Genomic DNA, 115,343 nt, shown 5'->3' on the forward strand with positions numbered 1-115,343 from the left:
CGCCCACGACGGCGTCTCCCTTGCGGAGGTTGTACTTCTTGACCTGTGCCAGCGAAACGTAGACGTCGTTCGCGCCGGGGAGGTAGCCGGAAGTCCGGATGAATGCGTAGTTCTCCAGGACGTCCAGGATGCCTGCTACGGGGAGCAGGACGTCGTCTTCGGTAACCTCGATGTCATCAACATCCGGGCCCTGCGCACGGCCGCGACGGCGTTCGTTGCGGTCGCGGAAGCGGTCGCTGCGGGTGTTGCCGTCCCGGCTCTCCTGACCGCCACGACGGTCGCTGCGCTCGTTCTGATCGTTGCGATCACGGCGGTTCCTGCGGTTGCGGCGATTGCCCGTATCTTCGAGGTCGTTGGTGTCCTCGCGGCGGCCGCGGGAGTCACGACGTTCACGCGACTGATCGCCAGAGTCGGCCTGTTCGCGCTGTTCGCGCTGTTCCGTACGTTCGGCACGCTGTTCACGCTGGTCAGTACGCTCGGCGCGCTGTTCGGTCCGCTCGGCGCGCTGTTCGCGCTGTTCGGTCCGCTCGCCACGCTGCTCGGCGGCCGGGGCTTCTGCAGTTTCGTCCGGAGCTGCAGCAGTCTCGCTGCGACGACGGTTACGGGTGCGGGGCTGGCGACGCTCGGTGGCGGCTTCGCTGCCTTCCGGTGCTGCCTCGGGCTCTGACACCGGCGCGGGCCGGCGCTTCAGCAGGTGCAGCGGCCTCTGCCGCGGCAACGACGCCATCGCTGGTGGCGCGGCGGCTACGGCCACGTCCACGTCCACGAGGGGCTTCCTGGGCCGGCGCTTCCGTGCCCACTTCAGCGGCAGGAGCGCTCTTCTCCGCAACCTTGGCCTCGGCAGCCGGGGCTGCCTTGGGCGCGGTGGCAGCCTTCGTCGACGCCTTGGCCGGGGCCTTGGCGGTAGAAGTCCCTGCACGATGGGCGGAAATGGCTGTAACCAAGTCCCCCTTACGCATACGGGACCCACCGGAAATCCCCAGCTGGCTGGCAAGAGCCTGGAGCTGGGCGAGCTTAAGGCCTGCAAGGCCGCTGCTCTTGGTGGTTGCTGCTGTTGACGACTCAGCAGCAGAAGTTGTTGTGTCCACAGCTGAAGCCAGCTCAGTGGTTTCTGTCACGAAGGATCCTTCCCCCTCGACGGCGTCCAGAGCGAGAGCTGGACGCGATGATTTGTTCTGGGCTGCAGTTCAGATCTGCAGCCGGTGATTTCGGCCGTGCCTGATGGATTGTGGCCAACAGGGCCGGATACTGATCGTCTTCACTGAACCCAGTTGCCCGGACAGCCGACTGAATATTCAGGGAACAGAGAGAGTTCTGCGGCACCTGAGACAGGCCGGAAGGAGACGGCACCGCCAGACGTTGGCACAGTTGACGAAAGGAACAGCGAAACCGCCGAAATCCAAAATCAGGGAACTGCCCGCGGCTTTACCGCCGGTGCACTTCCACTCTAGCACCTTCAACGTCCACAGCCAGCGTCATCACGTGCCAACCGACGTTGGGTGTGTTGGTGGCAGTAAACGCCTCGATGAATTCGACAACGGTTGCCGCTTCGCCGGGGCCGTTGGCCAGGACCATGACAGTAGGACCGGCACCGGAAACCACGGCAGCGTGACCGGCCGTCCGCAGTGCCGCAAGTAGGTCCGCGCTGGGCCGCATCGCTTCGGCACGGTAGCTCTGGTGCAGGTAGTCTTCGGTACCGGGCAGCAGGAATTCCGGCTGCGTGGTCAACGCGTGGATCAGCAACGCTGCACGTCCGGAGTTCATCGCCGCAGCATGGTGGCCCACCGACGCGGGCAAAAGTCCGCGGGCGGTTTCGGTGGAGAGTTCATAATCCGGAACCGCCACCACGGGAACCACGGATTGGGCCACTTCAGCACGCGTACTGCTGTACTGCTCGCTGTCCTGCCATGACAGCGCCAGCCCGCCGAAAATGGCGGGGGCGACGTTGTCCGGGTGGCCTTCCATTTCGCTGGTCAGCTGCAGGATCCAGTCAAGATCCTGCTGCGCCTCTTCTGGAACCAAGGAATTGGCGGCAGTAACGGCGGCTACAACTGCGGAAGCTGAGGAACCGAGCCCGCGTCCATGCGGATTGACGTTGTCAGCAGTGATCCTTAGCCCGGAGTGCCGGAAACCCAAACGTTCCAAGGCAAGGTCGATCGCACGCACCACCAAGTGGCTGGAGTCGCGCGGAAGGGTATCGGCGCCCTCACCGGAGAGCTCGAACTCGAGCTCTCCGGTGGTGAGCGTTTCCACCGTCAAGGTGTCATAAATTGAAAGGGCCAAGCCGAGGCTGTCGTAGCCGGGACCCAGGTTGGCACTCGTACCGGGGACCTTGACGGTCAGCCGCTGGCCTGCCGCGACGAGTCTACGATCGGTCGCGGTGGGCTGCGTTTGTTCCACTCTTATTTTTCTTCCAGTCCCAGTTCCGCGGCAACGGTTACGACATCGTTGGACACCTTGACCGGCTGGACATCGCTACCGTCCTGCGTGCGGAGGGCCCACTGGGGGTCCTTCAGTCCGTGGCCGGTAACGGTGATGACGATGGTCTTGCCGGACGGAACCTCACCAGCAGCGTGTTTCTTGATCAGGCCTGCCACGCCGGCAGCCGAGCCGGGCTCGACGAAGACGCCTTCCTTGGAAGAGAGCCAACGGTGGGCGTCCAGGATTTCCTCATCCGTGACAGCTTCAATCAGGCCACCGGATTCGTCACGGGCGGCGACAGCCGTGTCCCATGATGCCGGGTTGCCGATGCGGATGGCAGTGGCAATGGTGTCCGGTTCAGTGATCGGGTGCCCTGCAACGAACGGCGCAGCACCCGCAGCCTGGAAACCCCACATGATGGGTGTCTTGCTGGAGACGGCCGGCAGTGTACCGTTGGCAGTCTCGAAGGGAGCGGCGTACTCCTTGTATCCCTTCCAGTAGGCAGTGATGTTGCCGGCATTGCCCACGGGCAGAACGTGGATATCCGGGGCATCGCCCAGGGAGTCCACAACTTCGAAGGCACCGGTCTTCTGGCCCTGGATACGGGCAGGGTTGACCGAGTTCACCAGGAAGACCGGGTAGGACTCGCCCAGCTTGCGGGCGATGTCCAGGCAGTTGTCGAAGTTGCCGTCCACCTGCAGCAGCGTGGCGCCGTGCGCGATTGCCTGGCTGAGCTTGCCCATGGAGATCTTGCCTTCGGGGACCAGCACAGCGCACTTGAGGCCTGCGGCCGTTGCGTAAGCCGCGGCCGAGGCCGAGGTGTTGCCGGTCGAAGCACATACAACAGCCTTGGCGCCGGCTTCGACGGCTGCCGTCATAGCCATGGTCATGCCCCGGTCCTTGAAGGAACCCGTGGGGTTCATGCCTTCGACCTTCAGGTACACCTGCGAGCCGGTCAGCTCGGAAAGCTTCTGTGCGTGGACGAGCGGGGTGCCGCCCTCGCCGAGGGTGATGACCTTCGTGGCTTCCGTTACAGGCAAACGATCAGCGTATTCGCGGATTACTCCGCGCCATTGGTGAGCCACTTAGACCCCTTCTACCCGCAGTACGGATGTCACAGAATTGATGACGTCAAGGCCCTTGACGGCCTCGACGGTTGCTGCGAGTGCAGCTTCGGATGCACGGTGCGTCACGATTTTCAGCTCAGCCGACTCAACATTCGAGGCGGCATCGCGGTGGATCGTTTGACGCATGATCTCGATGGATACGCCGTTCTCCGCAAAAATGTGGGCGATGCGAGCCAGCACACCTGCCTGGTCTGCTACATCCAGACCGATGTAGTAACTCGTAGTGGAGGCATCAATGGACAGTGCCGGAACATGACCAGTAGTTGTTTCCGTGCGGCCGGGGGCCGCCAAGGACCAACCGCCGGGCAGCGGAGACGAGGTCGCCCAACACAGCAGAGGCAGTGGGAGTGCCCCCGGCACCCTGGCCGTAGAACATCAGTTCACCAGCGTTTTCGGCTTCAATGAAGACTGCGTTGAATGCGCCACGGACTGCTGCCAACGGGTGTTCGCGCGGCAGGAGGGTGGGGTGCACGCGCACCGAAATTCCGCTGCCGTTCCCTGAGGCTTCGATTTTCTCAGCGATGGCCAAAAGCTTGATGACGAAGCCGGCTTCCTTGGCCGAAGCGATGTCCGCAGCACTGACCTTGGTGATCCCTTCGCAGTAGACGTCGTCCAGGGAGAACCTTGTATGGAAGGACAACGATGCCAGGATCGCTGCCTTGGCCGCTGCGTCATGGCCCTCGACGTCGGCAGTGGGATCTGCTTCGGCATAACCGAGCCGCTGGGCTTCGGCAAGGGCGTCCGCAAACTGTGCGCCAGTGCTGTCCATCTGGTCAAGGATGAAGTTGGTGGTCCCGTTCACGATCCCGAGAACCCTCGTAATGCGATCGCCGGAGAGGCTGTCGCGGATCGGGCGCAGGATGGGAATAGCACCGGCAACCGCAGCTTCGTAGGACAGCTGAACGCCGGCCTTGTCAGCCTCTTCGTAGAGAGTGGGGCCATCTTGCGCGAGCAGTGCCTTGTTGCCGGTGACAACGCAGGCGCCATTCTGGATGGCGGTGACGATGAGCGTACGCGCGGGTTCGATGCCGCCCATGAGCTCGATCACGAGGTCTGCGTCCTTGACGAGGGTCTCGGCGTCCGTGGTAAAGAGTTCACGCGGCAGTTCGACGTCGCGCGGCGAGTCGAGGTTGCGCACGGCAATACCGGACAGCTCGAGGCGGGCGCCACTGCGGGCGGCCAGTGCCTCGGCGTCGTCAATAAGAATGCGCGCGACCTGGGCCCCTACATTGCCACAGCCCAGCAGGGCCACCTTCAGGGTTCGCACTTCAGACATTCGCCACTCCCATGTCGCGGTTCAAGAGATCTTCTTCGGTTTCCCCGCGGACAATGAGCCTGGCGGCTCCGTCGCGCACAGCGACAACGCCAGGCCGGGCCAGGTAGTTGTAGTTGCTGGAGAGGGCCCAGCAATATGCGCCGGTACCCGGTACTGCGAGCAAATCACCGGCTGCCACATCCGCGGGCAGATATACATCTCTAACAACTATGTCGCCGCTCTCGCAATGTTTGCCCACTACGCGGGACAGTTGCGGAGCTGCATCGGAGTCGCGGGACGCCAAAATCGCCGAATAATCCGCGTCGTAAAGCACCGGACGGGCGTTGTCGCTCATTCCGCCGTCCACCGACACATACCGACGCGGATACGTAACGTTCTCAAGACCTGTTTCGGTGCCCGGAACGTCCACGCGAACAGTTTTAAGCGTTCCTACCTCATACAAAGTGAATGTGGTGCTCCCGACGATCGCGCGTCCGGGTTCGATGGAAACGCGGGGCGCTTCGATGCCGAGTTCCGCGCACTTTGAACGCACGACGGCGGCCATCGCCTGCGCGATTTCAGCTGCAGGGCGGGGAGTGTCCTCTGGCGTATAGGCGATACCGTAGCCGCCCCCGAGGTCCAATTCAGGCAGGACGACGGAGTATTTGGCCTGCATCGCTGCCTGAAAGCCGAGGAGTTTTTCCGCGGCCAGCGCGAATCCGTCCGCCTCGAAGATCTGGGAACCGATGTGGCAGTGCAACCCCAGGAGCTCCACACTCGGGTATGACGTCGCGGCGGCAACGGCTTCCTCAGCTGCGGACAGGCCGGCTTCCTCGGTGGAGTCCTCCGCCATGGAGAGGCCAAACTTCTGGTCTTCGTGCGCTGTGGCGATGAATTCGTGGGTGTGGGCGTGCACCCCTGGCGTGAGGCGCAGCATGACCTTGGCGGTTTCGCCGCGGCTGGAAGCAATCTTGGCTACGCGTTCCAATTCATCGAGGCTGTCCACCACGATGCGGCCCACCCTCATATCCAGCGCCCGGTTGATCTCCGCGTCGGATTTGTTGTTGCCGTGGAGGCCCAAATTGGCCCCAGGGATTCCGGCGCGGGCGGCAACAGCCAGTTCGCCCCCGGAACAGGTGTCCAGGCGAAGGCCTTCCTCAGCTACCCACTGTGCCACAGCCGTGCAGAGGAAGGATTTTCCCGCGTAGTAGACATCCACTCCCCCGCAGATGTCAGTGAAAGCGTCGTCGAAGGCGTCCTTGAAAGCACGGGCACGCGCACGGAAGTCGGATTCGCTCATCACAAAGAGTGGCGTGCCAAACTGCGCCTTGAGGTCGCTGACTGAAATCCCGTCAATGGTGACCTCACCGGCGTCGTTCTTCTCCACACCGGCCGCCCACATCGGTGCCTGGAGGACGTTAAGGTCCTCCGGGACAGCCAGCCATTCAGGAGCAAGCGGAGAGGCCTGGGGTGAATCTGGTGCGGTGTTTGTGGTCATGGCCTTACATCCGTTCCGGCGCGGAAACGCCTAGCAGTCCGAGTCCGTTGGCCAGCACCTGGCTGGTGGCGTCGTTCAGCCACAGACGGGTCCGGTTCACGTCCAGCACCGGTTCCTCGCCCTGCGGGGAGACACGGCAGGCATCGTACCAGCGGTGGTAGGCACCGGCGATGACCTCAAGATGGCGGGCAACGCGGTGCGGTTCGCGGAGCTCGGCTGCTTTGGCCACGATTGACGGGTAGCTCCCCAAATAGGAGAGAAGCTCGTTCTCCGTGGCATGATCCAGCAGCGATGCGTCGAATACGGACCGGTCCACCCCGGCCTCGGCGGCGTTGCGCGCGGTTCCCCTGGAGCGGGCATGGGCGTACTGCACGTAGAACACTGGGTTTTCGTTGCTGTTCTTCTTGAGCAGTTCCGGGTCCAGTGTCAGCGGCGAGTCGGCAGGGAACCGGGCAAGGGAGTAGCGCACTGCGTCCTTGCCCAACCAGGAAATGAGGTCCTTGAGTTCAATGATGTTGCCCGCGCGCTTGGACAACTTGGCGCCGTTGACGGACACCAACTGTCCAATGAGGACCTCAATGTTTACTTCGGGATCGTCACCGGCGCACGCTGCAATCGCCTTGAGGCGATTGATATAGCCGTGGTGGTCGGCGCCAAGAAGGTATATCTTCTCGGTGAAACCGCGGTCCTTCTTGGAGAGGTAGTACGCGGCATCGGCGGCGAAATATGTCGGTTCGCCATTGGCGCGGATCATGACGCGGTCTTTGTCATCGCCGAAGTCGGTGGTGCGCAGCCAAACGGCGCCGCCGTCGTCGAAGACGTGGCCCTGTTCGCGGAGCCGGGCAACGGCAGATTCAATGGCACCGGCGTCGTGCAGTTCCTTCTCGGAGAAGAAGACGTCGAATTCCACGCCGAAATCTGCCAGCGTTGCTTTAATATCCGCCATCTGTGCCTCGTAGGCAGCAGCACGAATGACCGGCAGGGCAGCCTCGTCTGTGAGTTCACGGATATCCGGGTGCGCCTTGAGTACTTCATCGCCGAGTTCGCGAATGTACTCACCGGGATAGCCGCCCTCGGGGACGCCCCGGCCGTGGAGCCGGGAAAGGACTGAGTTGGCGAAGACGTTCATCTGCGAACCGGCGTCATTGATGTAGTACTCGGCGGTGACGTCGGCTCCCGAGGCCCGCAGCACGCGTGCGATCGCGTCGCCCAGGGCGGCCCACCGGGTGTGGCCAATATGAAGGGGTCCCGTGGGGTTGGCCGAAACGAATTCCATGTTCACAACATGTCCTGCGAGCGCCTGGTTGGTCCCGTAGGTGGAACCCGCCTCAACGATTGCCTTGGCAAGCGCGCCTGCCGTAGCAGCATCAACGGTGATGTTCAGGAAGCCGGGACCTGCGATTTCGACTCCGGTCACGCCGGCGATTCCCTGGAGGCGATGGCTGAGGATTCCGGCGAACTCGCGCGGATTCGTGCCGGCCTGCTTAGCCAATTGCAGGGCAATGTTGGTGGCCCAGTCTCCGTGGTCCCTGTTCTTGGGTCGCTCCACCCGGACGTCTCCGGGGACAGCGGATTCCGCCAAGGCGATTTCGCCGGCAGCGACGGCGTCCTTAAGGCAGGTGGATATGGCAGCAGAGAGTTCTTCGGGAGTCACCCATCCAGCCTACCGGGGGCCCGCAAACTCGTGGAATTAAGGCTCGTTTATGTGGATATCTTGGACACAGCAATCTTGGACACAGCACCTCTACATAAACTGCTGGCGGACCTCACAGACTGAACCATTACGCTGATTTCAACGTTGTGAAGACGTAAGAGGTGGCTTTAAGGGTCATCCACAGACCGACACCATCCCGTTGACCGCATGTTGATCACATCTTGTCCAGTTGAAACGAGCAGAACATGACTACGCCACTCCGCAAGAGCCTCTACGTCGGGTTCGCCAGCGTATCCATTATCGGGACGGCAGCTGCCTGTGCCCCCACAACGGAAGCCCCGTCAACCCAGACTCCGGCTACCCAGAATGGTGGCCAGGCTTCCACCACCAGTCCTTCTTCCTCTGGTTCGGCTGGAAACGGTGACTCCACGTACAAGGACGGCACGTACAGCGCCGATGGAACATATACATCGCCGAACGGCCAGGAGACTGTTGGGGTTCAGCTCAAGCTGGCCGGGGACAAGGTGGAGGCAGTGAATATCACCGTCCACCCCTCCAACCCCAATACGAGGAAGTTCCAGGGCGAGTTTGCCAGCGGTATCGCGGCGCAGATCGTTGGCAAAGACATCGACGACCTCAACGTTTCCAAGGTTGCCGGTTCTTCTTTGACCTCAGGCGGCTTCAACGATGCCGTGGAGCAGATCAAGTCCCAGGCAAAGTAGCAGCCATGCCGCATCCGGGTTGGAGCCGCTTTAGCTTCGAGGGGATCGGTACGCACTGGGAGATTTCGTCGTCGTCGATGCTTGAGCCGGAAGTGCAGCGCCAACTGCTTGCGACGGTAGCGGATTACGACCATACCTATTCACGGTTCAGGCAGGACTCGCTGGTGTCCGCTCTGCAGCGCGGTCCCGGCAGCATTTCCTTGCCCGGGCACTCTGTGGCCCTCCGCGACGTCTACGAGGCGCTGTACCGGATCAGTGGCGGCTCCATGACACCCCTGATCGGCAGTAGCTTGAACCGTCTTGGATATAGTGCCGGCTACACCTTGGTTCCTTCAGGCGCCCCTGAAGGTGCTGCCAGGTGGGAAGACGTCCTGGAATGGTCGGGAACCACGGTTTCGGGCAAGGTTCCGCTGGTATTGGATGTTGGCGCCGCAGGAAAGGGACAGCTCGTGGACCTGCTCGGCGAAGTCCTCCGTTCAGCTGGCTACCTGGACTTCCTGGTGGATGGCAGCGGCGACATGCTGCATTCCGGAAGCCTGCCCGTCACTGTGGCCTTGGAGCATCCTTATAACCCGAAGCGGGCGATCGGCACCGTGGAATTGGACAATTCCGCCCTCTGCGCCTCCGCGTCCAACCGCCGGGCATGGGGGGACGGGCTGCACCATGTATTGGACGGAATCACGGGGCAACCCATCCAAACAACAGTGGCTACCTGGACCATGGCCGCGAGCGCCATGGTGGCCGATGCCTTGGCCACGGCACTCTTCATGGTGGAACCCGCCGCGCTTGAGGCTGAGTTCGATTTTTCCTGGCTACGGGTGTTTTCGAATGGGACTGCCACATTTTCGGCTGGTTTTGAGGGGAGACTGTTCACATGAATGCCATGAAGTCGCGTTTGGACACCTGGTTGGGCCGCTTCACCATGTACCGCCTGATTTTGTGGGTTCTCGGGGTCCTGGTGGCCTACAGCCTGCTCCTGAACGTCTTGGGGTGGCTGACGTTCGGCCTGCCGCAGATGCTGGTTCACCTGTGCGTGTGCCTTGGGCTCACCTATGGATCGAACCGCCTGCTGGCCTTGCTTTTCCGGACCACGCCACATTCGGAGTCTTCACTCATTACCGGCTTGCTCCTGTACTTCCTGTTCTGGCCCACGTTCGTCCCCACTGACATGCTGGGTGTCGCACTGGCTTGTGTCCTGGCCAGCGCTTCGAAATATGCTTTGGCTTTCCGTGGGCGCCACATTTTCAACCCAGCTGCTGCGGGGGCTTTCATCACGGGCTTGACCGGACTGAACATAGCCACCTGGTGGGCCGCAACGCCTGCCATGTTGTGGCTCCTTGTTCCTGGTGTCCTGGCGGTCCTTTACCGCACACGGAAAATGCTGATGGCAACAGTTTTCCTGCTGGTGGCCACCAGCATCGTCTGTGTCGAATTGCTGGGCCGCGGCATGACCTTCGGCCAGGCCCTGTGGCAGCCGTTGGCCCAGCGCCCCTTGCTTTTTTTCGTCGGCTTCATGCTTACTGAGCCCCTCACTCTCCCCCCACGCCGTTGGCAGCAATTGGCACTTGCCGGCGTCGTCGGCGTTGTCTTTGCGGTTCCGTACAATCTGGGCTTCGTGGCCAATTCGCCTGAACTCGCGCTTCTGGTGGGGAACCTGATCGCCTTTTTCCTGGGCCAACGGGGCCGCGTGGAACTGACATTCAAGGGTTCCCGGGCCCTGACACCGGGGACCAGGGAGTTCCGCTTCGAGCCACGGCGCCCTGTCCGCTATGCGGCCGGGCAATTCATGGAGCTGAACCTTCCGCATTCGGGGTCCGACGGCAAGGGCCGCCGCCGGGTCTTCAGCATCACCAGCCCCCCGGGTGCTCCGGAAGTGACCTTCGGCGTTGGAACTGCCGGGCCCCTGTCCACCGCGAAGAAGACGTTGCTGGCGCTAAAGCCCGGTGACATGATTTCCGCCACAGCGGTTGGCGGAGACTTCCTGCTCCCGCGCGACGCCGCCAAGCCGGTCCTGCTGATTGCCGCAGGTATTGGTATCACGCCTTTCCTTTCCCACCTTGCCTCCGACGCCGCAGCCCGCGACACGGTGGTCCTTTACCTTGCCCAAGGGCGCGATGAACTCGCCGCCTGTGAGCAATTGGAGGCGTCCGGTGCAAAGGTGATCGCCCGGCTCGCGGACGGCTCTACTCCCCCGGATTTCATGCACGACGCCGGAACCTCCAGGATCGACGCACAGCGCCTGAAGGAGCTGGTACCGGACATCGGGGCCCGCGAGGTATATGTCTCCGGTTCCCCGGCGAGCGTGGATTCCCTGCGGGCCGCTGCGCACGGTGCAGGGGCGCGGCGCGTACACGTTGACTCGTTTGCCGGGTACTGAACTATGGGTACCGCAGCGCCGCGGCGTGCAGGGCGCTAAAGATCATGGCCGCGTTTTCTTTTGGGGCCAGGTGGCTGCTAAGCTCTAGGACGTCCCACCGGCAACGGAGGGAACCCCGGATGCCCTCGTAGCTCAGGGGATAGAGCGTCTGCCTCCGGAGCAGAAGGCCGTAGGTTCGAATCCTATCGAGGGCACATACAAATACCCCGCCAGTCCAACTGGCGGGGTATTTTCGCGTTCCAGCTCGCGGCCCCAGCTCGCCCCCAGACCCAGCTCGGCCTCCGGGCAGCAACCCGGGTCGCCGCTATCAGTTCAGGGCTTGCCGGGCGAACTCGCCAAAATTGTCAGCCCCCGCTCCTAGGCTGATCACAGTTGCCAGTCGCCAAGAGCCAAAAGGGGTTGCTGTGATTTGTTCAATCGTTCCGCCTTACATGCTTCGAAGGATTGCCGCCCAGAGCGAGCCACGGCTTTGGGCTGTTGCCCGGGCCGCAAAGGAATCACTCCTGCACATCAAGGACCTCCAGGCTGTTCGTGCCGCCCCGGCACCCTCTACTCCGCCCAGTGCAGTGGCGGCACAGCCCGGCCCGCCAAAGCGCACCATCTACGATGCCGACACCTCGGAAAACCTGCCCGGCCGGGTAGTCCGCAAGGAGGGCGCTGCGCCTGTTGGGGACGCCGCTACCGATGAGGCCTATGACGGTTTGGGCAGCACCCACCGACTCTATGCAGAGATCTTCGGCCGGGATTCCGTCGATGGCGCCGGCCTGGCCCTGGACGCTACCGTTCACTACGGCAACCTGTACGACAATGCCTTTTGGGATGGCAATCAGATGGTCTTCGGGGATGGCGACGGGGAGATTTTCCAACGCTTCACCAAGTCAGTGAGCGTCATCGGCCACGAACTGGCCCACGGGGTCACGCAATTTACGGCAGGGCTCAATTACCGCAACCAGGCAGGTGCCCTGAACGAGTCCATGTCAGATGTCTTCGGTGTACTCGTGGAGCAGTACCTGAAGAAGGAAACCACGGAGCAAGCCAGCTGGCTGATCGGCGAGGGCCTTTTTACCGACAAAGTCCAAGGTGCGGCCTTGCGCTCGATGAAGGCCCCGGGCACCGCCTACGACGACGACATCCTGGGCAAGGACCCGCAGCCTGACTCGATGGACACATACGTTCGGACCAGTGCCGACAACGGTGGAGTACACATCAATTCGGGCATCCCCAACAGGGCTTTCTACCTTGTTGCGGCAGAGTTGGGCGGCAATGCATGGGGTGTGCCAGGGCAGATCTGGTACGGGACACTCACCAGCGGGTCCCTGCCGCCAGCCTGCACCTTTGGCAAGTTCGCCAAGGCGACTGCGGCTACTGCGGAAGAACTTTTTGGCGTCGGCTCAGTAGAGCATGACGCCGTCCTGAAGGCGTGGGAGACTGTGAAGGTCAAGGTTTAGACCAGCCGGCGGGACCGTCCGGCCCCGGGCAGTCCCGCCGTCGTTGGCTTTCCGCCAGTTCGTCAAAACGAGAAGTAGCCGGTCATGAAAATCACCGTCCAGCGCAGCGGGGGCATAGCCGCGATGACACGCGTCTGGAGCGTGGAGGCAGTGTCGGATGATGACAAAGAGCGCTGGATGCCGATCGTTGAGGCGTGCCCCTGGGACGAAGCCAAAAGCGAAGCCAGGACTCTGGACGAACCGGATCGATTCACGTACTCCATCAGGGCAGGCCAACGGCGGGCGACACTACCCGAGCGCGCCGTCACGGGGCCCTGGCAGGAACTTGTGGAGTGTGCCAAGGCTGAAGGTTCCGAGTCCCGCGGCCCCCGCGGCCGCCTGGGGGTCCGCCGCTAAATCGCCTCGGCCAATTGCCCGCGGAAGGCCCTCCGGTAACTCTGCGGACTCGTATCCAGCACCTTGGTGAAGTGGTGGCGCAGCAAAACGGAATGCCCGAACCCTGCTTCGCGCGCGATCTCATCGATGTTGAGCTCCGTGGACTCCAGCAGTTCCTGGGCGCGGAGCACACGCTGGGAATTCAACCACGCCGCGGGTGTTGTCCCTGTTTCCGCCCTGAAGCGGCGTGCGAATGTTCTGGGCGACATATGCAGCCGGGCAGCCAATTCGTTGACACTGTGTTCTTCCTCGAGGTGTTCAACCATCCACCGCAGGAGTTCCTCCATGGGTGCTGAACCACAGCGGGGCATGGGCCGGTCTATGAACTGGGCTTGGCCGCCGTCGCGATGGGGTGGGACCACCATGTCGCGCGCAATCGCGGCAGCTACGTTTGCTCCCAACTCCACACGGACAAGATGGAGGCAAGCATCGATTCCGGCGGCGGTCCCTGCGCTGGTAATGATGGTTCCATCCTGTACATAGAGGACATTCTCATCCACTACCACTGCGGGGTATCGACTCGCCAGATCCTGAGAGTAGTGCCAATGGGTGGTGCAGCGCCGGCCGTCAAGCAGGGCCGGCCCGGGCCAAGGCGTATGCGCCGGAGCAGATGGACATCACCCACGCGCCGCGGGCGTGGGCCGCCCGCAGTGCATCCAGGACAGATTCGGGGACCTCCTGGTCCCTTCCGAAAGGCGCCATGATGACAAGGTCCGCATCAGCAGCAGCCTCCAGTCCAAGGTTGACGTGCAAGGACAGGCCGGACTTCATTCGGATGTCCCCCGGTTCCGGCGCGCACACCCTGAAGTCGAAGGCAGGTACGCCTGCGCCACGGTCGGATCTATCGATTCCGAAGACCTCAAAGGCCGTACCGAACTCGAAGATCGAGAAGTTGGGGACAACGATCACGGCTACTGACTTCAACATATCTCCAGTGTGGCAGAAAATTGTCTAAATGGGGCATTTCTGCCACTGTTTCTTGGGTGCCGCCAGGAGAAGACTGAAGCCATGGAAATCTTCGGAATCATCCTCTTCATCATCCTTATCACCGCCGTCGCAGCCACCGTTACCGCCCTTCTCAAGGACGGACGCGGCCACAACCCACCCATCAACTCCAAGGAACCCTGGAGCGCCTTCGACGCTCCGAGTACTCCCTACTGGAACCCCCGCATCTACTAGCCGCCCACCAGCCCACTGGAAGCATCGAGCCAAGATCCGTCCATCCGACGCCCGTCCTTCAGGGAATTCATCAGGATCCCGAACGACGGGCGTCCCTATGCGCCCCGCTTCCACCGCGGCCTTTAGGACAGCGGCGCGGCAGCCGGGCCTGCCCGACATGTGACAGCGACAGCGGACGTTGACAGGAAGCCACAGTAGACTGGCAGCAGCCATGACACTTCATATTTCCTACCCCGCTGAGCTGCCGGTATCCGAGCGCCGCGAGGATCTGATGGCGGCGATCGCCGCAAACCAGGTGACCATCATTGCCGGCGAAACCGGCTCGGGCAAAACTACCCAGATCCCCAAGATGTGCCTGGAACTGGGCCTGGGCGACAAAGGCCTGATCGGCCACACGCAGCCGCGACGACTGGCGGCCAGGACAGTGGCAGAGCGCATCGCGTCCGAGCTGGACGTCGAGATCGGCCAGGAAGTTGGCTTCCAGGTCCGGTTCACTGGCGAGGTCAGTGCATCGACCAAGATCAAGCTCATGACCGATGGCATCCTCCTGGCAGAGATCCAACGGGACAAACTCCTGCGCAAGTACAGCACCATCATCATTGACGAGGCCCACGAACGCAGCCTCAACATCGACTTCATCCTGGGCTATCTGAAGCGTGTCCTCCCCCAGCGCCCCGACCTGAAAATTATCATCACTTCGGCCACTATCGATCCTGAACGCTTCGCCAAGCACTTCGGTACGGAGGAATCCCCCGCACCCATCATCGAGGTTTCCGGCCGCACCTACCCGGTGGAGATCCGGTATCGGCCCTTGTCACAGCCTGCCGGTGCGGACGAGGACAGCTCCGACGACGAACTGGAAGAGGACCGGGACCCACTGGATGCCGTCTGTGACGCCGTGGATGAACTGGCCAAGGAAGCCCCGGGCGATATCCTTGTCTTCTTCTCCGGCGAGCGCGAAATCCGCGACGCCGCCGAGGCCATCAATGGCCGCATCCAGAGCAACCGGCGCCTGGCAGGTACGGAAGTCCTGCCCCTCTTTGCCAGGTTGAGCCTGCAGGAGCAGCATCGGGTCTTCAATCCCGGTGGAAAGCGGCGCATCATCCTCGCCACCAACGTGGCGGAAACCTCGCTGACTGTCCCGGGCATCAAGTATGTGATCGACACCGGCACGGCCCGCATCTCGCGGTACTCGCACCGGACCAAGGTCCAGCGCCTCCCCATAGAACGTGTGTCCCAGGCCTCGGCCAACCAGCGGTCCGGGCGTTGCGGACGCGTCTCCGAGGGTATTGCCATCCGTCTCTACTCCGAAGAAGACTTTGAGTCCCGCCCGCAGTTCACGGACCCTGAAATCCTGCGGACCAACCTTGCCGCCGTCATTCTGCAGATGACGGCCATGGGCGTTGCCCGTGGTCCCAAGGATGTTGAGAACTTCCCGTTCGTCGAACCGCCTGATTCACGCGCGATTAACGACGGCGTCACCCTCCTTCGCGAGCTAGGCGCCCTCAGCCCGGCAACTTCGAGCAGCCCAGGGCCCAAGGATCCCCGCGGCAACCGTCGAAGCGGCAGTGGCCTGACTGCCGTCGGGCAGAAACTGGCCCAGCTGCCGGTGGATCCGAGGCTCGGCCGCATGATTGTCGAAGCCGGCAAACGCGGTTGTGTCCGCGAAGTGATGATTCTGGCAGCAGCGCTTACCATCCAGGATCCCCGCGAACGGCCGACCGACAAGCAGCAACTCGCTGCTGAGAAGCATGCACGGTTCCGCGATGAGAACTCGGACTTCACCGGTTTCCTTAACCTTTGGAACTACATTCAGGAAAAGCAACGCGAGCTGTCCTCAACGCAGTTTCGCCGGCTATGCCGCAACGAATTCATCAACTATCTTCGCGTCCGTGAGTGGCAGGACCTTTTTACGCAACTCCGCCAACTTGCCAAGCCCTTGGGTATCACACTGGACAATAGGCGTGAAGCTGATCCCGTAGGCAACCATGAGGGAATCCACATCAGCCTGTTGTCAGGGTTGCTGAGCCACATCGGCCTCCTTGATGAGCGCAAGCGCGAATACGCGGGCGCCCGGGGCAGCCGCTTCGCGATTTTCCCCGGTTCTGCACTGTTCAAGAAATCGCCTGCATTCGTCATGGCCGCCGAGTTGGTGGAAACGAGCCGCTTATGGGCACGGGTCGCTGCCAGGTTCGATCCCCTGTGGGTGGAGCAAGTAGCCCCGGACCTCGTGAAGCGCTCCTACAGCGAGCCGCATTGGTCCTCCCGGCAAGGGGCCGTCATGGCCCACGAGAAGGTCACGCTGTACGGGGTGCCCATCATCCCGAACCGTCGGGTCAACTATGGCCGCATCGATCCGGAATTGTCCCGGGAACTCTTCATCCGTCACGCGCTCGTGGAAGGCGAGTGGAAGACCCATCACAAGTTCTTCCACCGCAACCGCGCGCTCCTGCAGGAGATCGAGGAGCTTGAAACCAGGATGCGCCGGCGGGACCTCCTGGTGGATGACCAAACCCTGTTCGAGTTCTATGACGCCCGCGTGGGCCAGGACGTCGTGTCCGAACGGCATTTCGATAAGTGGTGGAAGGAGGCACGCCAAGCAGATCCTGGGCTGCTGGACTTCGACCAGTCGCTGTTGATGAGCGAGGACGCCGAGGCCCTCGATGATTCCGCCTACCCCAAAACGTGGCTGCACAAGAGCTTCGAACTTCCACTTAGCTACGAGTTCCATCCTGTGGCTCCTGGGTCTGCTCCGAATCCTTCGGACGGTGTCACCGCCGAAGTTCCGGTGTTGTTCCTGAACCAACTCGACGACGCACCGTTCCGGTGGCAGATCCCGGGACAACGCGTAGAACTGATCACGGCGCTTATCAAGTCCCTCCCCAAGCAGGTTCGGAAGAACTTTGTGCCTGCCCCTGACGTCGCCCGGCAGGCTACGGAGGCCTTGGAAAGAGACTTCGATCCCGCCACGGACGAGCTTGAGCCCTCCCTGGAACTGGTTCTTCGCCGGCTCCGCGGACACGTCATCCCACCGGGATCATGGAACTGGGAAGCAGTGCCTCCCCACCTTCGCGTGAGCTTTAAGGTGGTGGACAGCAAGGGCAAGGTCCTCGACGAAGGCAAGGACCTTGCCCAACTACAGGAAAAACTGGCCCCGGCCACACGTCGGGCAATCGCCGAATCGCTCGGTGCTACACCAGCGACGACGGCACCCGGCAAGGCTGGCACAAGAGCCGGAGCGCCCGGCGCCTCAAACGGCAAGACCGCCGGTTCCGCGGCCGGGACCGTCAGCAGTCCTGATGCGCATCCTGGCACGCACCCCGGCGCCCAACCCGCCCAGGGAGCGGTGTCCGAACGCAGTGGCATCACTGAATGGGACTTCGGGACCGTGCAACGCCAAGTAACCCGAACAGTCAAGGGCCATGCCGTCACCGGCTTCCCGGCGATCGTGGATGAGGGTACCTCTGTAGCCTTCCGCGTCTTCCAAACCCGCCAGGAACAGGAAGCTGCCATGCGTGGCGGGGTGATCCGGCTCCTGGCTCTTCGAATCCCTGCCCCGGACCGGTACGTGCTGGAGCACCTCAGCAATACCGAGAAGCTGACCTTCAGCCAAAATCCGCACGGCTCCGTTAGTGCCCTGATCGCTGACTGCGCCCTCGCTGCCATCGACAAGCTGACGCCGGAGGCCCTGCCGTGGGATAAGGAAGCCTTCGATGCGTTGTATGAAGTAGTCCGCGCTGAGCTGATCGATACCGTATTTACGGTGACGGCCGTCGTCGAACGCATCCTGGCGAGTACTCGCCGGATCCAGAAGCAGCTGAAGGCCAGTGCCAGCCTGCCGCTCATCAGCGCCCTCAATGACATAAAAAGCCAGCTGGAACAGTTGGTCTTTCGGGGCTTTGTGGCACAGACGGGCTACGCGCAGCTGAGCCAGCTTCCGCGGTACCTGCAGGCGATCGAGAAGCGGCTGGAGAAGCTTCCCGGGAACGTGCAGCGCGATGGACTGAATATGGCCATCGTCCAGGCATTGGAGGATGACTACGACGACGCCGTGTCCGCGTTGCTCCCCGGACGCAGGGCAGGCGCGGAATTAACCCGCGTGCGCTGGATGATCGAGGAGCTGCGCGTAAGCCTCTTCGCCGTCGAGTTGGGCACGGCCTACACCGTCTCCGAGAAACGCATTCGAACGGCGCTTAACCAGGCCTTGGCGCCAGCCTAGGTCCGGCTTAAAAACAACCGGCGGTGCTGATTCAGCACCGCCGGTTTAACTTGTCTGGAAGGCTTAGTCCTCGGGAACGAAGCTCTCATGGCCGGCCGCCCGCAAGGCCGCACGGAGCTTCACAGCCGTGGCATCCATGACGGCAGGATCCGGATTGTGGTCCACGTTGTGCACCTCAAAGTCCGCCATGGAATAGGCGGGCCAGATGTGCACGTGCAAGTGGTCCACCTCGAAGCCTTCCATCAGGACACCCACGCGTTTGGCGCTGAAAAGATCTTCCTGGACCTTCCCGATCCTCTGGGCAACATCCATGACCTTGGCCAAAAGCTCCGGGCTGGCATGCGTCCAGGAATCCACTTCCTCACGAGGTACAACCAGTGTGTGGCCCGGCGTGATCGGAGCGATTGTCAGGAAAGCCACAACGTCCTCGTCCTTCCACACGAAACGGCCCGGGATTTCCCCGTTGATGATCCTGGTGAACAGCGTGCTCATGCATCTGCCCTTTCTGACGGTTCCTGAAGTGTTGCGGTGTCCAATACAAATCGGTACTTCACGTCGCCGGCCACCATACGGTCATAGGCCTCATTGAGTTGTTCGGCCCCGACGACCTCAATCTCGCTGGCAACTCCATGCGCGGCGCAGAAATCAAGCATTTCCTGGGTTTCGCCGATCCCGCCAATCAGTGAACCTGCATAGGCCAGGCGTCGGCGTATGAGGAGCCCCGGGCTGACGGGCGGCATGTCATCGGCCGGGAGCCCAAGCTGGAAGAGCGCCCCATCAAGCCGCAGCGTGCGGAAGTAGGGGTTGAGATCGTGCGGTGCGGCAACGGTGTCAATGATGACGTCGATACTGCGATTGGCACCCGCCATGGCCTCAGCGTCCTTGGATAACACCACGTGGTCCGCTCCCAAATCCCGGGCGGCGCCGAACTTCGCTTCAGAGGTGGTGAACACCGTGACCTCAGCGCCCATGGCCTTGGCGATCTTGACGGCCATGTGGCCCAAGCCGCCCAGCCCCACTACTCCCACCGAATCCCCCTCTTCAACCTCGAAATACCTCAATGGCGAATACGTGGTAATCCCGGCGCACAAGAGCGGGGCGGCAGCCGCTGCGTCCAGGGCTTCAGGGATACGCAGCACGAAGCGACGGTCAACCACAACCGACGTCGAATATCCTCCTTGGGTTATTGCTCCGCCATTGCGTGGGTCCGCAACTCCGTAGGTGCCAACATTGCCCCGCTCGCAATACTGCTCCAGCCCCTCCAGGCAGCTCCCGCACTCGCGGCAGGAATCCACCAGGCAGCCAACGCCGACGCGGTCGCCAGGTGCGAAATTCTGCACGGCAGCACCCACCCGCGTTACCCGGCCGACGATTTCATGGCCTGGAACCAGCGGATAGTGCGGCAAACGCCATTCACCACGCGTTGCATGAACATCCGAGTGGCAAAGACCGCAAAAATCGATCGCGATCTCCACATCGTCTTCCTTGGGCGCACGGCGCGCGACCGTCAGAGGTACCAACCCACTGTCCGGGGAAGTGGCGCCAAACGCGGCCGCAAGCGTGGATCCTGCCGGTTCCGATGACTGCGAATAAGCAGGCTTCACTGTCTCCACGGGAATCGGCTTCGCTGTATCCACGGGAATCGGCTTCACTGTATCCGCGGGAATTGGCTTCGCCAGGGGCGGGGGCACGGGACGTCCAGGGGTCATGATCCGACGCTACTCCGGGCAGCGGTGCTCGTGCCACTTTGGCCGTGCGGGCCAGGCGAATCCCCTGCGTTCCCTACATATTCGTCCTCGAACGGTTCACTGCCAACGGCCACGGGATTTGCGGCATTGTTCGACCATTGCGAGAACGACCCAGGGAAGAGCGCCGCGGTGTATCCGGCAATTTCCAGGGCGGCAACCTGGTGCGCAGCCGTGACGCCGGAGCCGCAATAGACGGCGACGTTGCCCGGACCATCGGCTCCCAAGCCAGTGAAGCGCCTGCGCAGTTCCTCCGCTGGGAGGAACTTGCCTTCCGCAGTGAGGTTCTCGGTGGTCGGTGCGCTGACCGCGCCAGGAATATGTCCGGCGCGGGGGTCGATCGGCTCGATTTCGCCCCTGTAACGCTCCCCGGCGCGTGCATCAAGCAGTACGCCCTGCTCATGCCAGTGTGCAGCTTCCTCCTCGGTGATCGTGGGCATTCTGCCGTCGTTCAAGGTGACATTCCCGACGGCGGGCGTCACCTCGCCTGCCTCCAGAGGGTGACCTGCCGCGCGCCAGGCCGCCAGTCCGCCGTCGAGCAGGTAGACGGTTTCCACGCCTGCATTCCTCAGCATCCACCAAGCGCGGGCAGCGGCCATACTGCCGCTGTTGTCGTAGGCGACCACGGTGTCGCCATCGTTGATCCCCCAGCGCCGCGCGGCAAGCTGGAAGCGATCAATAGAGGGAAGGGGATGCCGCCCCAGGGCAGGCTGTGCGTGGTCCGCGAGTTCACTGGGCAGGTCCACGAAAACCGCTCCTGGCAGATGGCCTTCCAAGTATTGGCTGTGCCCATCCGTCCTGCCCAGGACCCAACGCACGTCCAGGAGCACGGTGTGCTCCCCCGCCGCGAGCCGCCGGTGTACTTCGGACGCGTCCATCAGAATGGTCATCTGCTCTCCTTCAGCTAAGCCTGCGTGGGTGCTCTGCTACCCATGCCACTCTTCCAGCCTAGTCTTGCCTTCCATACCCCGCCGGTACGCTTGTCCGGTGAGCAATTCGTGCATTCAGGACAGGGCTTGGGCCAGCGAGGCCATCCGCAAGATCGAAGCTGAGAACAATCGTTCGGCAGATACGCACCTCTACGCAGTCCCACTGCCCGAACATTGGGGAGTCCAGCTCTACCTCAAGGATGAGTCGACACACCGATCAGGCAGCCTCAAACATCGCCTGGCCCGTTCTCTGTTCCTCTACGGCCTGGTTAATGGCTGGATCACGGAGGGCACCACTATCGTAGAAGCCTCCAGTGGCAGCACGGCGGTCTCCGAAGCGTACTTCGCCAGGCTCATTGGCCTGCCGTTCATCGCTGTCATGACCAAGACCACCAGCCCGGAAAAGATCGCCCTCATCGAGGAATTCGGGGGCGCCTGCCTCCTTGTGGACCACGCTTCAGAGGTATACGCCGTGGCGGAGGAGACAGCGAAAACGTCCGGCGGCTACTACATGGACCAATTCACCTTCGCCGAGCGCGCCACGGACTGGAGGGGCAACAACAACATCGCCGAATCAATCTTCCAGCAGCTCTCCCTCGAAGAGCATCCGGTTCCCGAGTGGATTGTGGTGGGCGCAGGAACCGGCGGCACAAGCGCAACCATAGGTCGCTACCTGCGATACAACAGGCACAGCACCTGCCTTGCCGTGGTGGACCCGGAGAACTCTGCTTTTTACCCGGCCTGGCGGGATGGGAATGCTGCCGCCGCCACGGGATTGCCGTCCCGGATCGAAGGCATAGGCCGTCCCCGCGCGGAGCCGAGCTTCGTCCCGGCTGTCATCGATCACATGATCCAGGTCCCGGACGCAGCCTCTGTGGCAGCCATGCGGCACCTGCGTAAGCTCACTGGATTGCATGCAGGACCCTCCACGGGAACCAATCTTTGGGGCGTCTGGCAACTCGTGGCCCGGATGGTCTCGGAAGGGCGGAAGGGAAGTATCGTCTCGCTCATGTGCGACGGCGGCGATCGCTATGCGGGCAGCTATAACGACGCCGCTTGGCTGGCCAGCAAAGGGCTGGACCCCGCGCCGTACGAATCGGTCCTTGACCACTTCCACGAAACCGGGACGTGGACCGGCTAAACCTCTACTGACTCCAGGGGTGCGAGTCGCGTGTAGGCGGTTCCGTAGCGGGCACCGATGCGGGTGACGTGGCCTTCCACGATCCCCCGGCCCAGCTCGTTAAGCAGGCCATCATGGACGGGGAACGCTTTGGGCGCGCGCACCGAGATGACAAAGTCCACCACTTCCCCCACTTTGGACCATGGCGCATGGATGGGCACCAGGAGCGTCTGGACGTTGATTCCATCCGGAACCACGAATGAGTCACCCGGGTGGAAGACGTTCCCATCCACCAGGTAACCGATGTTGGACACCACGGGAATCTGGGCATGGATGACGGCATGCTGGCCACCGAAGGTTCGCACCTGGAACCCCGCAGCCTCGAAACCGGATCCCGGTTCGACGATATGGATCCGCTTGGCCACGGAGTCCGATCCAGCGTCGGATCCAGTTGCGTCGCCCTCTGCGGCCTCAGTAAGGGACTTTGCAACACCTGCCGGCGCATAGACCTCAAGCGAAGAGTTGCTGCGCAGGGCCGCCAGCACGGCCGGCCGATCAATATGGTCGTTGTGCTCATGCGTTACAAGGACAGCGTGCGCACCTGCCAACGCTTCTTCGGGCTCGGAGAACGTGCCGGGATCGATGACCAGGACCCGCCGGTCCTTCTCCAGCCGGATACAGGCATGCGTGAACTTGGTGAGCTTCATGGTGACAGCCTAGGGGCGGCCGCCGACAGTTTCCAAGCCTCCCCTACTGGTAAAATTGGGGTTTGCCAGCGTTTCCAGGGAAGTGAGTCTTTCAATGCCACAAGGCACCAATTCCGTCACGAACGGCCCAGCCTCGCCGGTGGTGACAGGCGTCAAGGAGCAGCGCGTCACCAAGCAGCGCCTGGCCGTTAGCGCGGCGCTGGATGAATTGGACGACTTCGTCAGCACCCAGGAACTGTACCGCCTCCTGCAGAACAAGGGCATCTCAGTCTCCCTTGCCACTGCCTACCGCATCCTGCAGTCACTTGCCGACGACGGACTCATTGATGTCCTGCGCAACGGGGAGGGCGAAGCCGTATACCGCCGCTGCACCGTCACTGGACACCATCACCATTTGCTCTGCAGGAACTGCGGCAAGGCTGTGGAAGTTGAAGCCCCGGCGGTTGAGACCTGGGCGGCCCGAACAGCCGCTGAGCATGGTTTCACCGAGGTGGCGCACACCGTGGAAATCTTTGGACTATGCCCTGAATGCACTGCCAGGAAGGCCGCCGGAAAGCTCTAAAGGGCGCCGGCAGGCTGCTCCCGTGAGACGCGGCCATTGAGGCCACGGTTGGCCCGCACCCGCCCGATCACGCGGCACACCACGTAAATAAGGAATGACAACGTGGTGACATAGGGGCTGATCGGTATCCGGCTGCCAAGGGCAAGCAGAATTCCACCGACAGTAGCGGCGGTCGCGAACACAACGCTCAAAAGCACCACCAGGCGTGGTGACGTGGTAACCCGCAGTGCGGCAGCGGCCGGTGTGATAAGCAGCGCCAAAACCAGCAGTGCGCCGACAATCTGGATGGACAAAGCCACACTGACCCCCAGCAGCACCATGAAGCCGATCGCCAGGCCCCGAACGGGAACACCGCGGGCTTCAGCCATTTCAGGGTCCACGCTGGCAAAACTGAGCGGGCGCCAGATTGCCCCGAGGGCAATCACCACCAGGACAGCCGTTCCCGCGAGTGCCTGGAGCTGGACAGTATCCACGGAAACGATCTGGCCGGTGAGCAGTCCGAATTTGTTTGCGGCGCGGCCCTCGTACAGGGCAAGGAACAAGATGCCCAGGCCCAGCCCGAACGGCATGATCACGCCGATGATCGAGTTCTTGTCCCGGGCCCCTGACACCCATCAGTCCCAGCAGCAGTGCCGCAGCCACTGAGCCGATCAGCGAGCCGAAAATGATATCGGCACCGATCAGCAGGGCAAAAGCGGCACCCGCAAAGGACAGCTCAGAGATGCCATGGACGGCGAACGCCAAGTCCCGCTTCATCACGAACGTGCCGACGAGTCCGCCTAGAAGTCCCAGGACAGCCCCGGCCCAAATGGAGTTTTGAACCAGTGCCAACAATTCGCCATAGTTCGCGAAGTTGAAGATGGTCTGCAGGATTCCGTTGAGGTCCATTTAGAACTCCTGCCCAGCCGTGGCGTGCGCGTCGTCGTGGAAGTGCGTGGTCGCGTCCGGAAGCCCGACGACGACGATCCTTCCGTTGGTATGGATAACTTCCACGTGGCTGTTGTAAAGCTCGGACAAAACTTCGGTGGTCATGACTTCCTGTGGCGTCCCGACGCGGAAATGGCCGCCGGCCAGGTAGAGCACCCGATCAACGTAGTCGATCACAGGATTGATTTCGTGGGTTACGAAAACGACGGCACTGTTCCGGGCGTGGCATTGTTCGTTGATGAGTGAACTGACGCCCTGCTGATGATGCAGGTCCAAAGACAGCAACGGTTCATCGCAAAGGAGTACCTGGGGTTCCGTGGCCAGGGCCTGGGCCACACGAAGCCGTTGTTGCTCTCCACCTGACAACTGCCCCACGGGCACTTTCGCATAGTCCGAGGCTCCCACCAGCTCCAGCAGTTCATCTACCCGCTGGTTTACTTTCCTTGAAGCCAGCCGCATACCCCACCGGTGGCCGTCAATGCCCAGCCCTACCAGGTCGCGTGCACGCAAAGGCGTATCCGGCGCAAAGGACTTTTGTTGGGGAATGTAACCGATCCGTTTGCTGCCCCGCTCCACCGGATGTCCGCCCAACGCAACCGTTCCTGACTTCAGTTCCTGAAGCCCCAGGAGGACCTTCAGGAAGCTGGTCTTGCCGCTTCCGTTGGGCCCGAGGACGGCAAAGAACTCCCCCGGATGAATGTCGAGATCAAGATCGCGCCAGAGTGTCCTCTTGCCGAACTGAAGGCTCGCTCCGCGGAGGCTCACTACGGGTGTCAAAAGTTGTCCTCGATTCATGCGTTGCTGGGGAACGCAACTAGTGGTGGCACCTTGGAGTGGCGCCTGTGCCGGTGCAGGATTCTGTGCTGGTGAGAGACAGAGGGCCCCGCAGCCATCCTGAATATCTTAGGACGCCGACGGGGCCCCCACCGCAATGGGATGTCAGGAAATCTACTTCTTGAGCGCTGCCGTGATGGATTCCACGTTGTCGGTCATCCACTGCACGTAGTCCTTGCCTTCCGGCAAGGTTTCGGTGAAGTTCACTACGGGCACGCCCGCAGTCTCGGCAGCCCGCTTTACGGATTCGGTCTGCGGCCCTTCCGTCTGTTCGTTGTACGCCAGCAGCCGGACACCGCCGGAGCCCACCAGGTCCGTCGTTTCCTTCAGGACAGACGCCGGGACATCGGTTCCTTCTTCAATCGCTGCACTGTAAGCCTCCGGAGTCTTGTTCTCCAGCCCGGCCGCTGCCAGCAGGTACAAAGGAACGGGTTCAGTGATCGCCACAGGAGTGTGGTCATTGCCTTCCTTCAGGGCTGCAAGCTTCCCGTTGAGCTCTGTCAGCTTCGCCTTGAACGTGTTGGCGTTGGCGGTGAAGGTCGAAGCAGATGCAGCGTCCAGGCTGCTGAGCTTGCTGGCCACAGCGTCAGCGAATTTGCCCATCGTGTCCAGGCTGTACCAGACGTGCTCGTTGAACTCACCGTGGTCATGGTTGTGGCCCTCTTCGGAGGACGCCGCCTCGCTGTGGCTTTCCTCTTCCGGAGCCAACCCCGAGACCTCAACGGCGCTGATCATATTTTCGTGGCCGACGTTGGTCTCATCGGCAATTTTGTGGAGGAATTCGTCATAGCCTCCGCCGTTCTCCACCACGAGCTTGGCTTTGGAGATGACCAGCTTGTCTTGCGCACTGGCTTCGTAGGAATGCGGGTCCTGGCTCGTCTTGGTGATGATCGCGTTCACGTTGACCTTGTCCCCGCCAATGGCCTTCACGACGGCTCCGTAAACATTCGTGGAGGTCACCACTTCAATGGCGCCTGACGACGAAGACGGGGCTCCTGCCCCGGCGCTGCCGGCACAGGATGAAAGCAACAGGGCGGCGAGGCCGGCTGAAGCGGCCATTGACATGCGGGCGACAGAACGACGCACGGAAACCTCGGATCTACTCAAATGAGAATCAAAAACATTTACTAGGTGGTTTCAGTCTAGCCCTAAATGGGAATGATTCCTATTTAGAAGGGCTGGCACCGACCAACCGGGTCGGCGCCAGCCACAATTTCCCGCTATTGCTGGGTCTGCGGACCCCCCAGACGGCGGATCCCCGTCGCTTGGGTAGCATCGCGGATCTCGCCCACCAACTGCTCGATCACATCCTCAAGGAACAACACGCCCTGTGTAGCGCCACCCGGTCCCACAACACGGGCGAGATGCGAGCCGGTCCGCTGCATCACAGACATCGCCTGTTCAATCTCATCCTCCGGCGAGAGGTTCGCCAGGGAACGGATACGCCCCTCGGCAATCGGATGGCGGCGACCCTCCTCAGGTATGGAGAGGATGTCCTTGACGTGCAGGTATCCGGCGAGTTCGCCGTCGTCGTCCACCATGGGAAAACGCGAGAAGCCGGTACGGCTGACCGCCTTCTCCAACTCAACGGGAGTCGACGCTGTCCTCAGGACCACCAGCTTGTCCAACGGAACCATGATGTGCGAGGGCCGTGTGTTCAGAGAACTCCAGGGCACCGCTGAGCAAGCCGGCGTCATCGTCCACCAGGCCATGCCGTGTGGATTCCTGCACAATCGACTGGACTTCCTCTAGGGTGAATGAAGATGACACTTCGTCCTTGGGTTCGATCTTCATCAATCGGAGGATGTGGTTCGCAAGCCAGTTGAGGGTCCAGATCACCGGTTTGACCACGCGGCTGATAAACACCAGCGGCGGCGCCAACAGCAGTGCCGCCTTGTCCGCTACGGACACCGAGATGTTCTTGGGGACCATCTCTCCGAACGTCACGTGCAGGAACGTGACAAAGAGGAGTGCAATGGCAAAGGCGATGACATCTGCCAGCTCCATCGGGACGCCAACCATCTCAAGCGGCTCCGCCAACAAGTGGTGGATAGCCGGCTCGGCAACCTGAAGAATCAAGAGCGAGCACACGGTGATGCCCAACTGCGCGCAGGCCAGCATCAAGGACACACTTTCCATGGCCTGCAACGTAGTTTGAGCCCGCTTCGACCCAGCCTGCGCCAGAGGCTCAATCTGGCTGCGGCGTGCGGACATGACCGCGAATTCCGCACCCACGAAGAAAGCATTGCCGATCAAAAGAACCACGAGCCAGGCAATTCCTGCCCAGTCACTCATACGGCACCTGCTTCGTGGCGGTCATTCTGCGTGTCCTCAAGCGTCGCTTCATCTTCTTCAATGTGGTGGAAGCAGATCCGGTCAATTCTCCGACCGTCCATGCGGGTCACGGTCAGCGTGCCGCCACCGGCCTGCACCACATCACCCACCTTCGCAATACGCCCAAGCTTGCTCATCACATAACCGCCCACAGTTTCGTAGGCAGGCTCATCGGGAACACTCAGGTTGGGGATTTGTTCGGACACCTCATCCGGCCTCAGGAGGCCAGGGAAGTACCAGTCGCCGGATGCGCTCTGCAAAAGTCCGGGGCGGACCCTGTCGTGTTCGTCCGAGACCTCCCCAACGATCTCCTCAACCAGGTCCTCGAGGGTTGCAATCCCGGCGGTGCCACCATATTCATCAAGAACGACGGCCAGTTGCAGGTTTCCTTCGCGCAGTTCGGAGAGGAGGGCATCCAGGTGGATGGTCTCAGGAACACGAAGTACGTCCGTCATGATCGCCCCGGCCTGAAGCTTCGCCCGACGATCTGCAGGCACGGCCACTGCTTTCTTGATATGGACCACGCCGCGGATGTCGTCGGCCGAATCACCAATCACCGGGAAACGGGAGTATCCGGTCCGCCGCGCGGCATCGAGGATGTCGCTCACCGGCTGGTCGGCATCAATCGTTTCCATCCGGATGCGCGGCGTCATGACGTCCGCTGCAGTGCGTCCCGAGAAATTCAGGGTTCGCGCCACGAAGTTTGCGGTGCCGGCATCGAGTGTGCCCAGCTCAGCAGAGCGCCGGACGAGGGAAGCCAGCTCGGCCGGAGTGCGGGCTCCCGAGATTTCCTCTTTCGTTTCCAGTCCAAACAGGTTCAGCACCTTATTGGAGAAGCCATTGAGCACCACGATCGCCGGCTTGAAGACGGCAGTGAAAATGAGCTGCGCACGGGCAAGCCTCTTGCCCAGCGGGAATGCCAGGGCGATGGCCATGTTCTTGGGCACCAGCTCGCCCAGGAGCATCGACAACAGGGTGGCGAACGCCATCGCTACAACCAGGGCTATGGAGTGTGCGACTTCCAGGCTGAGGCCAAGCAGGCCCAGAGGAGCCACAAGCAGCTGTCCCACAGATGGCTCCATGACGAAACCTGTCAGGAGGGTGGTCATCGTAATGCCAAGTTGGCAGCTGGAAAGCTGGGTGGACAGGGACTTCAAACATTTCAGGAGCGGAGCTGCGGCGTGGTCGCCGTTGTCGACTGCGCGCTGAACGCTTGCCTGGTCCAGGGCGACCAAGGAAAATTCAACTGCTACAAAGAAGCCGGTGCCAAGAATCAGGGCAAAGCCGGCTAGGAGAAGGACCCATTCCACTTAGCGCATCCCTCCAAGGGCAGGCGCTTGCAGTTTGGAAGTTCCGCTGAAGGGGGAGATTTGCCCCGGCGGAGGCTGATCGGGGGCCGCAGACGCATGGTCCGTGGCGCCACCGGCTCGGAAGGCCGGCGCGTGATGGGCATGTGAACGGGTGTTGCCGGCTCGAGGGGCGCGCTGTGCGGAGTTGCCTGATCGGCTCCCCCGACAGTTCCCAGGCCGGCACCTAGATTTACTGTCCATAAGGGTTTCAGTCTACAGGGCAGGTCCCGCGGGCCCATGCAGTGCCCACGCGCTTGAAGGAAAATGCAGTGCCTCGGCATTACGTCGGCTTCAACATGATTTAGGTCACCACTATTGGCAGTTAACCAACGATCCTAACTAGACTGACAAAGGTCTGAGTTCGCGGGACCCGGACCCTGGTGCATCGTTGCGGAAAAGCAACCTTGGCCAGCGGGAAATCAAAACTCATGGAAGAGGCGTATTTCAAGTGCCAGAGCAGCCCAGCCACCGTCTACCAGAGGAATTTGGCGGAAACGAGTGGCTCGTTGACGAACTGTACGAGCGGTACCAGCAGGACAAGAATTCGGTCGACGCCAAGTGGTGGCCGCTCTTCGAATCCTTCGATACCGGTGACGGCACTTCTTCCAACGGAACCTCCGCAGCCCCAGCCGCTGCCAATCCCCCCACCCAAGTACTTCCCGTCGTAGCTCCGGCTGAGGCTGCACCGGCACCGGCGCCGGCTGCTCCCGAAGCTGCCCCTGCGACCACCCCTGCCGCGGCTGCTTCCGGTGAAGCGGCGGTTGCGGCTCCGGCTAAGAAAGCCCCGGCTACAGTTGCCAAGGACGGAGCAAAGAAGCCCGTCGGCGGCAACGCCGCACAACCGATTCCTGCCCAGCTGCCCAAGAGCACCAAGGCGCCCACCGCTCCTGAAGAAGACGTCGTTTCCGTCCTCCGCGGACCGGCCAAGGCCATCGCTACCAACATGGTGACCAGCCTTGAAGTGCCTACAGCCACGAGCGTCCGGGCAGTTCCTGCCAAGCTGCTGATCGACAACCGCGTCGTCATCAACTCCAACCTTGCACGTGCCCGCGGCGGCAAGGTGTCCTTCACGCACCTCATCGGCTACGCAGTAGTCCGCGCGCTCTCCCAGTTCCCGTCGATGAACGTCTACTATGACGAAATTGATGGCAAGCCGAGCGCCGTCCAGCCTGCCCACGTCAACTTCGGCATCGCCATTGACATGCCCAAGCCCGATGGCACCCGCCTCCTGATGGTTCCCAACATCAAGAAGGCCGAGACCATGGACTTTGCAGAGTTCTGGCACACCTATGAGGACCTCATCAAGCGAGCCCGCAACGGCAAGCTCACGGCTGACGACCACGCCGGCACCACGGTCTCCCTGACCAACCCGGGCGGCATTGGCACCGTTCACTCAGTGCCGCGTCTGTCCAAGGGACAGGCGGCCATCATCGGCGTCGGCGCCCTTGACTACCCGGCGGAGTTCCAGGGTGCCAGCGAGAAGATCATCGCCCAGAACGCCATCAGCAAGATCCTCACGCTGACCTCCACCTACGACCACCGCGTGATCCAGGGCGCAGGCAGCGGGGAGTTCCTGAAGCTGGTCCACCAGCTACTCCTTGGTGCGCAGAACTTCTACGACGAAATCTTTGAAGCCCTCCGCATCCCCTACGAGCCCGTCCGCTGGAGCCCTGACCTTCAGGTTGACCCTGCAGATGAGATCAACAAGGTTGCACGCATCCAGCAGCTCATCCACTCCTACCGTGTGCGTGGCCACCTCATGGCGGACACGGATCCCCTGGAATACGTACAGCGCAAGCACCCGGACCTTGACGTCCTGACCTACGGCCTTACGCTCTGGGACCTGGACCGCGAATGGCCTACGGGTGGCTTCGGCGGCAAGCCGCAGCTGAAGTTCCGCGACATCCTGGGTGTTCTCCGGGATGCCTACTGCCGCACCACGGGCATCGAATACATGCACATCCAGGAGCCGGCCGAGCGTAAGTGGTTCCAGGACCAGTTGGAGCACCCTTACTCCAAGCCGAGCCGCGAAGAGCAGCTGCGCATCGTTTCCAAGCTGAACGCAGCCGAGGCTTTCGAGACCTTCCTGCAGACCAAGTTCGTCGGGCAGAAGCGCTTCTCCCTCGAAGGCGGCGAGTCGCTTATTCCGCTCCTTGACGCTGTCATCTCGGACGCTGCCGACGACGGCCCTGGACGAAGTCGCGATCGGCATGGCCCACCGTGGCCGCCTGAACGTGCTCACCAACATCGCAGGCAAGACCTACGCCCAGGTGTTCCGTGAATTCGAAGGCACGCAGGACCCGCGCTCCGTCCAGGGGTCCGGCGATGTGAAGTACCACCTCGGAACTGAAGGCACCTTTACCTCGGACAACGGCAAGCAGACAAAGGTCTACCTCGCTGCCAACCCGTCCCACCTCGAAGCAGTCGACTCCGTGCTCGAGGGCATCGTCCGCGCCAAGCAGGACCGCCTGGACCAAGGCGAGTCCTTCCCGGTCCTGCCCATCATGGTTCACGGTGACGCTGCATTCGCAGGCCAGGGTGTTGTTGCTGAAACCCTCAACCTTTCCCAGCTGCGCGGTTACCGCACGGGTGGCACCATCCACGTGATCGTGAACAACCAGGTTGGCTTCACCACGGCGCCGTCCTCTTCGCGCTCATCGACGTACTCCACGGATGTTGCCAAGATGATCCAGGCCCCCGTGTTCCACGTGAATGGCGACGACCCCGAAGCCGTGGTGCGCGTTGCGCAGCTCGCCTACGAGTTCCGCCAGCGCTTCCACAAGGACGTTGTCATCGACATGGTGTGCTACCGCCGCCGTGGTCACAACGAGGGCGACGACCCCTCGATGACGCAGCCCCTGATGTACAACCTGATCGAGGCCAAGCGATCGGTACGCAAGCTGTACACGGAATCGCTGATCGGCCGTGGCGATATCACCGAGGAAGAAGCCGAGCAACTGCTCCGCGACTACCAGGAACGCCTTGAGCGGGTCTTTGCTGAGACGCATGCGGCGCAGACGTCCCCCATCCCGATCATTACGGCTGACTCTGCTGCTGTCTCGGACATCGAGCGTCCAATTGCCCAGCAGGCGGACTTCGGCACCAACTCACCGGCTTCCACCGCCATCTCCCCCGAGACCCTTGCCCGCATCGGCAAGGCCCACCTGGAGATCCCGGAGGGCTTCACGGTTCACTCCAAGCTCAAGCAGCTGCTGGAGAAGCGTGAGCAAATGTCCCGTGAAGGTGGCATTGACTGGGGCTTTGGCGAGATCGCGGCCTTCGGCTCGCTGATCATGGAGGGCGTGCCGGTGCGGCTGGCCGGCCAGGACTCGCGCCGCGGTACCTTCGTGCAGCGTCACGCAGTCTTCCACGATCGCGCCAATGGCAACGAATGGCTGCCCCTGGGCAACCTCTCGGACAACCAGGCCAAACTGTGGATCTATGACTCGCTGTTGTCCGAATATGCGGCCATGGGCTTTGAATATGGGTACTCGGTGGAGCGTCCCGACGCCCTGGTGCTGTGGGAAGCCCAGTTCGGTGACTTCGTCAACGGCGCCCAGACCATCATTGATGAGTTCATTTCCTCCGCTGAGCAAAAGTGGGGCCAGCGTTCCTCGCTCGTCCTGATGCTGCCGCACGGCTACGAAGGCCAGGGGCCAGACCACTCATCCGCACGCATCGAGCGGTTCCTGCAGCTCTGTGCCGAGGACAACATGATCGTGGCCAACCCCACCACGGCAGCGTCGCACTTCCACCTGCTGCGCCGCCAGGCCTACAGCCGTCCCCGCAAGCCGTTGATTATCTTCACGCCGAAGCAGTTGCTGCGTCTCAAGGGCGCCGCGTCCGCCGTCGAGGACTTCACCACGGGCGGCTTCAGGCCGGTCATCAGTGATCCCGAAGTAGAGGCTTCCAACGTGGACCGGGTCATCCTGGTTTCCGGTCGCTTGTACTATGACCTCCTGTCCAACCGCCAGAAGTCCGGAGACACCTCGACTGCGATTATCCGCGTGGAACAGCTGTACCCGCTGCCGAAGGCAGAGATTGATGCAGAGCTCGCCAAGTACCCGAACGCTGATATCGTCTGGGCCCAGGACGAGCCGGCCAACCAGGGTCCGTGGCCTTTCATGGGCCTGAACCTGGCACCGGAGCTGGATCGCAAGCTCCGCCTCGTGTCGCGTCCGGCATCCGCGTCCACCGCCGCGGGCTCCATGAAGCGCCACGCTGCTGAGCAGGATGCCTTGATCAAGCAGGCGTTCGAACGCAAGTAGCCAGGAAACTGCCCGGCCGGAGGTGCTGTCAATGCACTTCCGGCCGGGCAGTTCTGTTTAATGGGACAGGTACCCGGTTCATCAAGCCGGCCCCGGATCCAAAAGCCGTGCAAGGACCGTAACGAGTGTGAAGAGGTAACCGTGGAAGACAGGAAGCTGCGTATCGCGGCTGTAGGAGATGAATTGCTCGCCGGCCTGGGTGACCCCCGCGCCTTGGGTTGGCTCGGAAGGGTGCTGGCCCGTACGCCCCAGGACACCGTCGTGGTGGAGAGCTTCTCACTCCCCTGCCCCATGGAAGGCACCGAAGGACTAGCGTCACGGTGGCAGGACGAGGCGGGCCGCCGTTTCAGCGACTCGCACGAGAACCGATTGGTCATAGGACTCTCCGGCCGTGACCTGGAGTTCGGGCTTTCCACGGCACGCAGCCGGTTGAACCTGGCCAACATTCTTGATGGTGCCTCGCACAGTGGCGTTGAAGTGTTCGTGGTGGGCCCTCCACCCACTCTTGACCCGGCGCGCAACAAACGCCTGGCCGATTTGAATACAGCATTTGCCGATGTCACCACCCGCCGCAACCACCACTACGTTGACACTTTCTCTCCCTTGCTGAACCACGAGCAGTGGAGGACGGACCTCGCAGCCAATGGCGGGACACCAGGACAGGCCGGCTACGGATTGATCGCGTGGCTCGTGCTTCACCGCGGCTGGTTCCAGTGGCTTAACATCGCCCAGCCGGAGTAGCCCTCCCGTCAGACCATTGCATTCCCCCCATTCGCGATATATCGTGTTTTCATCAACGCGATATATCGCAATTTGGAGGGATCATGCCTGACGAGCTTTGGACCGTGACGGGCCCACAAACCATCGATGTGGACGATGTCCACTCGCTCAAGCTTGGAATAGTCAAGGGAAGGTTCGACGTCGTCAGCCACGACGAACCCTTCGTCCGGATCGAGGTCAGCGAAATCAGCGGCGACCCCCTGACCATCACGCTGGTGAACGGTCGCCTGGAGGTACGCCACCAGCTCCAAGGACCACAAGGTTGGTTCCGAAACCTGATGGGTACCGTCAACAACACCAGCACCAACTCGGTAGTGGTTGGGATCGCGCTTCCGCGCGGAGTGGACGTCGAAGCGGGAACAGTCAACGGCGATGGCATGGTCTCCGGCATCGAGGGACGGATCCGGCTAAACACAGTCTCGGGCTCCGTCATGGCCGACGAAACCAGCGGTGAATTGCACGTCAACACCGTCAGCGGCGAAGTCATCGCCAGAAACCACGACGGCGTCCTGACCGCCAAGAGCGTTTCAGGTGAAGTCACCGCCTCGGGCAAGTTCAAGAACGTCAGGGCAAGCACAGTGAGCGGTGACCTCAGCTTCGACCTCCACGACTACACCAACGACCTCGGAGCCAATTCGGTGTCAGGGGACCTGACCATCCGGCTGCCGCACGATGTTGGCCTGGACATCGTTGCCAAGTCCGCCAGCGGCACCGTCATCATTGATGACCAGATGTATGCCCAGCCCGGAAGCAAGGTGCAGACCATCGTCGGTCCGGATGAGAGGCTCATGCTGGTGCGGACCAATACTGTCTCCGGCAAGACCTACATCATGCACGGCACAGCGCCGGCATCGGGAAATGACCAGCCGGTGCCTGGGGAAGCGGGTCTCTGATGCCTCCTGTTTTTGCGCATGGCGCCCTGCGCTTATACCTCCTGGCATTGCTTGAGTCAGGACCCAAGCACGGATACGAGCTGATCAAGGCCCTGGGTGACCGGTTCGGCGGCACCTACTCCCCCAGCGCCGGGACGATCTATCCCCGTCTTGGGAAACTGGAGGAGGAAGGCCCTGGTAGCTACCGAGACTGAGGGCCGCCGCACCAAGTACTTCGTCACGGCAGCAGGGCTGGCGGAACTGAACCGGCGGCGGCAGGAACTTGCCGACGTCGAGGATAATATCTCAGCCTCCGTGCGGCGGCTGGCCGACAACCTTCGGGAAGACATCAGATCCAACATGCGTGGGCTGAAGGCAGATCTCGCCGCTACTGCGGAGGCCGCGCGCAGCACTGCGACGGCCGCCACCTTCCAAAGCAGGACGGCGGGCTTTTCCCCTGAAGGCCACAGAATACTCAAAGAGGCCGAGCTCCTTGTCCAATCATTCCGCGATGACATCCGCGTGGAGTTGCGTCAACACAGCGCCTCGCACCCACTCAATCCCGTAACCCTCGAGACGGTGCGTGCAGTGCTGGACCAAGCACGCATCTCAATCAGGAATTCGCTGCGGAGCTAACAATGCTCCACCCGGTTCGCGAGCGAACGTCCGGATGTGCGAAACTGGAGGGCAGCTCTATTGAGTATCAATCATTGAAGGAGGCCAGCTATGAGCAAGCGTGCACGTAAGCGTCGTGACCGTAAGCGCGGCGGCGCGAACCACGGCAAGCGTCCCAACACCTAAGCCATCGGCTTAGCGTCAAGGCTTAACAGCGAGGGCCCCGGAAACCATACGGTTTCCGGGGCCCTTGGCGTTTGCGGGGCCTTGACCCGGCCCATTCTTGTCAGCGGCGACGGATCAGCGGCGTTGGATCAGGCCTCCACCGGCTTGATGGAGTGGATCCGGTCAAGTATTGAGTTCTTGAGGTTCTCTGGCGCGGATTCCGTGCACGAACGCTTAACCATGGTGCGGATAAGGCACTCAAGGTCATACTGCTCAGCACATTCCTCGCAGGTGTCCAAGTGCTGCTTGATGTCTGTGAGGTCCTCGCGGGTCAATGCGCCGTCGAGGTACTCGTAGATCCTCTGCATCCGTGTGTCGTCGCAATCGCCCAATCCCTGGCAGTCGCTCATTGCTCTTTCTCCTGATTGTTGCTCCCGGCCGCGGCCTGGTCTTCGGTGTGGGCCTTGAAGCCCCGTTCTGCGGCGTAATCCGCCAGCATGTCCCGCAGCATCTTCCGGCCGCGGTGCAACCGCGACATGACTGTGCCGATCGGGGTGTTCATGATCTCGGAAATCTGCTTGTAGGCATATCCTTCGACGTCGGCGAAGTACACAGCCAACCGGAATTCCTCCGGGATGGCCTGCAACGCGCTCTTGACATCGGAATCCGGCAGGTGGTCCAAGGCTTCAGCCTCTGCCGAGCGCAACCCGGAAGAGGTGTGCGACTCGGCCTTTGCCAGCTGCCAATCCTCAATCGTGTCCGAGTTGGACTGCAGCGGTTCGCGCTGCCGCTTCCGATAGAGGTTGATGTAGGTATTCGTCAGGATCCGGTACAGCCAGGCCTTGAGGTTGGTCCCCGGCTTGTACTGGTGAAAAGCCGAAAACGCCTTGGTGTAAGCCTCTTGGACGAGGTCCTCGGCATCGGAGGGATTCCGTGCCATCCTCATCGCCGCTGAATACAGCTGGTCCACGTACTGCATGGCGTCGCGCTCGAATCGCTCCCGCCGCTGTTCGGGAGTTTCCGTCGCGACATCGACGTCGGCCCGTGCCGATGCGTCTCCTGCGCCGTCCTCCGGGGACGGATCGGCTGCTTCGTACATGGCCGCTGCGGCCGGTTCAATGGTGCTCATCGTTGCCAAGTCTACTGTCAGCTTCCGGGAATCCCGCTGTGCAGGATAGCCAGCCTCCAGCAGACCCACGCGGTCCTTAACCAAGGTCAAAAAACCAACTCCGTTCAGCGAAGCGGCAACACCATGCCGCGGCCCGGCCTTCACCGTGCTTGTTGTTCACAACGGCAGCAGCTGGGTAAATATTCCGCAAAGATGCAAGACTAGAGCAGACTGCACCCCTTGAACACAGCACTTAGTGAATAACGTCATGAACCATCGTGACAAGCCATCCAGGAGGCAAGACATGTCTGTTATCCGTTTTCTCGCCCGGCCGATGCTCGCGTCCAGCTTCGTCATCGCAGGTCTGGACAAGCTCAAGAACGCGGACGACACTGCCAGGCAACTGTCACCGGTCCTGCGCCGCGCCGCGGAGTCGTTGCCCTTCCCAACCGACGAGAAGGTCCTGGCCCGGGTCATCGGTGGCGCGCAGCTGGGGGCCGGCGCACTGCTTGGACTTGGCAAATTCTCCCGCTTCGCGGCAACGGTTCTGGCGTTGACGTCCGCGCTGAACTCCTATGTGGAGTGGCGCTCAGCCGACATCAGCACCAAGGACGGCCGCAGCGCACGACGGGCCCAACTCCTGAAGAACATTTCCCTGACGGGCGGGGTTTTGCTGGCCTCTGTCGATACTGAAGGCCGCCCCAGCCTTGCATGGCGGGCCGAGCACCTGGCCGCCGACGCCAGGAAGGTCACGGGCAAGCAGCTCAAGCGGGCAGACAAAGCAGTACGCAAGGCCGTAGACAACGCAGTTGGAGCATAAGGAAGCATGACAGGTACCACCGCAGCAAACACGGGTTCAAACTCCGTCGACACCCTGCCCCTCTGGGCAGCTCCCTACGCCACCAGGCCAGTGGATGCCACAGTGACGGTGCCGGGCTCAAAATCGCTCACCAACCGTTTCCTGGTCCTCGCAGCATTGGCCGACGGCCCTTCCCGCCTGCGGGCCCCCCTTCACTCCCGCGATTCCGTCCTTATGATTCAGGCGCTCAGGCAACTGGGTGCCACCGTCACCGAGGTACCCGGCGACGGTGATTATGGACCGGACCTTGAGATCACTCCCATGGATCCTTCGGCTTCGGGTGCGGAGACTGCCATCGATTGCGGCCTTGCCGGTACGGTTATGCGGTTCGTTCCACCTTTAGCTGCGCTACGCAATGGTCCAACCACGTTCGACGGCGATCCCCATGCCCGTAAGCGGCCCATGGGAACAATCATCGAAGCGCTGCTCGCCCTCGGAGTTCCTGTCGCCACCGAAGGCGGAAGGACGCCGTCGGCCCTTCCCTTCTCTGTGGATGGCACTGGCGAGGTTCGGGGCGGCCACCTGGTGATCGATGCCAGCGCATCGTCCCAGTTCGTTTCGGCCTTGCTGCTTGTAGGCGCCAGATTCACCGAAGGCCTGCACCTGGAACACGTTGGCAAGCCTGTCCCCAGCCTGGACCACATCAATATGACCGTTTCCGTCCTTCGCGGAGTGGGCGTCAAGGTGGACGATTCGGTACCCAACCACTGGCGGGTCGCACCTGGCCCCATCCACGCCTTCGACCAGCGGATCGAACAGGACCTTTCCAACGCCGGCCCGTTCCTTGCCGCAGCCCTGGCAACCCGCGGAACCGTCCGGATCTCCAACTGGCCCACCCAGACCACCCAGGTGGGTGATCTTTGGCGGTCCATCCTGGTTGAGATGGGTGCCACGGTGACACTCGAAAACGGCACTCTCACGGTTAAGGGCGGCCCGGAAATCAAAGGCGCCGACTTCGACGAAACCAGTGAGCTCGCGCCCACGGTCGCTGCGCTGTGCGCACTGGCCACAGGCCCTTCACGGCTGACCGGCATCGCGCACCTCCGTGGCCATGAAACCGATCGGCTCGCCGCGCTGGCCGCTGAAATCAATCGGCTCGGCGGAGACGCAGAAGAAACAGCTGACGGCCTGATCATCCGCCCGGCCACGCTGCACCCCGGCGTCGTACACAGCTACGCCGACCACCGCATGGCTACGGCCGGCGCTATTTTGGGGCTCGCCGTTGAGGGCGTCCAGGTGGAGGATATTGCTACCACCTCCAAGACGATGCCCGAATTTCCGCAGATGTGGGAGGCCATGCTGCAGCAGGGCACGGGCGAGGACGAAACCGTCACCAGTGAGGCCAGCAACTGACCATGGGCCGCGACGCACGCTCCTGGGACGAATCCGACGTCCGGATACGTCCGAACAAAAAAGGATCAAGGCCCCGCACCAAAGACCGCCCCAGTCATGACGACGCGGTCATTGGCCGGATCATCACGGTGGACCGCGGGCGCTACACCGCCATCGTTGGAGAAGACTCCTCCGATGAACGTATTATCATCGCTGCACGCGCGCGTGAACTGCGACGAAACCCCGTCGTCCCCGGCGATTTCGTCGCCTTGGTGGGGGATGTATCGGGAGAGCCGGATACCCTCGCGCGGCTGGTCCGCATAGAGGAGCGCAAGACGCTGCTGCGGCGCAGCGCTGATGATACCGACCCCATCGAAAGAGTGGTGGTGGCCAATGCAGACCAACTTGTGGTGGTGGTCGCCGCAGCCAATCCGGAGCCCCGGACGGGCTTTATTGACCGTGCTTTGGTTGCAGCCTACGACGCCGGGATCGAGCCGCTGCTGCTTGTCACCAAAGCAGATGTCAAGGATCCTGCGGAGCTGTTATCGAACTATCTCAGCCTGGACTTTCCGATCATCATCAGCCGTACGGCAGATGATGAAGCGTCCGGTATTGACGCCCGCTCCGACGACGGACTGTCCGCGAGGCTGGACAGCCGCGCCGTTGCCGAATTGCGGGCCCACCTTGATGGAAAAGTCACTGTCATGCTGGGCCATTCGGGCGTCGGCAAGTCCACCATGGTCAATGCCCTGACTGGAGCCGAACGGGCTACCGGTGGTGTCAACGCCGTCACCGGGCGGGGCCGGCACACGTCGTCTTCGGCGTTGGCCCTGAAGCTGGCAGACGCCCCACCGGGTAGCTGGATCATCGATACCCCCGGTATCCGCTCCTTCGGACTGGCGCACGTGGACCCCGACCGCATCCTGCATTCCTTCCCCGACCTGGAACCGGGCACAGAAGCTTGTGAACGCGGTTGCAAGCACGATGCCGGCGCCATCAATTGCGGACTTGATGCCTGGGTGAACGAGGGACACGCGGGTCCTTCCGGAGTGGCCCGTTTGTCTTCGCTCCGGCGGCTGCTGGGCGCGGACCCGCGTTTGGAAGCGAAAGAGACCAAGGAATTGGGTACGGTCAACTAAGTGTCGGCGCAAGGCGATCCAACTGCAGGGAACGTTTCACGATAGTTTGGTGGCATGACCCAACCCGTTTCCAGCTACAACGACGACCTGCGACTGGCCCACGTGCTGGCGGATTCCGTGGACGCCCAAACCATGGACCGCTTCAAGGCCTTGGATCTGCAGGTCGAGACCAAGCCTGACCTCACGCCCGTGACGGATGCCGACAAGGCTGCGGAAGAAGCCATCCGCGGCCAATTGTCACGCTCGCGCCCCCGTGACGCCGTCCTCGGCGAGGAGTTCGGCAGCAGCGGCCACGGCTCCCGGCGTTGGATCATCGACCCCATCGACGGCACCAAGAACTTTGTTCGGGGCGTTCCCGTGTGGGCTACCCTGATCGCGCTCGTTGACGAAGGCGAGCCCGTCGTTGGAGTTGTCAGCGCCCCCGCGCTGGGCAAGCGTTGGTGGGCAGCAAAGGACATGGGCGCCTACATGGGCCGCTCCCTGGCATCAGCCACCCGGCTCAGGGTGTCCAACGTTTCGCGGTTGGCCGATGCTTCAATGTCATATTCCAGCCTCTCCGGTTGGAAGGAGCGCGGCAATCTGGACGAGTTCCTGGGGTTGACGGAAGACATCTGGCGCACGCGCGCCTATGGCGACTTCTGGTCCTATTGCCTGGTAGCCGAGGGGGCTGTTGACATCGCCTGCGAGCCAGAGCTGAATCTTTACGACATGGCAGCACTGGTTCCCATCGTGACGGAAGCCGGCGGCCGCTTCACCTCATTGGAAGGCGAGGACGGCCCCTTCGGCGGCAACGCCCTGGCCACCAACTCCATCCTCCACTCGGAGGTCCTCAAGCGGCTAAACCCTGCCCTGGATGACCTCCTCTGACCCGGCGGACCAACAAGCCAACCGGCTGTGCATAGAATTTTCGACGGCGGAAGCCTCCTTTTCGGGGCATCCGCCGTCTTTTCTTCGCCCAAAACCCGGTTTCCGGACACGTCGTAACAATCTGCTTAACAAAGCGAATCGACTTTGGAGCAGGCCAGATGCGTGGCCTAACCTCTTTACAGGTCACGAGTGCCAGCGCTAAACCCCGGTTTGCTGGCCGGCAACCCTCCATTCGCGGTGGGGTGCCCCGGGTGACGACCTGGCCGGTCCGGAACGGATACGGCAAGCGCGGATCCCCATAGGGGGTCCCTCTTGAGTGAGGTCCCATGAGCACTGCTACGTTCAACTCCACCGTTCTGCCGTCCCTTGCGGTCGAAGAAGCAGCGCACGAAGCCGCTGCGGGCAGGCCCCTGGCCGCCGTCACAGGCGCGGAGCTGCAAGCTCCCCTGATCCAGGGTGGCCATGTCCGCTACGCCAACCTCGACTACGGAGCATCCGCTCCCGCGTTGACCATCGTTTCTGCGTATCTCAACGAGATCCTCCCCTACTACGCCAGTGTCCACCGCGGCGCGGGCTACGCTTCCCAGATCAGCACCTCGGTCTACGAGAACTCCCGCGACATCGTCCGTGAATTCGTTGGCGGCCGTCCGGATGATTCCGTCATCTTCACCCGGAACACCACGGACTCGCTGAACCTGTTGGCGGGCTGCCTCCCGCAACTCGACGGTAAGCCAACTGGCGAGGTCCTTTACCTGGACATCGAGCACCATGCCAATCTTCTTCCCTGGCAGGGCGTCCCTCACCGCAGTGTCGTAGCTGCTTCGACACTGACCGCTACCTTGGCCAAGCTCCGCGAGGAACTCAGCCAAGGCGGCGTATCTCTGCTGGCGGTCACCGGTGCCTCGAACGTGACCGGTGAAATCCTGCCGATCGCCGAACTCGCAGCACTTGCACACGAATACGGTGCCAGGATTGTGGTGGACGCCGCGCAGCTTGCCCCCCACCGCCGCATCAACATCGCCGCCACAGACGTCGACTACATCGTGTTCTCCGGCCATAAGCTCTACGCTCCGTTCGGCGCCGGAGTCGTTGTGGGCCGTCCCGACTGGCTCGACGCCGGTACTCCCCACCTTGCCGGCGGAGGCGCTGTTCGTGAGGCGCGCCTGGACTCGGTCAGCTGGGCCCTCAGGTCCCGCCCGCCACGAGGGCGGCTCCCCCAACGTCCTCGGTGCGGCAACATTGGCCCGGGCGACGCAGGTGCTCGCCGGCTTGGATCAGGATGCCTGGCATGCCCATGAAGCTGGAATCCGCTCCTACCTCGTACAGGGACTTGAAGCAATCGACGGCGTGACGGTCCACCGGATCTTCAGCGACTCCGAGGACACCATCGGCGTGGTTAATTTCTCGGTGGAAGGATTCGACGCCGGACTGGTCGCCGCATACCTCGCCGCCGAACACGGTGTAGGACTTCGTGACGGCCGCTTCTGCGCCCATCCCCTCCTCAAGCGGCTGGGCCTGCCGTCCGGCTCACTGCGAGCCAGCTTCGGCGTGGGCTCCCGCCTGGAGGATGCCACACGGCTGCTGGCTGGTATCGAGGAACTCAAGCGCACGGGTCTCGGCTGGGACTATGTAGTGGACGAAGGCCGCTGGGTGCCGGCCAACGACCACCGCAGCTACCCGGAGTGGGCACCAAACACGCCCGGCACCGCAGGGGCTGCACCCTGCACTATTGACTGACACAGCACGATTGACTGGAACAGCACGGTTGCTGATGTACACGTACTGTGCGGTAAATTCGTAGGGTAACCGGCGTTCGCGGTAAAGGAGTCTGTGCGTGGCCGTGCCTTCCCGTAGTGTTTCCGGCGGAAGTGTTTCCGGCAGCGCTGGCAGGCCAGGTGGTCCCAAGCTGCATGCCACGCGCCGCCACGAACTGGGCCAGAGCTTCCAGGACGGCGGCGAACACTACGATCGCGTTCGGCCCGGCTATCCCACAGACTCAGTGGTTTGGCTTCTTCCTCCTGGAGCGAAGTCCGCCGCGGATATTGGTGCAGGCACAGGAAAATTCACGGCACTGCTCGTGGAACGCGGCCTGCAGGTGGCCGCCGTCGATCCTTCCACAGACATGCTGGAGCAACTTCGAAAGTCCTATCCCGGCGTTCAGGCGTTGGAGGGTACGGCCGAGGCAACAGGGTTGACGGACTCAGCATTCGACGTCGTCAGCGTTGCCCAGGCCTGGCACTGGTGTGACCCGCTCAAGGCCAGCACGGAGATCGCCCGCATCCTTCGCCCCCACGGAGTTCTTGGCCTGGTATGGAACCAACTGGACACCTCTGTGCCCTGGGTCCATCGGCTATCACGCATCATGCACGCCGGAGATGTGCACAAGCCCGGCTTCCGGCCAGTTATCGGACCGGAATTCACGGACTTGGAGAGCCATCTCACCAGCTGGGAGGACGCCGTGTCTCCGGAGGACATCATGGAGCTCACGAAATCGCGCAGCTACTACCTCCGCGCCAATGAAGCCACCCGCGCAAAGGTCATGGGCAACCTGGCGTGGTACCTCTACGATCATCTCGGCCATGCCCCTGGACAACGACTGGGATTGCCGTACGTGACGACTACCTGGCGGGCCCGCAAGATCCACGGCGCCCCGCCACGGTAGGCTTGGTGTGTGAAGACCAGTACGCCCTCCTCCTCTATCGAGGACTACGTCAAGGTCATCTACTCCTATACGGAGTGGCAGGACAAACCAATTACGTCCTCGCAGCTTGCCCTGCGGCTTGGCGTTGCCAATTCCTCGGTGTCTGAAATGGTCCGCAAGCTCAAGGACCAGGGCTTGGTGGACCACCAACCCTACAGCGCCATCAGGCTGACTCCGGAGGGCATGCGGCTGGCGCTGTCCATGGTCCGGCGCCACCGCCTCATTGAGACATACCTCGTGGACGAACTCGGTTACAGCTGGGATGAAGTCCACGATGAAGCTGAGATGTTGGAACACGCGGTGTCCGATACGTTCATCGAGCGCATGGCCGCCAAGCTTGGCCACCCCCTGCGGGATCCTCACGGTGACCCCATTCCCTCGGCTGACGGATCCGTGGAGCTCCCTCACGCGTACCGCATGATCGAGTTGGACGAAGGCCACTCAGGCCGCATCACGCGGATCAGCGACGAAAATCCTGATCTTCTTCGGTATCTCGCGTCGGAAGAGATTACCTTGGACGCTCCTGTTGAGGTGGTGGGACGCAAACCATTCGGCGGAGCCCTGGTGGTTCGGATCGGCAGCGGAGCCCAACGGCGCGAATTCGATCTCGCGGATGAGGTTACAGCGGCACTTTGGGTCCAAAGCGCCGAAGTCCACGAAGGCTGCGTGCTTCCCGCGCGCTGACCCGATGCGCTGCCTGGGCTAGCTACGCTGGCTGGCCGAGCCGCCGTCGTCGGACGCAGTATCCGTGGCGCTGTCAACGGTAGCTGCCGCTTCGGGCTGTGGGTTGCGGATCCCGACGGCGGACGCCACCGCCCCGATGACGAACAATGCCGCCGTGACAATCAAGGCATTGTACAAACCTTGCCGGGTGAACACCGGACCAACGATCAGGCCGGCAAAGGCAATGCAGATGAGGCCTGCAATACGGGCCACGGCGTTGTTGACGGCCGAACCAATCCCGGCCTCTTCCTGGGGCACCGCGCCCAGAATCGCTGCGGTGAGTGGCGCGACGAGGGTGGTGAGTCCCACGCCAAAGACGATCTGCCCCGGAAGCACCTGGGTCCAGTAGTTCAGTGGCTCCTGGACGGAGAGGGACATCAGAAAGCCCACAGCGCATAGCAGCGGCCCCACGGTCATGAACCATCGCGGACCATATTTTCCTGCCAGCCCACCGAAGTAGGACGCCGTCAGCATCAGGATGACGGTCGCCGGGAGCAAAGCAATTCCCGCGATGGTAGCCCCCATCCCTCCAACCTGCTGGAGATAGATGCCCAGGACGAAGAATCCCAGCGATATCCCACCGTAAATCGCGAGCGTGGCAAGGTTGCCCCACCCAAAGTTCCTTATGGCAAAGAGCCTCAACGGCAACATCGGCTCCCTGGTCCTCGCCTCGTGGACCAGGAACAACACCATCGCCGCCACACCGGCCAGGAGCGGCAGCCACACCTGGACGCTCATCCATCCCATCCGGCCCCTGTTCTATGAAGGCGTAGACGGGACCACCTAGTCCGATCATGGCCAGGACAGCGCCGAGGTAGTCGATTCCCTTGCTCTTGTCCCTGGCCACGTCCGACGCCCGAAGCCCCGCGAGCAGAGGCCAAATCGCGACGGCGGGAATGACGTTGATGAAGAAGATCACACGCCACGACAACATGTCCACCGAGACGCCGCCAATGAGCGGACCGACGATGGCGGCAGCACCCGTCCAGCCCGACCATTGGCCAATCGCTTTGGACTGGGAAGGTCCTGAGAAGGACGTAATGATCATGGCCAACGAACTGGGCACGAGGAGCGCGCCGGCAATCCCTTGAATTGCGCGGGACACCACCAGGACTTCCCCGTTCCAGGCCAGGCCGCACATCACCGACGTCAGGGCAAAGCCCGCCAGCCCCCATTCGAGGATCCGTGCCCGGCCAAAGTGGTCCGATAGTGAACCAGCCACGAGGATGAGCGCCCCGAGGGTCAATAGATAGGCATCCACCACCCATTGCTGGATGACCAAGCCACCGCCAAGTTCACGTCCAATGGCCGGGAGGGCCAAGTTGACCACGAAACCATCCAGGATGGCGATAAAAGAAGCCACAATTGCCACAATGAGCACCCGTTTTTGAAGCGGCGTTCTCGGCAGCAAAGCCACAGCATCCGTCATGTGCACAGCCTACGCGGCATTCCTCCAGGACGAAGTCCCGTATCGTTAAACAGTGATTAGCAGACGTGACGCAGCATTGGCCCTAGATATCTCCATGGAAATGGCCCAGCGCCACGGCATCCCTTCACGGCTCTCAGAAGCGGAACTACGTAGTCTCCAGGACAATCCACCGGCCTGGCTGGTCCAGTCACGTGCCAACCGCACGGGCAAACGGCCTGTTTGGGTCCACCTGACCTGCGCAGTGTGTGGGTATTCAGAAGCGGTGCGGCCCAAGAAGTGGTGGCCCGATTTCTCGTTCGTCTTTTGCGGGCACCATAAGAACAGTGAACTGCCGGAACTGTTCCTGGGTGACGTGCGCAGCGAATATGAAGGCGTGGGCAGCCGCTTTGTTGGCGTGGTGGACGTCCGCGAGGACCAGGCCTAGCATCGCCTCATTGTTGCTGGCTCGTCATTGCTGGCTCATCTCCGAGGGAACGGCTATCAGCTGTACCGTTTTGCCGTCCCGCAGCACGGTTAAGGGGAACGGTTCGCCTATGGCCTCGGCAAACAGCAACTTCTGCAGACTCTCTGCACTGGAGACAGCCCTGCCTTGGGCCCGAAGCACCAGGTCCCCTGGCTGGAGCCCCGCTAACTCCGCAGGCGAGGCCGCGATGACCTCCACCACACGGAGGCCCTCCTTTTGGCCAGTCCGCACCACCGCACTGGCATCAAGCGGGATAGGCGTACTCACCAAACCCAGGTAGGCCCGGCGCACCCTCCCATCCTTGAGCAGGGAGGCGATAATCCGTTGGGTCGTCCTATTAATAGGTACGGCGAGTCCAAGGCCCAGACCAGCAATGGCCGTGTTGATGCCCACGATGCGGCCCCGGGTGTCGGCCAGGGCGCCACCCGAGTTGCCCGGGTTTAGGGCCGCGTCAGTCTGTATGACATCCTCGATCACACGCCGGTGCTCGCCTGCACGGACGGGGATGGATCGTCCCAGCCCGCTGACCACGCCGGCAGTCACTGATCCGGCAAGACCCAGCGGATTGCCCACCGCGATCACCAGCTGGCCAACCCTCAACGAATCGGCGTTACCCAGAATGGCAGGTGCCGGAGTGGGTTTGAGACCTCGTACCACCGCCAGGTCAGACAACGGATCGGCCCCCACGAGCTCCACATCAGTCTGCTTGCCATTCGCAAACACCGCGCTTCCGGACTGGATACCGGCCACGACATGGGCATTGGTGAGCATGTACCCGTCACCGGTAAAGACCACGGCCGATCCGCTGCCCACACGCAGCTGCCCGTTCCTGCGCGCACTCGTCATCTCGATAGCGGCGACATGAGGCGTGACAGACTCCGCAACCCGGATGACGATCTGCGAGTACGCGTCCAAGGCCGCGTCGTCATCCTGCTCCGTAGGCGCTTCTGAATCCCGGCCTTCATCCGGAATTTCAAACTCTGGCTCGGTACTCATCACATGCCTCCTGCTACCGCGGTGCTTACCCTGTACAACGGCCAGGACAGGCCGGCTAGTCCTCGTTCCCCTACGCCGTGGGTGAACGGCCAGGGCATCTTGTTCGGAGGGCATCCTGTCCGGAGGGCATCCTGTCCGGAGGGCATCTTGTCCGGACAGAGAAAAAGCCCCCGGATCACTAGGATCCGAGGGCTTTCCGGTGGAGATGGGGGGAATTGAACCCCCGTCCGATGTCGTTTTGTCAGGGCTTCTCCGGGCGCAGTTCGCGTCGGATTTTCTCGGCCCCAGCCATCCTGCGAACAGGTGGCTGATCCGGGCCCAGTCATCTAAAAGTCCCGTTTACCTCAATGACGAAGGCAAACAGCAGTGGCTATCTAAATGACGCCAGGAACCGGGGCGATAGCAACCCCGGGCTGACGGACTGTCTTACTGCTTAGGCAGCGAGAGCGAAGTCAGTGCGCTTAGATTCGGCACTTATTGGTTTGCAGACAGCGTTTACGAGATAATTCTGCATCCTCGGCCCGCTTCACCTGTCGCGACTAACATCGTCGAAACCGATCATCCCCGTATTTTGTTACCAAACCGGCAAGGCATTCATCAAGCGATAAAATCCCTACCGGACTATCCATCATAACGCATGCACCCGGAAGATCATTCCCGCGACACAAGTCCTGGGCGGGTGCATCTACGTTCGAACCTAGCGGCGGTTGCGCTCCCGCAGTTCGCGCAACGATTCGCGCTTATCCTGCTGCTCTCGAAGCGTTTGGCGCTTGTCGTAGTCCTTTTTACCTCGTGCTATGGCTATTTCAACCTTCGCCCGGCCGTCCAGGAAGTAAAGCTGCAAGGGCACCACGGTGAAGCCGGATTCGCGGATCTTTTGGGAGATCTTGTCCAGTTCTTCGCGGTGAAGCAAAAGCTTACGACGGCGGCGCGCGGCATGGTTGGTCCAGCTCCCCTGATGATACTCAGGGATATGGATGCCCTCCATCCACAGTTCGTCATTGTAGAAGGTGCAGAAGCCGTCCACCATGGAGGCGTGGCCTTCACGGAGGGATTTCACTTCGGTACCCATCAGCGCAATGCCGGCCCTCGTAGGTATCCAGGACATGGTAGTTATGCCGGGCCTTCCGATTGGTGGCCACTACCTTACGGCCACTTTCCTTGGGCACGGTAGAACTCCTTGTTAGATGCGGATTTCAACTAGTGTACGCCAGAGCCCGCCGGCCCTTATCCCTGACGAAGGGACGGGTTACTAGAGGAGGGTCATCGGATCCACTGCGGCGCCGTTCAACCAGGTTTCAAAGTGTGCGTGGCACCCCGTCGAGTTACCTGTGCTTCCCGAGTACGCAATGAGTTGCCCCTGCGATACTTGCTGCCCGTTGGACACCACAATGCTGCTGTTGTGGTAGTAAATGGTCGTCAGGGAGTTGCCCTGCACCACCCCGTGGGACAGCTTGACCCGCCATCCACCGCCATCTGCCGAGTTCCAACCAGAGTTGAAGACAGTACCGGCGGCTGCTGCGTAAACAGGAGTGCCGCAGGGTGCACCGAAGTCGATGCCCGTGTGCATGTAACCACCCGTGCCGTAGAAATCGATGGTTCCGGGCGGAGTTGCCCGCCAGCCGAATCCTGAGGTGATGGGTACGTAGCTGGCGAAGGGGTGCCGCAAACCAAAGGCGGAAGGCGAACCCACCGGCGGAACATACGGTTGCTCGGGGGGTGCCGGCCTTCCTTGCGCTGCTGCTGCGGCGGCCGCAGCAGCAGCAGCCTCCGCGGCAAGCCGACGCTGCTCGGCCTCCCACGCCTCCCGAAGCTTGCGGTCCCTCTCGACGATTTCGGCTGCAACAGAATCCTGTTCGGCCTTCACCCGGGCAAGATCGGCTTCAATGCCAGGCTTGGCGGCCTGTAGTTGCCCATTCAGGCGGGTGGTGTCCTCGATAAGCTTGTCGACTTCGGCTTTCTTGCTGGCAGCCTCGTCGCGCGCAGCCTTCTCCCGCTCAAGCGCGGCGTCGGCTTTGGCCTTCAGGTCCTGGATCTCAGCCTCGACGGCGGCCAGCCGGGCCTGGGAGTTTACGTTGGTGGCATTCTGTTGCGTCAGCTTGGTCATTGCTGCGTTCTGGCTGCGCATTGCCTGATCAGCGAGGTCCATGGAGTCTGTCAGGCTGCCGGACTCGTTCGATCCGAAGAGCAGGGCGATGTTGGTGGGCACGCCACCGGATTTATAAGCCTGTGAGGCGATTTGGCCGATCAGTTTCCTGGTATCGGTGATCTTCTGCTTGTCGCTCTCAAGCTGCTCAGTGATTTTGGCCTTGTTCTGCTGGGCGAGCTCCACCCGGGCCGCCAATGCCTCGACCTCCTTGACAGCACTGGCCACGCGGCCCTGCGCTTCGAGAAGTGCCTGCTGGGCGCCCGGGAGTCGACCTTGGTAGATGACCAGATCGCCCGCGGCCTTGGCGATCTTCGAGTCCACAAACTCCAAGGACGCCTGGACGCGCGCCGATTCGGCCTCGAGTGCAGCTTGCTGGTCGTCCAGGCTGTCCGCATGGGCCGTAGGTACACCGGACAGGAGGCTGACCGCGAGGCCCAGGGCGAGGACGCCACCAAGAATCCTGGCTTGGCCGAACGCAAGGCGCCGACGCAGCGAGTTCTGGTCCAACGTGGTCATCATGAGTCCTTTTCGCTTGTCAGCAGAGTTATTCGCAGCCGCCCGTCCTTCATCACTAAACCTTCAAGTAACGCCGGAGGGTCAACAAGGAGGATATCCCGGCCAGGCCACCGCCGAGCGCAATCAGCACCGGTGCGATCACCAGGACCTGCGTCGATGAGATGAAGGGAGTGTTAAGGAATTGCCTGGACAGATCACCGTTGAGCCAGAAGTGTGCCATCAGCCACAGCGTCACGGAAGCCAGCAAAGCGCCGACAACAGCGGCGATCACACCCTCCAGGATGAACGGCAACTGGATGACTGTCTTCGAGGCGCCCACCAAGCGCATGATCCCCGTTTCCCTGCGCCGACTGAACGCCGAGAGGCGGATCGTCGTGGTTATCAGAAGCACCGCGCAGAAGATCATCACTGCGGCCACGCCCATGGCGGCCACAGAAGCGCCGTTCATCCAGGAGAAAATCCGTTCCAGTACCTGGCGCTGGTCACTGACCGTCTCAACGCCGGGTTGCGAGGAAAATGTTTCGCTGATGATCTGGTACTTCTCGGGGTTCTTCATGTTGATACGGAACGAGGCCGGCAACTGGTCCTCAGATACGGAATCAACGATGGGCGAATTGGAGAACTGCTCCTTGAAGTGTTTGTAGGCCTCGGCTTGGGATTCAAATTGGAAGTCGTTGATGTACTGCTTGACTGCCGGAGACTGCAACATTGCCTGCAGATTGTCCTGCTGTTCCTTGGTGGCAGGCCCAGAGGCGCAACCAACCGCCGTCGAGCCATCGTTGCAGAGGAAGACAGCAACCTGGACTTTGTCGTACCAGTAGCCCTTCATCTGGTTGATCTGCATCTGGAGCATTCCCGCTGCGCCAACAAATGTCAGGGAAACAAAGGTCACCAAGACGACCGAGATCACCATGGACAGGTTGCGGCGCAGGCCGCTGCCGATTTCCCCGAGGATGAAAAGGAGCCTCACAGCTGTGCCCCCTGCGCGCGGTTGAGTTCCTCGCCACTGGCGTCCTTCAGCCGTCGCGATTCACCGACAACCGGAATCATGGACGTGTACAGTGCCTTCGCTTCGTCGCGGATGACCTTGCCATTCTTGAGTTCCACCACGCGGCGGCGCATTTCGTTAACGATGTCGTCGTCGTGGGTAGCCATGACCACAGTGGTGCCGTTCTGGTTGATTTTGTCCAGGACTCCCATGATTCCCATGGACGTAATGGGGTCAAGGTTTCCCGTGGGTTCGTCAGCAAGGAGAATGCCCGGGCGATTGACGACGGCGCGGGCAATCGCAACGCGCTGCTGCTCGCCACCTGAAAGTTCGTGGGGCATCCGCTTTTCCTTGCCCTCAAGGCCAACGGTCTTCAATACCTCAGGAACCGTCTCCCGGATGATGGAGCGGCTCTTGCCGATGACCTGCATGGCAAACGCAACGTTCGCGAAGACATTCTTCTGCGGGAGAAGACGGAAATCCTGGAAGACCACACCGATGCCCCGGCGAAGCTTGGGCACCCGCCAGCTCGAAATATTGGCCACGTTCTGGCCGGCAACGTAAACCGAACCTGAGGATGCTTTGTCTTCCTTGAGGATCAATCTCAGGAAGGTGGATTTTCCTGACCCTGAGGCGCCCACCAGGAAGGTGAATTCACCACGGTTGATCTCAAGGCTGACAGAATCGAGCGCCGGTCGGGCATTCTGCTCGTAGACCTTGGTGACATTCTCAAATCTGATCATGGCCCTTTAGAACCCCGCCGGACATGACGTACTCGCCCAGTCCAACAGCCGGAGCGCGGGCTTTCGATGGGGGAAGTGAGAGCACCGGCCACTCGACTATACGCACGCAGCAGCCGGGATTCCGGGGGTTTCGGGGGCGTGTCGTGGAATCGGACGTCCCCGGTACGCGGACTGAGGCCCTAGCTGGCAGCGTTACGGTTGCCGGTGCGCCAACGGATACCGGCGTCGATGAAGTCATCGATGTCGCCGTCCAGGACAGCCGAAGTGTTGCCTACTTCGTGTTCCGTGCGCAGATCCTTGACCATCTGGTACGGATTGAGAACATAGGAACGCATCTGGTCTCCCCAGGACGCCTTGACATCGCCGGCCAAGGCTTTCTTTTCGGCGTCCTGCTGTTCCTTCTTAACAAGCAGCAACCGCGACTGGAGCACACGCAAGGCAGCTGCCCGGTTTTGAAGCTGCGACTTCTCATTTTGCATTGACACTACGATGCCCGTGGGAATGTGTGTCAGGCGAACGGCCGAGTCGGTCGTATTGACGGACTGGCCTCCTGGTCCTGAAGACCTGAAGACGTCTACGCGGATCTCGTTGTCCGGAATCTCGATCGAGTCGGTCTGTTCAATCAACGGGATGACCTCGACTGCGGCGAACGAAGTCTGCCGGCGGCCCTGGTTGTCAAAGGGGCTGATACGGACCAGTCTGTGTGTGCCCGCCTCGACACTCAGGGTGCCGAATGCGTACGGCGCCTTGACTTCGAACGTGGCGGACTTCAGGCCTGCTTCTTCAGCATAGGAAGTGTCCATCACGGTAGTGGGGTAACCGTGACGCTCCGCCCACCGCAGGTACATACGCATCAGCATCTCGGCGAAATCGGCAGCGTCAACACCACCTGCTCCTGCCCTGATGGTCACTACGGCTTCCCGTTCGTCGTACTCGCCGGACAACAGGGTGACGATTTCGAGCTCGGCGAGGGCTTTGCGAATCGAATCAAGCTCTTTGGCGGCCTCGGCCATTGAGGCTTCGTCGCCCTCGTCCTGGCCGAGCTCCACCAGTACTTCGAGGTCGTCTATCCGGGAGGCCAGTTTGGACAGGCGCTCGACTTCGGCTTGCCGGTGGGACAAGCGCGACGTCACAACCTGCGCCGATGCGGGGTCATCCCAAAGGTCCGGCGCGCCAGCCTGCTCACTCAATTCGGCGATTTCTGCCTTCAAGGCATCAACATCGGTGACGTTCTCGATGGAACTGTAAGTGGCGCGAAGCGCGCGGATTTCTGCGGGAAAATCAATCTCAGCCATGGTCTTTCCAGCGTACGCTATCAGCCGCACTCCCCCGACTGGGTCCCGTCATTACGTCCCTATGATTGCGTCATGTCGCTATTGGGTCAGCCGGGATCTGGCACTTGATCTTGCTTCAACGGGGATTCCCTCAGGCAGCAGGAAGGTGACCAAGGGCGGATGGGCGATGGCTCTTAAGACCACCACCGCTGTACCACCGGGTGAACTGCCGGTTTCAGGAGAAACTTCCAAGTGATCGTGCATGGAGAAGGCTTCGCTGTCTCCCAGGTACTTACTAACCGCGCCCAGCACCCGCTCGTCCACGAGCGGGGGCCGAGGGCGCGATGCTTCCTTCGATGTCACCCACCACGTAGGAGTCTGCAGCAGCAAGTGCTGCGCCATCAGCCAAGGACAGAAGTTTTTTGTGCTCCAGGTAAATCGCCGAAGTAGCCATCACCACAGCGGCCAACAGGAGTGCCAGAAGTACGAACCCCACGATCAGCACGGTCATCTGGCCCTCTTCCTCTTTGCACGATATCCGCCCCATCGCCATCTTTATGGCCGCTCTTCGCGTTGACGATTCACTTAAAGCGGCCCACGACTTGCGTGGCAGAGGCATTGAGCACGGCAGCGTCCAGATGGAGCGAGTCGCCAAACGGAACCATGGGCAAAGGGACAGTCAGTCGAACCCAAACTGTCACTGCCGCACCTGCCGAAAGGCAGTCTGCCTGGTCGCACGTGATCTCCATTTTGGCGGCTTGCGCCGGGTAGCCGTAGTCCTTCAACGCCACGAGGACGCTCTGTTCTGCGCTGGCCCTCGCGAGGGCGGGTTCAGTTTGGGAAACAAAGACCTTGGCCGCCTGATCCGCCGCACCCACCACTGCGAAGGATCCGCCTTGGATCTGGCCCACGGTTACCAGGAAATAGACAACCGGGACCATGAGCAGCAGTGCAAGGAACGTAAACTCCACGATGGCACTGCCACGTTGCCTTTCGACGTCGGTACCCGCTGTAGATATGGCTTGATATGGTCCGGACGCCAACTGCCAAGCCTTGTTCAGCCGGTGCCTGCAACGATTCCCCTGAGAAGCAGGAAACGGAACCGCAGCCGGGACATCAGTTTGAAAGGGCAGCATGTCCGGTAACCTCCATGACTCCACGCGGTCCGATAAGCCCCACTAGTGGCATAGGCGCCCTCACGGTCACTTCCAATGCCCGGATTCCATCCAGATTCCTTTCAACGGTGGTCACATCCGCCGCGAAATCTCCATTTAGCGCCGTCTCGATCAGTTCGGACGTCCTCGCCTGGGCGTCCGTTGCCGTTCGATCCGCAAGGGTTCCATATCGCGCTCCGGACGCGGCGGCATCAATAATCGTGTTTCGGACATGAAGGACGAGCGTGAGTTGAATGATCGACATGAACAGCAACGTCAACAGGGCAGCAATCATCACGAAATCGATAACTGCGGAACCTCGTTCCGCACTTTTAGGTGCACAGGCACGTCGTAATGTGCAGGGCAGGCAGAGCGCGTGAAGGTGCCTGCGGGAACACGCCTGCCCCATCTCCTAGCTGCCCACCTTGGCCATGGCCTGCGTGAAGAGGTCCGCCAATGCTGGCGATGCAATCGCCAGGAGCCCCGCGACCAATATTGCGGACATTAGTGTGATCATCACCCACCCGGGAACGTCCCCGCGCTCACGGTGTTCCAGCCCTGACGCCGCATTACGCGCCATCACAGCGACGGTCCACGAGAAAAAGGGCCAACTCGTCGTGTTACCGGCAGAAAACGATCGTCCATACTTCTTCATGATTTTTCCCCAATGTTTGTTGGTATTGCTGGCAATGAGCGATAAGTGGATGGAACTAGCTGGTCAAGGCGCCGCGTTGTCCCGTCAAAGGCTCAACTGCAAGGCGGCAAGTGCTGGAAACGCTGCGAAAATGACCGTTAGTGGAAGGACTCCGAATACCAGGGGCACCATCATGCCGATTTCTTTTCGACCGGCTGATTCCATCAATTCCCGCTTCGCAGCGTCGCGGACATCGGCAGCTTGTGCCCGAAGTACATCGGCCAACGGAGTCCCCCGCTCCACGGCCACAACCAATCCGTCAACGAATCGGACGAGGGGCGGCAGTTCTGTTCGGGAAGAGAACGCCTGGAGTGCTTGTACCAGTGACTTTCCTGATCTCGTATCGGCCAGAACCGCACTGAATTCCTTGGCGAGCTCGCCCGTGGAGGTACGTGAGATCCTGTCCATCGCACCCACTGCGCTCTCGCCGGCTGCCACTGCCAGTGCCATGAGTTCGGCAAGGCTGGGAAATTCCGCGAGGATCACCGATTCGCGGCGCTTGATCTTTTGGCCGAGCACGAAATCGCGGAGAACGTATCCACAAAAGGCAGCCCCGATTACCGACACCAATGAGGGAAGCGGGCTGAATCGTCCGGAGGCAGCACCCAGCCCTACGCCGATCACGGCAAGCAGGAAGCCGCCTGAAGCCCACACCAGTTGCTCCGCCCGGAAATCCAACACGCTTTTCGCGGACCCGGCTCGAGCGAGTCTCTTTCGCAAAGCTGGGCCGCCACTGTTAAAGCGGGACAAGTAGCCAATTCCGTCCTGGATAACGGGGCGGAGAATGCGTTCCAATGGTCCAAAGGGTGTCAGATTATGCGTAGGCGCCCGAAGAAGGCGCGACTCCAGGTTCTGCAACTTAAGCTGCGGGTGGATGCGCTCTGCGAATGTCCGGCCACGCATGAATGGAAGCCGCACCAGGATCAACCATGTCCCTGCGCCCAGGAGTAGTCCGAGGAGTGTGGCGGTGGCAGTGGAGGTGCTCATCGCAGGACCCGCTCATCTTCGGGTAATGCCCCAATGCGCAGCATGACTGTGTAACACAAAACCGAGACAAGAAGACCGCCGAGCAGCACAACAGCCCCGATTCCGGAGTTGTAGGCAAGCATGGCTTCAGGTCTCCCGGCCATGACCACCAAAACTATCCAGGGCGCTGCGACAGCAAGCCTGGCACCATTGACCGTCCACGATTGCCTGGCCTCGAGTTCGCTGCGCGTCCGGGCGCTTTCCCGAAGAAATCCGGCCAATGTACCCAACATGCGCCCGAGGTCGGAGCCGCCCACTTCCCGGGTCATGCGAAGTGCCTCGATGATCCGGTCAGCCACCGGATCCGCCAGGCGGTCCTTGAGTTTGTTTACCGCCGCATCGAACTGCCCGCCCGACCTATAGTCGGCACCAAAATCCAGGAACAGGCTCCGCAGTTCGTCCGGCCCGTTGTGTCCAAGCTGGATCAAGGCCTCCGGCAAAGCCAGTCCGGCGCGAATGGCGGATCGGAGATGGTCAACAACATCGGGCCACAGTTGGCGCAGGGTGGCACGGCGTTTCCGCGCCCGCCGACGCACGAGTCCAAAAGGGATCCATGCGCCAAAGATTCCGAAACAAAGGCAGACGGGCAATGACGCCGTCACAACGAAGAACAGGAGCATCGCGATGACTCCGCATCCAGTGCAACTGAGAAGGAGGCCGGCACTAGTGACCTTTTCTATGCCTGCCGAGAGCAAGAGAAGTTCCAGCCGTCGTGGACGGGGTTCCCTGGCCCGGACCTCTGGCGGATGCTCCCAGGTGGACCACCAGATAAGTAATGCTCCACCGCCGCAAAGGATCCCCAATAGCGGGGCCATCAGTTCAGCTCCAGCAGCGCGGCCACATCAAAACCAGCCACGGCAAACTTTTCGACCGCCGGCATGGAGTTGGCTTTGGGCCGCAACTGCCCTTCAAGCATGCGGAACACCACCGAGGATTCGATGACCCCGTTTTCCACACGGCGTCCCAACGACAGGATTTCGGTGACCTGCCTGTGCCCATTGGCCTGCCGGGCACAATGCACCACCAAGTCAATGCACGAGGCAACGGTGGGCAGGACGAACGCGCTGGAAATGTTCGCCCCTGCCAGTAGAGGCAGGGTGCAAATCTTGGTGACGGCGTCATGGGCCGAATTTGCATGGACTGTGCACATGCCGGGAAGCCCGGAATTCAACGCGATCAGCATGTCCAGGCTTTCGGCTTCGCGGACTTCGCCAACCACCAGGCGGTCAGGGCCCTCATGCGAAGGGCTTCCTTAACGAGCCTTCGCAATGGAATTTCTCCGTGACCTTCCAGGTTCGGCTGCCTGCATTGGAGACCCACGACGTCACGCAGAGGGAGCTGCAATTCAAAGATCTCTTCAACGGTTACAACGCGCTCACGTGAGCCAATGCTTGCTGAAAGGCAGTTCAACATGGTGGTCTTCCCTGCCTGGGTGGCACCGGAGACGAGGATGTTGAGTCCGCTTGCAACCGCTGCACCAAGGAACCTGGCAGATTGGGCTGTGAGGCTTCCCAACTCGACGAGATGCTCAAGCCGGTTCGCCCTGGCGATGAACTTTCTGATGTTGACAGCCCAGTGCTTCCTGGTCACGTCTGGAATGGCGACATGCAACCGTGACCCATCCGGCAGGGCCGCATCCACGAACGGCGACGACAGGTCCAGCCGCCGCCCCGAACTCTTGAGCATCCGTTCGACGAGGTCCCGGATTTGCTGCCCGGTCAGGGTGATTCCCGTCAGCTCGGACTCTCCATTACGCGCGACATAGATTTCGTGCGGCGCGTTGATCCAGATTTCCTCAATTCCAGGATCATCCAGGAAGGGCTGCAACGGACCAAATCCCGCTACGGCGTCAAAGACGTGCCTGCGGGCGGTGTCCAGATGTCCCAATGGCGGAAGCGGTCCAAGGAGAGCCCTTTCGTCATAATCGTTGACCGCGTCCTCAACCAGGCGTCGGACTTCCGCGTTTTGTTCGAAGGGGTCCAAGCCGCGGCGTCTGATAAGTTCGCGGACCTCACCCTCTACAATCCCAACGGCCTCCATATTTCCCCCAAAACCTTCGCGTCCGTATCCGAGAGGCGTATCTCGAATGACCTACGCTATGGGAGCCACTCCCAGGCGCCAAGTCCTGCTTAGGCGGTTGTGGATAACTATTGGAACAAGAGTCCCTTCAGTATCGCCTGTACCACTAGTCACTCCAGTTTCGGAATGTTAGGGTAAAGCCCGTTAGGAGCTGGCCTTTGGTCCCATGCGCAGGCGCCCGCCCCGGAGCTTGTCAGCAAGCCACACCATGCGCCGCTGAGCCGCGGCACAGGGCCGGAATTGGATATGACAAGAACCCCCGTAGAGTCGGTCCGCCGCATGCCGTTTGCAAGGACTGGAATCGCCATTTGCCTGGTCGTCCTTGCGGGGACTTTTCCCGGCATTCCTGCATGGGCGGAGGACTCCGGCCCGCGCCCTGCTCCCGCGCCCATCGCTGCGCAGACGCCGCCCGCAGCGGGCTCGCTCGTTCCATCCGGTTCCGGGGGCCCCTCGAACAGCGCCCCGACGGTGACCAACCAGCCGCAGACGCCCACCGCCGTCGAACCTTCACCTGCTGTTGCTCCACAGCCGGCCGTGGGTCCCGCTGTGGACGATCCAGCTGCGCTGCCAACTGCCAAAGCAATGCCTGGCAACGCTCCGGACGCCGAGACCATGAAGGCTGCAATGCGCGCCGCAATTCCGGCTGGCGGGGCAGAAATGGGTCAGCGCTCCCCCAGGGTCATGACGGCAAAGAAAGGCAACGGAAATTCCGGGCCTGCCGGCGCACGCACAGTGGGACAGGTGGTGCCGATGGACGCCGATCCAGGTCACTGGAGGCCAACCATCGGTATCCAAGGACAGGACGTCAGCGCGCACCAGGGCAACGTCGACTGGCAGAGCCAATGGAACGAAGGATCCCGCTGGGCTTACGTAAAGGCCTCCGAGGGCAACTATTACCTGAACGAAAACTATGCACAGCAATACAACGGCTCCCGCAACGCCGGCATGGTTCGCGGCGCCTATCATTTCGCCATCCCCAACTGGTCTTCGGGTGCGGACCAAGCGAGATACTTCGTGGCAAATGGCGGCGGATGGACAGCGGACGGTTACACACTTCCTCCTGTCCTGGACATCGAGTACAACCCCTACGCCGGACGGACCATCAATGGCTTCTACTTCGGCAACACGTGCTACAACATGTCCAAGGCACAGCTTGGCCAGTGGGCTGCCGATTTCGGCAATACAGTCAAAGCCCTGACGGGGCGCTTTCCCGTCATTTACAGCACCACTGACTGGTGGAATACGTGTGTAGGAAACTCCACGTTCGGGAGTTACCCGCTCTGGATCGCCTCGTACTGGAGCAACCCCACGAACTCTCCTGGATCCTTGCCCGCCAGCTGGGGCAACTACACCATGTGGCAGTACAGCAGCACCGGGCCGTTCGAAGGTGATTCCAACATCTTCAACGGCAGCTACGATCAGCTGAGGACGTTCGCCCGAGGCGCCTCAGCACCCTCCAACCCATCCATCAAGTCCGGTGCCGATCTCCTGGCTACAAGCTCAACCGGCAGGCTCGATGTATTTCCGGCCGATGGAAGTGGCCGGATCACTGGTCCATTTGCCATCGGTTCGGGGTGGACCGGCGCAAAATCGCTGTACGTCGTCGACTGGAACCAGGACGGCGTCCAGGACATCCTTTCCCAGTGGTCCGACGGAACATTGAAGGTCTTCCGGGGTGCTCCAGGCGGCAGCTTCTATGCTCCCATCCAAGTCGGCTCCGGCTGGCAGGAGATGTCCCTGACGGTGGGCTGGTGGAACTCCAGAGATGCCTATCCGGGCGTTATAGGACAGGACTATCTGGGCAATCTCTACCGGTACCCCAACACAGGAGGTGGAGCGCTTGGGGGTGGCGCCTTAATTGGGACAGGCTTCAGCGGCCACCAGCTGAACCAGATCGACTTCGATGGCGACGGTAGTCAGGACGTCGTCACGCGCACCTCTGACGGCACCCTTCGCCTGTATCGTTCGAATGGCTTGGGCAGCTTCCTCAACCAGGCCGCCCAGGTGATCGGTTCCGGATGGAATGGCATGACGTCGGTCAGTTCAGCAATCGGCTTCAGCGGCGCCGGCTCCCAGGGACTCCATGCCCGCACCGCCAACGGTGACCTCTACTATTACCCGGCCGTCGCGGGTTCATGGGGCGACCGGAGCCTCATCGGACTGGGTTGGGATGACGCGGTCCGGATCAGCGACGCTCCACTGGATGTTGAGACAACACTGGGCATCGACCAGGAGGATGTGGTCGCGGTCCGTACCGATGCCAACCTCTACCGCTATCCCGGCACTGGTACCACTGCGCTTCTGCCGGAGGACCTCATCGGAACAGGGTGGGCCGGCCTGAAGGCCGGGTTCGTCACGGATTGGAACGGAGACGGCGCCCTGGACATCGTGGCGCAGTGGGCGGACGGCCGGCTAAACGTCTACCCGGGCAGGACAGGCAGCGGTTTTGGGGCTCCCATCGCCCTCGGCAGTAACTGGAAGGACTGGACGCTCAGCGTTGGGACATGGAAAAAGGCCGATGCACATCCCGGAATCGTAGGGTACGACTCCACGGGTCGCCTGTACTACTTCAGCAACCCCACCGGAAAGACGGTGTCAACCGGTATCTCCATCGGAGTCGGTTGGACTGGCCTGGACATAGTTCAAATGGACTTTGATAAAGACTCCAATGCCGATCTCCTGGCGAAAAACGCAGCGGGCGATCTGAAACTGTACCGTTCCAACGGCACCGGCAATTTCATGCAGGAAGCCGCAGCGGTGGTCGGAACAGGTTGGAACGTCATTACTGGTTTCGGTGCCATCCGCGGATTTGCCGGAGCCGGCTCCAGCGGTGTCATCGCCCGGACCACCATAGGCGAGCTGCGGTACTACCCGGTGGGTTCAAACAGTACGTGGGGAACACCCACACGGATCGGCACAGGCTGGAATTCCCTGACGATTTTGGCACCAGCGGCAAAATAGTACGCAGACAGTCCACTTCCCGGGGCCCTTTCGTGGAAATCTTCCACGAACGGGCCCTCCGTTGTTCCCGGCGGACTGCGGGGTTCCGACCGCGATAAATATCGCCTGGGAGCGGCCTAAATTGCTGGATCACATGGTCTAATGAAGGTGGTCTCACGTATTGGCTGTTCAGCGCTTTCGGGATATGGACTTTGTTTGGGGGCAGGCAAGGATCACCCATTGCGCACAATCAAGGAGTGATCTTTTATGGCGTTTCGAGTTGGAACTGCAAGCGCTGACATTACGCCTTCGCTGAGCACCAATCCGTATATGGCCGGATATGGCACCACCGATGGCGGACGCGAGGCCACCAGCAGTTCGCCGTTCGAGCCCCTCTATGCCCGGGCAATCCTCATCTGGGAAGACACGCATCCCCACATCATCATCTCGTTGGACGTTCTGGCGCTGCCTCGAGCCATGCATCAACGGATCCGCGACAGGATCATTCAACTTGCAGGTTGGTCCAGCAGCGACATCCTGATCCAAGCGACGCACACGCATAACGGTCCCGCCCTGATCGACACTTTGCATCCCTTCATGGCCTATGGACTGGCAGATTTGGGTTTGATCCGCTCATACAGTGACGACCTGGAAGACGTTGTCGTGAATCTTGCCCAGGAAGCCTTGGATGCCGACCAAATTGCGGTGACCTTCGACTACAAAGTCTCAACCCAGAATTTTTCCGGGAATAGAGTGGGGCTTCCCTATACGGAAACGGCCGTTCCCATTCTCGTGGCCAGGCGCGGCAACGGCACACCTGCAGCTGTGATTTTCAGCTACGGGTGCCACCCCATCAGTGCAGGTTTGCGCACGCTGTTTGACGGAGATTTCGCAGCAGGTGCCTGCAATTACATCGAGAACCGTAACCCGAATTGTTTTGCCATGTTTGTGCAGGGACCCGCTGGGGACCAGGACCCGGGCGGAGTCCGCAGCTGGGAGCTCAGGGACCAGCATGGAGACGCCCTCGGCGCCACGGTCAATTCAAGCATGCAGTCGGCCGGCCGGGCACTCAGCGGCCCGATGGTGACGCGGTACCAGGAGGTGCAGCTTCCATTGGACATCACAGCGACGGCCAGCAACCTGGCCGCCGTGCGTGCCGCCTATGTGGCCCGTTTAGGGAACCCCGATGGCCAGCCGCAGTGGTACCAGCGTCACGCGCAGGTAATGATCGGACGCATCGACAGCAATAGCTACAAGACCGCCGTGCCCTCCCCGTTCCAAGTGTGGAAGTTCAACGGAAGCCCCCAGCTGAAGATCGCCATGATCGGCGGCGAGCTCGTCAGTGGATATGGGGCGTATTTCCGGAATCGCAACGGCGGAACCAATGGCATCATCGTCGGCGGATATGCCAATGAATCCTGCTGCTACATACCAAGCAATGAATTTTTTCCGCCCAACATGCCACTCGGCAGCTATGAGGGTGGCTGGGAGCCGGATTACCCGGGAATTGCTGGTGGTTCAATGACCGTCTATGGGCACCTTGCCCATTTCAAGGCGGGTACGAATGGCGTGGAAACCACCCTTATCAATGCGATGAATACTTTGCTTGCCTGAAGCGACTGACACCATAAAGGCGCGGCCCCCAAGGGGTCCGCGCCTTTTACTTTCAAGTTGATTGCGCACCAGGCGACTATGCGGCTATCCGGGCACTTCCGACTTAAGCCACTTGGTGAGCACAGCCGCCTGCGGCGCCAGCGGCGCAAGCGTCAGGGCACCTTTCACAACAGGAACCCCATATGCGCCCAGCGAGGCTGCGAGTGTCCTGGGGTTGGTCCGGGTACAGGCTTTGATGATGCGCAGACAGAGAGCAGAGGCATCCCCGGGAGCGGCACCCGCTGCAAGGGCGGCATTGACTGCGGCTGTCTCCTCCGCAGTCAGGATATGTGGCCCTTTTCCGACATAGTCGACCTGACAGTCAGTGACGTGCATATACCGGGTGGATGCCCAGACTTCGTCCAGGCTCGAGAACTTGCCTATGAGGCTGCCATCGGCCCGCCGTACACGTGAACTGGTAGCGGGTCAGGGGTTCCGGACGTTCCCGGCGGATTTTGTCGTCGTTCGCGACCACAGGCGCCATATCAAGTGCGGCTGGTTGGGAAGTATCTACATTGGTTCCTGAGCAACCGGCCAAGGCAATAGCTGCCACGCCGAACTGAAGAACACTGCGCCTGCGCATGTCCACCGAGGGATCCCCACTTCATTCGGATGCTCCCCAGCTCCGCATGCATTGGTTATTCGCCCCAAGCCGTCTCCGGCTGCGTCTTAGTACATCTTCCCCCAAATTCCGCATTTGTCACTAGTAAAGTTTTGGCCGGCAGCAAGATCGACGCCTTCGCCCGCTGCTGGAGGTCCTCCCTCGGCGGCAATGGCACCGCGCGCGTCCGTTACGGACCACCTGCAATCTGCTGCGGACGGGCCTTGCTTGACGACTTGATATTTGCCGGGTTGCACCGAATCTCCAACAGCGTGGCTGCCATCAGCCATCCGTGTGCCATCGGCCCACGCTGCGATGATTTTGCCCTGCGGCGCGTCCGGGCAGAGTGAGGCCGCTGCAAGCAACGTCCCGTGCCCGGCTTCCTCAAAACCGCCCGGCCCGCTTTCATCACTGACCCGCGTACAGAGGCGGAGGACGTCCAACATCACTGCAAGTCCGTCATCGTCGCCCGCTCCCTGGGGTGCCGCCGTCGAAATTGCTTCTGCCTCCCGGGGAGTTGGCTCGAATGGCTGCGGTCCTGTGTAAGTAACTTCGCAGGAGCCCATCCGCGTGTAGTTGGTGGCAGCCCAGACCTCGGCGAGACTCGACAACTGGACTTCCGGGGAGGCGTCAAGGCTCGTGCATCGATAGGCGTAGCGGCCAGGTTCATCACCGTCGCCCAAGGGCTCGCCGTCACCTGTGGTGCCACTACCGGGAACCGTCGACGGCGACTGGCTGGGCTCCGCCGTCGCGCTGGTGGTTGCGGTGGCTGTTGTTGTCGACGACGTACCAGTTCCCGGGGGTGATTGGGGCGATGGAGTACAGGCGACCAACAGCATCACCAGCGGCACCACCATCGGAAACAGTCTGCGCATTCTGACCTCCACCTCAATCGTGCGGGGCAGTGTATGTGCGGTCAAGGTATGTGCGGTCAAGGTATGTGCGGTCGAGACGTCGGGAAAGGACGACGGTGAAGAAAAAAACGTCCCGCATCAAAAAGTACCTAGTGACAAATGTGAAAATTGGGGGAAGATGTACGTAGACGCAGCCGGAAACGGCGTGGGGCGAATAACCAATGCATGCGGAGCTGGGGAGCATCCGAATGAAGTGGGGATCCCTCGGTGGACACGCGCAATCGCAGTGTTCTTCAGCTTGGTTTGGCGTGTCTTGCGTTCGCCGGTAGCTCCAGAACATCTCATGGAAACTCCCATCCCTCCGCGCTCAGCGGGATGGTTGGCGGATGGCATCGCCATAAACTCACCGCATTGATCGCTTCGGCTTGCCTGGCTTCGGCAGCGCTCACAGGTGTATTCACAGCAGGGGCTGCCAACGCCGACCAAGCCCGCCAAACCATCGCCGTGGGTCTCACCAAGGCTGCTGGTTCGGTGGTGGACCCGGCCGGAAGGATCTGGGTCTCGGACGCGCGTGCCGGATTCTGCCGGGTGACCGAAGCTGCGGGCGCTACACCAGGCGGCCTCGAATCAGCTACCTGCCTCGGGGGCACCCTGACTGGCCATAAAAAGGGGCCCGCGTTGGCCGGAGCTCCTGCCATGATTGATCCGTCTCCCGCCAATCGCGGCTCGGGCGACGAAATCGCGTTCATTCCGGATGCCGCCGTCGGAAGTTCCGAGGTAGTCCGCGCGGTTTGGAAGCCCGGCACAGGCATCTTCGACTATGACAGCCAACTGACCATTTTCGACGGAGACCTCCGTCCGAATGCCGTCAGTGACGGCCCCCGATGGCAACATCTATTTGTCGTTTGGCAATGCCCGCTCGATTGTGAAGATCGCGGATCCAACGGCCCTGCATCCGAGCATCGAATCCATCGCCTCGGTTGGCTCAAGCTCCTTGGGCCTTGCTGCCACGTACCGCAACAGCGCGGGCAGAGTCGTGGTTTACGTCGCTGAAACGTCAGGACTGACCATGTTCACGGCACCCGAGGACGCGGAGCTGACGAACTTCGTACCAGCGCCGGTCTACAACGTCGGCAAGCCGACGGCCATCTACTACGACCGGCAGGCACCAAAGGTCCTGTACACGGGAACGGGTATTGGAACCACTACTGCCGACGCCGGCAAGGACACAGTTTCGCGTATTGACCTGGCTACCAACGCCGTCGACAACCAATGGGCCCTCGGTTTCAGCAAAATTGGTGGTCTGTCAATGCGCAACGGCAAGCTCCTGCTCATGGAAGACCCGGGTCAGCTGGATCCTGCCAAGCCAACCCAGCAGGGACGATTGCTCACCCTCGGTGGAGTCGTACCTTCAATCGTGAGCGGCCCGACGGCGGCAGACGGAACCCAGGCAGCCAACCCGGCCTTCACCAACGACTCCACTCCTACTTTCACAGTGGCCTCAACGCCTCCGGGCGGCGCCCTTGAATGCAGTCTCCAATTGAGCACTGCAACACCGGTCTGGCAAGTGTGCACCGGTGGCACGTTTACGCCTGCCACCGCTCTGACCAACGGTGCCTACACATTCTCCGTTCGTGCGGCACCGTCAGGGCTTCCCGTGTCCCGGGCATTCACGGTTGATCTGACCGCGCCCGCCGCTCCCGTGATCACCTCACCCGCGGCTGGAGCAACGGTCAATGGTGCGCCCGTCCTTGGCGTGACCTCGGAGACGGGCACTGTCCTGTCCTGCTCGGTCGATTCCACGACGACTTTCACAGCCTGCAGTAACGGGTACGTCTTCAACCTCAGCACCGAGGGCCAGCACGTCCTTCGGGTTCGGGCGACAGACATGGCAGGCAATATCAGCACTGTGGCATCGGTCAGTGTCACCACGGATTTGACCGCACCACAGGTGTCCATCAGTTCTCCTGCAGAAGGCGCAACAGTCGGCACCTCGCCGTCGTTCGTCTTTGCCTCGACGTCCACGGATGTTGCCGGATTCAGGTGCAAGCTGGGCGCAAACGCCTTCACGGCGTGCACATCGCCAAAGTCGTACACCAACGTACCCGGTGGCACTTTCACATTCGTCGTGGAAGCGCGGGACAATGCAGGAAACACTTCCACAGCAACCAGGAATGTCACTGTCTTCGCTGCGGACACCACGCCACCTGTGGTCTCTGTCGATCCCGTCGGAGGAACGTACGGGGCAAACAAGACCATCAGCCTCACGGCGAACGAAGCAGCCACCATCTACGTGACCACCGACGGCACGACGCCTACAACGTCCAGTCCTGTCTACTCCGCACCGATACCGTTGACGTCCTCAATGACGTTGAAGTACTTCGCACGCGACACCGCGGGCAACTCATCAACGGTAGCGACGCAGACGTACGTCCTTGACAACACTGCCCCGGTTCTGACGGTTACGCCCGCCGCCGGAGCATACGCTTCTGGCCAGCTTGTCACCATGACTTCCAGCGAACCTGGAAGCATCCTCTACACAACGGATGGCACGACGCCTGCTACCGCAGTCACGGGAAGCACGAAAGCATACTCGAGCCCCTTCGCACTCACGGCAAACACCACCGTCAAGGCCCTTGCCGTGGACGCATATGGAAATGCTTCTGCCGTCACTACCAACGCCTACACGGTCTTGGACACCACCCCACCGGTGGTCACTGCGACTCCGCCCGGGGGCAGTTACCCGGTGAACCAGCAGATCACGCTCACTGTGAATGAAGCGGGATCGAGCATCTACTTCACAACCAACGGCACCACTCCGACTGCCACAGATGCCAACAAGTACGCCACAGCCATCACGCTGACGGCTGCGATGACCCTGAAGTACTTCGCAGTGGATCCGTCCAACAACAGTTCGGCAATCATCAGCCAGGGGCCTACACCGTGACGGCGCCTCCGGCCAACACATGGAAGGACTACACCGGTGACGCAAAGAACGACGTCGTGGCACGGGACAGTGGCGGTACGCTATGGCTCTACCCTGGTAATGGCAGCGGTGGTTGGCTGACGCAACGTTCGATGGGAACTGGTTGGAACACGCTGAACGCGATCGTTCCCACCAAGGACTTCAACGGTGATGGACGAAGCGACGTCCTGGCACGCGATACCAATGGCGTCCTCTGGCTCTATCCCGGAAACGGGACCGGCGGGCTCCAGCCCAGGGTACAGGCCGGCACCGCTTGGGCGGGCATGACGCTCATCCTCGCGCCGGGGGACTTCAGTGGCGATGGCAAGGCCGATGTGTTGGCGCGGGATTCGGCTGGTGTCCTATGGCTCTACCGCGGAACCGGTACTGGTGGCTTTGCATCCAGCGCCCAGATTGGCACCGGCTGGAACTCCATGACGGCCATCCTGAGTACCGGCGATTTCAACGGCGACACCAGGACTGATGTCCTGGCCAGGGACACGTCGGGAATCCTATGGCTCTATCCAGGCAACGGTGCGGGCGGTTGGCTGAGCAGGGTCCAGGTGGGAAGCGGCTGGGGCGGGATGACTGCGATCCTGGGCCCCGGCGACTTCAACGGAGACGGCAAGAACGATGTGCTTGCACGCGACTCCGGTGGCAACCTCTTCCTGTACCCCGGCAACGGAACATCAGGATGGCTCTCCCGGAGCCAGGTCGGATGGGGCTGGGGAGGGTTCACGTCGCTCCCCTAGCAGCACAGACGTGACCCGGCAGGAAAGAGAAGGGAGGGCCAGGACGCCAAGCGTCCTGACCCTCCCCCTTTTGTTGCAGGAATTCCCTACGTACGTTCCTTCATGGGATGCATCGTTGGTCTGTTCGGACTTGCCTGTATGTCCAGCTGGAGGGATACCAGCAGCATCTGAACTCCCAGAACAAAGGGCACCACAGCCAACATCACCGATCCTGCGGTAGGAGATCCTACGCTTGCGGCGAGAACCCATATCCCAGCCACGAGGGCCCATGACGATAAGTGCGATGCCTGCGATCAACAGAAGAGCCACGGCTGAGAAGGACCAAACCATGTACTTCCACCAAACACGGCGCCAGAAGCCGCCAAAGAGCATGGCCAGCAGCTCGGGGATCACCTTCCGGAGCTTGATGCTGGAAACCTCATTGCCGTAAACAGCAGGAATCGGGACATCCACAATCGGTACATCGAGGATATTCAGGTGAATCAGGAGATCGTTTTCAAAGCTGTAGCGTGCGGCCACCTTATTCATTGGCAGGCGGCGAAGAACTTCCGTCCGGATCGCCGTGTAGCCATTCTGGGGGTCGAAGATGTGCCAGTAACCCGAGGCTAGTTTTGTCATGAACGACAAAACGATGTTGCCAAAGATGCGGTAGCCAGGCATACCGGCAAAAGACTCACCTGAAAAGAAGCGGTTGGCCTTGGCAAAGCCATAACCATCCACCACGGGATCGAGCAGCTGGGGCAGGTACTCCGGATCCATCTGGGCATCGCCGGCCATCACTACGTTGATGTCGGAGCCCAGCTCCATTGCCGCTTTATGCGCCGTCAGGACGGCGCCACCCACACCTTGGTTGACCTCATGCCGAATCAAGGTGACCCTGCCGTCATCCGCCCGAAGGGCAGCCCCGGACGTGTCGTCCGGGCTGCAGTCATCAACAATGACAATGTCATCGACGAAATCAGGCATCGTTTCGATCACCTGTGCGATGTGGTTCTCTTCTTTATAGGCCGGTACTACCGCGGCAATTCGAACGCCTCGATACATCGATTATCCTTCGCTGCTGTTAGGTGTGAATTTCTGTGCTGGCGCGTCAGTGCCGGACGCGCCATCTGTCTGTCCGCTGGCGCTCTTCGGTTGCTTCTTTTGCGGGAAGATCCAGTGCTTGTAGATGAAGTAGTTCCATCCCATGGTCACAATCGTCGCAACCACTTTACCGGCAACATATCCGGCACCCAGGAACTGGAAGAGCTCCACGATTCCCATAACCGCCACGGTGTTGAAGGCCAGGAGTCCGGAGTACCGCAGCACTCCACCCAGAGCCGTTCCGCCTCCCCCGAAGGCAAAGTGGCGCTGCAGGAAGTAGTTGAAGAAGAAACTACCCCAGAATCCTGCGCCCGTGGCCAACCAAAGGGGCCAACCAAACACTTGGAAGCAGAGCGCCAGCAGACCGAGATCCACAATGAAGCTCAGACCGCCCACCACGAGGAATCTGAACAAACTGGACGAGAGGAACTTTTTGATGAATGCCTTCATTGGTTAGCAGATCCTTCCAAGCGGGGCGATGCCATCGGGTTTCCGGTTCTCGAGGATTCCCGGGACTCCGTCAAGCTGCACGCGGTCCTTGGAAGCGGCGTCGAAGGCTTGTTTGCCACCCGGTAACTGGGACCAATCGATCTGGTACAGGGCTGCGTTTCCATCACGCACAACAAGCTTCAAGTAAGGGATGGAATCAGGATGGGTCAAACCCGCCTTGGGCTCATCCCAGGCCCGGATCCGGCCGTCGGCTATGTACACCCATTCGATGCCAAGCTCTGAGGCGGCTGCCCGTGCGTCGGGATCCGTCGCCAACTCAGGGAGCTTTTGAAGGACAAGCAGCTGGCGGTTCGTAGGAAGTATTTCGAAGTGCCGGATCATGGGCATTCGGTTCCCGAGTGCATACATCCATACGGAGCCATCGCAGGAGTCATTGAGCACTGTGGCGTCCTGGGGAACGTATTGGTCAATTTTGCTCAGCAGGTCCACTTCGGACGAACTGAGGGTGGGGCCATCAATCTTTGTATTGATGTTGATGCGTTGGGCATTTTGCTTGAAGTATGGGATCGCGCCAACCCCGCATACCAACAAAACGGCGACGGCGGCCGCGGCCGTGATGACGTGGTTCGGCCTGCGCCCGTCCTTGTTCCCGGATTCATGGGATCCTGCCCGTCGATTGCGGAACCGCCGAACAGCCCACTCGATTGCCTCGCCTGACTGGGCAACGCCCAAGCCCGCAAGCGGCACGAGCAGCATGACAAGGATGCCGAAAATGCGCCATTGATCGTCGTAGAAAGGTGCTGTCAGGTTCAGGAAACGGGGGCTCTCGCTGCCCATGGTGTATACCGACAGAAATGCAAAAGCCAGGACCGGACCGAAGTACCACCACATGCGGATCCTGAAGGCAACAGCAAGGCAGCCAAGGGCAACGAGCGTGGTCAGGATCGGCATTGCCATGGAGCCATGGTTCAGGAAAACAATGTTCTGAATGGCACCGTTGCGATCAGTATCCGGTGCCCACATCATCTTGGAAACGCGCTCGGATTCCTTGAGCATCTGGGCAATGATAGGCAGGCCGATGATCGCCGCCAGAACCCCTGACACCGCCAGATAGACAGTAATGCCCAGGATCCTGCCCCTGCGCCGTATCAGTGCGGAGAGCAGCCAGAAGAACAGGACCGGCAGTACTACGAATGCCAGGGAGGGGTGCACGGCAATAAGGCCCACTGCGCCGAAGGCAATGCCCAGGACCCAGAACTTTTGCCGCTCCAAGGCACCTTTGACTGCCAGGAAGACGAAGGGACCCACCAACAGCATGCCGGCGAAAAATGGAATCAACGGGCCACGCCACAGTAAGTCGTACGGGTAGACCGTGAACCATCCCGAGACTGCAGCCGCGGCGGCGACGGCAACCGGCCGGCGTGTGAGGATCATGGTTAACGCCATGGCGCTCAGGGGCAACTGAACAGCCATCATCACCAGAACGAAAACATTCAGGAACACCGGGATGCTGACAGCACTCATTGGCCAGAACAGCGCGAGCACGGCGTGGAACGCAATCGGGTAGCTCCTGATGGGGGCATCAGAAATAGTGGTGTCGTAGTAGGCGAAGTTGCCCGCTATGGCGGGATCCCATTCATGATTGACCGATATAAGCCGGATCATGTTGGCGTGCCACGGAATGTCCCAGTCCTGGTTAATGCCCAGGAGGCCCTCAGTACCGACAAACCATGACACGGCGGCGACCGCTCCGCCCGCAAGAAGGCCTACGAGCAGGATCCACCAGGAGCCGGCAAATCGGTGCTTACCGAAAATACTTGGCTGTGTTCGGAGACGGGCCTGGAACTTGTCAGGGAATCTGCGCCTCAACAGAAGGCGCAAACCCAACAGGACAGCAGCCAACACCAACAGAACGGCGGATACAGGAAGCAGCTGCCAGCTCAACCCCAGGGAATTCCCCATCACACCGATGACGGTCAGGGCACCCATGCCCAACAATGGTGCCACGACGGGCAGGAGGGTTCGGCGCACTCCCAGCGCTTCTCCGAGAAGCCAGCCTGGACCCCACCACAACACAACGATGAGGAGTACACACAACAGCAGCGGGCCGATACCCATTCCTACGATCGCCTTTCTTAGATGCTTCCACTAGCCATCCCTTGACAGACGACTCTTGCTATTGGATGCCGGACTTAGTTGCGTTCCCGCAGCCAGGCGACAGCCTGGTCAGCCGGACCTTCGAATTGGACAGTTCCGGAGGATAAGACGACTCCCCTGTCGCAGATCCGCGAAATCATATCCAGGTCATGGCTGACAACCACCAGGGTCCTGCCTTCGTCGGACAGCTGCTTGATTTTGGCCAGGCACTTCCGCTGGAAAGGTTCATCGCCAACAGCAAGGATCTCGTCCACAAGGAAGATGTCCGGCTGCGTGTGGACTGCCACTGCAAAAGCAAGGCGCAGGAACATTCCGGAAGAATAGAACTTCACTTCCGTGTCGATGAACTGCTCGATTTCCGAGAAAGCGACGATCTCGTCGAATTTCTCGTTGATCTCCTGCTCCGTCATTCCAAGGATCGCGGCGTTAAGGAAGACGTTCTCACGGCCGGACAAATCCGGGTGAAACCCGGCCCCAACCTCAATCAGGGCCCGCGACCCGGCCTTTGGTCCGCACAGTGCCCTTATCCGGAAGGATGACGCCGGAAATCAGCTTAAGCAACGTGGACTTGCCGGAGCCATTGAACCCCAGAAGGGCCACGGTCTCCCCGTCCTGTATCTCGAAGCTGACATCGTGCAGGGCATCGAACTTCTTGGTGAGGTCACCCTTGCGTCCCTTGACGAGCCACACAAGCGTCTCTTTAAGGGAGTGCGAGTGACGCAAATTAAAGGTCTTTTTCAAACCCTTGACTATGACGGCGGCGCCCACTCAGACCTCCTGCGCAAAATGGCCTTCGAGCCGGCGGAACACCAGCTGGCCGATGATAAGGAAAACTGCGGCCATGCCCAGTCCAGCCAACCCCGTCAACATCAGGTGAGGCGGCAGTTCTACGGGCTTGGTTACCGTCGGGTACCAGAACGCCCAGTGGAACAATTCCACCGCCACGGTCACCGGGTTGAGCTGGTAGATCGTCAGGACCCAGTCCGGGGCAAGACGACGGATCATGGTCCAGTCATAGAGCACGGGTGAAGTCCAGGTGACGATCATCATCAACATGTCCACGATGTTCTCTGCATCGCGGAAAAACACGTTGATGGCACCTGCCAGGAGGCCCAGGCCAGTGGCTGTTACGGCCACAATGACGAAGCCCAGCGCTGCACCCACCAGCTGCATCACGTCTGGTCGCCACCCGTTGAAAAGGGCAGCAGCCAGCAAGACCACCAGCTGGGGAAGGAAATGCACGGCAGCGACCCAGACCGACGCCACGGGAAAAAGTTCGCGAGGCAGGTAGATCTTTTTCACCAACGCGGCATTCCATACGATGGAGCGCGTTGCGTTCGAAAACGCTTCCGTGAAGAAATTGACCACGATGACGCCGGAGAACATGTACAGGGCGTAGTTGGGAATCTGGTCCCCCACGCGAAGCACGATGCCCAAGGCAAAGAACAGAACCAAGTACTGGACCAACGGCTTCACGTAGGACCAGGCCAGACCCAGCACGGAGCCCCGGTAGCGGACCCTGAGTTCCTTGCGAACGATCAGTTTCAGGAGGTACCGGCGCCGGAAGACATCCAGCAGACCGGCACCTACCCCTGGAACAGCATAAATATCAGTGGAGTTGGCCATCGCTACTTTTTGGGCTCCGAGGCATCGAACGTCTCTCGCCAGGACTCCATCGATGTGATCTGGGGCAGCGCCGCACGGTACTGGGCGCGGAGCGTCTCCCAATTCGAGAAAAGCTGCGCGTGCAGCTGCGCTGTCTCAACCAAAAGCCGGCGTGCCAGCTTGGGGTCACGCTGGTACCACGACGCTCCTGTGCCATCTGCATTGGAGACCACTGCGCTGTCAAGATGCGCCAAACTCCACCATTTGCCGTCCTGATGCGGTACATGGGCTTCAGGGTTGGTCCTGGCAGAATCGCGAACCGGAGCAAGGGTCTGCTTAAGGACGGTCTTGACCGCCCAGGGCAGCAGGCCAAGTGCACCCGGCTGCTTGTAAGTCTGCGGCTTCTTCGGCGGACGCTTACGGAAGGACTCAGGGAATGCGCCGGGGTCGGTCTTGACCTGGGAGTCAACAAAGTCCTCGCGCATTGCACGGAGCTTGGGCATAGTGGTGGGCAGTTGCTCGTGGAGCTTGCCTGGACCCTCCAGGACGTCCCGGAGAGCCATGACACGGGCTTGCTCGGGGTAGTACTGCATCGATACCAAATGCTTAATGTCTGTGTTCAGGCTTTCCCGGAAAATCCGGCCACCCTTGGGGAACGGCGAATGCAGAAGAGTCGCGATGAGCCTGTTGCGTTCGTGGTAGTAAGCCTGCCAGTCGACAGAGTCATCTTTATCAGCCCATGAAACATGCCACACCGCTGCGCCCGGTAGCGTAACGGTCGGGAAACCTGCCGCGCGGGCACGCAAGGAGTACTCGGCGTCGTCCCATTTGATGAACACGGGAAGGGACAGTCCGATGTTTTCGACGACGGTCTTGGGGATGAGGCACATCCACCAACCGTTGTAGTCAGCATCCCAGCGGCGGTGCAGCAGTGGCGTTGAGCGAAGGGCCTTCTGCGGAGAAGTCGTGATTTCCCAGGCCCTCCACGGGTCCCCAAAGGAAACGGTAAAAATTCACTACTTCGGCGTAGGCGTGCAAAACGGACTTGTTATACATGTCGAACATGTGTCCGCCGACGATGGTGGGCTTGCGGCATAGGTCGGCAAATGCGACCGCCCTGAGCACACCTTCGGTTTCAAGCTCAATATCGTCGTCGAGAAGCATGACGTAGTCGCTCTTATCAGAGACGAGCATCTCGTACATGTTCCGGGCGAACCCACCCGAACCACCAAGGTTGCCCTGGTTGATGATGCGCAACTGCTCGCCCATGGAGGCAGCGACGGCGTCAAACCCGTCTTCGTCGGCCACCTTCTTGTTGCCTTGGTCCACGATGATCAGTTCCGCGAGGATTTCACGGAGACCGGAGTCGGCGTCGATCGACTTGATGGTTTCCAGGCAGTAGTCGGCACGGTTGAACGTTGTAACACCCAGCGTGACTTTCCCCTGGGGCCTGCCTTCATCAGGAACAGCCCAGTGGGCGTTCTTAAGTGTCATTCCATCGCCGCCGGCGATGAGGTCGAACCAGTACCAACCGCCATCGCCAAAGGGAGCGAGCGTAAGTTCGAAGTCGTTCGACGCAGTTCCCTCAACGAGGATCGAGTCGACGCGCTGCGACGCGCCGCGCGCGTTCGACCGGTAAACGATGACCGTTCCTTCGCCCTCGGTCTCGATGTGCAGAATCGTCTTTGTGGCGATGGTCCATTTGCGCCAGTAGCTCGCCGGGAAGGCGTTGAAGTAGGAACCAAAGGAAAGACGCTCACCCCGGCGCACCTGCACCGACCCGCGGTCCAGGATGTCCTCCGGGTGGAGTTTGCGGGCCATGCCCACTGCCTGAACAACTGCTGTGCCGTTGTCGTCCTGCTTGCGGATCTTATTGGTGTCCGGATCGACATACAGCGGCAGGGTATCGAGGTCGCGGTTGGCCGGGAAAACCACACGCTGGACTACTCGAAGGTTCTGCTCAGTCGACGTCGGGCTGTCTGCGGCTGTTGTGGCCGTCATGGCAGTCTCCTGGCTTTCATTTGTTGTGGCGGTCATGCGTCCACTCCACCACTTTCCAGCTTGGCGCCGCCCGTAAAGTGCGGCTTGATCTTGTTGTCGAACATCGACAGGGCCGAACCGATGGCCATGTGCATGTCCAAGTACTTGTACGTTCCAAGACGCCCGCCAAACAGTACAGACTTCTCGCCACGTGCAAGATCACGGTAAGCAAGCAGCTTGCTGCGGTCTTCTGTCGTGTTGACAGGGTAGTAAGGCTCGTCGCCCTTCTCCGCGAAACGCGAGAATTCACGCATGATGACCGTCGCGTCCTTCGTGTAGTCGCGCTCAGGGTGGAAGTGGCGGAATTCGTGGATGCGGGTGAAAGCAGTCTCCGGGTCCGGGTAGTTCATCACCGGGCATCCCTGGAAATCCTCGATCGGCAGCACTTCTTCTTCGAGGTCGATCGTGCGCCAGGAGAGATCACCCTCGGCGTAGTCGAAGTAGCGGTCCACGGGGCCGGTGTAGATGACAGGAACCTGCCCAAGGACGGAAGAGCGGCCGAATTCGCCATCGTCAAAGAAATCCGTGTTCAGGACAACTTCGATGTTGGGGTTGTCCGCCATGCGCTCGATCCAGGCCGTATAGCCGTCAACCGGGAGCCCTTCATGGGTGTCATTGAAGTAACGGTTGTCATAGTTGTAGCGCACCGGGAGCCTGGAGATGATCTCCGCGGGAAGGTCCTTCGGGTCCGTCTGCCACTGCTTGCCGGTGTAGTGCTTGATGAATGCCTCGTACAGGGGCCGCCCGATCAGCTGGATACCCTTGTCATTGAGGTTCTGCGGATCAGTGCCGGCAAGTTCGCCCGCTTGCTCCGCAATGAGCTGACGCGCTTCGCTGGGGCTCATTGCTGCACGGAAGAACTGATTGATGGTACCGAGGTTGATCGGCATGGGGTACACCTCGCCTTTGTGGCTGGTGTAAACCTTGTGCTGATAGCTCGTGAACTTGGTGAACCTGTTCACGTACTCCCAGACACGTTCATTGGACGTATGGAAGAGATGCGCGCCGTAGCGGTGCACCTCGATTCCCGTCTTCTCTTCATTCTCGCTGTAGGCGTTTCCTCCAATATGGTGGCGGCGATCAAGAACCGCGACCTTTAGCCCCAACTCGGTAGCGGCGCGTTCTGCAATGGTCAGGCCAAAGAAACCCGAGCCGACGACGACGAGATCAGCGTTCACAAACTCTCCTGTGTATTGGCGTGCGGGCACAGAAGTGCCCACGTCTACTGGTCAAGGCTACCCGACTTGGCCTGCGTTCCCCGTATCCGGGCCCATGGCCAAGCATGGGCGGCCGGGGTCCACAAACACCGAAGGGAGGCTGGCACACGGCCAGCCTCCCCCAAAGGCGATGCTTGATTTGGCGTATCAGAGGCAGATGACAGAGCCCGACTTCGCCGAGTCCAACACGGCCTCAGCAACCCGCAGGGTCTCCAGGCCTTCCGCCATCGTGACGATATTCATGGACTTTCCGAGGATTGCGTCACGGAACGCCTCGTGTTCCATTTTCAGCGGCTCCCGCTTGGCAAGGGCGAACCGCGTAGAGGATCCCTCGGAGACTCCCCGGAAGGCAGCGACGGAATCCCAGTCCGTCTGGAACGTTCCGTTCTCCACGAAGGTCAGGTCTGCAGAAATAGTGTCGGCGATGAAAGCTCCACGTTCACCCAGAACCACCGTTGTACGTTCCTTCATGGGCGACAACCAATTGACGATGTGATTGGTTACAACACCGCTCTTGAGGTGGCCAATGGCTGTGACCATGTCTTCATGTTCGCGGCCGCTACGGGAGGTTGTGTGCGCTACGACGTTCACGAAGTTGCTCTGTGCGAGCCAGGCGGTGAGGTCGATATCGTGCGTGGCAAGGTCCTTGACCACCCCGACGTCGGCGATGCGTGACGGGAAGGGCCCCTGGCGCCGCGTGCTGATCTGGTAGACCTCACCGAGGTCACCGTTCCCGAGCCGCTCGCGAAGGCTTTGCAGCGAAGGATTAAAGCGCTCGATGTGGCCGACGGCGCCGATGAGGCCTTTGGCTTCGAAGGCCTGGGCAATGCGTCCACCCGACTCGGAATCGTTGGCAATAGGTTTCTCAACGAGGCAGTGGATACCCGCTTCAGCAAGCCGCAACGCCACTTCCTCATGCAGGATGGTCGGAACGGCAGCCACTGCCATATCGATTCCCTGCTCAATCAGTTCCTCGACTGTGTTGTAGACAGTCAGGCCATCAGCAACATTGTGCGGATCGCCAAACGAATCCGCGACAGCAACCAGGTCAACGCCATCAAGCTCGCGGATAACGCGGGCGTGGTGGCGGCCCATCATACCCAGTCCGATGAGGCCTGCGCGGAGGTTTGCCACTAGCTTCCTGCCTTTGCGATGGCGTTGACAGCCGTCACGATGCGGTCCAGATCATCCTGGCTCAAAGACGGGTGCACCGGGAGGGACAGTACGCTGGCTGCGGATTCTTCAGTGACAGGCAGCTCATCCGATGTCTGGAAGGGCGCAAGCCGGTGGTTCGGGATGGGATAGTACACGCCACAGCCGACGTTGTATTCCTCACGCAATGCCTTGGCGAAACCATCACGGTCCTCGGTAATGCGGATGGTGTACTGATGGTAGACGTGCTCATAGCCCTCGGCTACCTTCGGGGTGATGACGCCTTCGATGTTTGCGTCAAAGAATGCTGCGTTTTCCTGCCGCGTCTTCGTCCAGCCTTCAACCTTTGTCAGCTGGACGCGCCCGATGGCTGCATGAATGTTGGTCATGCGGGCGTTAAAGCCAACCAACTCGTTCTCGTACTGGCGCTCCATGCCCTGGTTGCGCAAGAGGCGGAGGCGACGTTCGACGTCGGCCAGGCCCGTGCTGACCATTCCGCCCTCGCCGGAGGTCATGTTCTTCGTGGGGTAAAGGCTGAACATGGCGAAGTCGCCGAAGGTCCCGACCTTCCGGCCGTTGACAGCGGCACCATGAGCCTGGGCTGCATCCTCGAACACTTTAACCCCGTGCTTCGCAGCCAGCGCGCCAATGGCATCAACGTTGAAGGGGTGCCCATAGAGGTGGACAGGCATGATGGCTGCCGTGCGGTCTGTAATCTTCGACTCAACGGACGCAGGATCCAGCGTGTAGTAATCCGGGTCAACGTCGGCAAAGACGGGCGTGGCTCCGGTCAGCGCCACCGAGTTGGCCGTGGCTGCGAACGTGAAGGAAGGAACAATGACTTCGTCGCCGGCGCCTATGCCGGCGGCCAGAAGGCCAAGGTGCAGTCCTGAGGTGCCGGAGTTGACCGCGACAGCTGCGCGGCCGTCCAGAAGTACTTGGGAAAATTCCTGCTCGAATGACGCAACCTCCGAGCCTTGGGCAAGCTGGCCGGAGGCCAGAACTGCCTCTACGGCCTTGCGCTCGTCGTCGCCAATGATGGGTTTGGCGGGGGGAATGAATTCGGGGCTCATGCCTCTACCTCTCGAAGTGTCTCGTTCTGTTCAACATATGTGGCGCCGGTTTCCGGGCATACCCAGTTCCCGCCAACGTTCTGCAGCGGGAAGCCCGCCTTACCGACCCAGCCCCGCCGCTTGGCCGGAACCCCGACCATCAGCGCGAAATCAGGGACATCTTTGGCGACAACCGCTCCGGCGGCTACGGTGGCCCAGCGTCCGATGGTCACGGGAGCGACGCATACGGCGCGGGCACCGATGGACGCACCTTCACGAATAGTGACGCCCACTGGCTCCCAGTCGTGTGCACTCTTCAGGCTTCCGTCCGGACCTACAGCACGGGGATAGGTATCATTCGTCAGCACGACTGCCGGACCGATAAATACGCCGGCCTCGAGTTCTGCGGGCTCGTAGACAAGTGCATAGTTCTGGACTTTGCAGTTGTCCCCCATCTTGACGCCGGTGCCGATGTAGGCACCGCGTCCGACGATGCAATTGACACCCAATTCGGCTTTCTCGCGGACTTGGGCAAGATGCCAGATCTTGGATCCATCACCAATTACCGCCTCGTCTGAAACATCGGCGCTCTCTGCAACCACTATCACCGGTGAAGGTCCCTTCTGATTGAGCACACGCGACAACGAGTTTCATCTTAGCCGAGACGCCATGTCCTCGCGTCAAGCCAGCGCCTTGAGCTGGTATCGCCAACAGTTATCCACATAGCCCAGGACGGGGGCAGCAGGCTGCCCGGGAATTCCATAGCCTCAGTTCTGGAGGGCCGCGGGAATCCAGGAAGGAATGGGCAAATGATCTTTGAGTGCACACTGGTTCGTGGCCCGAATGCCGCATCACCGGAACCACCGGAAGAACTGACAATCATCGCTTTCGGTGGAATGCCGGGCTTGGAACTCCAGCGGCAATTGCAGGAGGCGCGGGGGGTCGGTCCGCTCTCAGTCGCAGGGGAAGACCTGTCCGCCCTGACTGTCGGACACCCGCCACTCGTGGCCGGGGCCGTACTGGTGGACGGACACTGTCCCGTTGAAAAGTCAGACTCCCCGGCAACGCCGCTCCTGCTCCTGTCCCATACCGGGGCCGGGGGCGGGCTCAGTCTTTGCACTCCAGCGCGGTCACCACCACATTGGCCGCGGCGATGTCGACATTCGCATCCCTGATCCAGGCATGTCCCGCGAGCACGCCGTGCTGGAGGTGTCCAGCACCGCATTGAGCGTCACGGACACGGGCAGCCGGAACTCGGTACTTGTTGATGGGGAGCGTGTCCGTGAAAAGACGGTGACGTCGTCTTCGGAAATTCGCTGCGGCAATACAACCTTCACTATCGTTACGCCAAACAGCTCCACTCCCGGGATTCACGCCGACGCCGGCCGTTCCGTTGAATTGCCCCTTGAAGTCCAGCGTCAGACGGGCTCATTGAACCGATGGCCGGTTGCCGTTGCGGCGGGGCTCCCGTTGGTAGCAGGCGTTGGTCTTGCACTCGCAACGGGAATGTGGATGTTCCTTGGCTTTACGGCCGTTTCCGCGCTGGGCCTCCTTGTTCCGATAATCACCGGAAGGAAGGGACGCCGGGAGTTCAGGCTTGCCGTCGCAACGGCGGCCCTGCAGGACGCCCAACGCCGCCGCCGATGTTCGCCGTCTGCTGCAGAGATCATCGTTGCCACCATGGCCCCGGCGGCAGGCTTGGTCCTGAACCCTCCGGCACCGCCAACATTGCCCGGTCCTGTGGCGGGATCGCCCGATGCGTCATCACCACGTACGGCCGCCGGCTCGGGAACGTGCGTCCGGCTAGGTACGGCGCCCACCCTGGCCAATGTGCGGATCGTCCCCGCAGATCCCCATTTCTGTCCACCGGCAATCGGAGCCATGCCAGTAACGCTGGGCGTGCACCCCGCGACTGTTGCCTTGCACGGCCAGGCCGAGCACGTCGATGCCCTGATCCGCTTCATCATCATGCAACTGTCAAGTTTCCCAGGATCGTCGGCCACACCGATTATTCTTTTGGGACCGATAGGGCGCCTGCCTCTCAGCGCCCGGTTCCTCCCGCACCTGACGCTTGCCACAAATGATGCGGCCGCGACGGCAGCTCTACGAAGGTCGAAGGGAAACAACAATGGCAGGCTCATAGTTCTCGATGACTCGCCGGGCGGAGATGAGTGCAATACCAAACTCCTGGACGCCGCCTTGGAGGCTTCATGGCAGGTGTTGCGGCATTCCGGCCACTACCCCGGACCCAACGGTCCGGTCATTGAGATAGGACAGTCTGGAACATCCGCCAATTTACAGGTCCCCGGTGGCCTGCAGGAGTTCATCCCGGACTTGGTTCCACTGAAGGCCTTCGAACAGTTCTGCCGCACAATGGCGTCCATCCCGCACCGGGAAGGCCCTGCCGAGGACGCCATTCCAGAATCATGCTCTTTGAATGACCTGCTTCCAGGCGGACCTCGAGGCATACTCCGGCGATGGGTTGGCGGGAACGGGCCAAACGAGCTCCAGGCAATTCTGGGGCAGGGCCAAGACGGCCCCTTGACGTTTAGCTTCCATATTGATGGACCCCATCTCCTGGTAGCCGGAACTACAGGCTCCGGGAAATCGGAACTCCTGCGGACGATAGTGGCATCCATGGCCCTGAATCACTCGCCAGACGAGGTGACATTCCTGTTTGTCGATTTCAAGGGAGGCTCCGGACTACGCCCTTTACGTGGGCTTCCGCACTGCGTGGGCCTTCTTACTGACCTTGGAAGTCATCATCTTGACCGCGTGCTTACTTCCCTGCGGGGCGAGATCCGCCATCGCGAGGAGTTGTTCGCGGACGCTGGGACTTCAGACTTGGCTGCATACCAACGTTCAGCTGCAGCTACAGGGGCGGCGATCCCCCACTTGGTCCTTGTTGTAGATGAGTTCCGAATGTTGGTCGACGAAGCCCCCGGAGCCCTTCGTGAGCTGATGCGCGTTGCCGCCATTGGACGGTCCCTCGGCATTCACCTGGTCATGGCCACACAAAGGCCACAAGGTGCGCTGACCGCCGACATCCGCGCCAACGTCACTTCAAGCATCGCACTGCGTGTTCAGTCGGATGCAGAATCAATGGACATCATCAATTCCAAAGCCGCTGCATCCATCGGCGTCGGCGTTCCCGGGCGGGCGTATCTTGTAAGGGCCACCGGCAATCCAGAGGAATTCCAGACGGCGTCCCTTGCTGTGCCAGCCACCGTCAGCCGGGCCCCGGAGGCAGCAATCGTTCAGTCGGCCGTTGGGGCCTTGCACTCTCCGCAGGACAAACAGCCAATGATCGGGAAGTCCACGGCACAGTCGGAAACAAGGGCCGAAGCGGTGGTCTCGGCAACCCGAACCGCCTGGCGCTCCCTGGGGCGGGCTGACCCCAGGCAACCTGTAGCCCCACCTTTGCCGGTGTCCATTGGGTGGAATGAAGATCTGTCCGCTTTCGGTATGGCGGGCAAGGACGTTGAAGACGCACCGGACGGGTCCATGACCCCCGTAGGTCCGTTGGGGATCGTGGACAGACCGGAACAGCAGTCAGTGGAGGCCCTGCAATGGTCGCCTTCCGACCATGGTCATTTCGCCATGATCGGCAGCAGTTCCAGTGGAATGCACGAATGCTTCAAGGCTGCATCGGCGATGCTGGCAGCACATGGAATCCCACCGCATCTGTACATCCTGGATTCAGTTGGAATGCTGGGAAAGCTCCGTCCAGACGGCAGCTATGGCGCCACACTGGGCCTGCATCAGCTGGCATTGGCGGTACGGGTCCTTGAGCGGCTCGCTGAAGAAATGGCACGTCGACGCGGGGCGGGCGAGGACGTGTCCACACGGCCCCGTTTGGTCCTGGTGGTTACCGGCTTTTGCTCATGGGCCGCAGCGCTCCGATCAGGGCGTTTCGCGTGGGCCGAGGATCTCTTGAGGGACATCGTCCGGGACGGGACACCCCTTGGCATCACAGTCCTGATCTCCGGCGAACGCGAACTCGTCAGCTCACGATTTTTCGCCGCAATCCCAAACCGGGCATTTTTCCCAACGGGCGCCACGGAAGAATCGCGCTTTCACTGGCCACGCCTTCCCGAAGTCGAGTCTGTCCCAGGGCGCGCTGTTGCCATGGGTGGATTTGTTCAGGGCGCAACCGCGGTGGTTCATTTCCGCACTGCACCCATCCGCACTTCACCCATCCGAACTGCACCCATCCGCACTGAACCAAGCAGGAATGACTGGCCGTTCGTTGATCTTCAACCTTCATCGGAACCACCCTTCCGTGTCCGGCCCCTACCCGAATATCTCAGCGCGTCTGCTTTCGTTGCCGCGATGGCAGCTGTCCCAGGACCATCGGGGCGATCCCCGGGATCGGCGCAGCCTGGCAGCAACCGCATTGCACGTGAAGACGAGGACTGCGGGACATCGCCGGACTCCATTCCCTTGTGGATCGGCCTTGGGGGCGACGAATCGGTTCCCGCGTCATTTCCCCTTGGGCGGCGTGGTGTCAGCATCATTATTGGAGGTCATGGCTCCGGCAAGACTTCGGTGCTGACATCCCTGATGGCCCTTAATTCCCAGGTTCCGTGGATCTTCCCGGCAGCTGGAACTACCACGGGTGCTTTCTGGGCAAGCGTGGCCCGCTCTGCCACCACTGGGTCGCTGGATCCTGCGAGCATCCTCTGTGTCGATGACGCCGATCTCCTGGATCCGGAGGGGCGCGCAGCTCTCGCCGCCCTGGCTGGCCGGACACGAGGAATGATCATGACTGCCACGACAGGTCCAGCATTGCTTCAGCGCTTGCCACTGGCTGCAGAGGTCCAAGCCAATGGCAAGGGCCTGATTCTGGCTCCGAGGACTCCCCTGGACGGCGACATCCTCGGCGTGAGGCTGGAAATAGAAAACCCGCCGCGTGCCGGTCGGGGCGTGATCGTCCGGGGAACCCGCGCGGTCCAAGTGCAGGTGGCGTTCACCACCGACTCCACGATGCACATCAGGAGCATCGAAAGCCAGGGCGGCATTCGCTAGAGCGCGCCCTGCGTCCCTCCCGCTCGCGACGCATATGCGATGACACGCTTTTGGAAGAGAAACACGATCGCCGCCAGCGCAGGCAAAATCATGGCCAACCCCGGCAGAACCAAGCCGCCGGTCATGGTTGGGAAACCGATGGTAAGGACGAATAACTGAGCCACCAAGGCGGGCCGCTCGGGTCCATCGGTAACCGCGGAACAGGAAATGGCCCACAGCGAACAGCCAGGCCGAGAAGGCCAATAGGAGGCCCAGCGTAAAGACGGCTCCCCAAAACGTCAGGACAGGGGCTCCGGTCAACAGCTCGAAGGCGTACCAAGCCGCAGCACCAAGGAGGGCCAGTGCTTCCAACACGACAACGATGGAAATAACCAGGATTCCAGGAGGCTTCTTGCCTCCGGATTCCAGTCCCTGAGTTATAGGTCCCTCAGGCACAGGTCTAACTGGACCGTTGCTTCCATCTGATCCAGAGTTTGGTTGGGCCGGGTTAACAGGAGGTCTTGACACACTGGCACCCTACCGGACATAGTCATCTAGCAGTGAGGGCACTGGCGGCTGATGTGATGCATCGCTCACGGATTCAGGGCATTTCAACGACTAATACCCCTTGTTTACAAGGCGTTAACATGAAACGCTTGACTCAGACGACCAAGGGGGCCCATGCGGGCCCCTTTCCTTTGGAGCCTCTCGTGAATGTTTTCACAAAAGGCTCAAACTAGTTCTCACGAATGGAGTGACTGATCAGCATGGATTGGCGTAATCGCGCAGCCTGCCTCGACAAGGACCCGGAGCTCTTTTTCCCAGTCGGCAACACGGGACCAGCACTTCTGCAGATTGAGGAAGCAAAAAGCGTTTGCCGCCGGTGCCCGGTCGTGGACACTTGCCTTCAATGGGCTCTGGAGTCCGGCCAGGATGCAGGCGTCTGGGGTGGCATGAGCGAGGACGAACGCCGTGCACTCAAGCGTCGCGCAGCACGGGCCCGGCGCGCTTCTTAGCAGCTCGCTTCCCAGCAGGCAGTACAAGCACCAACGCGGAAGGCCGCGGACCACCTGGTCCGCGGCCTTCCGCGTTTAAGACAGCTGCCTGCTAAACCCCTCCACCTCCGGAAGGCGCTAAGCGCGCGCGAGGTTCAGGACAATTTCGACGGCGGTCCCGCCGCCCTCCCTGGGGCTCCAATGAATGGATCCGCCAAGCTCACTTGTGACCAGAGTACGCACGATCTGCAGACCCAGGCCTTCCGTGTATTGCCCGTCCGGCAACCCAACACCATCATCGGCAATAGTTACTGTCAGGAACTCGTCATTTCCGTCTCCCGCTGCACGGTCAGCGAGCAACCAAACGGTTCCCGTGCGTCCCTCCAAACCGTGCTCAACAGCATTCGTGACCAGTTCGTTGATGACCAGGGCCAGTGGCGTTGCGAAATCGCTGGGGAGTTCACCGAACATCCCGGATCTTTCGGTGCGTACTTGCTGGGAAGGTGAAGCGACTTCGGCAGAAAGCCTGAACTGGCGGCCAATGAGTTCATCGAAGTCGACGCTTTGAGTCAGACCCTGGGACAGGGTCTCGTGAACAAGCGCGATGGTGGCCACGCGACGCATGGCCTGTTCCAGTCCCTGTTTTGCTTCGTCGCTGACCATCCGTCGGGACTGCATACGCAGAAGGGCGGCAACGGTCTGGAGGTTGTTCTTGACCCGGTGGTGGATCTCGCGGATCGTCGCGTCCTTGGTGACCAGCTCCATTTCGCGGCGCCTCAACTCGGACACGTCGCGGCACAAAACAAGGGCGCCAAAGCGATGTTGCTCGTCGCGCAAAGGAATGGCACGCAGGGACAGGCTAACCCCCCTGGACTCAATTTCGCTGCGCCATGGCATTCGGCCAGTGACAACCAACGGCAGCGTCTCGTCCACCATGCGCCGATCCTTCAGCAATCCGGCCGTCACTTCAGCGAGGGAACGTCCTTCCAGGGACTCAACTTCGCCCAGCCGCCGGAAAGCAGATACGCCGTTGGGACTTGCATACTGCACAATGCCTTCAGCGTCGAGCCGGATGAGTCCGTCCCCCACACGCGGGGCACCTCTGCGTGATCCGGTTGGCGATGCGAAATCCGGCCACAACCCCAGAGTTCCCATGCGAAGGAGGTCGTAGGCGCATTGCCGGTACGTGAGTTCCAGCCTGGACGGCATACGGGAACTGGAAAGATCCATATGGGATGTGACAACAGCGAGAGTCCTGCCGTTGCGCACCATCGGCACGGCTTCGACACGCAGCGCCATTTCACTGCTCCAGCTCGTCTCACTGGAGCGCTCAATGGAGCGGCTGTTCCAGGCCTTTTCCACGAGTGGACGAAGATCCGAGCGGATGCCCTCACCCACGAAGTCCGCGTGAAACACCGTATGCGATGTTGACGGACGTACGTGGGCGAGGGCGATGTACCCAAACTCCGGATGTGGAAACCACAAGGCGAGGTCTGCAAACGCCAGGTCGGCGACCATTTGCCAATCGCCTACCAGGAGGTGCAGCCATTCAGCATCTCCAGGCCCGAAATCAGCGTGTTCCCTGATGGGGTCTGTAAAGATTGCCACTGCACCTCCATTTGCGACGCGGGGACCAGCCCCTAGCGTCGAACGATTGACCTCAAGAGCCTTAATGCTACCGATAGTGAAGCCATGTCATCGGCTTCGAGGGAATTGACCTCATCAAACATGGTCTTCGCCCGTCCAAGTTGTTCGGCATTCAGGCCTTCCCACGTCCTCAGGCGATCCTCGGCCGGGGTGCCGGGCGTGCTCGACTCAAGAACCGACGTCGTCATATCTGCGACGGTTGAGTAGAGATCGTCCCGGAGCGCGGCACGGGCAAGTGCCTGCCAGCGGTCGTCGCGCGGCAGGGCGCTGATCCGTTCCAGCAGCGAGTCCACGTGGAAGCGGTTGAACACCGTGTAGTAGACGTGCGCCACTTCCTCGACGCTGTTGGTCCCGGTCTGGGCAATCCTTGCGATGTCCAGCAAGGCATAGCTCTCGAACAGCTCCGCCCACCTGTGGGCCAGGTGATCCGGCAACTCCCAGCCACGCGCCTTCTCCAGCCAACCGCTGATTCGAACTTTGTCATCGCCACGCAGGTAGTCCAGCAATTTGGCCCGAAGCGGCACCATCATCGGCTTGAACGACTTCACGACGTCGGCAATCGGCCGGGACGCCATGCCCTGCCCGAGCACCCATCGGACGGCACGGTCCAGGAGCCGGCGGACATCCAGATGGATTTCGCTCCAATGCTCGGTGGGGAACGACGCCGGAAGGGCATTCAATTCCTCAACCATCGGATCGAGATCGTAGATTTCACGCAGTGCCACGAATGCTTTGGCTACCGCTACCTCGTTGGCAGAGGTTTCTTCGATCGCCCGGAAGGCGAAGGTGATGCCACCGAGGTTGATGATGTCGTTGGCCACCACCGTAGCGATGATTTCGCGCCGCAGCGGGTGGGTGTCCAGTTCGGCGTCGAACCTCTCCCGCAACTGCTTCGGGAAGTAGGCGCGGATCGTGTCCTTGAACCAAGGGTCGTCGGCCAGGTTGCTGTCCCGGAGGGCAGCCGCCAACTCGATCTTCGCGTAGGCGGCCAGGACGGACAGCTCCGGAGACGTCAGTCCCTGTCCCTGTTCCAGGCGCTGACGCAGTGTCTCGGTGCTGGGCAGTGCCTCCAGGTCACGCTTGAGATCGGCTGATTTTTCCAGCCAGTCCATCAGACGCTCGTAGCTGGGGCTCCAGTCCGCAACGCGGGTCCTGTCGTTAAGGAGCAGGATGTTTTGGTCGATGTTGTCCTGCAGGACCAGGCGGCCGACTTCCTCGGTCATGTCAGCCAGGAACGCTGCGCGTTCTGTGGACTCAAGCTTCCCGGCCGCCACCATGCGGTCAACGAAGATCTTGATATTGACCTCGTGGTCGGAGCAGTCAACGCCCGCCGAGTTATCAATCGCGTCTGTATTAAGGATGACACCCTGCAATGCGGCTTCAATACGTCCACGTTGCGTCAACCCGAGGTTGCCGCCTTCGCCGACCACCTTGACGCGCAGGTCCTTGCCGTCCACACGGATGGCGTCATTGGCTTTGTCACCTACAGCAGCATGTGTCTCAGTGCTGGCCTTGACGTAAGTGCCGATGCCACCGTTGTACAGAAGGTCCGCCGGGGCAAGCAGGATTGCCCGAAGCAATTCGGGAGGGCTCAGCTGGGTGGTCCCGTCCGGCAACCCCAGGGACTTTCGTACTTGGTCTGACACAGGGATCGTCTTGGCTTGGCGCGGGTAGACGCCGCCCCCTTCGCTGATGAGGGTCCGGTCATAGTCATCCCACGAAGACCGCGGGAGCTCAAAGAGCCTCTGCCTCTCCGCGTACGATGCGGCCGTGTCCGGGTTGGGGTCCAGGAAGATGTGACGGTGGTCAAATGCCGCCACAAGCCGGATATGACGCGAAAGCAACATTCCGTTGCCGAAAACGTCACCTGACATGTCGCCCACGCCGACGACGCTGAACTCTTCGGTCTGGGTATCGAGGTCGAGTTCGCTGAAGTGCCTCTTCACGGACTCCCAGGCGCCGCGGGCGGTGATACCCATGGCCTTGTGGTCATAGCCCACGGATCCGCCTGACGCGAAGGCATCGCCAAGCCAGAATCCATATTCGGCAGCCAATCCGTTGGCTGTGTCTGAGAACGTTGCGGTTCCCTTATCGGCTGCAACCACCAGATAGGAATCGTCGCCGTCGTGGCGGACAACGTCCGACGGCGGGACAAGCCGTTCGCCCTCGACTGTAGTTACGAGGTTGTCAGTGATGTCCAATAAGCCGCGGATGAAGGTCTTATAGCTTTCCACCCCTTCGGCCATCCAGGCGGCGCGGTCAACTGCGGGATTGGGCAGCTGCTTCGCGAAGAAGCCGCCCTTGGCGCCGGTCGGTACGATGACCGCGTTCTTCACGGTCTGCGCCTTCACCAGGCCCAGGATTTCAGTACGGAAATCCTCCCTGCGGTCGGACCAGCGAAGACCACCACGGGCCACCTTGCCAAAGCGGAGGTGGACGCCCTCCACCCGCGGAGAGTAAACCCAGATTTCGAACATGGGGCGCGGGAACGGCAGGCCATCGATGGTGGTGGGATCCAGCTTGAAGCTCAGGTAGCCCTTGTTTTGGAAGAAGTTGGTGCGCAACGTCGACTCAATGAGGTTGACGAAGGTACGAAGCACGCGGTCCGCGTCCAAGGTAGCGACTTGCTCGATAGCTTCTGCCAGGGCAGCTCTTGCGGCGCCTTGCTGCTGGGGACGCTTGCTTTCCTCGACGCTGGGATCAAAGCGGGCGGCAAACAAGACCGTCAGACCGCGCGCAACGTCCGGATTGGCCAGGAGCGTATCGGCGATGAACCCAAAGGAGTTGGTATTGCCCATCTGGCGCATGTACTTGGCGTAGGCCCGGAGGACCACTACCTGGCGCCAGTGCATGCCTTCACGAAGCACCAGGCGGTCAAAGTTGTCAGACTCGACTGCCCCTGTGACCGCAGCACCAAACGAGTCAGCCAGGAGATCTCCGGTGGCGAGCGGGTCTATGCCAGCCGGATACTTCAGCCCAAGGTCATACAGGAAAAAGTCGCGGTGATCCGCGGTTTCGATTTCGAAGGGCCGTTCGTCCAGGACTTCGAGGCCAAGGTTGTGGAAGTAAGGAAGGATCTGGCTCAGGCTCTTGGGCTCCATCAAGTAGAGCTTGACCCGCGCATCCTCCTCCAATGCATCACCGGCGCCTTCAGGAAGGTACACGTGGACGCCGGGGCGCAGTTCCTTGCTCGCTTCCCCTGCCCGTTCGGCCTGGGCTCCATACTTTTCAAAGCGTTCGATGTCCTCCAGCGCATCTTCAACCTCGTAGTCCACGCGGTAACCGGGAGGGAATGCCTCAGCCCACAAGGCGGACAGTACTTCAGCGCTCTCCGCGGGACGGTTCTCACGGAGTACCTCGGCGATGCCTTCGCTCCAAGACCTTGAGGCACGCATCAGCCGGTGTTCGAGTTCTTCTACGTTGACATCGGCAAGTTCCGCCGTGCGTGGCAGCCTGATCCTGAAGAAGACGCGCGCAAGGGCCGACTCCGTGATCCTCGCTTCGTAGTCAATGCTCTCAGCTTGGAAGGTCTCGCGTAGTTCCTGCTCAATACGGAGCCTGACGCTCGTGGTGTACCGGTCACGCGGCAGGTAGACCACCGCGGACATGAAACGTCCGTAAATGTCGGGGCGCAGGAAAAGCTTGGTCCGGCGCCGTTCCTGGAGTCGCTGGATCCCAGTGGCCGTGGCCGCAAGGTCCGGGATTTCGATCTGGAACAGTTCGTCTCGGGGGTACGTTTCCAGGATGCCCAAGAGGTCCTTGCCCGAGTGTGAATCCATTGGGAAGCCTGCGTTGCGCAACACTGCATCGACTTTGTCCCGGACAATGGGAATGTTGCGGACCGAACCGGTGTAGGCACTTGTGGCGAAAAGCCCGATAAAGCGCCGCTCACCATTGACGTTTCCGGCAGCGTCGAAGCTCTTGACTCCGATGTAGTCCAGGTACGCAGGACGGTGGACGGTTGAGCGGGAGTTGGCCTTTGTGATCACCAGTGCCCGCTTTTCACGGGCACGCTTGCGGGCCGGCGTCGGTGAGGTGCTGGATCTGTCGGGTGTTGTCGCCAGCACGGAGCAAGCCAAGTCCGCTGTCCTCACGAAGTTCCAGGACGTCCTCGCCGTCTTCGTTCACGAGGTCGTATTCGCGGTATCCGAGGAAGGTGAAGTTGCCGTCATCCAGCCAGCGTAAAAGGTCCTGCGCCTGCCTGAGTTCGGCAATTTGCTCGGGGTGGGAGACGCTTCCCAGCGCTTCTGCCAGTTCGAGTGCCTTGCTACGCATTTTCGGCCAGTCTTCAACGGCGGCGCGGACATCGCCGAGGACGCGTTGGAGGCCGGCAACCAATTCTGCGCGGGCTTCCTCGCTTACGCGGTCAATTTCGACGGCGATCCAAGACTCCATGTGCGACGAGTTGTCGTTGTCGCCGAGCAGGTGGGCGACGCTGGGCAGTGCCGCAGTGTCGCCACTGGAAATGCCGATATTTGACGGGACCCTGGAAACGCTGCTGAGTTCGCCCGTGACCCTGTCGCGGGTAACCACGAAAAGCGGGTGCATAACCAGCCGGATGGCGCAGTTTTGGCGAACGAGTTCGGCGTTGACGGAATCAACCAGGAACGGCATGTCGTCAGTAGCGATGTAGACAACGTTTCGGTCAGCCTCGACGCCGATTTCCACAATGGCATTTCCAGGTCGCCGGGACTGCGCAACTTTCCTGTGAGTGCTTGCCCGTGCAATCAGCAGCTCGGGCGCATACGCCCGTGAATCCTCCTCTGCGAGGTGCTCATAGTAGTCACCGAAGAAACCCTCACGGACAACTGCTGCATCGGACCGATCCTCCACGCTGGATCCTGACGACATCTACAAACGCCTCCATCACATGTTGATTGCTGCGACTCTGCAGCCCACATGGCGAGCCTAGCGCTTAAGCAGGCCGAAGGCTCTGGTAGATCGGCCAAGGGATTTGGGATTTTGCTGGATAGGTGCACAGACAAGCCCCGCAATGGCTCTTCGCAAGGGAGAGTCGGGCGATGATTCCAACAGGACAGACCCCGACAATAGGGCAGCATCGCACGCTTCCGCGTCTGCAGGTAAGTAGGCATCAATGCCATGTCCAGGCCCGAAGCGCTCCCAGGCCTCGGATAATTGCTGCCTGGGCGAACGGCCCGCCGACGCCCGCTTAACTTTGTTGAGGAGCACGCGTGGTGTTGCGTGCGGAACCGCAGCTTCGAGCTCGGCCAGGCCACGGACCAACCGCGGAACGCCGATCGCGTCGGCAGCCCCCACGGCAAAAACCTCGTCCGCCAGCTCCAAACTGCGTAAGGTAGCGCCATTGCGGCGTGGCGCCATCGTGTCAAAGCTCAATTCCTCATCTGCCTCCAGGCAGAAGCCGGTGTCCACGACAACTACCTCGGCAACCTGCCTGGCCCTTTCAAGGACAAGCGAAAGTGCAGAGGCCCTCAGCTCAGTCCAGCGGTCCGCCCTTGTGGTTCCAGTGAGTACTCGAAATCCACCGCTCTTGGTGAAGACAGGCGTAGCAGCCCGGTCCAGTGCATCCGAATCCAGTAATCCTTGGTCAGCGAGCCTGCAGGCCCTGGGCGAGTCCGGCCGACTCCTCCAACAGCCCCAGCATGGCCGACACGCTCGCACCGTAGCTGTCAGCATCCACAAGAATCACGGACTTGCCTTCGGCCGCCAACTCGGCAGCCATGTTTACTGCAACCAGGGTTCTTCCCGGGGCGCCAGTTGGGCCCCACACTGCTATTACCCTCCCCGATCCGGCCGCTTCGGTTTCGCGCGGTTCCGCCGCCAACTGGAATCCCGCAGATGAGTCTGCGAAGCCGGCGTCGGGAAATTTGCGGGCGCGGAGCGGCCCACCGTGGCGACCCACTGCATCGGAAATCCTCACGGCAAGGGCAGCGGGCTCAATATCGGTGGACGCAGTTACTACACCAATGGCAGTGAGCCTCGAGATCTCCACCGGGTCCACAGTCAAGGCGAGAATGGACACACCCACGGCAGCCAGCCGATCCACCAATGTAGCGGTTAGTTCTTCGCAGCCTTCCGCGACGACTGCCGCCAGGGCAAGGCCGCTTTGGCAGGCAGCCATCAACTCCGCAAGCTCTGAACACCGGCGGACCACCGTCACGGGGCCATGCAATCGCTCCAGCCCGCCAACCACCGCTTCCTGTGCCTGGCCAACAGTTATGACAGGGATGCTCATTGACTGACGCCCGCGGGGTTCCAAACTACAGATACCTTGGCGGCGTTTGCCTTTGCACCCAGCAGCTTCGGCATCTGTTTGTCCGTAACCAGCACGAGCACGACCGTTGTTTTTGAGGCTCCTAGGGCACCGGAACCCGCTGTTACCTCTGCGATTTCGGCGCCAGGCAGCAATAGCTGTGGTTCTTCAAAAGCGTTTTGCGAGCCAGGCATGGCCACCCAGACGTCCACTTTCGCCCCGGGAACTGCCTGCGCTGGAAGTGACTCATCCATTGATATGGCAACAGGCTTGCGGTTCAGGCCGTCAGCCTGCCCGAGGCTCTTCTGTGGAACGAGTTGGCCCTTCTCAATTCTCTGCAGCGCCACCTTGCCCTGGGCAATTCCGCCCTCCACGGTAACGTAGGCGGACTCGACGTCGTCCAAGCGAACCTGGACGATGGTTAGATCCCCCGGCCCCACGGTTTGGCCAACGGCAATGCCCTCCCGTGCTGCATAAACCTGTGTGGTCCGATCAGCGGTGCTAACAACCGAGATGACTCCGGCGACGGATACAAGCATGAGCAGCACTCCCACCAGCAGCCGTGGATCCTTCCAGGATGGCTTCTTCAACCTGTTGCCGGCCCCGCCTGTACTCGGATCCATTCTTTCTGCTCCCCCATTGAAGTTTCATGGCATGGTTGTCCGCGCCGCCTCTTCATTGTTGCCGTGACGTGTCGGAAGCCAAAGTCAAGAACGCCAAATCATGGGAAATTGTGGATAACTGTGCCAAACGGTGCCAACAGATGCCAAAATAGTCGCATGCCCCGATTCCTGACTCTGGCGGACGTCGCCGAACAACTCCAGATAAATTCGCCGCAGGCCTACGCCCTGGTACGCAGCGGTGAGCTGAAAGCCATCCAGGTCGGAGGGCGCGGACAATGGCGCATCGAGGAAAAGATGTTGGAGCAATACATCGAGGAGCGGTATGCCGAGGCCAGCCGCATGATTGAAGAGGCCAAGTCCAAGTCGAGCTAGCGTGGAGGCGCCAAACACGCCTACGAACGGCTAGAGTCCTTGGTTCCCGCTTGAGCACAGGGCCGCAAGTGATGTGAAGGGAATAGTCCTCACGGCAGCCACCGCACCGCCCCGCCGTACCTCGCCCCGTGTATCGGCAAAATCGAAATGGTCCCGTCCGACCCTGTCGATGACACCATGGAGCCTGTGGTCTCCCGTCGGACCGGCGGCCAGCACCACTGTCACCGGCGCCCTATCTCGGGAGAGCCCCCGGAGGGCGCTGGCAAGACTAATCGAACTTTGGACTTGGGAGACGGGTTTTCTAGCCAATCTTCCGAGTCCGTCGTAATGACTTACCGATGCGCATGGAATGAGCCATTGCCGTCCGTTGTCGTTCAATACGAACCAGTCCCCACCGATGTGGCCCAGGGTTCCCCGGAGGGAAATGCCGCTGCCCAGTACCAATGCGAGCTCAGCTCCGGCGACTCCCCGAAGCCTGTCCGCAAGGTCCAAGCCGGCGAGCTCGACACGCACGCGCTCGGATATTTCCGATTCACGGGCCAAGGTGCGCTCAGCAGAAAACTGCGCTTCCAGATCTTCAAAGAGAGAGTCCCATCTCATATGGTCACAATAGGACCCGTAGCGCGTGGCTCCAACCGCAATCGGATTTTCCCGTCATGATTGGACAAAGTCCTTCGACTGTGCTGAGAATTGGCAAACAGAACCAAATGACATCAAACTGCACTAAAGAGCCGAAAGGGTAAGAATGAGCAGCGATCCACCAAGGATCCGCCACGACGCCGCCTTGGCTAGCGTGCTCCTCGCGCTGGGACTTTTGCTGGTAATCGTTGGGCAAACCCTCTTGGGGCAGTGGCAGATGGATGTGGCCCACGGACAGAGAAGTACGTTCGAGCACCTCCTCGCCCTTGCATCCAGCGCCGCGGGAATTGCCATTGTGTCCTGGTGGATTCTCTCACTTGGCCTCGCAGCTTGGGCCGCAGTTCTGCATGGCACGGGAAGGAGCGGCAGCGCCAACGCCATCGCCAAGTTCAGTCCTGCCTTCATGCTGAGGCTGGCATGTGCCCTTCTAAGCCTGAATTTCCTCGGAGTTCAGGCGGCACAGGCAGCCGCAATGCCGGAACCTCAATGGCAAGCCACTTCCAGTGGCGGCACATCCATGGCAGCGTGGCATCCATCAGCTGGCACACAAGGACCCGTGCCCGCTGTGGAGGTTCCAGCGCGAAACACCGAAGAAAGCCATGAGGCAAGGCCAGGGCCTGCCTGGCAGCCACGTCCTCCCATAGTTGAACCCGGCCCTCCTGTCGCGTCCGGGCTCTCGCGGGATGACGTTTGGACACCCCGCTGAGGCCGGCATTGTCGTCAAACCAGGTGACACGCTGTGGTCCATTGCCGCAGCCAGCCTTGGACCCTTGGCGACAGACGTTGACATCGCCCTGCATTGGCCGAGTTGGTATTCAGCCAACCGAAGGATCATTGGCGACGACCCTTCGACCCTGCGAGCAGGGCAAGTGCTGCAGCCCCCAACGCCAAGCTAAGGGTCTTCGCCGGCCCTAAAGAATCCGACTGCACTGAACGGCACCCACTCAGGGGCACTCGTTCAAAATGTAAGACCAGTCCCATTGTCATCCCAGACGTAGCAACCTGAGCCAAGCGATGCCCGCGCAACGGCTCACAGAGTGAACTCATGAGGATTGACCATGACTGCTGTAACTGCACGCCGCCACGCAGACCGCCAAAGAACCAAACGTTCCGCAACGAATGCAGGAGCCGACGCTTCTACCCTTGACGTAAGGCTGGTGGCACGAAGTATCGCTCAAGCTGCAGTAGAAGTACTTGCCGGGACAAGGTCGGCCCTCCAGCTGTCCAGATCCCTCGATGCGCCATGCTTCCTTTCGCTCCAGCATCGGGCCGCACTGACACGCCAACACGCTGCACGTACCCGCGGCTCGCTTCAAATTCACAGAAGCCCAATGGTCCGCTCCGTCCGTGCTTGCGCCATTTCAGACTCCATCTACGAGGTCAGCATCGTTGTCTCTGAGGAGCAGCGCTCCCGCGCTATTGCCATGAGGTTGGAACAGTCCGAGGGGACATGGCAGGTCACCGCCCTGGAGATTGGCTAAGCACCTGATTGGCTAGGCACCCGCTTGGCTGGGCACCCGCTTGGCTCAGCGCACGTGACCAGGCACCCCTAAGCCAAGCTGGTTGCCTTAATCTGGAGGCAGCGGATCTACGAAAAAGGACCCCGGATTTGTGTCCGGGGTCCTTTCTCATAAGGGAGGCTGGATCAGCGCCGCTTCTTCTTGGCGGTCTTGCGCTGCTCCTGGGTGGCTGCTTTGGCAGGATTACCGGACCGGCCCGAGGAGCGACCCTCGATGCGGGTCTGGCTTGCCCCGTCCTCGCCTGGAGCTGTGTACTGCAATTGCGCCGGCTTTTCGGGTGTCTCCAGACCGGCAGCCCGGATCTGGGGATCGTGGTGCTCGGTGTGTGCACCTGCCGCAGTATCGTCGGCAACAACGACATCTTCGGCGGGGGTCACTTCAACTTCAAGGTTGTAGAGGAAACCAATGCTTTCCTCGCGGATAGCTTCCATCATGCTTTGGAACATCACGAAGCCTTCGCGCTGGTACTCTACCAGCGGATCGCGTTGAGCCATGGCCCGCAGCCCGATGCCCTCTTTGAGGTAGTCCATCTCGTACAGGTGTTCTTGCCATTTACGCCCAAGCACCGAGAGAACGACGCGGCGTTCCAGCTCCCGCATGCTTTCAGAGCCAATGGCTTCTTCACGGGCCTGGTACACAAGCCGCGCATCAGAGAGGATCTCTTCCTTGAGGAATTCGGCAGTGACCCTGGACTTGCCGCCGGCTTCATCAATGATTTCCTGAGCAGTTACGGTGGCTGGGTACAACGTCTTCAGGTTGGACCACAACTGGTTGAAGTCCCAGTCATCGCCGTTGCCTTCCGCTGTGGCGGAGTCGATAAGCGCGCTGATGGTGTCTTCCAGGAAGAACTGCACTTTTTCGTGGAGGTCATCGCCTTCGAGGATCCGACGACGGTCCCCGTAGATCGCTTCACGCTGGCGGTTCAAGACGTCGTCGTACTTGAGGACGTTCTTGCGCTGCTCCGCGTTACGCGCTTCCACCTGGCCCTGGGCCGAGGCAATGGCGCGGGAAACAAGCTTTGATTCCAGCGCGACGTCGTCGGGCACCGAACTGTTCATGAGCCGCTCGGCAGCACCGGAATTGAACAGCCTCATGAGGTCGTCGGTCAATGAAAGGTAGAAACGTGATTCCCCGGGGTCGCCCTGGCGTCCGGAGCGGCCCCGCAGCTGATTATCAATCCGGCGGGACTCGTGGCGTTCGGTGCCCAGCACGTAGAGGCCGCCAAGGTCCAGTACTTCCTCGTGCTCGTCCTTAACCGCCTGCTTGGCCGCTGCAAGTGCCTCCGGCCATGCTGCCTCGTACTCTTCCGAGTTCTCCTCCGGGTCCAGGCCCCTCTTGGCGAGGTCTGCGATCGCAGTGAATTCGGCGTTGCCACCAAGCATGATGTCGGTACCGCGGCCTGCCATGTTGGTTGCTACCGTGACGGCACCCTTACGTCCGGCCTGGGCAACGATGGAGGCTTCCCGTGCGTGGTTCTTTGCGTTGAGGACCTCGTGGCGGATACCTTCCTTTGCCAGCAGCTTGGAGAGATATTCGCTCTTCTCAACGCTGGTGGTGCCAACCAGTACGGGCTGGCCCTTTTCGTGGCGTTCCGCAATGTCCTTGACGACGGCGTCGAACTTGACGATCTCGTTCTTATAGACGAGGTCCGACTGGTCAATGCGCTGCATGTCCCGGTTGGTGGGAATGGGCACAACTCCGAGTTTGTACGTGCTCATGAACTCGGCTGCCTCGGTCTCGGCCGTACCCGTCATACCGGACAGCTTCGAATACATGCGGAAGTAGTTCTGCAGCGTTACCGTTGCCAGGGTCTGGTTTTCGGCCTTGATCTCGACGTTTTCCTTGGCCTCGATGGCCTGGTGCATGCCTTCGTTGTATCGTCGCCCGGCGAGGATACGGCCCGTGTGCTCGTCAACAATCAGGACCTCGCCGTCGAGGATGACGTAATCCTTGTCGCGCTTGAAGAGTTCCTTCGCCTTGATGGCGTTGTTCAGGAAGCCAATGAGCGGGGTGTTGGCCGATTCGTACAGGTTCTGGATACCGAGGTAGTCCTCCACCTTTTCAATTCCGGCTTCCAGGACACCAACAGTCCGCTTCTTCTCATCGACTTCGTAGTCAACTTCCGGCTGTAGCCGGAGTACGACCTTTGCGAATTCGCTGTACCAGCGGTTCGTATCGCCTTGGGCCGGACCCGAAATGATGAGCGGGGTACGCGCTTCATCGATCAGAATCGAGTCAACTTCATCCACAATGGCGAAGTTGTGCCCCCGCTGAACGAGTTCACTGGCGTCCCAGGCCATGTTGTCGCGCAAATAGTCGAAGCCAAATTCGTTGTTTGTCCCGTAGGTGATGTCCGCGGCGTACTGCTGCCGACGCACTGACGGATCCTGGTTGGAGAGGATGCATCCGCTTGTCAGGCCAAGGAAGCGGTAGACGCGTCCCATGAGCTCGGACTGGTATTCGGCAAGGTAATCATTCACCGTGACGACGTGGACACCCTTGCCGGTGAGGGCATTGAGGTATGCCGGCGCAGTTGCCACGAGGGTCTTGCCTTCACCGGTTTTCATTTCGGCGATGTTGCCCAGGTGGAGGGCGGCGCCACCCATCAGCTGGACGTCAAAATGCCGCATGCCCAACGTTCGGGATGAGGCCTCACGGACCGCAGCAAAGGCCTCAGGCAGGAGCGCGTCCAGTGTCTCGCCGTCCTGGTGCCGGGAGCGCAAACGGTCTGTTTCCTCCCGGAGTTCAGCATCAGAGAACGTCTTGAAAGAGTCTTCCAGGGCATTGATGGAATCGGCATAGTTCCGCAGTTGCCTGAGTGTTTTCTTGTCACCCGTGCGGAGAAGTTTTTCGATTAGTGATGCCACGTGAAATTGCTCCCAGTCTCATGCTGCCGAATTCTGGCTGTTTCAGTCTACGGGAGAGAGTATCGCCACGTTATCCGGTTCCCCTGTGAGCGGACTGCCTGGCCCGTCTGGTTCAGGGCCCCCGTTCACTGCCTCGGAGAGTGGAACCGCGAGATCCCCTACCGGCCACACGACAACTTCCTGAAGGCCGAGCCATTGGGCCATGAGCCACAATTCGGCGGAAAGCTCGACGGCGGTATCGGGCGGCGCTCCTGGCTCACCAAATGCGGACCGAACCAGGAGTTGGCCTGCGGCCCTGTCAGCCTTCAAATCGACACGGGCCACGATGCCTTCCCGAAGCAGGAAGGGCAGAACATAGTAGCCGAAACGGCGCTTGGCAGCGGGCGTGTAGATCTCAATCCGATAGTGGAACCCGAACAGTTCTTCCAGGCGCCGCCGTTCGAAGACCAGCGAGTCAAAAGGGCTCAGGAGCGCCCGGCCTTCGGCCCTCCGTGGCAATCCGGCCTCGACGTGGCGGTAGGTTTCCCGTTCCCAGCCGCGAACCGAAACGCGCTCCAGCCGGCCTGCCTGGAGAAGGCGCTGCACCGACGCCTCCCCGGTCTTTAGCGGGGTCCGAAAATAATCGGCAAAACACCGGACCGTTCCAATGCCGTGTGCCATGGCGGCTGCATCCATGAGCCGGTCAAGGGCGGCATCCGCATCCATCCCGCTGTGTAGCGAACCCGGCAGGACCCTGGAAGTAATGGTGTAGAGACGTTCGAATTGGGGTGTCCGCGACGCCGCCGAAACGCGGCCTTCTTCGAACAGATGCTCCAGAACGCGCTTCACGGCGTTCCAGTTCCAACCCCAATTTCCGCTTTCGGCGTCCTGGGTGTGCCCAAGTTGTGCAGTCAAGGCAGATGCCGTCATCGGCGGTCCGGGCCTCCAGGGCCGCGAGGATTCGTTCCTCCATGGCGATCCGCACCGCGGGCTCCATATGATGGGCACCAACCCAAGCCCGCTTCTGCCAAAGAAGAAGGTCGGGAAAATGCTCCGGACGGATATAGCTGGCCTCGTGAGCCCAGTACTCCATCATTCTGCGGGGTTTTCGGCCTGCCATGGAGTGAAGGATTGCCGGATCATAGTTTCCCAGGCGGGAAAAGAATGGCAGATAGTGGCTCCGCGCCAGCACATTCACGGAGTCGATCTGGACAAGCTGGATCCGTGCAAAGGTCCGGCCCACCGCCCGTGGGGTCACGGGGCCGGCGGGCCGGACTTTCGCCAATCCTTGGGCTGCCAATGCGATCCGCCGTGCCTGTGACAGGCTCAGCGAAGCGGTCATTGAAGTCCTTTCACGTGCGATAAAGCCTTACTTGGCGGTGGCCGCCTGGTCATCCGAGCGGTACGCGTGGATCTTCTCCTCCACGGCTTCCTCGCCGGGCTCGCAGGTGGAGTCGAGGGTTATGACACCATAAGTCCAGCCACTGCGCCGGTACACAACCGAGGGTGCATTGGTTTCCTTATCCAGGAACAGGTAGAAGTTGTGCCCCACCAGTTCCATGTTGTCCACTGCATCATCGAGAGTGAGGGATGCGGCGGGGAAGACCTTCCGACGGATCAAAACGGGTGAATCACCTGCTGGAATATCGTTCTCGATGTCGTAGGGCGACCGCTCCTCGGCCTGCGGTTCAGGTTCCTGCTGGTTGCTGGCGCCTACGTAGATCGGCTCACTGGCACTGGCGGGCTCGAGGGACGCCGTTGCCTCCCGAACGGCCTTGGGCGTGTGACGCCCATGGTGCACCTTCTTCCTGTCCTTCGCGCGGCGCAACCGCTCAAGCAGCTTGTTGTACGCAAGATCGAAGGCAGCAAATTTGTCAGCGGCTGTGGCCTCGGCACGGATAACAGGGCCTCGGCCCAGGACTGTCACTTCAACGGTGAGCTGTCCCGGCGTTTGCCGGGGGTTGGTCTCCTTGGAAACCTTGGCGTCGACTCGCTGGACTTTGTCCCCCAACGATTCAATCTTTGAGATCTTCTCGCCGGCATATTCGCGAAAGCGGTCAGAAACTGTCAGATTTCGTCCGCTGATCATGAACTCCATGGTGCCCTCCAAATAACTCAGGTGACACGACAACGACGCTGTAGGGGGCTGGTCTGACGGACAGTCGAGCCCCTTTCCGAGCCGCTATCGACAGGTACATCTGTTCTTGGTACCCACAACCGACGTTAGTTCATCGGCACGAGTTATTCACCCTTTGGCCACTTATTTTTTGTTTGCGTCTTAACCCCATCCGAGGGCTCGTCTCCGGCGGTATTGGAGGCGTAGGCTGGTGGCCTCGTGGCCGCGAGAACAACGGCGCCGCAGACTATCCCTCCCGCCGCGGACACTGCCCGGGCAGCCTCCGCCAGGGTGGCTCCCGTGGTGAGAACATCGTCCACAATCAGGCATCTTTGCCCACGGATCTTTTCCCTGTAGCGGGGTCGTACCCTCATGGAACCCCGGACACGCCTGGCACGCTCACCCCTGCCGAGTCCTTTTTGGCCCGTGGAACCATCTTTCCCCTCCGTGCCAAGGAGGGTCCTGACGCCAACTCCGACCAAGTCTTTGCAAGTTGCGGCCAGCCGCTGGTTTTCCAGGAGATTCCCGGTCTTCTCAAGCGCATCAAGAGCCGGGCACCTGGACAACATCCCCCGTCTCTTCATGCAGCGGAGCAGAACGTGGACGGGGCTGAAACCCCGGCTTCGGAAGGCCCTGCCGCTGCTGGGAACGGGAACAACGCAAAACCCCGGCTGGTCACCAATGGCCAGCCGAACTGCGTTTCCGAGGCAAGGCGCCAACACCTCGGCCAGCCGCCACTGGCCTAACCGCTTGAACGACAACAGGGACTGCGAAAGTTCATCCCGATAGGGCCCTGCCGCCACCACGCCCAGCTTTACAGTGCCATCAACATCGACGAGCGCAGGCGACTCCTGTTCGGCCCTGAAGGGTTTCCTGCAAAGCTGACGCACCCGCTTGGCACAATGCCTGCACAGGACGGTGTCTTCCACACCGCAGCAGACGCAATCAACGGGAACCAGGAGTGCAACCAACTCCATCAATGCCGCTTGCAGGTTGGCAAACACGCGCCCAAGCAGGCGCCTGTCCTTTCCGCGTCGCCGGGGTCCTGACGTGTCAGGAGCACCAACATCCGGGTCAAGCCGGCGCTGGATCCGTTGGGCGGTTCGAGGACCATTGACGGCATACGGGAGGTCGTTCAGGGAAACAATCATGCTGGTAGCCTTGGGCACTTTTTGTTCCGGTAACAGTCCCACAGCGCGCTATGTGAACAACCACCGTCGTGTTGGGGCGGCGCCTCCGGGGTGGCCGGCTCCCGGATCAGCCCGGGAAGGCCGGCTCCGTTGGGCCCTTGAGCTGAAGTTCCCAACCATTTCCGACACGTTGAAAAATTCCCGCTGTGGACTGCCCGTAGATCTGTTCCGACCCGTTACCTGCGCTCAGGCTCATGAGGCCGTCCCACGGTGCCAGTTGCTGCGGCTCCCCCGAGGTAAGCGAGAGCAACTCCGGAACCACGGTAGCCGTAGCCGAACTGGACATGACGGCAACGGTGGATCCGTTGACCCACACTCCCTGGTCAGGGGAGGTGGAGGTGAAAAGTGTGATTGGAGTCGTAAGATCCTTGGGCGCGCCGTCTGCATTCCGGACGATGCCCGTCACTTGAACCACTGATTTACCGTTCGCCTCGGATATCACCAGCGCCCGGGTACCTTCGCGTGAGATCCGGAAATCCTTGACGGTCCGTCCGGACAGCCACGTGGGCGTTATGGTCGCCGTGGGCACAGCCATGCCAGGGGCAACGCCAGTGGGCTTGAATGCCACAACCTCCGTGTTCCCGCTGGCGCCTGGTCCCGCCGTCCAAACCCAATCATGAGGACTGAACGAAGGCCCGCTCAACGTGCTTCGGGTGGTCAGTTGGCGGGCCGGTTGACCCGGCTCGATGGAGTACAACGTGGTTTTGTCGCCGTTGAGGAAGGCAACGGTTTGGGATACGGGCGACTCGGCGGGTGAATGGGGGCCGAGACCTGCAACCGACTGAATATCAGGCAATGGCGAAACCCGGTTGTTCTCATAGCGGACCAAGTCGCCGTTACTGACGGCAACCTGGCGGGCAGGCACATTCTTGTCCACAACCGGAGGCAGAACTGTCCCGTTGTCCTCGACGCGGACCAGGTCCTGGTCGGCGCGAAGCTGGACGTTAATGACGTCCGGTTGCCCCCTGAAGGTTAAGGCCAGCTGGTTCTGCATGCGTTGGCGGTCTTCTGCCGATGCGTCGAACAGTTCCTTGGCCGACAAATCCACCTGGGCTGCTCCTGAAACGACAGGGACAGATTCCCTGGCCAACTTCATCCCGGAGGGAAAAGCGCTCACCACTGCCCCACGCAAATAAGGCGCAGGCCCGGCAAGCAGGGCACTGGTCATGGACTTAACAGTCTTCTTCTTGATGAACCACCGGTAGTCCGGCACCGCATACGTGAACGTCGGGTCGTAGAAGTAGATGGGGAAGGCGCCGTAGATGACTTTGAAGGTCTCTTCCGGAATCGCAGTACCATCCGGAACCTTGGAGATCCGCCACTCCCCCTCCACTTTCTCCAGCGAGACGGGGATGGTCTCCTTGGTTCCCGGCGGGAACTGGGTGGCTATTCCGTCCGCATCCACCGTGTAGGCAAGGTCGACCTCGTAGACGTATTCATTCTCCACAGCCGTCTTAACCACGCGGGCCCCGCGGAAAACGATGGCCCGCTTATCCGGCTTCCACGTTACGGCCTGGGCTTGGGTCAAATATTGCCGCGCTACGGGATAGTCGTCCTCATAGCCGCTGCCGGCCATATAGAAATCCTCAATGACGGCTTCAGGTGTGGAGCCTGCACGCGGTGCTGCGGGGAAGAAGACAGGGGCATTGGGGTTTCCCGCTCCCTCATCCTGGCTTTTTCCCACTGGACCGGACCGGGGAATCTGGGCGCACGAAGCCAGCAAGACCATGAGCGCCGCCAGCACAGCAACGAAAACCCGCCTGCGTGCGGTGCCAAGGACCCTCATGATCCATCGCCCTTTCCCTCGTCAGCCGAAGGAGGCGTTCCGACGTCGGATTTGCCGTCTGTACTGCCAAAACCTGTGCCCAGGACAAGCATCTGGCGTTCGCTTCCGGCTCCGGGCAAGTCGATGTCGGCAGGTTCCAACTGAAGGGGCGACTTGAGGATGGTTCCGCCCTGCTTCAGCGGCAAGGTCAACCTGAAGTTTGAGCCCGCCCCTTTGCGGCCCCACGCCTGAAGCCAGCCGTTGTGGAGCTTGGTGTCTTCGGCTGCGATGGACAATCCCAGGCCGCTGCCACCAGTAGTTCGGGCGCGTGCCGGGTCAGCCCGCCAGAAACGGTCGAAAACCCTGGCAGCTTCCGCTGGGCTCATTCCAATACCGTGGTCCCGCACGGCCACGGCCACGGCGTCATGGTTTGCTGCCACAGAAATGTGGATCGGTTTTCCTTCGCCATGCTCAAGGGCGTTGAGCAGCAGGTTCCTCAGGATCCGGTCGATCCTGCGCGAGTCCATTTCGACAATGATGCTCTTCTGACGGGCGTTGAGGCGAACCTCGGACCCGTACTCGGAGGCTACGGGTGCTGCGCCCTCCATGACGTGCGAGATCACTTGGAAGATGTCCTGGGGTTCGGCGTCCAGGATGGCTGCACCGGCATCGAAGCGCGAAATCTCCAGCAGGTCCGACAACAAGGACTGGAAGCGCTCCACTTGGTGATAGAGGAGCTCGGCCGAGCGTTTGTTCATAGGGTCGAAGTCTTCACGGGCGTCGTAAAGGACCTCCGCGGCCATGCGAACGGTGGTCAAGGGCGTGCGAAGTTCGTGCGAGACATCCGAGACGAATCTTTGCTGCATTTGGGACAACGTGGCGAGCTGGGTGATCTGCTCCTGCAGGCTGGCCGCCATGTGGTTGAACGAAGCACCAAGTCTGGCGACCTCATCCTCACCCTTGACCACCATGCGCTCTTGGAGTTGGCCCGCCGCCAGCTTTTCCGACACCACGGCAGCATGGCTCACAGGGCTGACGACATTGCGTGTGACGTACCACGCGATGGCACCAATCATCAGCACGAGCGCCGCACCACCGGCCCACAGCACGTTCTGGATTTCGTCCAGGGTCTTCTGGGCGGTGTTCAGGTCATAGATCAAATACAACTCATAGGCAGTGCCGTTAAAGGTCACTTTGTTTCCGACAGCAATACCGGGGCGGTCCTCGTTTCCCACCGGGAACTGCATGGAGGCCCAGAACTGTTGCTTCCCGCCTTCCTGGACAGCCTTCCGCAATTCCGGCGGGATGACACGGACCGTGAGTTGGTCAGAGGCGCGCGACTCTACCCAGCGGTTACGGGGTTTGGTCTGTTCCGGCACGGCTTCAAAGACGTAGCGCCGCTGGATCACCGAGCCCCGGCCCTCTACGGCGGTTAGCGTGTCATAGACCAGCGTGATGACGCTTGATTGATCAGTAACCTGTGCGCCGTCAAAGGTGTCCTGAACCTGTTTTACGTTGTACCGGGACTCCGACTCCGCCTGGGCGAGCCTTTCCTGGAACAGGTTATTGGCTATCTGGTTGGAAAGGTACGCTCCGACGATCGCAAAAGACGTTACGGCAAGCAGCAGCGTCGTCAGCACGGTCCTGAACTCCAGTGACCGCCGCCACCGCCTCAGCAAAGAACGCCAGAGGAAGCGAAGACCCGGCCGTATCTGCCGGACACCGATCGAGACGAGACGGGAAACCCTGAGAACCAGAATCAGGCCACGCCGTGTCCATATCCGGGCGCGCCACATCAGCCAGGGAAGGTTCCTTCTTACTGGATCACTGGAAGCGGAGGCTGAATCCCCGGACGCCGAAGTTTGCGGGGTCTGTTCCTGGCCTGGGGTCTGCTCCAAGCCTGGGGCGTGCTCCTGGGCGGGCTGCTCCGGAGCGTTCGGGCTCTGGTCCTTGTCCGTGCTGCCGGTCTTGCCGGCGGGAGACTCAGGAACCTGCTTTATACCCGACACCACGCACCGTCAATACAACTTCGGGCGCTTCCGGATCCCGTTCAATCTTGGAGCGCAAACGCTGAACATGGACATTGACCAACCGGGTGTCCGCGGCATGGCGGTATCCCCATACCTGTTCAAGCAAAAGTTCGCGCGTAAAGACCTGCCACGGCTTCCGGGCCAATGCCACCAGGAGGTCGAACTCCAAGGGCGTAAGCGAGATGCGCTCTCCACCGCGGGTCACGAGGTGCCCGGCGACGTCGATGGTTACATCAGCAATCCGCAGCGTTTCCGGAGCCTTTTGTTCGCCCGGCCGAAGGCGCGCACGGACACGAGCCACGAGTTCAGCGGGTTTGAAAGGCTTGGGCACGTAGTCGTCAGCGCCGGATTCAAGACCTCGAACAACATCCGAAGTGTCCGATTTCGCCGTGAGCATGACAATGGGGACGTCCGATTCTCCACGAATCTGCCGGCAAACTTCGATGCCATCCGAACCCGGCAGCATGAGGTCCAGGAGCACCAAATCGGGTTTGGAGGAACGGAACACCTCAAGAGCCTGGCCGCCGTCTGCGCAGAATACGGGCTCGAAGCCATCATTGCGCAGGACAATACCAATCATCTCTGCGAGCGCTTCGTCGTCGTCAACTACCAGAATGCGTGCCTTCATAGTTATATATTCCCTTATCGCCAAGCCTTTGTCCTGTTGGGCGGGCGCACGGCATGGCGTCCCCCAAGGCACTTCCACCGTACTGCACGGCCGCGCTTGGCTCGATGTAGATCCGGTGTCCGGGCAGTATGGGCTCAGGCTATGAGGGAGGACACCGGGACTATAGGCTTGGGGCCAAGGTCCATGTGGGGGACGTCGGATGTCGGCGGGCCGGATCTCTTGGGGAGGAAATCGTGTCACAGCCAGAGCACGGCCAGCAGCCATATCCGGGCGGTCAGCCTGCGTGGGGCGGTCAGCCTGCGTGGGGCAACCAGCCCCAGTGGGGAGGTCCGCCCGCGTGGTCAGCCCCACAGGGCGGTAGCAACAACTGGCCGGGCTACCCTCCGGGAGGCCCGGCGGGTGGATGGCCTGCGGCTGCGCCCGGCGGTCCACCCTATGGCCAACCAATGTACGTTGCCCCACCCAAGCCAGGTGTCATTCCCTTGAGGCCCCTGCAGTTCGGCGAGATACTCGACGGCTCCTTCCAGACCATACGCCGGAATGCAGCCTCGATGTTCGGTTCAGCCCTGATCGTCCAGGCCACGGCCGCTGCCCTCCTGGGTGTTGTCACCGTGGCCATGTACGAGCTTATGGATTCCTTGGAAACAACGGATTTCAGCGGGGATGCGGCGGGATTCTTTGGCCCGTTCCTGGCCGTCATGGCGGGTTCGGTGGGAGTCTCTGTGTTGATCGGCTTTCTGGGCGCCGTTCTCCAGGGCGTCATGGTCATTCCGGTTTCCCGTTCTGTCCTCAACCGGCGGACAGGCTTCGGGCAGATGTGGAAGCTGGCTGTCGGTCGGATCCTTCCTCTGCTGGGGGTAGCAGCCGTGCTCACTTTCGGTGGACTGCTGGCCGCAGCAGCCGTCGTCGGGATTGCCGTGCTGTTGTTCACGGCCTTGGGTCCGGCGGCCTTATTGATTGTCATCCCCTTGGGCTTCGGGGCAATCATCGTCTTTGTCTGGATTGGGCTGAAGCTCATGTTCGCTCCGGCCGCCATCGTCGTGGAGCGGATCGGCGTCTATGACGGGCTCCTGCGATCCTGGCAATTAACCAAGAGCAATTGGTGGCGCATCTTCGGCATAACGCTGCTGGTGAGCGTGATGGTGGGAATCATCGCCCAGATAGTGCAGATTCCAGCTTCGCTCGCCGCCACCGCGATTGGATCGGTCATCGCTCCCCACCCGGACGCCGGGACGGTGGCCTCCACCCTGATCCTGACGACCGTGATCTCGATGGTCATTGGGGCTTTGGTGGGGTCTGTGACATTCGCTTTCCAAACATCCGTGTCCGCGCTCATCTACATGGATCTTCGAATGCGTCGGGATGGGCTGGACGTGGAGTTGATGCGGCTGATGGAAAGCGGTTCGGATCCGGAGGGAATCCCGGGTGGTCCTCCCCTGCAGGTCCACGGCAACACATGGCCTCCTGGCGGCGGACAATGGCCAGGCTCTCCTCCGGGGCACCGGCCGCAGGCATGAGGGAGACGCTAATCCATGTGATTCCCGCTTTGGCCAGCACTGAACCGCCGGTGACCCCGGACCGTGACGAAGCACGCCGTTGGGCCGAGGAGGAACTATCCAAGGCGCAGTACGCCCAGGCCCGGCCCAGTTGGCTGGACCAGCTTTGGCGCGATTTCCTGGACTGGCTCAGCTCCCTGGAAGGGGACGGAACTTCGCCGGAAAGCAACTTGGCTGTCCCCCTCATCATCGCCTTGGCTGTCGTGCTCATCGTGGTGGCTGTCTTCGTTGTCCGTCCGAGGCTGAACGCCACGCGAAAAGCCTCCGTTACGGGCATTTACGGCAAGGACACGCCTGTGGATGCTGCAACATACCGGAAGCGTGCCCTTGCCGCGGCCGACGACGGCGACTGGCCTTCCGCCGTCGTCGATCAGTTCCGGGCGCTGGTGCGTTCCGCGGAGGAGCGGGATGTCATTGAAGCGCGGGCCGGTCGGACGGCCGATGAGGCTGCAGGCCACTTGGGCCAGGGCCCTTCACCCCTGCTCAACTCCGGCTGCTCGACGCCGCCCGCCTGTTTGATGCGGTCCGCTATGGGGAACAGGCCGCAACACGCCCGGACTACGACGAATTGCGCAAGCTGGATACGGACCTCCTCGCCCTAACCCCTGACTTCACTGGCCAAGGCCAACAGGGATTCGCGGTGCCGCGATGACCCTCCAGGAACAGGTGCCGGAAGCTTTGCAGGGAGGAACTCTGCCTCGACGGCGGACCAGCGCATTGTGGAGTTGGTTCCGAGAGCACCTGGTGTGGATTGCGCTGGGGGCAGTGTTTGCCGCATTCGTGACGTTCCTGGTGGTGGAGCGGTTCTCGGCACCCAAAGACTCCGGGTCGCTATCTACCCGCAATCCCGCTCCCGACGGGGCCATGGCCTTGGCCGAAATACTGGGGCGCCACGGTGTGGGCATAACTCCAACCGATAACCTCGAAGACACCCTGGCAGCTCTTTCCGACGGCGACGCCACCTTGCTGCTGTATGACCCCCGCGGTTTCCTGGATAGATCGCAGTTGCAGGATGTGAGTGCTGCGGCCGGGCGGGTAGTGGTGGTCGCACCGCGCCTGCGCACGTTGAACGGCCTCGATCCGGAGTTCCGCCCCGGCGGTGTGGTCCCCGAAGCGACAAAAATCCTTGAACCGGGCTGCAGCCAGGAAGATGCAGAGCAGGCAGGACCCGTTGCCGCCCAAGGACCGGTGTACCTGGGGCCAGTTGTTTGCTACGCCACCCGCAGCGATGGACCTGGACTTTATGTGGCCTCGGCCGATGGGCACATCATTGTGCTGGGGAGCACCCAGTTGCTGGAAAACCAACACCTCGCGGCCGTTGGCAACGCCGCATTGGCGATGCGGACCCTGGGAAGCGGCCCCGACTTGGTCTGGTACACACCAGGCATCGCCGATGTAGCGTCCGATAGATCCACCCCGACGCTCAACGAGCTCGCACCGCCTTGGCTGGCGTTTGCGGGCCCATGGCTGGCTGTCATAGCTATCCTTGCCATCCTCTGGCGCGGACGACGCTTGGGACCGTTGGTCTTTGAACCACTTCCCGTGGTGGTTAAGGCCGCAGAAACGGCCGAAGGACGTGCACGTCTATATCAGGATTCACGTGCCGTGGAACGCGCCGCCGACAATCTCCGGGCAGGAACCCTCGCCCGGTTGGCCAGGCATTTCAACCTGGGGACGGACGCCACCGGGGAGGCCATTATCGACGCCGTGGCCCGGCGCCTTGGACGGCAGGCACCGGCAATCCGGTGGGCATTAATTGATTCCAGACCCCAGACAGAAGGACAACTGGTGCAGTGGGCACAACAGATCGAACGAATCGAGCAGGAGGCAACGGCCCGATGAGCAACCAGCCGAACAACTATACGGACAGCAACAACCAATACTCCGGTGGCACGGCCCACCAGGTAAACCATGCACACGCGGGCGAACCCCAGGTGAATGGACCACAGCAGGGCGTACACAGCAGCGGCATGGAGGATCCTGCCCGACAATCCCTGCTGAACGTCCGGAATGAAGTTGGGAAGGCTGTGGTCGGCCAGGATCCCACAGTGACAGGCATGCTCATCGCCCTTCTCTGCGGCGGCCATGTCCTGCTGGAAGGTGTGCCCGGCGTCGCCAAGACGCTGTTGGTCCGGGCGTTGTCCACTGCCCTGAGCCTGGAAACCAAACGCGTACAGTTCACCCCGGACCTCATGCCCGGTGACGTCACGGGCTCCTTGGTGTACGACTCGCATTCATCGGAATTCACGTTCCGGGAAGGGCCCGTTTTCACCAACATCCTGCTGGCCGATGAAATAAACCGAACGCCACCCAAAACGCAGGCCTCGCTCCTGGAAGCCATGGAGGAACGCCAGGTTTCCGTGGATGGCGTATCGCGCCCACTGCCTGCGCCCTTCATCGTGGCTGCCACCCAGAATCCCGTGGAATACGAAGGAACCTACCCACTACCCGAGGCCCAGCTGGACAGGTTCCTCCTCAAGTTGACCATGCCGTTGCCCGGCAGAGCCGAGGAAATCGAAGTAATCCGCCGGCACGCCGGTGGCTTCGACCCCCGGAACCTCGCCGCGGCCGGCGTGCGGGCGGTGGCTGGCGCCGTCGAGCTTTCCAACGCCCGTGCGGCTGTGGCGCAAGTGACCGTCGCACCGGAAATCCTGGCCTACATTGTGGATGTGGTCCGAGCAACCAGGTCAGCGCCGTCCTTCCAGCTGGGCGTCTCTCCTCGAGGCGCTACTGCCCTCCTGAACACTTCGAAGGCATGGGCCTGGTTGTCCGGGCGGCCCTTCGTGACGCCTGACGACGTCAAAGCGCTATCGTTGCCTTGCCTCAGGCACCGGGTAGGCCCTGCGTCCTGAGGCCCAGATGGATGGCATCCACGTTGACGACGTCCTTGGCAGCATCCTGGCGTCCGTTCCGGTGCCTCGTTGATTCTGCCGGTGATGCAGATGACAGCAATGGCACGGGTACCCTGATGGCCATCACGGGTCGTTTCGTGTTGCTGGCAGTTGCCGGGCTGGTTCCGTTGCTGCTGTTTCCGGCGTGGATCACCGTGCTGTTCATCGCTATCGGACTGCTGCTGCTCCTTGCCCTTGACCTTATCCTGGCGGCTTCCCCGGCCAAGCTGGGCTTGGTGCGTCAGCAACCGGGCAACGTCACCTTGGAGAGTCAGGTTGATTCCGTCCTCACGGTGACCAACCTGGGCCGCCGGAAGTTACGGGCGATGGTCCGGGACGGTTGGCAACCTTCCGCTGGAGCCCTGAACCCAGCCCAGCCGCTCGACGTTCCACCCGGCGAACGTCGCCGCCTGACGGTGTCCCTGCTCCCACGGCGCCGGGGCGATCTTGAAAGCCCGCACGTGACGGTCCGTTCGTACGGGCCCTTGCGGCTGGCCGCACGGCAGCGAACCAGGGCACTTCCCGGCCGGCTTCGAGTGCTGCCACCCTTCCATTCCAAACGGCATCTGCCATCGAAACTACGCAAGCTGCGCGAGCTTGATGGCAGGGCGGCCGTGCAGATCCGGGGCGCGGGAACGGAGTTCGATTCTCTGCGGGACTACGTTCGTGGGGATGACGTCCGGTCCATCGACTGGCGTGCAACTGCCCGTCGCACATCTGTGGTGGTGCGTACCTGGCGTCCGGAACGGGACAGGCGTGTCGTGATCGTTCTGGACACATCGCGGACCGCGGCGGCCAGGATTGACGACGAGCCGAGGCTGGACACTTGGATTGAGGCGGCGCTGCTGCTCGCGGTTCTGGCGGAACGGGGCGGGGACCGGGTTGACTTCCTCGCCTACGACCGGATGCTCCGCGCGAGGGTCGAGTCTGCTTCGAAAGGCAATCTCCTGGCGCAACTCGTTCAGGCCATGGCGACCTTGGAGGCCGAGCTCATCGAACTGGACTGGCAGCAGATCCCAGGCCAGGTGCGGGCCGTATCGGCACACCGCTCGCTTGTGGTGCTTTTAACAGCCCTCGACGGCGGCGCCCCCGAGGAAGGGCTTCTCCCCATGGTGGCCCAGCTGGTCCGCCAGCACGTGGTGGTGGTCGCGTCTGTCCGGGACCCCTTGCTGGCAGCCATGAAAGCCGGGCGTTCCACCGCCGGCCAGGTTTTCCGTGCCGCCGCCGCCGAACGCGCCCTGCTGGAACGGGCCGCCGTCACAGAACAATTGCGGCAACTCGGAGCTGAAGTGGTGGACGCCGAACCCTCCGAGGTCCCTCCCCTGCTTGCTGACACCTACATCCGGCTTAAAGCGGCCGGACGGCTCTAGGAAGGACTCCAATGAACGAAGCCATCTACCGGCTCGCCCTGGGCAATGATTTCAACAAGCTGGCCCCCGAACTACAGGAGTACTTCTCCCTGGCGGCAGGCTCCGGATCGTATGGAATTGGCGAGGGGGTCTTTGACGTCGTAGGGTGCCCGCAAAAATGGTTGCGTCCTTTGCTGGCCCTGACGGGAAGCGAAGAGGCCTTCTTCCCTGAATACGGCGAAGGCATTCCGTTCCGCATTGAGAACCATGCCCACGTGGATCCTTTCGGCCGGCAAGCCCTCACGGCACGGCGTGAAATCTACTTCCCATCCGGGACGCGGTTGTTCCACGACACCACGAGCGCTATCACCGCGCCGCAGGCCAGCTCCGTCACCCCCGCACCGGCCCGGTTGGTGGACCATGTCGGCCGCTACCGCCGCCTCGTCACGGACCTGGATGTAAGTGTCACGCCTAACGGCCGGCTGCGGGGCGTGTCGAAAGCCAGCCGGCTCTTCCTGGGTCCATTGCGCATTCCGTTGCCGGCGGCCCTGGACGCAAAGGCCTTTGCGGAGCAGTGGTGGGACGGGGACGAGGGCAAGCACCGCATCCAGGTCAAGGTCATCCAACCCCAGATCGGCGTCGTGCTTGTCTATGCCGGCCGCTTCGATTACCGGTTGGCGCCCTACCTGCCCGGGGCAGCCCAAGGCACCTCACTCCCCCGCTATGCGGAACCGGATCGCTGGGAAAAGAGGATCTAGCCCCTGCCAATCAACCCTGGGACAGGCCGGTCAACCCTGTGACAGCTGGTCCAGGCCGTCAGCCACCTGTGTGAGTCGGGCAAGCACTTCCTTGGCTGTGGCGGGCTTCACGTGGGCGAGTCCCGTAGCCGGCGTCAGTCGCAGTGCCGGCAAGGCCGACGCCGGGAGACCCAGTTGGCTCCAAGGCCGCCAAATGCTTTCCACGATCTCGGCCGTCCGCGGAAGCCTGGCATCAGTGTCTGATGTGGGCATCGCACCGGCCCACACACGCTTGCCGGCTTCCACTGCTGCGGCAAGGTGCTCCCATTGGCGGGTTGTCAATGCCTTCAGCGGCACAGCAACGCCATCGGCGCCCGCATCAAGTATGCGATCAATCGGCGCCTCTATCTCCGGTACGGCTACCACAATTTCGACGGCGCCCGCTGCCCTGAGCCCATCGATCACCAACCGCCACGCTCCCGCAACCTCCTCGCCCGGGATGGACCGCAGGGTGCGGTAACCACTCGCCGTCGGGATCGTGCCGCCCATCACTGCGGCAATGTCCGGCTCGTCCAGCTGGACCACAATACCCGCTCCAGGGACCGCTTCCGAGATCCGCTGGAGGTGTTCTGCGACTCCGGCTGCCAGTGACTCTGCAATGTCGCGGCGCGCTCCAAAATCGAGGAGGGCCCGCTCTCCGTTGTGCAGGTACAAACCGGCTGCGAGGCTCAGGGGACCCATCAACTGGACCTTGATCCCCCTGGCTGAAACCTCTTCTGTTCCAGCGACGTCAGCCAGGATGTTGATGTCAGTGGCAAGCGCGGACCGTCCCCGCTGCGCGTCTTTTCCCGGCCGGTCCACCAGTCTCCAACCATGTGGTTGAACATCCACGGCCAAGTCCACCAGCAACGATGCTGTCCTGCCTACGGCATCGGATCCGACACCACGGTCCGGCAGTTCAGGCAGGAACGGAAGGTGGGGGTCCCCCAATTCGCCCCGGATGATCCGCAGGGATTCCGCAGGGTCGATCCCTGGCCATGGGCCAAGAGCCGTCGCGCTGACCCGTTGTACTTCTCCTGACATATGTTCAGGCCTGCTGGCTGGAGATCTGGTGATCCTCTGCGATGGCCTCATGATGGCGGATCACTTCACTGATGATGAAATTCAGGAACTTCTCGGCAAATGCGGGGTCAAGATGTGCGTCCTCGGCCAGGCGGCGAAGCCGGGCGATCTGGGCTGCTTCGCGTCCGGGGTCGCCCGCGGGAAGCTTGTGGGTGGCCTTGAGAATCCCTACTTTCTGCGTGGCCTTGAAGCGTTCCGCGAGCAGGAAAACGAGTGTGGCATCAATGTTGTCAATGCTGGACCGGATGGAGAGCAGCTCATCCATGACGCCGCGATCCACCTGGCCCGCGAGGGAACTCGCTGACGGGTTGAAGGAATCGTGGTCTTCGGGGAGGGCACTGTTCTGCTCGGTCATGGTCCCCAGTCTATGGGGTGCGGCGGTAGCGTTGCCGGTGTTACCTGACTGCGTCCCGCCAGCGGTGTTCCCATCGCGGGAATCGGTGCAGAATGGCAGCATCACTGCACTCGACCAAGGGAGATTCCATGAAAATCGCTGTCCTGGGAACTGGAATGGTGGGGCACGCCCTCGCTGGCAAGCTGGTGTCCTTGGGCCACGAGGTCATCATGGGTTCCCGTGAATCCGGAAATCCCAAGGGCGAGGAGTGGGCCCGGCAAGCTGGTCCGCGCGCCCGTGCGGGCTCTTTCGCGGAAGCGTGCGCAGAGTCCGAGCTGATCGTGAATGCAACACCCGGTACTGTGAGCCTGGCCGTCCTCGCTGAAGCCGGCGACACCACCCTGAACGGCAAAATCCTCTTGGATGTGGCAAACGCCCTGGATGGATCAGGCGGTTTCCCTCCTTCGCTCACCGTCTGCAACACCGACAGCATCGCCGAGACCATTCAACGGACCTACCCCGGGGTGCGGGTAGTGAAATCGCTGAACACGGTCAGCGCCCCCGTGATGGTGGATCCAGGGCGGCTTCCGGGCCCACATGACATGTTCATGGCGGGAAACGACGCGGATGCCAAGTCCACAGTGTCAGGCCTGCTGCAGGAGTTTGGTTGGGCGCCCGAGCACATCAGGGACCTCGGTGGACTCGACGCCGCCCGCGGAATGGAGATGTGGCTGCCTTTGTGGCTAAGGATCTTCATGCAGCAGCCGAAGGGAAAGATGTTCAACATCGCCATCGTGTCCGAGTAGCGCACCAAGGCCCAGAACGAATGAAGGCCCGCCACAGTGAACTGCTCACAGTGGCGGGCCTTCGTTGCGTTCAGCCTGCGTGCGGGTTAGCCGCCCAACAGCGCGCGGTGCGCTTCCCGGCGTCGTGCTTGTTCATCAGGGTCCGGAACCGGCAAGGAGGCGATCAGCCGCTTGGTGTAGTCGTGCTGGGGCGAGCCCATCACATGGTTGCCGATGCCCTGCTCCACCAACTGTCCCTTGTACAGCACGCCAACCCAGTGCGACAACATGTCCACGACTGCGAGGTCATGGCTGATGAACAGGGCCGCGAAGCCGAACTGCTCCTGGATGTCCTTGAACAGGTCCAGAACCTTGGCCTGCACTGAGACGTCCAGCGCCGAGGTTGGTTCGTCGGCAATCAACAGGCGTGGGTTGAGCGCCAACGACCTCGCCAGAGAGGCGCGCTGCCGCTGTCCACCGGACAGCTCGTGCGGGTAGCGTTGCGCGTACGACGCCGGCAACTGGACTGACTCGAGCAGCTCACCTACCTTTTTCCGCGCCTCAGCCGCGCTCGGCTTGGTGTGGATAATCAACGGCTCAGCGACGCACTCACCGATGGTGAGGTGGGGGTTGAACGAGGCCGCCGGGTCCTGGAA

At 61.2% G+C, this 115,343-nt stretch carries 78 protein-coding genes, 1 tRNA gene, 1 other RNA gene, 17 pseudogenes and 1 riboswitch (2 of these 98 running past the window's edge); of the genes and pseudogenes, 39 read left to right on the forward strand and 58 right to left on the reverse strand.

The genetic code is table 11. The features are described 5' to 3' along the window. The 6 genes and pseudogenes from rho to argS form a co-directional block, all read right to left on the reverse strand. Positions 1-1,118, reverse strand: a pseudogene (gene rho / locus LDP01_RS06245) (transcription termination factor Rho) (it extends 1,010 nt beyond the left edge of the window). Between the two features lie 307 nt (positions 1,119-1,425). Then, positions 1,426-2,400 carry a homoserine kinase gene (gene thrB / locus LDP01_RS06250; protein ID WP_224087995.1) on the reverse strand — a complete coding sequence of 325 codons (975 nt, stop codon included), beginning with the start codon at positions 2,398-2,400 and terminating at the stop codon, positions 1,426-1,428. 2 nt (positions 2,401-2,402) lie between these two features. Next, on the reverse strand, positions 2,403-3,506 hold the full coding sequence (thrC, locus tag LDP01_RS06255) for a threonine synthase (RefSeq protein WP_224087996.1): 1,104 nt from the start codon (positions 3,504-3,506) through the stop codon (positions 2,403-2,405). Continuing rightward, positions 3,507-4,824, reverse strand: a pseudogene (locus LDP01_RS06260) (homoserine dehydrogenase). It abuts the gene before it with no gap. After that, entirely contained in the window at positions 4,817-6,301 is a 1,485-nt protein-coding gene (lysA, locus tag LDP01_RS06265) for a diaminopimelate decarboxylase (RefSeq protein WP_224087997.1), read from the reverse strand. The pseudogene LDP01_RS06260 and the gene lysA overlap by 8 nt, the downstream one beginning before the upstream one ends. A 4-nt stretch (positions 6,302-6,305) precedes the next feature. Then, positions 6,306-7,955, reverse strand: coding sequence for an arginine--tRNA ligase (gene argS / locus LDP01_RS06270; RefSeq protein WP_224087998.1), 1,650 nt, complete (start codon positions 7,953-7,955; stop codon positions 6,306-6,308). 245 nt (positions 7,956-8,200) lie between these two features. Here argS and LDP01_RS06275 point away from each other — a divergent pair, with 245 nt between their 5' ends. From LDP01_RS06275 to LDP01_RS06300, 6 genes are all read left to right on the forward strand, one after another. Next, positions 8,201-8,677, forward strand: coding sequence for an FMN-binding protein (locus tag LDP01_RS06275; RefSeq protein ID WP_224087999.1), 477 nt, complete (start codon positions 8,201-8,203; stop codon positions 8,675-8,677). Between the two features lie 5 nt (positions 8,678-8,682). Continuing rightward, a complete protein-coding gene (locus tag LDP01_RS06280) occupies positions 8,683-9,555 on the forward strand; it encodes an FAD:protein FMN transferase (protein WP_224088000.1) in 873 nt (290 codons plus the stop codon). Further along, positions 9,552-11,054 carry an FAD-dependent oxidoreductase gene (locus LDP01_RS06285; protein ID WP_224088001.1) on the forward strand — a complete coding sequence of 501 codons (1,503 nt, stop codon included), beginning with the start codon at positions 9,552-9,554 and terminating at the stop codon, positions 11,052-11,054. Before LDP01_RS06280 ends, LDP01_RS06285 begins: the two co-directional genes overlap by 4 nt. A gap of 121 nt (positions 11,055-11,175) precedes the next feature. After that, positions 11,176-11,248 (forward strand) — tRNA-Arg (locus tag LDP01_RS06290). Between the two features lie 237 nt (positions 11,249-11,485). After that, a complete protein-coding gene (locus LDP01_RS06295) occupies positions 11,486-12,502 on the forward strand; it encodes a M4 family metallopeptidase (protein WP_224091084.1) in 1,017 nt (338 codons plus the stop codon). Positions 12,503-12,586: 84 nt separating this feature from the next. Next, complete coding sequence (locus LDP01_RS06300) at positions 12,587-12,898, forward strand: protealysin inhibitor emfourin (RefSeq protein WP_224088002.1); 312 nt, start codon at positions 12,587-12,589, stop codon at positions 12,896-12,898. Here LDP01_RS06300 and LDP01_RS06305 read toward each other — a convergent pair. Further along, positions 12,895-13,864: pseudogene (locus LDP01_RS06305) on the reverse strand (GlxA family transcriptional regulator). The gene LDP01_RS06300 and the pseudogene LDP01_RS06305 overlap by 4 nt on opposite strands. An 81-nt stretch (positions 13,865-13,945) precedes the next feature. Here LDP01_RS06305 and LDP01_RS06310 point away from each other — a divergent pair. Together LDP01_RS06310 and hrpA are read left to right on the forward strand one after the other, a co-directional pair. Then, positions 13,946-14,116 (forward strand): hypothetical protein, encoded by a 171-nt coding sequence (locus LDP01_RS06310; RefSeq protein ID WP_224088003.1) that lies wholly within the window; start codon positions 13,946-13,948, stop codon positions 14,114-14,116. Between the two features lie 211 nt (positions 14,117-14,327). Further along, entirely contained in the window at positions 14,328-18,335 is a 4,008-nt protein-coding gene (gene hrpA, locus LDP01_RS06315) for an ATP-dependent RNA helicase HrpA (protein ID WP_224088004.1), read from the forward strand. 63 nt (positions 18,336-18,398) lie between these two features. Here hrpA and LDP01_RS06320 read toward each other — a convergent pair whose 3' ends face one another. Genes LDP01_RS06320 through LDP01_RS06330 form a run of 3 tightly spaced genes read right to left on the reverse strand, consistent with a single transcriptional unit; the run spans position 18,399 to position 20,970 of the window. Then, complete coding sequence (locus tag LDP01_RS06320) at positions 18,399-18,827, reverse strand: HIT family protein (RefSeq protein WP_224088005.1); 429 nt, start codon at positions 18,825-18,827, stop codon at positions 18,399-18,401. Then, complete coding sequence (locus LDP01_RS06325) at positions 18,824-20,044, reverse strand: NAD(P)-dependent alcohol dehydrogenase (protein WP_224088006.1); 1,221 nt, start codon at positions 20,042-20,044, stop codon at positions 18,824-18,826. Before LDP01_RS06325 ends, LDP01_RS06320 begins: the two co-directional genes overlap by 4 nt. Continuing rightward, positions 20,041-20,970, reverse strand: coding sequence for a sulfurtransferase (locus LDP01_RS06330; protein ID WP_224088007.1), 930 nt, complete (start codon positions 20,968-20,970; stop codon positions 20,041-20,043). The genes LDP01_RS06325 and LDP01_RS06330 overlap by 4 nt, the downstream gene beginning before the upstream one ends. Before the next feature lie 97 nt (positions 20,971-21,067). Between LDP01_RS06330 and LDP01_RS06335 the strand changes: the two genes are divergently transcribed. Further along, positions 21,068-22,150, forward strand: a complete 1,083-nt coding sequence (locus LDP01_RS06335; protein WP_224088008.1) for a PLP-dependent cysteine synthase family protein — start codon at positions 21,068-21,070, stop codon at positions 22,148-22,150. Here the strand turns inward: LDP01_RS06335 and LDP01_RS06340 are convergent. Then, positions 22,147-22,836 carry an MBL fold metallo-hydrolase gene (locus tag LDP01_RS06340; RefSeq protein ID WP_224088010.1) on the reverse strand — a complete coding sequence of 230 codons (690 nt, stop codon included), beginning with the start codon at positions 22,834-22,836 and terminating at the stop codon, positions 22,147-22,149. The two genes, LDP01_RS06335 and LDP01_RS06340, sit on opposite strands and share 4 nt — an antisense overlap. A 94-nt stretch (positions 22,837-22,930) precedes the next feature. Between LDP01_RS06340 and LDP01_RS06345 the strand changes: the two genes are divergently transcribed. Further along, positions 22,931-23,398 (forward strand): Fur family transcriptional regulator, encoded by a 468-nt coding sequence (locus LDP01_RS06345; RefSeq protein WP_224088012.1) that lies wholly within the window; start codon positions 22,931-22,933, stop codon positions 23,396-23,398. Here LDP01_RS06345 and LDP01_RS06350 read toward each other — a convergent pair. From LDP01_RS06350 to LDP01_RS06370, 5 genes and pseudogenes are all read right to left on the reverse strand, one after another. Continuing rightward, a pseudogene (locus tag LDP01_RS06350) lies at positions 23,395-24,286 on the reverse strand (metal ABC transporter permease). The gene LDP01_RS06345 and the pseudogene LDP01_RS06350 sit on opposite strands and share 4 nt — an antisense overlap. Continuing rightward, complete coding sequence (locus LDP01_RS06355) at positions 24,287-25,120, reverse strand: metal ABC transporter ATP-binding protein (protein ID WP_497944824.1); 834 nt, start codon at positions 25,118-25,120, stop codon at positions 24,287-24,289. 153 nt (positions 25,121-25,273) lie between these two features. After that, positions 25,274-26,218: a metal ABC transporter solute-binding protein, Zn/Mn family gene (locus tag LDP01_RS06360; protein ID WP_224088016.1), complete on the reverse strand. Its 945-nt coding sequence runs from the start codon at positions 26,216-26,218 to the stop codon at positions 25,274-25,276. 161 nt (positions 26,219-26,379) lie between these two features. Next, positions 26,380-27,454, reverse strand: a pseudogene (locus LDP01_RS06365) (CNNM domain-containing protein). Then, positions 27,451-28,803 carry a hemolysin family protein gene (locus LDP01_RS06370; RefSeq protein WP_224088018.1) on the reverse strand — a complete coding sequence of 451 codons (1,353 nt, stop codon included), beginning with the start codon at positions 28,801-28,803 and terminating at the stop codon, positions 27,451-27,453. Before LDP01_RS06370 ends, LDP01_RS06365 begins: the two are co-directional and overlap by 4 nt. A gap of 487 nt (positions 28,804-29,290) precedes the next feature. Between LDP01_RS06370 and LDP01_RS06375 the strand changes: the two are divergent. The 5 genes and pseudogenes from LDP01_RS06375 (at position 29,291) to LDP01_RS23935 (ending at position 35,563) form a co-directional block, all read left to right on the forward strand. Continuing rightward, a pseudogene (locus tag LDP01_RS06375) lies at positions 29,291-33,110 on the forward strand (multifunctional oxoglutarate decarboxylase/oxoglutarate dehydrogenase thiamine pyrophosphate-binding subunit/dihydrolipoyllysine-residue succinyltransferase subunit). Between the two features lie 141 nt (positions 33,111-33,251). Then, complete coding sequence (locus tag LDP01_RS06380) at positions 33,252-33,851, forward strand: GDSL-type esterase/lipase family protein (RefSeq protein ID WP_216923989.1); 600 nt, start codon at positions 33,252-33,254, stop codon at positions 33,849-33,851. A gap of 83 nt (positions 33,852-33,934) precedes the next feature. Continuing rightward, positions 33,935-34,783, forward strand: a complete 849-nt coding sequence (locus LDP01_RS06385) for a DUF4097 family beta strand repeat-containing protein (protein ID WP_224088020.1) — start codon at positions 33,935-33,937, stop codon at positions 34,781-34,783. Beyond that, positions 34,783-35,398 (forward strand): annotated as a pseudogene (locus LDP01_RS06390) (PadR family transcriptional regulator). Before LDP01_RS06385 ends, LDP01_RS06390 begins: the two are co-directional and overlap by 1 nt. Positions 35,399-35,488: 90 nt before the next feature. Then, on the forward strand, positions 35,489-35,563 hold the full coding sequence (locus LDP01_RS23935; protein WP_369299106.1) for a 50S ribosomal protein bL37: 75 nt from the start codon (positions 35,489-35,491) through the stop codon (positions 35,561-35,563). A gap of 128 nt (positions 35,564-35,691) precedes the next feature. Here LDP01_RS23935 and rsrA read toward each other — a convergent pair whose 3' ends face one another. After that, positions 35,692-35,952 (reverse strand): mycothiol system anti-sigma-R factor, encoded by a 261-nt coding sequence (rsrA, locus tag LDP01_RS06395; protein WP_224088022.1) that lies wholly within the window; start codon positions 35,950-35,952, stop codon positions 35,692-35,694. Then, entirely contained in the window at positions 35,949-36,761 is an 813-nt protein-coding gene (locus tag LDP01_RS06400; RefSeq protein ID WP_275964554.1) for a sigma-70 family RNA polymerase sigma factor, read from the reverse strand. Before LDP01_RS06400 ends, rsrA begins: the two co-directional genes overlap by 4 nt. A 193-nt stretch (positions 36,762-36,954) precedes the next feature. On the opposite strand from LDP01_RS06400, the gene LDP01_RS06405 reads away from it, so the two are divergent. From LDP01_RS06405 to LDP01_RS06435, 7 genes and pseudogenes are all read left to right on the forward strand, one after another. Further along, on the forward strand, positions 36,955-37,470 hold the full coding sequence (locus tag LDP01_RS06405) for a DoxX family membrane protein (RefSeq protein WP_224088024.1): 516 nt from the start codon (positions 36,955-36,957) through the stop codon (positions 37,468-37,470). Between the two features lie 6 nt (positions 37,471-37,476). Then, positions 37,477-38,862: a 3-phosphoshikimate 1-carboxyvinyltransferase gene (gene aroA / locus LDP01_RS06410; protein ID WP_224088025.1), complete on the forward strand. Its 1,386-nt coding sequence runs from the start codon at positions 37,477-37,479 to the stop codon at positions 38,860-38,862. A 2-nt stretch (positions 38,863-38,864) separates the two neighbouring features. After that, positions 38,865-39,980, forward strand: a complete 1,116-nt coding sequence (rsgA, locus tag LDP01_RS06415) for a ribosome small subunit-dependent GTPase A (RefSeq protein WP_224088027.1) — start codon at positions 38,865-38,867, stop codon at positions 39,978-39,980. Between the two features lie 54 nt (positions 39,981-40,034). Continuing rightward, entirely contained in the window at positions 40,035-40,847 is an 813-nt protein-coding gene (gene hisN / locus LDP01_RS06420; protein WP_224088029.1) for a histidinol-phosphatase, read from the forward strand. 181 nt (positions 40,848-41,028) lie between these two features. Next, positions 41,029-41,142: riboswitch (SAM riboswitch) on the forward strand. A gap of 31 nt (positions 41,143-41,173) precedes the next feature. Beyond that, positions 41,174-42,584, forward strand: a pseudogene (locus LDP01_RS06425) (aminotransferase class V-fold PLP-dependent enzyme). Between the two features lie 103 nt (positions 42,585-42,687). After that, on the forward strand, positions 42,688-43,509 hold the full coding sequence (locus tag LDP01_RS06430; RefSeq protein ID WP_224091087.1) for a class I SAM-dependent methyltransferase: 822 nt from the start codon (positions 42,688-42,690) through the stop codon (positions 43,507-43,509). Between the two features lie 9 nt (positions 43,510-43,518). Beyond that, entirely contained in the window at positions 43,519-44,232 is a 714-nt protein-coding gene (locus tag LDP01_RS06435) for a metal-dependent transcriptional regulator (protein WP_224088030.1), read from the forward strand. Between the two features lie 18 nt (positions 44,233-44,250). Here the strand turns inward: LDP01_RS06435 and LDP01_RS06440 are convergent. Then, a pseudogene (locus tag LDP01_RS06440) lies at positions 44,251-45,706 on the reverse strand (MFS transporter). Between the two features lie 88 nt (positions 45,707-45,794). Here LDP01_RS06440 and LDP01_RS06445 point away from each other — a divergent pair. Beyond that, positions 45,795-46,124, forward strand: coding sequence for a hypothetical protein (locus tag LDP01_RS06445; RefSeq protein WP_224091089.1), 330 nt, complete (start codon positions 45,795-45,797; stop codon positions 46,122-46,124). A 24-nt stretch (positions 46,125-46,148) separates the two neighbouring features. On the opposite strand, the gene LDP01_RS06450 is transcribed toward LDP01_RS06445, so the two are convergent. The 13 genes and pseudogenes from LDP01_RS06450 to LDP01_RS06510 all read right to left on the reverse strand — a co-directional run bounded on the left by LDP01_RS06450 (position 46,149) and on the right by LDP01_RS06510 (position 57,743). Next, positions 46,149-47,162, reverse strand: coding sequence for a S1C family serine protease (locus tag LDP01_RS06450; protein WP_527249037.1), 1,014 nt, complete (start codon positions 47,160-47,162; stop codon positions 46,149-46,151). Positions 47,163-47,356: 194 nt separating this feature from the next. Further along, positions 47,357-47,725, reverse strand: a transfer-messenger RNA (tmRNA) gene (ssrA, locus tag LDP01_RS06455). A 131-nt stretch (positions 47,726-47,856) separates the two neighbouring features. Further along, positions 47,857-48,328 (reverse strand): annotated as a pseudogene (smpB, locus tag LDP01_RS06460) (SsrA-binding protein SmpB). Between the two features lie 83 nt (positions 48,329-48,411). Continuing rightward, entirely contained in the window at positions 48,412-49,824 is a 1,413-nt protein-coding gene (locus LDP01_RS06465) for a M23 family metallopeptidase (RefSeq protein WP_224091091.1), read from the reverse strand. 55 nt (positions 49,825-49,879) lie between these two features. Then, on the reverse strand, positions 49,880-50,794 hold the full coding sequence (ftsX, locus tag LDP01_RS06470) for a permease-like cell division protein FtsX (RefSeq protein WP_224088032.1): 915 nt from the start codon (positions 50,792-50,794) through the stop codon (positions 49,880-49,882). Further along, a complete protein-coding gene (gene ftsE, locus LDP01_RS06475) occupies positions 50,791-51,555 on the reverse strand; it encodes a cell division ATP-binding protein FtsE (RefSeq protein ID WP_216924001.1) in 765 nt (254 codons plus the stop codon). Before ftsE ends, ftsX begins: the two co-directional genes overlap by 4 nt. 179 nt (positions 51,556-51,734) lie before the next feature. Next, positions 51,735-52,850 (reverse strand): peptide chain release factor 2, encoded by a 1,116-nt coding sequence (gene prfB, locus LDP01_RS06480; protein WP_224088033.1) that lies wholly within the window; start codon positions 52,848-52,850, stop codon positions 51,735-51,737. Positions 52,851-53,124: 274 nt separating this feature from the next. Next, positions 53,125-53,340 (reverse strand): pilus assembly protein TadG-related protein, encoded by a 216-nt coding sequence (locus tag LDP01_RS06485; RefSeq protein ID WP_263433669.1) that lies wholly within the window; start codon positions 53,338-53,340, stop codon positions 53,125-53,127. 70 nt (positions 53,341-53,410) lie between these two features. Continuing rightward, a complete protein-coding gene (locus LDP01_RS06490) occupies positions 53,411-53,872 on the reverse strand; it encodes a hypothetical protein (protein WP_224088035.1) in 462 nt (153 codons plus the stop codon). Between the two features lie 73 nt (positions 53,873-53,945). Next, positions 53,946-54,350 (reverse strand): TadE family protein, encoded by a 405-nt coding sequence (locus LDP01_RS06495; protein WP_224091094.1) that lies wholly within the window; start codon positions 54,348-54,350, stop codon positions 53,946-53,948. A 372-nt stretch (positions 54,351-54,722) separates the two neighbouring features. Continuing rightward, positions 54,723-55,664 carry a type II secretion system F family protein gene (locus tag LDP01_RS06500; RefSeq protein ID WP_224088037.1) on the reverse strand — a complete coding sequence of 314 codons (942 nt, stop codon included), beginning with the start codon at positions 55,662-55,664 and terminating at the stop codon, positions 54,723-54,725. Next, on the reverse strand, positions 55,661-56,518 hold the full coding sequence (locus LDP01_RS06505; RefSeq protein ID WP_224088039.1) for a type II secretion system F family protein: 858 nt from the start codon (positions 56,516-56,518) through the stop codon (positions 55,661-55,663). Before LDP01_RS06505 ends, LDP01_RS06500 begins: the two co-directional genes overlap by 4 nt. Further along, a pseudogene (locus LDP01_RS06510) lies at positions 56,518-57,743 on the reverse strand (ATPase, T2SS/T4P/T4SS family). Before LDP01_RS06510 ends, LDP01_RS06505 begins: the two are co-directional and overlap by 1 nt. 285 nt (positions 57,744-58,028) lie before the next feature. Here LDP01_RS06510 and LDP01_RS06515 point away from each other — a divergent pair. After that, a complete protein-coding gene (locus LDP01_RS06515; RefSeq protein ID WP_224088042.1) occupies positions 58,029-60,743 on the forward strand; it encodes a GH25 family lysozyme in 2,715 nt (904 codons plus the stop codon). A gap of 246 nt (positions 60,744-60,989) precedes the next feature. Next, positions 60,990-62,336, forward strand: a complete 1,347-nt coding sequence (locus LDP01_RS06520; protein WP_224088044.1) for a hypothetical protein — start codon at positions 60,990-60,992, stop codon at positions 62,334-62,336. Between the two features lie 84 nt (positions 62,337-62,420). Here the strand turns inward: LDP01_RS06520 and LDP01_RS06525 are convergent, their stop codons facing one another. Both LDP01_RS06525 and LDP01_RS06530 read right to left on the reverse strand, forming a co-directional pair. Then, complete coding sequence (locus LDP01_RS06525) at positions 62,421-62,711, reverse strand: hypothetical protein (RefSeq protein WP_224088046.1); 291 nt, start codon at positions 62,709-62,711, stop codon at positions 62,421-62,423. 333 nt (positions 62,712-63,044) lie between these two features. After that, positions 63,045-63,851: an Rv1352/Rv1906c domain-containing protein gene (locus LDP01_RS06530; protein WP_224088048.1), complete on the reverse strand. Its 807-nt coding sequence runs from the start codon at positions 63,849-63,851 to the stop codon at positions 63,045-63,047. Positions 63,852-64,701: 850 nt separating this feature from the next. Here LDP01_RS06530 and LDP01_RS06535 point away from each other — a divergent pair. Both LDP01_RS06535 and LDP01_RS06540 read left to right on the forward strand, forming a co-directional pair. Continuing rightward, positions 64,702-66,777: a chitobiase/beta-hexosaminidase C-terminal domain-containing protein gene (locus LDP01_RS06535; protein ID WP_224088050.1), complete on the forward strand. Its 2,076-nt coding sequence runs from the start codon at positions 64,702-64,704 to the stop codon at positions 66,775-66,777. Continuing rightward, entirely contained in the window at positions 66,774-67,547 is a 774-nt protein-coding gene (locus tag LDP01_RS06540) for an FG-GAP repeat domain-containing protein (RefSeq protein ID WP_224088052.1), read from the forward strand. Before LDP01_RS06535 ends, LDP01_RS06540 begins: the two co-directional genes overlap by 4 nt. Here the strand turns inward: LDP01_RS06540 and LDP01_RS06545 are convergent. From LDP01_RS06545 to LDP01_RS06590, 10 genes and pseudogenes are all read right to left on the reverse strand, one after another. Further along, positions 67,485-68,591, reverse strand: coding sequence for a glycosyltransferase family 2 protein (locus tag LDP01_RS06545; RefSeq protein WP_224088054.1), 1,107 nt, complete (start codon positions 68,589-68,591; stop codon positions 67,485-67,487). The genes LDP01_RS06540 and LDP01_RS06545 overlap by 63 nt on opposite strands. 3 nt (positions 68,592-68,594) lie before the next feature. Further along, positions 68,595-69,080, reverse strand: coding sequence for a GtrA family protein (locus LDP01_RS06550; RefSeq protein ID WP_224088056.1), 486 nt, complete (start codon positions 69,078-69,080; stop codon positions 68,595-68,597). Positions 69,081-69,083: 3 nt separating this feature from the next. Next, entirely contained in the window at positions 69,084-71,198 is a 2,115-nt protein-coding gene (locus tag LDP01_RS06555) for a DUF6541 family protein (protein ID WP_224088058.1), read from the reverse strand. Positions 71,199-71,272: 74 nt separating this feature from the next. Then, positions 71,273-72,005, reverse strand: a pseudogene (locus LDP01_RS06560) (ABC transporter ATP-binding protein). Then, positions 72,006-72,863 carry an ABC transporter permease gene (locus tag LDP01_RS06565; protein ID WP_224088060.1) on the reverse strand — a complete coding sequence of 286 codons (858 nt, stop codon included), beginning with the start codon at positions 72,861-72,863 and terminating at the stop codon, positions 72,006-72,008. A 2-nt stretch (positions 72,864-72,865) separates the two neighbouring features. Next, a pseudogene (locus tag LDP01_RS06570) lies at positions 72,866-74,879 on the reverse strand (glycosyltransferase family 2 protein). Then, entirely contained in the window at positions 74,876-76,060 is a 1,185-nt protein-coding gene (gene glf, locus LDP01_RS06575; protein ID WP_224088062.1) for a UDP-galactopyranose mutase, read from the reverse strand. Before glf ends, LDP01_RS06570 begins: the two are co-directional and overlap by 4 nt. Before the next feature lie 186 nt (positions 76,061-76,246). Next, the gene (locus LDP01_RS06580; protein ID WP_224088064.1) at positions 76,247-77,233 is read right to left on the reverse strand and encodes a Gfo/Idh/MocA family protein; all 987 of its coding nucleotides are present in this window, start codon (positions 77,231-77,233) and stop codon (positions 76,247-76,249) included. Continuing rightward, on the reverse strand, positions 77,233-78,324 hold the full coding sequence (locus tag LDP01_RS06585) for a DegT/DnrJ/EryC1/StrS family aminotransferase (RefSeq protein ID WP_224088066.1): 1,092 nt from the start codon (positions 78,322-78,324) through the stop codon (positions 77,233-77,235). The genes LDP01_RS06580 and LDP01_RS06585 overlap by 1 nt, the downstream gene beginning before the upstream one ends. Continuing rightward, a complete protein-coding gene (locus LDP01_RS06590; RefSeq protein ID WP_224088068.1) occupies positions 78,321-78,938 on the reverse strand; it encodes an acyltransferase in 618 nt (205 codons plus the stop codon). The genes LDP01_RS06585 and LDP01_RS06590 overlap by 4 nt, the downstream gene beginning before the upstream one ends. 406 nt (positions 78,939-79,344) lie before the next feature. Here LDP01_RS06590 and LDP01_RS06595 point away from each other — a divergent pair, with 406 nt between their 5' ends. Then, complete coding sequence (locus LDP01_RS06595; RefSeq protein WP_224088070.1) at positions 79,345-83,331, forward strand: type VII secretion EssC family protein; 3,987 nt, start codon at positions 79,345-79,347, stop codon at positions 83,329-83,331. Between the two features lie 746 nt (positions 83,332-84,077). Beyond that, positions 84,078-84,326: a WhiB family transcriptional regulator gene (locus tag LDP01_RS06605; RefSeq protein ID WP_003804966.1), complete on the forward strand. Its 249-nt coding sequence runs from the start codon at positions 84,078-84,080 to the stop codon at positions 84,324-84,326. Positions 84,327-84,443: 117 nt separating this feature from the next. Here LDP01_RS06605 and LDP01_RS06610 read toward each other — a convergent pair whose 3' ends face one another. The 4 genes and pseudogenes from LDP01_RS06610 to LDP01_RS06625 all read right to left on the reverse strand — a co-directional run bounded on the left by LDP01_RS06610 (position 84,444) and on the right by LDP01_RS06625 (position 92,807). Continuing rightward, complete coding sequence (locus LDP01_RS06610; protein ID WP_224088072.1) at positions 84,444-85,913, reverse strand: sensor histidine kinase; 1,470 nt, start codon at positions 85,911-85,913, stop codon at positions 84,444-84,446. 32 nt (positions 85,914-85,945) lie between these two features. After that, positions 85,946-90,803, reverse strand: a pseudogene (locus LDP01_RS06615) (NAD-glutamate dehydrogenase). Between the two features lie 57 nt (positions 90,804-90,860). Further along, positions 90,861-92,166, reverse strand: a pseudogene (locus LDP01_RS06620) (P-loop NTPase). Then, on the reverse strand, positions 92,163-92,807 hold the full coding sequence (locus LDP01_RS06625) for an SAF domain-containing protein (RefSeq protein ID WP_224088074.1): 645 nt from the start codon (positions 92,805-92,807) through the stop codon (positions 92,163-92,165). Before LDP01_RS06625 ends, LDP01_RS06620 begins: the two are co-directional and overlap by 4 nt. 156 nt (positions 92,808-92,963) lie before the next feature. Here LDP01_RS06625 and LDP01_RS06630 point away from each other — a divergent pair, with 156 nt between their 5' ends. From LDP01_RS06630 to LDP01_RS06645, 3 genes are all read left to right on the forward strand, one after another. Continuing rightward, positions 92,964-93,179, forward strand: a complete 216-nt coding sequence (locus tag LDP01_RS06630; protein ID WP_216924027.1) for a helix-turn-helix domain-containing protein — start codon at positions 92,964-92,966, stop codon at positions 93,177-93,179. A gap of 745 nt (positions 93,180-93,924) precedes the next feature. Further along, on the forward strand, positions 93,925-94,524 hold the full coding sequence (locus tag LDP01_RS06635; protein WP_224088077.1) for a hypothetical protein: 600 nt from the start codon (positions 93,925-93,927) through the stop codon (positions 94,522-94,524). Between the two features lie 352 nt (positions 94,525-94,876). Then, positions 94,877-95,299 carry an Rv3235 family protein gene (locus LDP01_RS06645; protein WP_224088081.1) on the forward strand — a complete coding sequence of 141 codons (423 nt, stop codon included), beginning with the start codon at positions 94,877-94,879 and terminating at the stop codon, positions 95,297-95,299. A gap of 164 nt (positions 95,300-95,463) precedes the next feature. Here the strand turns inward: LDP01_RS06645 and secA are convergent, their stop codons facing one another. The 7 genes and pseudogenes from secA to mtrA all read right to left on the reverse strand — a co-directional run bounded on the left by secA (position 95,464) and on the right by mtrA (position 105,913). Further along, positions 95,464-98,205 carry a preprotein translocase subunit SecA gene (gene secA / locus LDP01_RS06650; RefSeq protein WP_224088083.1) on the reverse strand — a complete coding sequence of 914 codons (2,742 nt, stop codon included), beginning with the start codon at positions 98,203-98,205 and terminating at the stop codon, positions 95,464-95,466. A 42-nt stretch (positions 98,206-98,247) separates the two neighbouring features. Further along, a pseudogene (locus LDP01_RS06655) lies at positions 98,248-99,526 on the reverse strand (winged helix-turn-helix domain-containing protein). A 27-nt stretch (positions 99,527-99,553) separates the two neighbouring features. Then, complete coding sequence (hpf, locus tag LDP01_RS06660; RefSeq protein ID WP_224088085.1) at positions 99,554-100,282, reverse strand: ribosome hibernation-promoting factor, HPF/YfiA family; 729 nt, start codon at positions 100,280-100,282, stop codon at positions 99,554-99,556. A gap of 143 nt (positions 100,283-100,425) precedes the next feature. Next, a complete protein-coding gene (locus LDP01_RS23665) occupies positions 100,426-101,451 on the reverse strand; it encodes a ComF family protein (RefSeq protein WP_346658867.1) in 1,026 nt (341 codons plus the stop codon). Between the two features lie 106 nt (positions 101,452-101,557). After that, positions 101,558-103,276, reverse strand: a complete 1,719-nt coding sequence (locus LDP01_RS06670) for an LpqB family beta-propeller domain-containing protein (RefSeq protein WP_224088087.1) — start codon at positions 103,274-103,276, stop codon at positions 101,558-101,560. Then, positions 103,273-105,051, reverse strand: a complete 1,779-nt coding sequence (gene mtrB / locus LDP01_RS06675) for an MtrAB system histidine kinase MtrB (protein WP_263433769.1) — start codon at positions 105,049-105,051, stop codon at positions 103,273-103,275. Before mtrB ends, LDP01_RS06670 begins: the two co-directional genes overlap by 4 nt. A 187-nt stretch (positions 105,052-105,238) precedes the next feature. Further along, positions 105,239-105,913: an MtrAB system response regulator MtrA gene (gene mtrA, locus LDP01_RS06680; RefSeq protein WP_144649950.1), complete on the reverse strand. Its 675-nt coding sequence runs from the start codon at positions 105,911-105,913 to the stop codon at positions 105,239-105,241. A gap of 446 nt (positions 105,914-106,359) precedes the next feature. Between mtrA and LDP01_RS06685 the strand changes: the two genes are divergently transcribed. The 6 genes and pseudogenes from LDP01_RS06685 to LDP01_RS06710 all read left to right on the forward strand — a co-directional run bounded on the left by LDP01_RS06685 (position 106,360) and on the right by LDP01_RS06710 (position 112,467). Continuing rightward, the gene (locus LDP01_RS06685) at positions 106,360-107,430 is read left to right on the forward strand and encodes a DUF7847 domain-containing protein (RefSeq protein WP_224088090.1); all 1,071 of its coding nucleotides are present in this window, start codon (positions 106,360-106,362) and stop codon (positions 107,428-107,430) included. Further along, entirely contained in the window at positions 107,427-108,071 is a 645-nt protein-coding gene (locus LDP01_RS06690; RefSeq protein WP_224088091.1) for a hypothetical protein, read from the forward strand. Before LDP01_RS06685 ends, LDP01_RS06690 begins: the two co-directional genes overlap by 4 nt. A 46-nt stretch (positions 108,072-108,117) precedes the next feature. After that, complete coding sequence (locus LDP01_RS06695) at positions 108,118-109,311, forward strand: DUF4350 domain-containing protein (RefSeq protein ID WP_224088092.1); 1,194 nt, start codon at positions 108,118-108,120, stop codon at positions 109,309-109,311. Then, positions 109,308-110,394: pseudogene (locus LDP01_RS06700) on the forward strand (AAA family ATPase). The gene LDP01_RS06695 and the pseudogene LDP01_RS06700 overlap by 4 nt, the downstream one beginning before the upstream one ends. A gap of 43 nt (positions 110,395-110,437) precedes the next feature. Beyond that, a complete protein-coding gene (locus LDP01_RS06705) occupies positions 110,438-111,730 on the forward strand; it encodes a DUF58 domain-containing protein (protein WP_224091099.1) in 1,293 nt (430 codons plus the stop codon). A gap of 11 nt (positions 111,731-111,741) precedes the next feature. After that, positions 111,742-112,467 (forward strand): DUF4166 domain-containing protein, encoded by a 726-nt coding sequence (locus tag LDP01_RS06710; protein ID WP_224088093.1) that lies wholly within the window; start codon positions 111,742-111,744, stop codon positions 112,465-112,467. Positions 112,468-112,497: 30 nt separating this feature from the next. Here the strand turns inward: LDP01_RS06710 and LDP01_RS06715 are convergent, their stop codons facing one another. Both LDP01_RS06715 and LDP01_RS06720 read right to left on the reverse strand, forming a co-directional pair. Then, complete coding sequence (locus LDP01_RS06715; RefSeq protein ID WP_224088094.1) at positions 112,498-113,529, reverse strand: uroporphyrinogen decarboxylase/cobalamine-independent methonine synthase family protein; 1,032 nt, start codon at positions 113,527-113,529, stop codon at positions 112,498-112,500. Between the two features lie 4 nt (positions 113,530-113,533). Beyond that, positions 113,534-113,923 (reverse strand): chorismate mutase, encoded by a 390-nt coding sequence (locus tag LDP01_RS06720; RefSeq protein ID WP_224088095.1) that lies wholly within the window; start codon positions 113,921-113,923, stop codon positions 113,534-113,536. 128 nt (positions 113,924-114,051) lie between these two features. Here LDP01_RS06720 and LDP01_RS06725 point away from each other — a divergent pair, with 128 nt between their 5' ends. Beyond that, entirely contained in the window at positions 114,052-114,708 is a 657-nt protein-coding gene (locus tag LDP01_RS06725) for an NADPH-dependent F420 reductase (RefSeq protein ID WP_224088096.1), read from the forward strand. An 86-nt stretch (positions 114,709-114,794) separates the two neighbouring features. Here the strand turns inward: LDP01_RS06725 and LDP01_RS06730 are convergent, their stop codons facing one another. Next, positions 114,795-115,343, reverse strand: the end of a protein-coding gene (locus LDP01_RS06730) for an ABC transporter ATP-binding protein (RefSeq protein WP_224088098.1). The gene runs 1,158 nt beyond the window's last position; 549 of the gene's 1,707 nt are visible here — the last part of the coding sequence; the start codon falls outside the window, past its right edge; it ends in the stop codon at positions 114,795-114,797.

This window comes from Arthrobacter sp. StoSoilB13, from assembly GCF_019977255.1.
In the GTDB taxonomy this organism is placed as follows: Bacteria; Actinomycetota; Actinomycetes; order Actinomycetales; family Micrococcaceae; genus Arthrobacter.

Bases quoted from the DNA above. Each gene is read 5' to 3' on its own strand.
- lysA (WP_224087997.1), bottom strand. From the start codon at position 6,301: ATGACCACAAACACCGCACCAGATTCACCCCAGGCCTCTCCGCTTGCT.
- LDP01_RS06275 (WP_224087999.1), top strand. From the start codon at position 8,201: ATGACTACGCCACTCCGCAAGAGCCTCTACGTCGGGTTCGCCAGCGTA.
- LDP01_RS06280 (WP_224088000.1), top strand. From the start codon at position 8,683: ATGCCGCATCCGGGTTGGAGCCGCTTTAGCTTCGAGGGGATCGGTACG.
- LDP01_RS06285 (WP_224088001.1), top strand. From the start codon at position 9,552: ATGAATGCCATGAAGTCGCGTTTGGACACCTGGTTGGGCCGCTTCACC.
- LDP01_RS06295 (WP_224091084.1), top strand. From the start codon at position 11,486: ATGCTTCGAAGGATTGCCGCCCAGAGCGAGCCACGGCTTTGGGCTGTT.
- LDP01_RS06300 (WP_224088002.1), top strand. From the start codon at position 12,587: ATGAAAATCACCGTCCAGCGCAGCGGGGGCATAGCCGCGATGACACGC.
- LDP01_RS06310 (WP_224088003.1), top strand. From the start codon at position 13,946: ATGGAAATCTTCGGAATCATCCTCTTCATCATCCTTATCACCGCCGTC.
- hrpA (WP_224088004.1), top strand. From the start codon at position 14,328: ATGACACTTCATATTTCCTACCCCGCTGAGCTGCCGGTATCCGAGCGC.
- LDP01_RS06320 (WP_224088005.1), bottom strand. From the start codon at position 18,827: ATGAGCACGCTGTTCACCAGGATCATCAACGGGGAAATCCCGGGCCGT.
- LDP01_RS06325 (WP_224088006.1), bottom strand. From the start codon at position 20,044: ATGACCCCTGGACGTCCCGTGCCCCCGCCCCTGGCGAAGCCAATTCCC.
- LDP01_RS06330 (WP_224088007.1), bottom strand. From the start codon at position 20,970: ATGACCATTCTGATGGACGCGTCCGAAGTACACCGGCGGCTCGCGGCG.
- LDP01_RS06340 (WP_224088010.1), bottom strand. From the start codon at position 22,836: ATGAAGCTCACCAAGTTCACGCATGCCTGTATCCGGCTGGAGAAGGAC.
- LDP01_RS06345 (WP_224088012.1), top strand. From the start codon at position 22,931: ATGCCACAAGGCACCAATTCCGTCACGAACGGCCCAGCCTCGCCGGTG.
- LDP01_RS06355 (WP_497944824.1), bottom strand. From the start codon at position 25,120: ATGAATCGAGGACAACTTTTGACACCCGTAGTGAGCCTCCGCGGAGCG.
- LDP01_RS06360 (WP_224088016.1), bottom strand. From the start codon at position 26,218: ATGGCCGCTTCAGCCGGCCTCGCCGCCCTGTTGCTTTCATCCTGTGCC.
- LDP01_RS06385 (WP_224088020.1), top strand. From the start codon at position 33,935: ATGCCTGACGAGCTTTGGACCGTGACGGGCCCACAAACCATCGATGTG.
- rsrA (WP_224088022.1), bottom strand. From the start codon at position 35,952: ATGAGCGACTGCCAGGGATTGGGCGATTGCGACGACACACGGATGCAG.
- LDP01_RS06405 (WP_224088024.1), top strand. From the start codon at position 36,955: ATGTCTGTTATCCGTTTTCTCGCCCGGCCGATGCTCGCGTCCAGCTTC.
- aroA (WP_224088025.1), top strand. From the start codon at position 37,477: ATGACAGGTACCACCGCAGCAAACACGGGTTCAAACTCCGTCGACACC.
- rsgA (WP_224088027.1), top strand. From the start codon at position 38,865: ATGGGCCGCGACGCACGCTCCTGGGACGAATCCGACGTCCGGATACGT.
- hisN (WP_224088029.1), top strand. From the start codon at position 40,035: ATGACCCAACCCGTTTCCAGCTACAACGACGACCTGCGACTGGCCCAC.
- LDP01_RS06445 (WP_224091089.1), top strand. From the start codon at position 45,795: ATGGAAATGGCCCAGCGCCACGGCATCCCTTCACGGCTCTCAGAAGCG.
- LDP01_RS06465 (WP_224091091.1), bottom strand. From the start codon at position 49,824: ATGACCACGTTGGACCAGAACTCGCTGCGTCGGCGCCTTGCGTTCGGC.
- ftsE (WP_216924001.1), bottom strand. From the start codon at position 51,555: ATGATCAGATTTGAGAATGTCACCAAGGTCTACGAGCAGAATGCCCGA.
- prfB (WP_224088033.1), bottom strand. From the start codon at position 52,850: ATGGCTGAGATTGATTTTCCCGCAGAAATCCGCGCGCTTCGCGCCACT.
- LDP01_RS06485 (WP_263433669.1), bottom strand. From the start codon at position 53,340: ATGACCGTGCTGATCGTGGGGTTCGTACTTCTGGCACTCCTGTTGGCC.
- LDP01_RS06500 (WP_224088037.1), bottom strand. From the start codon at position 55,664: ATGAGCACCTCCACTGCCACCGCCACACTCCTCGGACTACTCCTGGGC.
- LDP01_RS06505 (WP_224088039.1), bottom strand. From the start codon at position 56,518: ATGGCCCCGCTATTGGGGATCCTTTGCGGCGGTGGAGCATTACTTATC.
- LDP01_RS06515 (WP_224088042.1), top strand. From the start codon at position 58,029: ATGACAAGAACCCCCGTAGAGTCGGTCCGCCGCATGCCGTTTGCAAGG.
- LDP01_RS06520 (WP_224088044.1), top strand. From the start codon at position 60,990: ATGGCGTTTCGAGTTGGAACTGCAAGCGCTGACATTACGCCTTCGCTG.
- LDP01_RS06525 (WP_224088046.1), bottom strand. From the start codon at position 62,711: ATGCACGTCACTGACTGTCAGGTCGACTATGTCGGAAAAGGGCCACAT.
- LDP01_RS06530 (WP_224088048.1), bottom strand. From the start codon at position 63,851: ATGCGCAGACTGTTTCCGATGGTGGTGCCGCTGGTGATGCTGTTGGTC.
- LDP01_RS06545 (WP_224088054.1), bottom strand. From the start codon at position 68,591: ATGTATCGAGGCGTTCGAATTGCCGCGGTAGTACCGGCCTATAAAGAA.
- LDP01_RS06550 (WP_224088056.1), bottom strand. From the start codon at position 69,080: ATGAAGGCATTCATCAAAAAGTTCCTCTCGTCCAGTTTGTTCAGATTC.
- LDP01_RS06555 (WP_224088058.1), bottom strand. From the start codon at position 71,198: ATGGGTATCGGCCCGCTGCTGTTGTGTGTACTCCTCATCGTTGTGTTG.
- LDP01_RS06565 (WP_224088060.1), bottom strand. From the start codon at position 72,863: ATGGCCAACTCCACTGATATTTATGCTGTTCCAGGGGTAGGTGCCGGT.
- LDP01_RS06585 (WP_224088066.1), bottom strand. From the start codon at position 78,324: ATGAGCCCCGAATTCATTCCCCCCGCCAAACCCATCATTGGCGACGAC.
- LDP01_RS06605 (WP_003804966.1), top strand. From the start codon at position 84,078: ATGGATTGGCGTAATCGCGCAGCCTGCCTCGACAAGGACCCGGAGCTC.
- LDP01_RS06625 (WP_224088074.1), bottom strand. From the start codon at position 92,807: ATGGATCCGAGTACAGGCGGGGCCGGCAACAGGTTGAAGAAGCCATCC.
- LDP01_RS06630 (WP_216924027.1), top strand. From the start codon at position 92,964: ATGCCCCGATTCCTGACTCTGGCGGACGTCGCCGAACAACTCCAGATA.
- LDP01_RS06635 (WP_224088077.1), top strand. From the start codon at position 93,925: ATGAGCAGCGATCCACCAAGGATCCGCCACGACGCCGCCTTGGCTAGC.
- LDP01_RS06645 (WP_224088081.1), top strand. From the start codon at position 94,877: ATGACTGCTGTAACTGCACGCCGCCACGCAGACCGCCAAAGAACCAAA.
- hpf (WP_224088085.1), bottom strand. From the start codon at position 100,282: ATGGAGTTCATGATCAGCGGACGAAATCTGACAGTTTCTGACCGCTTT.
- LDP01_RS23665 (WP_346658867.1), bottom strand. From the start codon at position 101,451: ATGATTGTTTCCCTGAACGACCTCCCGTATGCCGTCAATGGTCCTCGA.
- LDP01_RS06670 (WP_224088087.1), bottom strand. From the start codon at position 103,276: ATGAGGGTCCTTGGCACCGCACGCAGGCGGGTTTTCGTTGCTGTGCTG.
- mtrB (WP_263433769.1), bottom strand. From the start codon at position 105,051: ATGTGGCGCGCCCGGATATGGACACGGCGTGGCCTGATTCTGGTTCTC.
- mtrA (WP_144649950.1), bottom strand. From the start codon at position 105,913: ATGAAGGCACGCATTCTGGTAGTTGACGACGACGAAGCGCTCGCAGAG.
- LDP01_RS06685 (WP_224088090.1), top strand. From the start codon at position 106,360: ATGTACGTTGCCCCACCCAAGCCAGGTGTCATTCCCTTGAGGCCCCTG.
- LDP01_RS06690 (WP_224088091.1), top strand. From the start codon at position 107,427: ATGAGGGAGACGCTAATCCATGTGATTCCCGCTTTGGCCAGCACTGAA.
- LDP01_RS06695 (WP_224088092.1), top strand. From the start codon at position 108,118: ATGACCCTCCAGGAACAGGTGCCGGAAGCTTTGCAGGGAGGAACTCTG.
- LDP01_RS06705 (WP_224091099.1), top strand. From the start codon at position 110,438: ATGGCCATCACGGGTCGTTTCGTGTTGCTGGCAGTTGCCGGGCTGGTT.
- LDP01_RS06710 (WP_224088093.1), top strand. From the start codon at position 111,742: ATGAACGAAGCCATCTACCGGCTCGCCCTGGGCAATGATTTCAACAAG.
- LDP01_RS06715 (WP_224088094.1), bottom strand. From the start codon at position 113,529: ATGTCAGGAGAAGTACAACGGGTCAGCGCGACGGCTCTTGGCCCATGG.
- LDP01_RS06720 (WP_224088095.1), bottom strand. From the start codon at position 113,923: ATGACCGAGCAGAACAGTGCCCTCCCCGAAGACCACGATTCCTTCAAC.
- LDP01_RS06725 (WP_224088096.1), top strand. From the start codon at position 114,052: ATGAAAATCGCTGTCCTGGGAACTGGAATGGTGGGGCACGCCCTCGCT.